This window comes from Dawidia soli (assembly GCF_018598185.1).
Taxonomy (GTDB): Bacteria; Bacteroidota; Bacteroidia; order Cytophagales; family Cyclobacteriaceae; genus Ohtaekwangia; species Ohtaekwangia soli.
In genome coordinates, this window is record NZ_JAHESC010000012.1 from 1 (window position 1) to 115,343 (window position 115,343).

The 115,343-nt window shown below is 53.5% G+C and carries 72 protein-coding genes; 47 read left to right on the forward strand and 25 right to left on the reverse strand.

Annotated features, from left to right (window positions below):
• Positions 1–883 (forward strand): sensor histidine kinase (locus tag KK078_RS10085; protein WP_254090142.1); only part of this gene is annotated, 883 nt, incomplete at its 5' end.
• Positions 884–951: 68 nt separating this feature from the next.
• Here KK078_RS10085 and KK078_RS10090 read toward each other — a convergent pair.
• From KK078_RS10090 to KK078_RS10135, 10 genes are all read right to left on the reverse strand, one after another.
• On the reverse strand, positions 952–1,182 hold the full coding sequence (locus KK078_RS10090) for a hypothetical protein (RefSeq protein WP_254090143.1): 231 nt from the start codon (positions 1,180–1,182) through the stop codon (positions 952–954).
• A gap of 107 nt (positions 1,183–1,289) precedes the next feature.
• Positions 1,290–2,057, reverse strand: coding sequence for a hypothetical protein (locus KK078_RS10095; protein ID WP_254090144.1), 768 nt, complete (start codon positions 2,055–2,057; stop codon positions 1,290–1,292).
• 259 nt (positions 2,058–2,316) lie between these two features.
• Positions 2,317–2,883, reverse strand: a complete 567-nt coding sequence (locus KK078_RS10100) for a hypothetical protein (protein WP_254090145.1) — start codon at positions 2,881–2,883, stop codon at positions 2,317–2,319.
• A complete protein-coding gene (locus tag KK078_RS10105; protein WP_254090146.1) occupies positions 2,883–7,388 on the reverse strand; it encodes a LamG-like jellyroll fold domain-containing protein in 4,506 nt (1,501 codons plus the stop codon). The genes KK078_RS10100 and KK078_RS10105 overlap by 1 nt, the downstream gene beginning before the upstream one ends.
• Positions 7,389–7,391: 3 nt before the next feature.
• Complete coding sequence (locus KK078_RS10110) at positions 7,392–9,659, reverse strand: RHS repeat domain-containing protein (protein ID WP_254090147.1); 2,268 nt, start codon at positions 9,657–9,659, stop codon at positions 7,392–7,394.
• Complete coding sequence (locus tag KK078_RS10115) at positions 9,646–15,171, reverse strand: hypothetical protein (protein ID WP_254090148.1); 5,526 nt, start codon at positions 15,169–15,171, stop codon at positions 9,646–9,648. The genes KK078_RS10110 and KK078_RS10115 overlap by 14 nt, the downstream gene beginning before the upstream one ends.
• Positions 15,172–15,306: 135 nt before the next feature.
• Positions 15,307–15,843: a hypothetical protein gene (locus tag KK078_RS10120; RefSeq protein WP_254090149.1), complete on the reverse strand. Its 537-nt coding sequence runs from the start codon at positions 15,841–15,843 to the stop codon at positions 15,307–15,309.
• Between the two features lie 88 nt (positions 15,844–15,931).
• On the reverse strand, positions 15,932–16,468 hold the full coding sequence (locus tag KK078_RS10125) for an OmpH family outer membrane protein (RefSeq protein WP_254090150.1): 537 nt from the start codon (positions 16,466–16,468) through the stop codon (positions 15,932–15,934).
• Between the two features lie 438 nt (positions 16,469–16,906).
• Complete coding sequence (locus KK078_RS10130) at positions 16,907–18,004, reverse strand: hypothetical protein (protein ID WP_254090151.1); 1,098 nt, start codon at positions 18,002–18,004, stop codon at positions 16,907–16,909.
• Between the two features lie 298 nt (positions 18,005–18,302).
• Positions 18,303–18,923 (reverse strand): hypothetical protein, encoded by a 621-nt coding sequence (locus KK078_RS10135; RefSeq protein ID WP_254090152.1) that lies wholly within the window; start codon positions 18,921–18,923, stop codon positions 18,303–18,305.
• Positions 18,924–19,235: 312 nt separating this feature from the next.
• Here KK078_RS10135 and smc point away from each other — a divergent pair, with 312 nt between their 5' ends.
• On the forward strand, positions 19,236–22,772 hold the full coding sequence (gene smc / locus KK078_RS10140) for a chromosome segregation protein SMC (protein WP_254090153.1): 3,537 nt from the start codon (positions 19,236–19,238) through the stop codon (positions 22,770–22,772).
• 241 nt (positions 22,773–23,013) lie between these two features.
• Here smc and KK078_RS10145 read toward each other — a convergent pair whose 3' ends face one another.
• The gene (locus tag KK078_RS10145) at positions 23,014–23,754 is read right to left on the reverse strand and encodes a TrmH family RNA methyltransferase (RefSeq protein WP_254090154.1); all 741 of its coding nucleotides are present in this window, start codon (positions 23,752–23,754) and stop codon (positions 23,014–23,016) included.
• 9 nt (positions 23,755–23,763) lie between these two features.
• Here KK078_RS10145 and tamL point away from each other — a divergent pair, with 9 nt between their 5' ends.
• A complete protein-coding gene (gene tamL, locus KK078_RS10150) occupies positions 23,764–26,283 on the forward strand; it encodes a translocation and assembly module lipoprotein TamL (RefSeq protein WP_254090155.1) in 2,520 nt (839 codons plus the stop codon).
• A gap of 95 nt (positions 26,284–26,378) precedes the next feature.
• Here tamL and KK078_RS10155 read toward each other — a convergent pair whose 3' ends face one another.
• Positions 26,379–28,493, reverse strand: a complete 2,115-nt coding sequence (locus KK078_RS10155) for an alpha-ketoacid dehydrogenase subunit alpha/beta (protein ID WP_254090156.1) — start codon at positions 28,491–28,493, stop codon at positions 26,379–26,381.
• 150 nt (positions 28,494–28,643) lie between these two features.
• Here KK078_RS10155 and hemF point away from each other — a divergent pair, with 150 nt between their 5' ends.
• The 6 genes from hemF (at position 28,644) to KK078_RS10185 (ending at position 37,167) form a co-directional block, all read left to right on the forward strand.
• A complete protein-coding gene (gene hemF / locus KK078_RS10160) occupies positions 28,644–29,549 on the forward strand; it encodes an oxygen-dependent coproporphyrinogen oxidase (RefSeq protein WP_254090157.1) in 906 nt (301 codons plus the stop codon).
• 20 nt (positions 29,550–29,569) lie between these two features.
• Positions 29,570–31,123: a sensor histidine kinase gene (locus KK078_RS10165; protein ID WP_254090158.1), complete on the forward strand. Its 1,554-nt coding sequence runs from the start codon at positions 29,570–29,572 to the stop codon at positions 31,121–31,123.
• Positions 31,124–31,168: 45 nt separating this feature from the next.
• A complete protein-coding gene (locus KK078_RS10170) occupies positions 31,169–32,191 on the forward strand; it encodes an LLM class flavin-dependent oxidoreductase (protein WP_254090159.1) in 1,023 nt (340 codons plus the stop codon).
• Between the two features lie 560 nt (positions 32,192–32,751).
• Positions 32,752–33,204 (forward strand): IS200/IS605 family transposase, encoded by a 453-nt coding sequence (gene tnpA / locus KK078_RS10175; RefSeq protein WP_254090160.1) that lies wholly within the window; start codon positions 32,752–32,754, stop codon positions 33,202–33,204.
• A 473-nt stretch (positions 33,205–33,677) separates the two neighbouring features.
• Complete coding sequence (locus KK078_RS10180; RefSeq protein ID WP_254090161.1) at positions 33,678–36,122, forward strand: ABC transporter permease; 2,445 nt, start codon at positions 33,678–33,680, stop codon at positions 36,120–36,122.
• A 121-nt stretch (positions 36,123–36,243) separates the two neighbouring features.
• Positions 36,244–37,167, forward strand: coding sequence for a DUF2167 domain-containing protein (locus KK078_RS10185; RefSeq protein ID WP_254090162.1), 924 nt, complete (start codon positions 36,244–36,246; stop codon positions 37,165–37,167).
• 74 nt (positions 37,168–37,241) lie between these two features.
• On the opposite strand, the gene KK078_RS10190 is transcribed toward KK078_RS10185, so the two are convergent.
• Positions 37,242–38,138 (reverse strand): VOC family protein, encoded by an 897-nt coding sequence (locus KK078_RS10190; RefSeq protein ID WP_254090163.1) that lies wholly within the window; start codon positions 38,136–38,138, stop codon positions 37,242–37,244.
• A 110-nt stretch (positions 38,139–38,248) separates the two neighbouring features.
• Positions 38,249–38,479, reverse strand: coding sequence for a hypothetical protein (locus tag KK078_RS10195; protein WP_254090164.1), 231 nt, complete (start codon positions 38,477–38,479; stop codon positions 38,249–38,251).
• A 220-nt stretch (positions 38,480–38,699) separates the two neighbouring features.
• On the opposite strand from KK078_RS10195, the gene KK078_RS10200 reads away from it, so the two are divergent.
• The 25 genes from KK078_RS10200 (at position 38,700) to KK078_RS10320 (ending at position 72,451) form a co-directional block, all read left to right on the forward strand.
• On the forward strand, positions 38,700–39,026 hold the full coding sequence (locus KK078_RS10200; RefSeq protein WP_254090165.1) for a hypothetical protein: 327 nt from the start codon (positions 38,700–38,702) through the stop codon (positions 39,024–39,026).
• A gap of 195 nt (positions 39,027–39,221) precedes the next feature.
• Complete coding sequence (locus KK078_RS10205) at positions 39,222–40,739, forward strand: M81 family metallopeptidase (protein ID WP_254090245.1); 1,518 nt, start codon at positions 39,222–39,224, stop codon at positions 40,737–40,739.
• A 75-nt stretch (positions 40,740–40,814) separates the two neighbouring features.
• Positions 40,815–41,432 (forward strand): eCIS core domain-containing protein, encoded by a 618-nt coding sequence (locus KK078_RS10210; RefSeq protein WP_254090166.1) that lies wholly within the window; start codon positions 40,815–40,817, stop codon positions 41,430–41,432.
• Between the two features lie 27 nt (positions 41,433–41,459).
• Positions 41,460–47,420 (forward strand): contractile injection system tape measure protein, encoded by a 5,961-nt coding sequence (locus KK078_RS10215; RefSeq protein WP_254090167.1) that lies wholly within the window; start codon positions 41,460–41,462, stop codon positions 47,418–47,420.
• Positions 47,421–48,785, forward strand: a complete 1,365-nt coding sequence (locus KK078_RS10220; protein ID WP_254090168.1) for an ATP-binding protein — start codon at positions 47,421–47,423, stop codon at positions 48,783–48,785. It abuts the gene before it with no gap.
• A 112-nt stretch (positions 48,786–48,897) separates the two neighbouring features.
• Positions 48,898–50,115, forward strand: a complete 1,218-nt coding sequence (locus KK078_RS10225; RefSeq protein WP_254090169.1) for a hypothetical protein — start codon at positions 48,898–48,900, stop codon at positions 50,113–50,115.
• Complete coding sequence (locus KK078_RS10230) at positions 50,102–51,280, forward strand: DUF4407 domain-containing protein (RefSeq protein WP_254090170.1); 1,179 nt, start codon at positions 50,102–50,104, stop codon at positions 51,278–51,280. The genes KK078_RS10225 and KK078_RS10230 overlap by 14 nt, the downstream gene beginning before the upstream one ends.
• A gap of 16 nt (positions 51,281–51,296) precedes the next feature.
• A complete protein-coding gene (locus KK078_RS10235; protein ID WP_254090171.1) occupies positions 51,297–52,070 on the forward strand; it encodes a hypothetical protein in 774 nt (257 codons plus the stop codon).
• On the forward strand, positions 52,067–53,713 hold the full coding sequence (locus tag KK078_RS10240) for a glycosyl hydrolase family 18 protein (RefSeq protein ID WP_254090172.1): 1,647 nt from the start codon (positions 52,067–52,069) through the stop codon (positions 53,711–53,713). The genes KK078_RS10235 and KK078_RS10240 overlap by 4 nt, the downstream gene beginning before the upstream one ends.
• Before the next feature lie 3 nt (positions 53,714–53,716).
• A complete protein-coding gene (locus tag KK078_RS10245; protein ID WP_254090173.1) occupies positions 53,717–53,950 on the forward strand; it encodes a hypothetical protein in 234 nt (77 codons plus the stop codon).
• A gap of 19 nt (positions 53,951–53,969) precedes the next feature.
• A complete protein-coding gene (locus tag KK078_RS10250) occupies positions 53,970–54,533 on the forward strand; it encodes a DUF4255 domain-containing protein (protein ID WP_254090174.1) in 564 nt (187 codons plus the stop codon).
• Between the two features lie 90 nt (positions 54,534–54,623).
• Complete coding sequence (locus KK078_RS10255; RefSeq protein ID WP_254090175.1) at positions 54,624–55,658, forward strand: hypothetical protein; 1,035 nt, start codon at positions 54,624–54,626, stop codon at positions 55,656–55,658.
• An 18-nt stretch (positions 55,659–55,676) separates the two neighbouring features.
• Positions 55,677–57,167, forward strand: a complete 1,491-nt coding sequence (locus KK078_RS10260) for a phage tail sheath family protein (RefSeq protein WP_254090176.1) — start codon at positions 55,677–55,679, stop codon at positions 57,165–57,167.
• Positions 57,168–57,199: 32 nt separating this feature from the next.
• Positions 57,200–57,652 (forward strand): phage tail protein, encoded by a 453-nt coding sequence (locus KK078_RS10265; protein ID WP_254090177.1) that lies wholly within the window; start codon positions 57,200–57,202, stop codon positions 57,650–57,652.
• Between the two features lie 9 nt (positions 57,653–57,661).
• On the forward strand, positions 57,662–58,138 hold the full coding sequence (locus tag KK078_RS10270) for a phage tail protein (protein ID WP_254090178.1): 477 nt from the start codon (positions 57,662–57,664) through the stop codon (positions 58,136–58,138).
• A gap of 2 nt (positions 58,139–58,140) precedes the next feature.
• Positions 58,141–58,326 (forward strand): DUF5908 family protein, encoded by a 186-nt coding sequence (locus KK078_RS10275; protein WP_254090179.1) that lies wholly within the window; start codon positions 58,141–58,143, stop codon positions 58,324–58,326.
• A 2-nt stretch (positions 58,327–58,328) separates the two neighbouring features.
• A complete protein-coding gene (locus KK078_RS10280) occupies positions 58,329–59,006 on the forward strand; it encodes a CIS tube protein (protein WP_254090180.1) in 678 nt (225 codons plus the stop codon).
• Positions 58,999–60,792, forward strand: a complete 1,794-nt coding sequence (gene vgrG / locus KK078_RS10285) for a type VI secretion system tip protein VgrG (protein WP_254090181.1) — start codon at positions 58,999–59,001, stop codon at positions 60,790–60,792. The genes KK078_RS10280 and vgrG overlap by 8 nt, the downstream gene beginning before the upstream one ends.
• A 10-nt stretch (positions 60,793–60,802) precedes the next feature.
• A complete protein-coding gene (locus KK078_RS10290) occupies positions 60,803–61,102 on the forward strand; it encodes a PAAR domain-containing protein (RefSeq protein WP_254090182.1) in 300 nt (99 codons plus the stop codon).
• Positions 61,103–61,119: 17 nt separating this feature from the next.
• The gene (locus KK078_RS10295) at positions 61,120–61,536 is read left to right on the forward strand and encodes a GPW/gp25 family protein (protein ID WP_254090183.1); all 417 of its coding nucleotides are present in this window, start codon (positions 61,120–61,122) and stop codon (positions 61,534–61,536) included.
• 12 nt (positions 61,537–61,548) lie between these two features.
• Positions 61,549–65,259, forward strand: a complete 3,711-nt coding sequence (locus KK078_RS10300; protein ID WP_254090184.1) for a baseplate J/gp47 family protein — start codon at positions 61,549–61,551, stop codon at positions 65,257–65,259.
• 61 nt (positions 65,260–65,320) lie between these two features.
• Complete coding sequence (locus KK078_RS10305) at positions 65,321–66,085, forward strand: hypothetical protein (RefSeq protein WP_254090185.1); 765 nt, start codon at positions 65,321–65,323, stop codon at positions 66,083–66,085.
• A gap of 2 nt (positions 66,086–66,087) precedes the next feature.
• Positions 66,088–68,811, forward strand: a complete 2,724-nt coding sequence (locus tag KK078_RS10310) for a hypothetical protein (RefSeq protein ID WP_254090186.1) — start codon at positions 66,088–66,090, stop codon at positions 68,809–68,811.
• Entirely contained in the window at positions 68,808–71,093 is a 2,286-nt protein-coding gene (locus tag KK078_RS10315) for an nSTAND1 domain-containing NTPase (RefSeq protein WP_254090187.1), read from the forward strand. Before KK078_RS10310 ends, KK078_RS10315 begins: the two co-directional genes overlap by 4 nt.
• A gap of 80 nt (positions 71,094–71,173) precedes the next feature.
• The gene (locus tag KK078_RS10320) at positions 71,174–72,451 is read left to right on the forward strand and encodes a glycoside hydrolase family 71/99-like protein (protein ID WP_254090188.1); all 1,278 of its coding nucleotides are present in this window, start codon (positions 71,174–71,176) and stop codon (positions 72,449–72,451) included.
• 61 nt (positions 72,452–72,512) lie between these two features.
• On the opposite strand, the gene KK078_RS10325 is transcribed toward KK078_RS10320, so the two are convergent.
• The 4 genes from KK078_RS10325 to KK078_RS10340 all read right to left on the reverse strand — a co-directional run bounded on the left by KK078_RS10325 (position 72,513) and on the right by KK078_RS10340 (position 80,029).
• On the reverse strand, positions 72,513–73,460 hold the full coding sequence (locus KK078_RS10325; RefSeq protein ID WP_254090189.1) for a family 43 glycosylhydrolase: 948 nt from the start codon (positions 73,458–73,460) through the stop codon (positions 72,513–72,515).
• A gap of 88 nt (positions 73,461–73,548) precedes the next feature.
• Positions 73,549–74,841 (reverse strand): DUF5013 domain-containing protein, encoded by a 1,293-nt coding sequence (locus tag KK078_RS10330; protein WP_254090190.1) that lies wholly within the window; start codon positions 74,839–74,841, stop codon positions 73,549–73,551.
• 24 nt (positions 74,842–74,865) lie between these two features.
• Entirely contained in the window at positions 74,866–76,785 is a 1,920-nt protein-coding gene (locus KK078_RS10335) for a RagB/SusD family nutrient uptake outer membrane protein (protein WP_254090191.1), read from the reverse strand.
• A gap of 31 nt (positions 76,786–76,816) precedes the next feature.
• A complete protein-coding gene (locus KK078_RS10340; RefSeq protein ID WP_254090192.1) occupies positions 76,817–80,029 on the reverse strand; it encodes a SusC/RagA family TonB-linked outer membrane protein in 3,213 nt (1,070 codons plus the stop codon).
• A gap of 644 nt (positions 80,030–80,673) precedes the next feature.
• Between KK078_RS10340 and KK078_RS10345 the strand changes: the two genes are divergently transcribed.
• Entirely contained in the window at positions 80,674–81,852 is a 1,179-nt protein-coding gene (locus tag KK078_RS10345; protein ID WP_254090193.1) for an AraC family transcriptional regulator, read from the forward strand.
• A 35-nt stretch (positions 81,853–81,887) separates the two neighbouring features.
• On the opposite strand, the gene KK078_RS10350 is transcribed toward KK078_RS10345, so the two are convergent.
• The 6 genes from KK078_RS10350 to KK078_RS10375 all read right to left on the reverse strand — a co-directional run bounded on the left by KK078_RS10350 (position 81,888) and on the right by KK078_RS10375 (position 94,268).
• Positions 81,888–83,258 carry a PhoPQ-activated pathogenicity-related family protein gene (locus KK078_RS10350; protein WP_254090194.1) on the reverse strand — a complete coding sequence of 457 codons (1,371 nt, stop codon included), beginning with the start codon at positions 83,256–83,258 and terminating at the stop codon, positions 81,888–81,890.
• 54 nt (positions 83,259–83,312) lie between these two features.
• Positions 83,313–84,692: a purple acid phosphatase family protein gene (locus KK078_RS10355; RefSeq protein WP_254090195.1), complete on the reverse strand. Its 1,380-nt coding sequence runs from the start codon at positions 84,690–84,692 to the stop codon at positions 83,313–83,315.
• A gap of 85 nt (positions 84,693–84,777) precedes the next feature.
• A complete protein-coding gene (locus KK078_RS10360) occupies positions 84,778–86,424 on the reverse strand; it encodes a SusD/RagB family nutrient-binding outer membrane lipoprotein (protein WP_254090196.1) in 1,647 nt (548 codons plus the stop codon).
• An 11-nt stretch (positions 86,425–86,435) separates the two neighbouring features.
• A complete protein-coding gene (locus KK078_RS10365; RefSeq protein ID WP_317195889.1) occupies positions 86,436–89,837 on the reverse strand; it encodes a SusC/RagA family TonB-linked outer membrane protein in 3,402 nt (1,133 codons plus the stop codon).
• Between the two features lie 400 nt (positions 89,838–90,237).
• The gene (locus KK078_RS10370) at positions 90,238–92,469 is read right to left on the reverse strand and encodes a ligand-binding sensor domain-containing protein (RefSeq protein ID WP_254090197.1); all 2,232 of its coding nucleotides are present in this window, start codon (positions 92,467–92,469) and stop codon (positions 90,238–90,240) included.
• 32 nt (positions 92,470–92,501) lie between these two features.
• Positions 92,502–94,268, reverse strand: coding sequence for a purple acid phosphatase family protein (locus tag KK078_RS10375; RefSeq protein ID WP_254090198.1), 1,767 nt, complete (start codon positions 94,266–94,268; stop codon positions 92,502–92,504).
• Between the two features lie 416 nt (positions 94,269–94,684).
• Between KK078_RS10375 and KK078_RS10380 the strand changes: the two genes are divergently transcribed.
• The 3 genes from KK078_RS10380 (at position 94,685) to KK078_RS10390 (ending at position 99,286) form a co-directional block, all read left to right on the forward strand.
• The gene (locus KK078_RS10380) at positions 94,685–95,590 is read left to right on the forward strand and encodes an SDR family oxidoreductase (protein WP_254090199.1); all 906 of its coding nucleotides are present in this window, start codon (positions 94,685–94,687) and stop codon (positions 95,588–95,590) included.
• Positions 95,591–95,775: 185 nt separating this feature from the next.
• Positions 95,776–96,696: a helix-turn-helix domain-containing protein gene (locus KK078_RS10385; protein ID WP_254090247.1), complete on the forward strand. Its 921-nt coding sequence runs from the start codon at positions 95,776–95,778 to the stop codon at positions 96,694–96,696.
• Between the two features lie 262 nt (positions 96,697–96,958).
• Positions 96,959–99,286 carry a TonB-dependent receptor gene (locus KK078_RS10390; RefSeq protein WP_254090200.1) on the forward strand — a complete coding sequence of 776 codons (2,328 nt, stop codon included), beginning with the start codon at positions 96,959–96,961 and terminating at the stop codon, positions 99,284–99,286.
• A 69-nt stretch (positions 99,287–99,355) separates the two neighbouring features.
• Here the strand turns inward: KK078_RS10390 and KK078_RS10395 are convergent, their stop codons facing one another.
• Positions 99,356–100,141 (reverse strand): XRE family transcriptional regulator, encoded by a 786-nt coding sequence (locus KK078_RS10395; protein ID WP_254090201.1) that lies wholly within the window; start codon positions 100,139–100,141, stop codon positions 99,356–99,358.
• A 311-nt stretch (positions 100,142–100,452) separates the two neighbouring features.
• On the opposite strand from KK078_RS10395, the gene dinB reads away from it, so the two are divergent.
• The 9 genes from dinB to msrA all read left to right on the forward strand — a co-directional run bounded on the left by dinB (position 100,453) and on the right by msrA (position 114,988).
• Positions 100,453–101,640 (forward strand): DNA polymerase IV, encoded by a 1,188-nt coding sequence (gene dinB, locus KK078_RS10400; protein ID WP_254090202.1) that lies wholly within the window; start codon positions 100,453–100,455, stop codon positions 101,638–101,640.
• Between the two features lie 17 nt (positions 101,641–101,657).
• Positions 101,658–102,194 carry a 2'-5' RNA ligase family protein gene (locus KK078_RS10405; protein WP_254090203.1) on the forward strand — a complete coding sequence of 179 codons (537 nt, stop codon included), beginning with the start codon at positions 101,658–101,660 and terminating at the stop codon, positions 102,192–102,194.
• 47 nt (positions 102,195–102,241) lie between these two features.
• The gene (gene recQ / locus KK078_RS10410) at positions 102,242–104,380 is read left to right on the forward strand and encodes a DNA helicase RecQ (RefSeq protein ID WP_254090204.1); all 2,139 of its coding nucleotides are present in this window, start codon (positions 102,242–102,244) and stop codon (positions 104,378–104,380) included.
• A gap of 29 nt (positions 104,381–104,409) precedes the next feature.
• Positions 104,410–107,451, forward strand: coding sequence for a DNA polymerase III subunit alpha (locus KK078_RS10415; protein ID WP_254090205.1), 3,042 nt, complete (start codon positions 104,410–104,412; stop codon positions 107,449–107,451).
• Positions 107,452–107,599: 148 nt separating this feature from the next.
• Positions 107,600–108,646, forward strand: a complete 1,047-nt coding sequence (locus KK078_RS10420; RefSeq protein WP_254090206.1) for a LacI family DNA-binding transcriptional regulator — start codon at positions 107,600–107,602, stop codon at positions 108,644–108,646.
• Between the two features lie 450 nt (positions 108,647–109,096).
• A complete protein-coding gene (locus tag KK078_RS10425; RefSeq protein WP_254090207.1) occupies positions 109,097–111,505 on the forward strand; it encodes a glycoside hydrolase family 31 protein in 2,409 nt (802 codons plus the stop codon).
• Between the two features lie 34 nt (positions 111,506–111,539).
• Positions 111,540–112,883 carry an MFS transporter gene (locus KK078_RS10430; RefSeq protein WP_254090208.1) on the forward strand — a complete coding sequence of 448 codons (1,344 nt, stop codon included), beginning with the start codon at positions 111,540–111,542 and terminating at the stop codon, positions 112,881–112,883.
• 196 nt (positions 112,884–113,079) lie between these two features.
• Entirely contained in the window at positions 113,080–114,231 is a 1,152-nt protein-coding gene (locus KK078_RS10435) for a hypothetical protein (protein WP_254090209.1), read from the forward strand.
• A gap of 112 nt (positions 114,232–114,343) precedes the next feature.
• The gene (gene msrA, locus KK078_RS10440) at positions 114,344–114,988 is read left to right on the forward strand and encodes a peptide-methionine (S)-S-oxide reductase MsrA (RefSeq protein WP_394370556.1); all 645 of its coding nucleotides are present in this window, start codon (positions 114,344–114,346) and stop codon (positions 114,986–114,988) included.
• Positions 114,989–115,343 lie beyond the last annotated feature (355 nt).

A 115,343-nucleotide genomic window follows, 5' to 3' on the forward strand; every position in this document is an offset into this window, starting at 1 on the left:
ACTCTTTCTCATTTCGATCGTCGCGCTGGTGTTCGGCGTGCTCATCGTGTTGCTCATTACGTTCAGCAATCGCCTGCGCCGGCAGAAGAAAGACCTGGTGCTGGCGAACGAGGAAGTGAAGCGCGTGAACGAAAACCTGGAAGCGATCGTTGAAGACCGCACGAAACTGCTCGCCGAGGCAAACCGCGAGCTCGATACCTTCCTCTACCGGGCCTCGCACGACCTGCGTACCCCCGTCTGCTCGATCATCGGCCTTTGCAACATCGCCATTCTTCTCTCCGACGGCGAGCCCAGGGAGCTGGTACAACGTGTCGTCAACACTACCGAGGCCATGGACAAGCTTCTGAAAAAACTGGCCATCGTCAGCGAGATCAACCAACCCACAGGCTATTCATCCATTACGCTCCTCGACATCGTCGAGAACGTACAGTACCGGTATCGCAATCTCATGGAAGAAAAACGCGTGACGTTTGTGGTAGACTGCCCGGCCGATCTCACCTTCCACTCCTATCCCAACCTGGTGGAAGTAGTGGTCAACAACCTCGTAGAAAATGCGCTCGTCTATAGCCTCATGCAGCACGGCGAAGGCTCACAAATCACGTTCAGGGCCACCGTAAACGGCCAGGTGCGGTTCAGCGTCCGTGACAACGGCATCGGCGTAGATGCTACCATCCAGCACCGCCTCTTCGACATGTTCTTCAAAGGCCACCCCGACTCGAAAGGCAACGGCCTGGGGCTGTACATCGTGCAGAAATCCATACAAGCACTCGAAGGCAGCATTGCGCTCGAGTCGGTGCCCGGCGAGTATACCGAGTTCACCGTGCAGCTCCCGATGCACGCCGATACGGCAAAGCTGAATGTACCCATTCAACAGCCCTTCTGAGAGAAGACAAAAATCCGCCACGGGCCCGCAAACAGCCCTTCGTGTCAAGTCTGGCTTCTTCGCGAAGCCTAGCTGACACGTATCTCTTTTAGTTGATCAGGTTGCGGGTTTTGTTGCAACGTATGGGATGCTGACTCAGTCTGTTGATCACGTGCTATCCGCACCGCCAGTTCTTTCTCCTGCTCCAACGTCAATCCGCCATGCGCATGCATCACCACTTCATAGATCATATACAGCGTACGCTCATCCATACGGTTAATAGCCTCCGTTAGCTCCGCCCGAATCTGTGCTGCTCCCATAATAAAACTGGTTTCTAACCGAATATAACCATTTCAAATCGATTTATCAACCAAAAAAAAGCCAGGGCTTGTTGCCCTGGCTGCCTGTATTCGTACGTTACCGAAGCTTACACCTCCCAGCTACCGCTTTCGTCTACCTGGCCATCGACGTAGTAAGCCCACTCGCCGTTACCGGCCGCATCCCATTCCATCGTGAACATCAATTCGTCATCCAGGACATACTTCGCTGAACCGGCCTTTGTTTTTGTATTGCCATTGATGGTTATTTCGAACGAAGATTCACCTTCGATACCGGATATGACAAAATCAAAATTGTCACCTGAACGCTTCCAGCTGTAAGTAACGAATACGGCGTCGTCGCCATTCATGGCGACGTAGATGTGCATCAGGCCTTCGCTGCCATCCTTCGTTTCTTCAGCATATATAAACCGCATCCAGTCATCCTCTTGAGAGAACTTCATAAAGATCTCAAATACATATTTGTCTGACTCTTCGCTTACCTGGTATGCCAGGCTCATGCCGCTGCCTTGCGGATCGGTCCAGGTATAGACCAGGTACTCTGTCTGCGCAGCAGCAACGCGCCCGTTGGCAACGGTAATCGGCGTTGTACTTTTCGCAGCGCCTTGCGGCGGCTTGAAATATTGCGAGTAGCCGGTCATCGCATTGGCCATAGCCACATAGGACGAGGCCAGGCCTGCATAGGTGTCGTCCGAGCTGGCCATAGCCGAAGGCGTACTAATGACGCTGCTTGACCCCGACAGGCTCATGCTTACATCTTCCAAGCTCTTTTCTGGTGTGGCATCATCCTCCTTCGAGCACGAAAACGCCGCCGCCGAAAAAGCAACCAGCAACAGGAATTTGTTGATTTTTTTCATAGAAAGGTGATAAAGTTGGTGATGGTGAATTATGCAGGCAATTTTGAACTTTTCCACCAGTTTAAAAAACGCCGGACAGCGGAATAACATGCTTTTGACGTTATAGTATTAGATGTGTAGAATATCCGTTATACACTTATAACATCCGTTTCAGTGACTTTGCTGGTGAATTTAGCCACGTGTCTATGGGGCGCGGCGTACCGAACACAATTTCCCTCCAGCGACAAAGCTAATTCGCAATTCTCTTCATTTACTTTTGCTATCCCCAAACCTGATATATACGATCAACAACCCACTTATTGGATTGCACCTTAATAAAAAAAATCATACCGCGGCTGCAATCATTTCCGCAATTTATAGCCACGTATAGAGCTCCTTTATTTTTAGTATGATCAAACACTACATTCGAAAGTGAAAAAGTGCCATAGTATTTCGGATCATTCAATAGAGAATCATCCATATCAAAATACAAGGTCGTGCTTCCAAAAGTCATCTCATGTTTAGAGAACCTCAACGAATCGTCCGCCGATTTCCTTAAAGAATCAAGCATCACCAAACGTTCCGGACTGCTTTTGTCCGGCTTTTCAGAAAAATATTCCGTTAGATTATCATAACCGAAGTATTCGACCTTGTCAGGAATCAATTCTAAATGAACCAGATAACGATCATTTAAATCATACACTGTCGACAACGAATCTACTATCATTGGGAGGACGTCAACTAGCACTTTCTCTCCAGCCTCTGTGTTTTCGCGTTTATCCGCTACGCAGCTTGCTAAAAAGAAAAGGACATTAACTATTATTGTCGTACCGGTTATTTGAGTCATTATTGCTTGGTTCGTTGTTTAAATGCCTTGATAATAGAATCCTGTTGTTTTAGACCATCAACGACCGTTTTAGAAACCGAATCTTCAAGATTCATCTTCTTAGCACGCTCCATCGTTATCCCCGTCACCTCTTCAGACACCCATTGGCCTTCTTCCACCTCTGTCCAGCGTCTAAACGCTTCTTTTTCAGCAAGTTTGTCAGCATGCTCTTTCAGTGAATTGTACAGTGCTTCCGCCGCACCATCAACTTTAAGAACTGCATTCACAATGTTATCTATTTTAGCCGAGAGATCAAGATTGTTTACTGTGAGCGTTGTGTTGTCTATACTTCCCTTATTCAGCGTGGTGCGCTCAAAGAATGACAACAATTCGCTCACTTCTCCAAGCTTGATATGCTCGACCTTCATGCCGACCTTCCAATCTCTACCCTGCAAAACTTGCCCGCCGCCACCGAAAGTACCGTCTCCCCAAATCACTACACCATAGTTCGGGTTCTCTTCAAAGAACTGGGAAAGAAGCATATTAAGATCACTCCTAAATGACTCGAAACCTTCCGGTGTAAAAAGACTAATATCCTTCGGAAGCGCTTTATCTACAGCCGTAAAATCAATATCAACAAGCGTAACCCACCCGTGGGCAGTCATTATTTGTCCGTCCTGCACCGTGCCTATTTCCGGATCCGGGCAGTTGCCCGTCTCACACCCCCCCGTAGGATCAACCGAATTAACCGGATTGTTGTTCATCGCCAAATACGGAGACCAATGGACATCCTGCGGGTCAGGAACCAGCCACCTCCCAATAATAGGGTCATATTCGCGCATCTCAAAATGATTCCAGCCCGTCTCCTCATCGTGTTCGGCAAACTGCCCCTGGTAGCCATGACGATAACGCTTATTAACGGGTTTCAGCACCTCATCAATATCTTCTGCAGACGCCCCAGCCGCCAATAGGCGAATCTCCGAATCGCTCAATGCCTTATCGAAGACAAAAACTTCGTCCACACTACCGTGCATCGGCAACAAGACACCCGTGCTCGAATTTCGCGTGGCACCAATCACCGCATCATATGATGACGCACCGGTGCTGTAAGCGGTGATCGGCGTACTCTGGCCATCCCGCACACCGTCCAGGTAAAAGTAAAACGACTTACCATCGCCTACTACCGCTACGTGGTGCCAGCTCAGGTCGCTGATGGCAAAGTCATTTCCGGCCCCGAGGTTTAAGCCCCCTGACTCGCCTGTGCTGGAGCTGAACCGTAACGCCCGTTCGCCGTATTCATTACCAAAGGTTTCATAGGCAAAGGTAAATCCCTTCCGGCTGACCGTGTTTGAACTACCGATGATAGCGCTACGCGCGCTCAAATCACTCAATTTAATAAACGCCGTGATCGTGAAAACACCGGTATTCTGAATGAAAGACAAGTCGTTAGCCGAGCCGGCCAACCCAATGTAATCGTCCACACCGTCAAATTTATACGCTTGGTTGGCATTACCATCTCTGTCCGCCGTCTGCGTGGCCCCCATCACCGTACCGTGCATGTTGCCGCTCGCTTGATTTTGAGCGTTGCCTGTAAATGCATATTGTCCCTTCATTCCTTTGGTGATGCTCTCCCGGGGCGTCATGTCTTCGCTCGATGTCGTCCGAAGTACATCACCCCATACGCCGTAGTCGGTAGATTCCGAGACATATGCCGCCGTATGCGTCACGCTGAAGTCGTCAAACCACACCTCTGTTCCCGGGCTTTCGTTAGATACCCACACATAAATGTATTTTCCGCCAGCGGGAACAATCACCGGTTCGTTCATATTTACCCGCGCATGCATATTGGGGATGATTTCCTCTCCTGTAAAAAATCCGGCTTCTTCCGGGATAGGCACCCGATCTGAACCGATGTTATTCATGGAGGCATCAAAAACGATATAATTGAGATACGCCGCAGGCTGATCGGTACCGACCGCCTTGCCGGCCCAATTTCCGGCTATCAGCGCCTGATCAAATAACTGCGTGGTCCGCGTCGTTGTCATACCGTCAAAACCTCCCGTAAAGGAAAAACTTGCCCCCAACAGTGAAGGCAGCAACATAAGCTGAAGGCCGTTGCCGTAGGACTCTTTTATGTGATACCGCACGTAGGCCTCCGCAGTAACAGTGTCTCCCGGTGATACAGCCAGCGCGATAGCGGGGCCCATAGACTGTTCCGTTGCACCGGTCCAATACAAGTAGGCCGACATCTTCGGATCGGCAACAGTGGTCGCTGACGGCGACGTGTGGTTCATAAATCGATCTTCCTTCTGTGTCTCCTGGAGATTGAGAAAATATTGTAACTCCTCCACACGTGGGTTATGAATACTCTCTTCGCCGCTATCCTCCATCGTTGCCGTATATGTGACGACATTCTCCCGCACCAGTGCGCGTACGTTGCCGAGATGGTCAGTCATCTCGTAGCACATGCTACCATCCTGCTTTGGATAGTATGTGCCGAGTTTGCCCGCCCCGTACACGGGGATTTCCGTCTTCACCAACGCACTCATATTACCCGAACCGGGTATTCCCTCCTGTTCATAAGTACTGAGCACGTTGCCCGACGCATCACGAATATACCACGTCGTGCGATTGTCCGGGTAATTGATCTTTGCCAGGCGGAACCCGCGATCGTCGTAACGATACTCAACCTTTTTATCTTCCGGCCTTTTCTGATCGCTTGTATATACCGCCACCACCTTACCGGTAATGTCATAGTCGATATACTGATCTTCACCCGTCTCCTTATCTGCACCGGTCATCCGCCCGACTGCGTCATAGGTAAACGCATTTGTGTAACCACTAACCGACATGAGGCGGTTCTTTTTGTTCGGATCGTATGTATAGGCAAATTTATGCTGTTCCTGTGCCGCTTCATTGTAACGATGCAATGACTGAATATTCCCATTAGCGTCATAGGCCATACCCGATATTCGGTACTTGTTCCCACTCATCGAATACGTATTTAATGTATTGTTCACATCAGCCCAACTCGCATCGAGTACCTGATATTTATCATCGTATTCATAAATATACATTCCCGTCAAGTCTACGCCCTCCGCACCATACGCCTTCGAGGTACGCCAGCGAACAGCGCTAATCAGGCCATTGTACACTGGGATTGCCTGGGTACTGGCTTTGACCGCATCGGTGATACGTACTTCTATCTCACCGCTCTTCAGCGTCAGCGGCAGTGTCGGGTGGGTAATCGTCCACCTGTAAAACCCTGCAACAGGAACGGTAACATTCGGTACACTATAAGTCTGATTAGAATTATCTGTATCTCCAGTAGCCGCGACCCACGTACCCGCCGCACCTTTTTTTTCCCAGGCAACGGTGCCATTGACACCTTTCGGTGATGCCGCAAGCTCCAACGCCCCGTTGGCCGGTACATCTACGCGACTTACCAGGTCATTTACCTTTTGCGGCGAATACAGCAGGCTTTTGAAAATCGATGTCGTGGTCCCGGCAATGAACAACGGTTCCAGCTTGTCAAAGCCCAGGTAATTGTTTGAAATAGATAATGTGAGTTGCGCGGTATTAAAATTAGAGGGGGTGAACACGGGCATGCTCGTCAAAGCATTATCCCGAAAATCCAACGTCGTCAGTTTCGTGCAGCTCAAAATACTGTTGGGTATGGAGGTGAACGCATTATTGCGGGCCTGCAACTTCACCAACTCCGGACACTGATCGACAGTCGATGGAAACGCCCCACTGAAATTATTATCGTATATAAGAAGTTGCGTGAGCTTTGGCCAGTTTTCCAACGAGGGAAACTCGCCAGACAAGTCGTTGTTGTATACCAGGAATTCAATTAATTCGCTAAACTCACTGTATGAGTCCGGAATCCCCTCCTGAAAATAGTTGGAATATGCATGAAAGTACTTCAAATTTCTACATCCCACCAAGGGCGGAAGCTTGCCATAAAATTGATTCTGGTGTATATACAGGATCGTCAATTGCGTTAAGGCGGACAAGGAAGCTGGAATTTCGCCCGACAATCTATTCTTCCATACAGCAAGCTGCGTGAGATTGGTCAGGTTACCGAGTGTAGACGGCAACTCACCGGTCAGCAGGTTGCCGGCCAGGTTCAGTACCGTCAGGGCCGATAAGTCTCCCAGCGACACGGGAATGCTCCCGGACAATTTGTTTGCGTCCAGTCGCAATGTCTTTAATTGCTTGAGGTCTCCCAGCTCCGCCGGCAACTCACCGACCAGGTTCGCTGCATTAAACGATAGGCTTGTGATATCGCCGTTCTGCACGATAACTCCCTGCCAGGTGCCCATCGTCGCAGCTGTCGCTGTCGCGGGCCAGGTAGCTAGTGTTGGCCAGTTGGACCGCTTCGTCCAGCTGTCGCCGCCCAAGCTGGTATAAAACTGCTTCAATGCAGCCAACTCAACGGCATCTGGTACGACGTTCGTTTGCGCCCCCGATGATGTGCTGAAAAACAGGCCTGCCAGAAAAAAGAATCGAAAAATAGTACGCATGGCCTATTTGTTAGAAGGGACTATCAAAGAATGAAGGGTGTCTTTATATCGGTCTCCACCGGTACCGAAGTCCTTCAAAAAAGGACTCGCTGAATTCTCCAATGGTGGCGATTCCGGGATGAACCGGATCAGCGGCGGGTGATTGACCGCAAGCCGATGCTGTTCCGGAACGTTATGTCCCCGATAAGGGTCCGGAACGGCCGCCGTCGGAAACAAGTTGTTCATGTCGCTTTTATAATAATCAAGCACCATACCGAACGCATCGTTCCCGTCATGCCCCGGGTCTTGCAGGGGGTCCGGGTGATTGATCTGAGTCAACCAGCCCTGAATATTGTAAACAAAATCAACCCCTTGTGTTTTACTGCCAAGCTCAATACGTTTTAGAGGGCCGTGGAGATAATATTCGTAGGTTGCTCGCAATTTCCGAGGCCCTGCAACCTGCTCGCTTGTGTATACCTTATCGAGACGTTTATCTGTATCATAGGTGTAGTGATGATAGAACTCTTCCTGTAACTCACCGGCTGCACTATACGTAAGATTCGATACCTGCAAGACGTTGCCTAAAAAATCATAGGAATACTTCACAACGAAAGAAAACGACACATCTTTTGGCTTCTGAATCATCCAGAGAACACGTCCGTACTCATCATAACTATACCACGTTGTGACGTTAACGTTTTCCGTATAAGACACGGCCCCGCGCATATTGGTTTGCGTATAGGCTGCCTTTGGAAGGTGAGTGATGGCATGTAATCCGACCGTGGGACGCAGGTCCGAAAGGTCATATGCCGTTTTTAGCCAATCACGCGTATTGTTCCGCAGAAAATAAACCTGATCGATATATTCCAGTTGAGCATCAAGTGAAGCAAAGGAATATGTTGCGTCGGTACACTCTCCCGATTCTATTGGGCGGCCTAGCCTGTCGTAGTGGGTGTACGCAAAATAGCCAGCGGAAACCTGATCGGCTCGTTGAGAAAAACGCAACCGGCCATCCTTCCGATATTTATACTGTATCTGACCTTTGTCCGGATCCATCATGGACAACAGCCACCCCTTAAAGTTATAATTATAGGTGATCTTGGCCGCCTCCACAATGGATTTATTTTCTTTCAGAATTTGCCGCACACTATTCGGCGGCATTTCCGCCACTATGCGCCCATAAGCGTCATAAAAATAATAGGCAATATCTTTAAGATATAGCGAACTGGTAAATTGCGCATCATACCAATTGAAACCTGGTTGCCAGTTAACTTTAAAAAAACCATCACTAAAATAATTTAGCCCTCCTCTCCTCTCGGGGCCAGAAGAATGATCAATTGACAGCAAATCCCGTAGCGTAAAATACGGAGATGGTATATTTCCACCACCCGAAAGCATGACCTGTACGTCTTGTGGATTAAACAAATAAAAATCGCGTGTGAGCCGTCGGGTTGGACTTGATGTAACACTGTGCGACCTTAACAATTTCAAATCATAGTCATCCGGCGTCCCTGCCAATGCCGTCATCAGTGTGTTACCCCTCGTGTCTACTATAGAAATCGAATATTGGCGATTCTCGTCGCGGGTAACACGAACGATAGCCTTATTTTCGTAGATTGGATAGTCAGGGAAAATTGCAAGTTGAATAGCATAATAGTTTCCCAGCTCCTCCTTAGCGAGGAACGTGCGACTAGCCCTTTCCGTATCACGGCCATTTCCTATACGATGCGATTCACCCGCTTGCGCTTGAAATCGGACTCCCTCCGTTCCGTCATTATAGTAGTCGATCTGCGAATACGGAAAATCGGAAACCGGTACGTTACGCTCCATATTGTTTTCACTTCCATAATACCACCCCAAGGTTCCCCGAACACTGTGGCCAACTTTACCAGGTGCACCGAAGTCGGAGTATCCGAATTTTGCATTTGTCTCGTTTACAAAAAACAAATCCTTATAATGGAATCTCCAATCGCCAATGGGCGCAGGCAACGTGGTCATCACCGGCCTTCCGTTAGCATCTCGAACGATCGTCGTGGCAAGCACCTCGTTGCGGCTAACATTCTTCCGCTGGGTCTGAAGCGGCTCACCGGCCAACCCAAAATATTCTTTCATTTGTGAAACAATTGCTCCGTCGCGATCATAGAAAATGGTCTCAATCCGATTGAGTGGTAAGTCATCTATATGCGTCTGTCCAAAGACGTCCATCACCGGCAAGAAAAAAACCACAAACAAAACGCCCCACACGCGTAACACTATTTGCTGAAACATGGCTTCGTTATTAATTTTCCTCATGGTGATAGCGCGTTTTTATCTCTTTAACTTTTACACGAGTAGTCGTACCAAGAGAGAGTGTCTCCTGCCAGACACTGGTCAATGCTCCTCCTGCATCATACTCATAGTATGTATAAATATTGTTATTATCCAGCACGTGCGACACCAATCCATGGTCATTGTAGAGATAGGAAATCATAGGTGCATCGCTCCTGTGAGCCCGGAAATCATCTATATAAATAGGCATTGATCCGTTATTGGCCAGACGGACCTGGACCGCCTTTCGAAGTTCCGTATGCAAAGCATCGACACCGACGGGAATATCCAGCTCACATAAGTACCAGGGCCCCGAACGTTTCATCGCTGCCCAATCAATAGGATACGGCTTAACAGTCGATCCATTAGGATCATCCACAAACTCGACAGTAACCTGGGGATTGTTCATGCCATATAGCCAGAAGCTAACATGCAATTGGCCGTCCAGGCTTCGGGGATCCAGCGCTACGTTGATGTCCGCCTTGAGTCCTCGCTTACCAGCCGCCAGCGAAAGCGTCGCATTTCCGGTATGCGCTTCGTGTGACCGGTCGATCATACCATCACCCAGCATCAGGATGTCGTCTGCTGTTGCGAATTGCCGGTCTTCTTCAAATCCAGAGTAAGCAAACTCGTCGTACTGCCCATTCGTTACCAGCGCTTCCTGCCGCAGCAGATCTGCAGACATCCGCGTTGAGGTATACAGGCCGTTTTCATCAACGGCCTCCAATACGTGGGAATAGACATCGTATAAAGTAGCCGCCTTATTAAACTTCCATCCGGCTGGTGCTCCCGTCTCCCAATCCGCATACTTTTCCCATGCCGTAAAATTGGTCTGATTCTCAAGCTTATAGAGGCCTCTGGCCGTCAGAGGAAAAGTATCATCTCCGACAAACACATAATTCGCATTCTTGCGCCAAACTTGCTGTTCCTTACTCTGACTGTGATCCGGGTAGACCACGTCTATTTGATTTGACCACGTCTGCACATCAGCGGAAATAAGTCCACTATACGTGCCATCAGTGTTCGCGTCATATACACGCGCCACGGTTTCCTGGGTGAGCATATGCTTGTTGAAGGGATTTTTCAGTTTGAGGCCCATACCCCTAAAACCGCTTGACAACTGTGCCTCCGTCATGCCCGAATACTCGTAGATCCGGTAGGCAGGTGTTACCTCTGTCATCACCCAGTTATTACCGTTCTTCACCAATGTCTTTGTCGGCCGACCTGAATAGGAGTCGAACTCCCAGAATTCGGTTTTGGTCTCTGTATCCAGCTTAACATTTCGCTCCGTTATCGTGGTCATCGGGTTTGGGCGATCGATCCGCTTCAGCTGGATGAATTTCTGGCTGTTGAGAATCTCGTACACCGGCATATTGATCTCAGTAGCCATATACTCCTTGTTCGTGACATGTTTATTAAAGATCTGCTCGATCGTTCCCTGACGCAAGGCTCTCATCGCCGGTTCGAAAGATTCGTCCACGTCGTCCCACAAATACCCATAAATCGTCTCGCTCAGTAGTGCAAAGTCTTTTGCGTACCGGCGCTCCGTCAGTATGCTGCCTACACTCGCTACATCATTTGTCAATACCCGGTCCCATTGCTGCGGCGCAGTTCCGCGCTCACGTGTGAGCATGTCCTCGGTAAAAGTTTTGAAGGTGTATGCCGAATAACTATCGGCTGATTTACCGTCATACGAGTCCTGCACATCTACCCTACCATACATCACCCCTGGCGCGGGCGCCTCTCGTCCAAACACGAGTACCGGCATGTACATCGTATTTAATAAAGCTTGAAAGCTGGCCCGGTCACTGGTAAGCTTTACCTTGTTCGCATCCCAATCTGGTTGACTGGCCAGCGAATTGAAGAATGGAATATCGGTCGGAAAATTGACCGAGACGCTATTAAAGGGAACGTAGCTTGTCACCCCATTTGTATATTTATATTCGGTCGCGCGTTCATGTCCACCGAATTCGGCCATACGGACGGCTTTGACACGAATTCCCCCGATTGGCTTAGTTGAATTGTCACCTAGCGAGACAACCGCTCCGGAAATAAAGTAGCGTTGATATCCAGCAGGCGATCGCCGTGCATTCGACAGATTCGTGGATACTACCGTAATCTGGTCGGGCAGTACATTGGTTACCGTTACATTCTCGTCAAAAAAGACCGACGTATAATTCGTTGTCATAAATAAGGCTGTCACCGGGATGACACTACCAATAGAAAAGAACTGCGTTAGGTCAAGACCTTTTTCCTTGAGACGAATATTAAAATCATCGTCAGCTGTTGTGGGAACAACGTCATTGATCCTCTCAATACTAAACACGGTATTCTTATTGTAGACGGACTTATCATATGTATTAGCCTCGTATTCCAATTTGATTTTCCCACCGGTCGGTGTACCAATCTCTGTCAGAGACCAGGCATCGACGTTTTGCGCTGAGAGACTCGTAATTCGGCGGGTACCTTCGAAGGTTTCACCATTTTCCGTCACCGTCGAGTAGTCACTTTTATAATAGCCCCATAAATCGTATCGGTCCTTATTGTATCCCGGATTCTTGGCGTATGCAAATGTCACGGGTGGCATCGCCCGCTCACTATTGGGACCTAATATTTCAACCTTCTTAAGCGTCAGCTTCCCTGTCCGGTAATATGCCACTGGCCCCCCTTTGATATCAGCCAGGGCGTCTGGACACGGCCCCTCATTCCAAACTTGCGAATAAAGGAAAGAATTCAACGGGTATTTTGCATAAAAGGCATCTTTCCGAGTCTCGTTACAACAGTGCGGTGTAGGCACATAGCAAGATGACGGAACCGAGGGCCATTCAAAATTTAAATCCGGATCGCTGCAAGCCTCGGTACACGGCTTGCCAGAGCTGCTGTAATAGTCATAGCTATTAGGCACTCCCCATGTAGGCTCCGCGGCATCAAACAGTGAATAATCTGTATTGAACACAACAGTCTTTAACGCCTTGCTCTTAAACGCGTGGCCCTGCTTCTCCAGGTTCGCAATATCTTCGTCGTCCAATACCAGGTCGCCATTGTGATATTTCACTGTTATGCCGTCCTCCCCAGGCTTTATGGTCGTCACTTTCCCAGCCTGGTATGGCCACGGATCCTGATGACGATACCCTTCACCGGCGTAAAACGGTGCATACGGATAAAAATACGGTTGAGAGATTGGCGCCTGGTCATACTTATCCCCCCCGGCCTTCGTCACAGGTATAGCGGCCAAATCCTTTTTATTGAACAAATAGATAGCGTCCAGTTTCAGTGTACTGACGGGGCTCACCGAAAACTCGAGTGTTGCACGTTCGCCAAAGCCACTGGGTGTGTTTGGATAACCATCGTCCGTGAGGCTCCCATTAAACATATACCACATTTTGTACTGCCGAGGGTTACTGCCGCCTTCCAGCCGTGACGTTACGCCTTTTCCGTCCTTCCGCTTGGATTTTACAAATAACGCCTTGTGCGACTTCGTCTCGATCGCATCCAGGTAATAAAGTTCTTTGATCCCGTACGCAAAAGATTCATATTCACTCTCAAAATCAGACAAGTAGCCTGAGTGCGGCGTACGCCACTGATAACTATCCGTCCACTTTCCATAGTCGAATTTCACCCAGTAACCAAAATCCTCATCATCCAGAACGCCGTTGGGGGCTCCGTTGGCACCGCCCCGATCGACATAGTCCGGGCCGGTAACGGCAGTCAACAGCCACGTATATGCATACGGCTCTTCATTTTTCACCTCATTGATCGTAGCAACTCCCTTCAACGGTTTTTTCATCTTTGTACGAGTGTATTCATTATAGCTATACACCGGTAAAGCGTAATGATACGTAACGCCGCTTTCATTAGTAACCATAAAGCCACCAATTCGCCTGTTCAGGTCAACAATACGTGGCTTCAACGATGGATAGCGATGAGCTGCATTGTATGTATTCTTTAGATTTGTCGGATAAGTATCTTGCGTAAAAATTCCGCCACCTTTGCCATGCACATCTTCCCATGCTACAGGAAGACAAGACTCAGGTTGCAGATAATCTGTATATATAGGCATGAAACGGGTACGTTGCAACGGATCGGCATATGTATCGATAAATCCTTTTGATTTTGCTCCGCCCGAACGAATTTCCTCAGTTGTAAACCATTGAATATCTTTTGATCCTGCCAGTTTTCGTTGAGTTCCTGTATCGTCGTACCCATCAGCAATCGCGTGAATATTACTATTGCCCTCCAGGTGGATATTGTCATTCGCCGTGGTCCCTGTGAGATTCGCCCACTCCATCCAAAGTGAATTGCTGAAATCATTTTTAAACCGAAACTCGACTTTTTTGTCCGGCAACGCACGAAGGGACTTATACTTAATCGTTGGATAGTACGTCATCGGCACACCGCTGATAGGATTCTTAAAGTAGGAATTCTGACCATGCATCGGAGTGTTCGTAAAATGAACGGGTTCCATCATGCCGCCTATTCCCTGCCCTAATACCACATATTGGTCGTTCGCTGGCAGTGCCCCACCCGCCTCGCGCGAGGGATCTGCTACCGTCGTCGGATTGGTAAGCCCAGGCTGCATACCACTATGAATTTCCGGCAGATCGTATATATCGCCTGAATAAGATCTGAACTCCGCAAAATCAACACTCTGTTCAGCGCGTGTCCCATTGGTGTATACAAAGTGGTCGTCATGATCATCAACACGACCGGGATAGAGCGCACCATAACTATAGATTGCATCGGACTGGTCAGACCAGTATCGGGTGTAGAAGTTTTTGATGGCAAAGCTGCCAAACCAAAAGGCAGCGGAGCCACCGTCGGTCGAGGTCCGACGAATAGAAAGCGAGCCCGTATTGTTCGTAGATCTTTTTCCAAATCTGGGCATAAGGTTTTCACCGGCAACATTGGCATTCACACTCACACCGTCGGTGCCAATAGAAAAGCCAACGTTGACATTGTTATATGAATATCCAACATTAGCCTTTCTGCTTACACTAAATCCCTTATAGGTATCCTGCGTATGAGCAAGGTTGTAGCTAATGCCTAGTCCACGTATCGGCAAATTGACGCCGATCGTCCAGGTTTTGGTCCTCGTTTCTCCTCCGCCCCAATAATCACGCTGCTCGCGACGCGTGTTATAGTTGTCGTCGGCAAAACCGTCTACCGTGCGGTTTATAGCACCGGGGTTTAAGGTGAAGCCTAATCCCACCCACGAAGCCTCCTGGTCAGTCTTGACCCCAGCATGGTAGGACAATGACATGGGATATCCCCCCGATGGGCCAGGCACTTCCAACACTGGCATGTTATACGTCATTTCACCGGTAAGCAAGTTAACCATGTCGGTTGTATCGACGGGCTCAAAACTAGAATACTCTGGTGAGGTTGGGCCAGCGGTCAATGCCCATGATACCGCAGGTACCACCGTGCTGATTAGGATTTCCAACAAAAAAAATACGGCAAATGCCTTCAGCAAGATTCGGTTACGGATCAGCTTCATACTCAGGTGCGCACAGGCGCTTATTTTAAAGGATAGATAAAACTATATACCGACTGCTTTTTCACAGCAGCCTCATAACACAATCAAAGTTAAAAAGCCACAACCTGGCAATACCGTTGTCCAGCGCTGTGCGAATCAGAATGCCAGTGCCGGCACATTCTCCAGATCGCTGCGCTTAAAGCGAAAACGTTGGTTGCCGATCCCCATCCCAAATTCATTCAGGTTGAATTGCACCCATTCCTGGTCCGTCGCTTTTTCACGAGAGAAAACAAACAACACCTCCGTGGCGCTGCTCATGCCATACGTACGATTGAGCATAAAGTCGCCAACAGGTATCGTGTCCTGGGCGCTGGTTGTCAGCGTAACGTACTCGGGCATGTGGAACGAGAGAACTTGCACCAGCTCGCTGTATTGGCCGAAACCCTCCTGAACCTGGTGCAATGCTTCTTTCTTGTCTTGCGAAAAACTTAGAATGAAATAGTAATAGCGATCGTATTTCTTGCGCAGCGAATCGATTTGGGCTTTCCGCGGTGTTTCACCGTCTAACTCCTGGGCTACCCATAGATCTGTCGGACGATATTGAATATTCACCTCCGTTCTGCCAATCGTTACCGATTGCCTTACGCCGTTCTCTTCATCGCCGACAAATGCGATGAGCTCATCTTTCGACAAATGGCCAGGGCTGCAAGCAACCGTCGCACACGCTACACAAATCAGTAACAGTCGGACAAACATCGTGGAAGGCATTGTGTCTGTCTATTTATTTACCGACGTATTCGTTGTTCAAGCCTTCCAGTACCTTTTCGGTAATATCCAAACCTTCGTCAGCATACGCTATATTGCCATATTCCGTCGCTGCCAGAATGATTTTATAGCCGTTCGCTTCACCGTATTTCTTGAGATAGGCATTCACCTGTGTCACCACCTCGCCGGTCATTTTTGAATCTTCCTGCTGGGCCTGCGTGTTCATGGCCTGTTGGTAATCCGTAAATTGCTTTTGCTTCGTACGGATGAGCTCCTGTGAAAGCTGGCGCTCTTTCGCGCTCATGCGCGGGCTTTCCTTTTCATACGTAAAAATCTGCTTTTGCACTTCCGACGCCAATGTGTCGATATTGGCTTTCCATGCGCCGGCTTTTTGTTGATACGCTGCACGAGCATCTTGCATGCCTTTGTAGCCATTCATCAATTTGACAGAATCCACATACACGACATTCTGACCTTGGAAAAACAAAACACCTAAGAAGATGACGAACAACAAATTGAGCACACCAAGGCCCACAAGAATACGCTGCAGCATATTATAATCTGATTTTTAGCTTGTTATCAACTAGAGGGATGCGGTTAATTCGCCGATGCCAGACAACTGATATACGCCGAAATTACCGAATTCAGCTATCAATGTGTTTTATGACCGATGAATTGAAATCGTTTCAAAGTTACCACACTTTTTGTGCAAAACAACAGACAATACCGTAATTAACATACACGCAGCGTGAACATACTGATTCAATCGATACCGCAAATCGCGACGCCCGATTTCTGCATGCTCCTGATTTCCAATAAACACAACGCCCGTACTATTGGGCCTGTTTTTGCAGCGTTACGCAGCGGTAACGTTGTGGCTGTCGGGATCTTCAGTCCGCGGGGACCTGAACAGTTTTGGCTTAGATTACCGATCACGCCAGTATTTCAGTGCCGCGCAGCGGATCTGACTTCGTAGACGCTTTATTTTAGCTCATTGGTAACCGCTAAAGTACACGTCCGTCACTCCTACCTCAAACACACGCTCACTTTTCGTGGCGGCGGGCTCGACCGCCCGATTCCCTGTCGAAATATAAGTATAGGCAACTTTCCGCGGATCGGCTGGCGGTTCACGAAATGCCTTCGGTGCAGCGGGCGGTGCCGGCGCGAGGCCGGATGCCGAGGGGATATCCTCCTGCGGATCGTCTGCCAAAAACGTTTCCGGCAAAAAGGCGTCGGTATCTCCAAAAGATCCTATATTCGGTATAATTTCATCTGTTGGACCGCTCCCGGCGACAGACAGAATTTTTGCGGCGCCTGTACGTTTGATCTGTTTAACCGTACCGTTGTCGTGAAGTACGCCGAACTGCACCCCTACTGTGAGTTGCAGGCTGTAGCCGGCATCGGGCGGAATGGCGTTCTGTAGTGCGATGTCGAGTGTCTGCGCGGGCGAGCCTTTTAGCGAAGAATACCAGGGAGTTTCGGCTATCGCCCAACCCTGCATGCTGTCATACCATTGCGGCGGCGCGTATTTGCCGGTCTGGCTGTTGAACTCAAAGTCGGGCACAACGCCCAGGCACACCACCAGGCTGTACGCCGGGTGCGGACCGTTGGGGAAGAAGTTGATGTCGCGTACCAGCCTGGGGATGTTGATGCGGGCCGACCCGGTGGCGCGGTCGATGGTACAGGTTACCGGCGTGCGGACCATCGAGTCGAACGTGGTATATTTATTCAGTGAAAAGCCCTGGAGTAATTCCGGGTGTTGCGAGAGGCGGATGGCGCGACGACCCAAGACGCTGACGCCGTCCAGTTTTTGGATCTGTTTCAGGGCTTTGTTGACGAAGCCACTAAAGTTGTAGTCGGCCAGGGCCTTCATGGGGTGCATCATGAACCGCACTTCTTTGCCCATGGTGGAACAGCCGCCGAACTCGGTCATCCAGAGCCGCGCCGTGGCAAACCGGCGCGAGGTGCGAATGGTTTCTTTGCTTGCGCCACCCTTGCGGCGGATGACGGTCTTGTCGGTGCCGCGCATTTTATACGCGGTGAAGTCGCCGAGGCTTCCACTAAATTTCAGTTCGGTTAGATAGGCCATACAGGTTTGTTTAAACGGTTATAACGAGGTCACTATACGAACGCCACGAGGGTCCAAACGGTATCCACGAACAATATAGCAACTTCCTATACTACCAAGATATAGATTACACTTAATTTATTTTTTAATAGAAGATAACCTACATCTTATTAGATGTAGGTATAAAGTAGCTAAGCACTAGCTTAGTTCTGGACTAAAACTGGTTTATCCTGGCTCGATATATACTTTTGAGGGAAAACCGGCTCGCCGGTCACAAATGTGAACAAAATGTGAATAACTATGTGGATAATATCGCTCGTTACCGCAGCTGTCCGTCGTCGGCAAGATCCTGATTATACCGTTCCATCGCGGCACCGATCTTTCTTTTGCGTAGCAGCGCCATGGCGGCTTCATTTTCCGACATGATCTTACCCAGCCGTTGTACGTCGGCGGCTTCAATGGGTCCGTCGGGTTCCAGCTGCATGTAGACCACACGGCTCAACGTCTCTTCGGGATAACGCGAATAGCCTCTAACGGCCCCCGTTACGATGCGAAACACCCACCCGCCTTTGTGCGGCACGCCCTCTAACGTGCGGCGGCTGTTCACGATGCGGTTCACACGCAGCGTGCTGTCGGGTTTGACGATGCGGTAGTGGTGTTTCCCGCCCATGACAAAGATATCGCCCCAGCTATACTGCTCGATGCGGCCGGTCTCCTGAAACGTGCTGTCGCATTTGAGCTGAACTTCGTAGCGGTGCCGCCGGTTTCCGCCGGGGACGCTCTTCTTGGTGACCGATCCGTAGGGGCTCATCAAAAACTGTACGGCACGCATGCGGCGGACGTTGGCGAGGGTGTATGTGTCATCCTGCGACACAGTGGGTTGTGCGAACGTGTTAAACGCAAATAATACGGCCAGTGCCGGCAGAAAAGATCGGATCATGGGGGGAGAAGGTTTTGCTGTCATCAAATATCCGAACGATGGCGACCCCGCGCCTTTGGCGGCGATCGAAAAAAGCACATGGGTGATTTCGGGCGTTTTTTAGGCTGCCGGAGGGTAAAAAATCCTCCAAAACGTCGTTTTTAGCGTCCTGGCGGCATCTCAATTTTAATTTTGAATTGCCCGATACGACACGTTATCTTTGCCGACTTCTCCTTTTCCTGACGGGCCGTTACCACAAGGTTACATTACCCTCAAGATCAGGACGGAAGATAGGTACAGCGGTTTTTTACAATCTATAACAATCGATAGAGCATGCAATTAGCGAAACTGGAGATCAAAGGCTTCAAGAGTTTTGCCGACAAGGTCGTGATCAACTTTGACGAGGGGATCACAGGGATCGTCGGGCCGAACGGGTGCGGGAAGTCGAACGTCGTCGACTCTATCCGGTGGGTGCTGGGGGAACAGAAGACCAGTGCGCTGCGCTCAGAGAAGATGGAGAACGTGATCTTCAACGGCACGAGCGGCCGCGGCGCCCAACAGATGGCGGAAGTGGCGCTGACCATCAACAATACCAAGAACATTCTGCCCACGGAATATTCGCAGATCACCATCACCCGGCGCTTGTACCGCACCGGTGAAAGTGAGTACCTGCTGAACGGCGTAACCTGCCGTCTCAAAGACATCACTAACCTGTTCCTCGACACCGGGGTGGCTTCCAACAGCTACGCTATCATCCAGCTGGGCATGGTCGACGACCTGCTCAACGACAAGGACCACTCGCGCCGGATGCTGTTTGAAGAAGCGGCCGGGATCTCGAAGTTCAAGAAACGCAAAAAGGAAACGCTCAAGAAGCTCGAAGACACCGACGCCGACCTGGAGCGTGTAGCCGACCTGCAGTTCGAGATCGAGAAGAACATGAAGAGCCTCGAAAAGCAGGCCAAGCAAACGGAGACCTACTACCGCGTCAAGGAAGAATATAAGGCCAAGAGCATTACCCTGGCCAAGGTGGTGGTGAACAAACAAAAGGACAAGTTCGACGCTATCAGCAAACAAGTGCAGGCCGAGAACGATCGCAAGATCGGCATGGCAGCCGACGTGGCGGAGAAGGAAGCGTCCATCGAGAAGGAGAAGGCCGACCTGGTCATCAAGGAGAAGACCCTGAGCTCGCGCCAGAAGGCCATCAACGAGTTCGTGTCGAAGATCCGCCAGTACGAAAGCGAAAAGCAGATCAAGAACGAACGTCTCAAATACCTCAACGACCGGGCTAACGGCCTGCGCGACCAGATCGAGCAGGATAAGAAAAGCAACGAGCGCGCGCGCTTCAGCGTGCAGAGCCTCGAGGGCGAGCGTGGTACGGCAGAGGGCATTCTGGAGGAGATCACCCAGAAGCTGGAGCGCCAGAAGGCCGAATACGAAGACCAGAAACGCATCACCAACGAGCTGCAGACGCAAGCCGATTCGCTGCGTCGCGTACAACGCGAGAAGCAGGAAGAAAGCTTCCAGATCAACAAGGCGGTAGAGATCCGCGAGATCCAGGCGTCGTCGCTCAAGCAGGAGCTGGAAAAGACGGCCTCCGATACGTCGCTGCAAAACGCCAGCCTCGTGGAGTTCGAAAGCAAACTGAAAGTATTGCAAGAGGAGCTCGACAAGGGCAACGCCCAGCAGGACCGCCTGAAGAAAGAAGAGGAAGAAGTGCAGGGCCGCATCACGGCGATGGAAAAGACCATCGAGATGATCCGTGAGGAGATGAACGTGACCGGCCGTAAGCTCGACGCCCGTCAGAACGAGTATAACCTCACCAAGTCGCTGGTGGAGAACCTGGAGGGCTTTCCCGAAGCCATCAAGTTCCTCAAGAAGAAGGTGGGCAAGAATGCTCCCCTCCTGTCGGACATCCTGACGACGTCGGAAGAGTATCGCGTAGCGATCGAAAACTACCTGGAGCAATACCTCAATTACTATATCGTCGACCACGAGTCGGAGGCATACGATGCCATCAACATCCTGAGCGACGCGGCCAAGGGCAAGGCGCACTTCTTTATCCTCGACTCGTTCGATAAGTTCGAGTCCACGCCGGGCCGGATCTACGACAACGCTTTCCCGGCAACGGAGATCATCGAGTACGATCAGAAGTATCGCAAGCTGATGGCCTACATCCTCGACAAGGTATATATCTACGAGGGTGACATGAAACACCTGCCGGCCAGCGACGACAACACGTTCATTACCAAGAACGGTAAGCTCACGCGCCGCAAATTCAGCATCTCGGGCGGTTCGGTGGGCCTCTTCGAAGGGAAGAAGATCGGCCGCGCCAAGAACATGGAGAAGCTGGAGAAGGAGATCAAGGAGCTGACTTCCAAGCTGGACGGCATTCGCAACAGCCTGCTGGAAAAGCAAGCCGACCTGGAAAAGCTGCGCAACAACAAGATCCGCCAGCAGATCGACGAGGTGCAGAACACCATCCGCCAGGTGAACGAAGAGTATGTTTCCTTCCGCACCAAGCGCGAGCAGTTCGCCGAAATGCTGAGCAGCGCCGACCTGCGCCGCGAGGACATTCTCGAAAAGATCGATACCCTGCGCCAGGAACTGGAGGAGCTTCGTCCCAAAGCCAAGGAAGTACAACGCGACTACGAAGCGCAGGAAGAACGCCTGGCCGACATTGCGCAGGACCTGGCCAGCAACAACGAGCTGCTGACGCAGAAGTCCGCCGCCTACAACGAGCAGAACATTTTCTTCCACCAGCAGGACAACCGCGTGAAGAGCATCGACCAGGAGATCCGCTTTAAGCAGGAGTCGATGGAGCAGAGCGCGCAGCGCATCGACGTCAACGTCGAGGAGCTGAAAAAGAACGAAGAAGAAGTAAAACGCATCATCGAAAATACCCAGAGCAACGACGACGAGCTGCTGGGCATGTACGAAGAGAAAGAGGCGATGGAAAAAGGACTCGCCGAAGCGGAGAAAGATTACTACGAAGCCCGCGGCCAGATCGACAAAGTGGAGAAGTCACTGCGCGAGATCCAGCACCAGCGCCAGGCGATCGACAATACGCTGATCGAGCTGCAAGGCCAGCTGAACGAAAGCAAAATGCACCTCAACTCAGTGAAGGAGCGTCTGTCCGTCGAGTTCAACGTAGACCTGGATACGGTCGTGGGAGAAGCGACACCGGAAGAGGCAGAGCAACTGAGCGCCCTGGACGAAGTGAAGGTACGCGAGGAAGTGCAGAAGATCCGCAACCGCCTGGACAACATGGGCCCCATCAACCCGATGGCGATGGAAGCTTATACGGAGATCAAACAACGCAACGACTTTATCATGGCACAGAAGGACGACCTTCTCAAGGCCAAAGAGTCGTTGATGAGCACGATCGGCGAGATCGAGGGCGTGGCGAGCACGACCTTTATGGATTCGTTCAACAAGATCAAGGAGCACTTCATACGTGTATTCCGGTCGTTGTTTACGGAAGACGACCACTGCGACCTGCGCCTGGTCGATCCGAACAACCCGCTGGAGTCGGATATCGATATCATTGCCAAGCCGAAAGGCAAGCGCCCGCTGACGATCAACCAGCTGTCGGGTGGTGAGAAGACGCTGACGGCCACGGCCCTGCTGTTCTCGATGTATCTGTTAAAGCCGGCACCGTTCTGTATCTTCGACGAAGTGGACGCGCCGCTGGACGACGCCAACATCGATAAGTTCAACAACATCATCCGGACCTTTAGCAAGGACTCTCAGTTTGTGATCGTAACGCACAACAAACGTACGATGACTTCCACGGACGTGATCTATGGTATCACGATGGTGGAGAAAGGGGTTTCGCGTGTGGTGCCGGTGGATTTGAGGGAAATGGCGTAAGGCCTTCCAGCGAATAATTTAAAAGCCCGTTACGCTCGTGACGGGCTTTTTTTATTGGGCTCGGAGGCGTGGCCGGGCGAGTGTATAGTTACGCAGGTTACGACGGTACCGTTGGGCGGTCGGGAGACCGCCCCCATGCTAGGTCCGAGTCTCCGCCCCGGGGCGGGGCTAAGACACGAACCAGATGCCATTCATTCAGCGCTGCGCGCTGAACCTGCCCTCTTCGCTCTCACGCTCACACTCACTCTGATTTTTGTCGGGCGAGGTTGTCGCAGATGATGGCGGTGGCGATGGCGGCGTTGAGGGACTCGGCCTGGCCGTAGCGGGGGATGGTGACTTTGTGGGTGACCTGGGGGGCGAGGGTGGCGCTGATGCCGCGGGACTCGTTGCCGATCAGGACGATGCCGCGGGCGCCGAAAGCGGTGGTGTGTACGTTGGCGCCGTTGAGGAAGGCGCCGAAGACGGGGCAGCCGGCCGTGGGCAAGTAGGTTTCGAGGTCGGTGTAGTAGACTTGTACGCGGGTGAAGGAGCCCATGGTGGCGCTGATCACTTTGGCGTTGTAGACGTCGGCGGTCTCGGATGAGGCGATCACTTTGCGGATGCCGTACCAGTCGGCGGTCCGTAAGATGGTGCCCAGGTTGCCGGGGTCGCGGATGTCGTCGAGGGCGAGGGCAAACTCGGTGGCACCGACGGTCAGCGGCTGGTTGGGTTTGAGGCGGGCTACCGCCAGGGCGGCGTCGTTGGTCTGGAACTCGCCAAGCTCTTCCAGGGCCCTGGCCGTTACTTCCAGTACTTCGGCTTTGCCGGCCGGCGGGCACGTGGCCAGGAATTCGGCGGTGCCCAGCACGGTGAGCGTCTCGAAGTCGGAACGAAGTAATTCCTGCACACTCTTGGCTCCCTGGACCACAAAACATTGCTCCTGTTTGCGGTATTTCTTTAATTGCAAAGATTTAATGAACTTGATTCTGGCTTTTGACAGCATGGTTGACGCGTGAGAACTTCGAAAGGTAAATATTTTCTTTTTATCACTCTCATACCGCTGCTGTCAGGCTGCCTGGGCATCAAACACCTCAAGGACAACGAAAAGCTGCTCTACCAGCAGCGCATCGACGCACCGCGCGAGATCGACAGGGACGAGCTGAGCAACTTCTACGCCCAGGAGTCCAACCGCAAGATGCTCGGCCTGCCCATCGCCCCCCTGGTGGGCATTTATTACCTGGGCTACCGCTCGTACGACCAGGAGAAGATGATCAAACGCAAGGAGAAGGCCGAAAAGAAGTTCGACGCCAAGATCGCCGCCGCCACCAAGCCCCGCAAGATCAACAACCTGCAGTTCCGCAAGCAGCAGAAGCTGGAGAAGTTCGACAAAAAGATCGACGAAGGTAACACCGTCATGCAATGGGGTGAGCCGGTGGCGGTGTTCGACAGCTCGCTGGTGAGCATTACCGAAGGGCGCTTTCGCGGATACCTGTTCTCGAAAGGCTACTTCCTCAACCAGGTGCATGCCCGCATCGACACTTCCCGCATTTTGCGCAAGCGTGTAAAAGTGTTGTATACGGTGGAGCCCGGTCCGGCATATCACATCGACTCGATCTTTTACCAGATCGCCGACACGGCCATTCTCCGCACCGTTCTCTCAAACGAGCGGGCCAGCTTCTTAAAGAAGGGCGAACGCTACGACGAAGACAACCTGACGCTGGAGCGCGAGCGCCTGGACTTCCTCCTGAAAGACAACGGCTACTACGACTTCAGCCGCCAGTACATCGAGTTCAAGATGGACACGGCCTATGAAAGCCCCAACCGCCGCATTGCCGTGATGGTCCAGATACATGAGCCGGCCAAGCGGGGCTATCACAAGCGCTTCACCGTAGACGAAGTGAACTTCACCACCGACGCCAGCACGAACCGCTTCCGTCGCGAGCGCCGGGAGCGCTCCTACCGCGACATTCACTTCCGGTACTATGAAGACAACTATAACCTCAAGATCCTGTCGCAACGCGTCTTCCTGAAACCGGGAGACCAATACAGCCGCGCGCTGACCCTCAACACGCAACGGCAGCTGGCCAACGTAGATGCCTTCAAGTTCGTCAACATCAACTACGACACGACGGGCGGCCGGTTCATCGCCAACATCTTTACCAGTCCGCTGTCGCGGTACGAGTGGAGCAACGAGGCCGGCGTAAACGTGACGCAGGGGTACCCCGGCCCGTTCTATAATATCTCTTTCAAAAAGCGCAATGTCTTTAAAGGCATGGAGACGTTCGACCTGAGCGGCCGGTTCGGTTTTGAGGGGGTGGCGTCGGCAACGCGGGACCAGAACTTCTACAAGAGCACCGAAGCGGGGGTGAATGCGTCGTTCACATTCCCCCAGTTTATCTGGCCTTTCCGCGATCGTACACGTTTCCGGCATGCGGCGTATAACCCGAAGACGAAGTTTACGGCGGGGTATGCGTATACGGATCGTCCCGAGTACCGGCGTACGGCGGTGTCGATCGTGGGCAGCTATACCTGGCAAAACAACAAGGGCCGCTCCTATCAGCTGACGCCCGTCAACCTGAGCGTGATCGATACGGCCAACCTGTCGACGGGCTTCAAGACGCTGCTCACGGAACAGGCCGAGCAGGGTAACTACAGTCTGATCAACTCTTTCCGGCCGTCGTTTGTGAACAGCATCATTTTCGGGGTGACGTGGAACTACAAAAACTACGGTAACGCTGAGCGCAGCTCCGGCTTTATCCGCGCGCAAGTGGAAAGCGGCGGTACGATCTGGAACTTCCTCGATCCGCAGATCGTGACGCAATACGACCTGAACTATTTCAAGTACCTGCGCTTCAGCCTCGACCTGCGGCGCATCAACGTGTTGCACAAAAATACCACCGCGGCCTACCGCTTCAACTCGGGGTTTGCGTACTCGTATTCCGACGGCCGGAGCCTTCCGTACGAAAAGTTCTTCTTTGCCGGCGGCAGCAACAGTATCCGTGCCTGGCGTCCGCGCCGCCTGGGACCAGGCTCTTTCAAACCGCGCATGAATGGAGAGGACCCGCTCGCACGGGGCAATCCGCGCGAAGACGGTTTGTTTGACTACAGCATCGAGCAACCTGCCGAGGTGCTGCTCGAAGCGAGCGTTGAAATCCGCCAAAAGCTCTTTGGCTTTGTGAGTGGCGCGATCTTCGTCGACGCCGGTAATACGTGGACATTCCAGCGGCGTGTCAAAGTAGATCCAGCGACCGAGGTAGAAGTGGAAAATGGTAACTCCCAGTTCAAGTTTGATCAGTTCTATAAAGAGATTGCCGTGGGAACGGGCTTTGGCTTACGCTTTGACTTTACGTTCCTCATTCTGCGACTCGATGTGGGGATGAAGGTGTGGGATCCCGCGCGCGATGAAGGCGATAAGTTTGTGCTGGATAAGGTGCGGTTCTTCAGGCCGTATGCCACGCAGACTGCTGACGGTGGTTGGACGAATTATCGGGAGCCGGTTATTTATAACGTGGGGATCGGATACCCATTTTAAATCAGTGTGAGTGTGAGAGCGAGAGCGAGCACGCCGATGGCGATCGGGTCACACTGATTTTTCTTCGCTCTCACACTCACGCTCACACTATCTTTCTAGTACCCCAGCAATTCCCCCAACGCCCTCTCCACCTTCGCTGCACTGGGCAGCATCATCTTTTCCAGGTCGACATTTAACGCTACCGCGGGCAGGTTGGCGGCGCCGACGGTCCATACGGGGGCGTCCAGATGCTGAAAGCATTCTTTGCTGATGCGACCGGCGAGAGATTCGGCGAAGGAGTTCAATAGCGGTTCTTCGGTGACGATGCACGCGCGGCCGTGGCGTTGTACGGCGGTGGTGACGGTTTGCCAGTCGAGGGGGTTGAGGGTGCGCAGGTCAATGATCTCGACGCGGCCCTCGTAGGCCCGGGCGGCTTCTTTGGTCCAATACACGCCCATGCCGTAGGTGATCACGACGCAGGAGGCGCCGGTCCCGATCTTGTCGGCGGCGGCGTGTTGTACGGTGGCGGCTTTGCCGAGGGGAATGATATAGTCGCGGTCGGGCTCGGGGGTTTTCGCGTCGGCGGTGCCGGGCACTTTGGACCAGTACAGGCCTTTGTGCTCTAACAATACCACCGGGTTGGGATCGTAGAAGGCGGCTTTGAGCAGGCCCTTCATGTCCGCCGCGTTGCTGGGGTATACGACCTTGATGCCGCGGATGGTCAGCAGCGTCGACTCGATACTGCCCGAGTGATACGGACCACCCCCGCCATAGGCGCCGATAGGCACGCGGATCAGCGCCTGGATCGGAAACTTGCCGTGGGAGAGGTAACAGCTTTTGGAAAGCTCTTCTACCAGCTGGTTCATGCCCGGCCAGATATAGTCGGCGAACTGGATCTCGACGATGGGCTTCGCTCCTACCGCCGACATGCCGGCCGTCGAACCTACAATATAGGCTTCCTGGATCGGCGTATTAAAAACGCGGGCATCGCCGTACTTGCCGGCCAGCGTGGCGGCTTCGCGGAACACTCCGCCGAGGCGTCCGCCAACGTCCTGGCCATAGAACAGGGCTTCGGGATGATCCTGGAGGATCTCTTCCACGGCGTGCAGGGCGGCATCGACCATCACCACTTTGGTGGCGTCGGCGGATATCCGCCGGCCGCGCTCTTCGGTGATGGGTGTCGGCGCGAACTCGTGGGTGTCGAATGTTGCAGGATCGGGGTCGGCGGCGGCCAGGGCTTTTTCAAAATCGGCGACTACACGGACCGTTGCGCGCGTGCGCAGGGCATCGAGGGTCGCTTCGGTTTCGCCGTGGGCCAACAGGTATGCTTCGAGGGGCGCAAGCGGGGCGCGTGGCGGGTGCTGGGTCAGGGCGGCGCCACGGTACCATTCGCGGCGTACGCCGGAGGTATGGTGGCCCAGCAGCGGGCAACGGGCGTGCACCAGTATGGGGCCTTTGCGGCTGCGTACGTGCGCGATCGCTTTTTCTAAACCTGTATAGGATCCGATAAAATCAGCCCCGTCGAGGGTCATGCGCTCCAGGCCTTTAAACCCGGCGGCGTACTCATACGCATCCATGGCGCGCATCTCGGCGCCGGTGGCGGAGATCCCCCAATCGTTGTCCTGTACCAGATAGAGTATGGGTAACTTCTTGAGCACGGCCATCTGGAAGGCTTCGGCTACTTCGCCTTCGGTCACGGAGCCGTCGCCGAGCGAGCAAAGCACGATCGGTAGTCCTTCCGTGGCGGGCAACCCCGCGTGGATGGACAGTCCTTGCGACTCGAGGTAGGCGATGCCGTGTGCCATGCCCGTGGCGGGGATGGCTTGCATGCCGGTGGCGGAGCTTTGGTGTGGTATCGTGGGGAAGCCAGTACGCCGCAGCGAGGGGTGGCCGTAGTATGTGCGACCGCCGGAGAAGGGGTCGTCGCGTTTGGCCATGAGCTGCAACATCAGCTCGTACGGCTCCAGCCCCATGCCCAGCAGCATGGACTCGTCGCGGTAATACAGGGATGCATAATCGTGGGGCGCCAGCTGCATGCCGGCGGCCAGCTGAATGGCCTCGTGGCCCCGGGATGTACTGTGCACATACTTGCTGCACACCTCGCGGTGTTCATCGTACAGATCGGCCATCCGCCGGGCCGTGCACAGGTAGGTATAAGCGTCGAGAAGAATGGTACGGTCAACGTCCGACCGGATCATCTTTCTGGCTCTTGCGGTCTCTTCAACAGCCATGATGGTAACATTTGGTCTCGGGTTAAAGATACGCCATTTCACCTGATTCAAACGTTTTCGATGGCAATTCATCTAATAATGCCGCCCCGTTCATCTAATAATATCCCCCAAGAACGATTTAGGATTAACTTTACTGCGATTTTGAACTCCATGCCCACAAAAGACTCGATCCGCGACTGGTTCTCTACGCTTCAGCAGGATATTTGTTCACAGTTGGAAGTCGCCGATGGCACCGGCAAATTCATCTCCGACGCCTGGGAACGTCCTGGTGGCGGCGGTGGCGTGAGCCGGGTCATTACCGACGGCAAGATCCTTGAAAAGGGCGGTGTCAACTTCTCGGCCGTGTGGGGCCCTGCGCCGGAGCATGTGCTGCGCTCCCTAAAGGTACCGGCCGATGCGTCGCTGGAGTTCTTTGCTACTGGTGTATCGATTGTGTTGCATCCGCACAGTCCGATGGTGCCGATCATTCACATGAATACCCGTTACTTTGAAATGAGCAATGGTACCTGGTGGTTCGGCGGCGGTATCGACCTGACGCCGCACTATGCAGACGAAGCCGATGCGCGTTACTTCCACCAGCAATTGAAGGGCGTTTGCGACCAGCATCATCCCTCCTATTACCCGGCGTTCAAGAAGTGGGCCGACGACTACTTCTACCTCAAACACCGGCAGGAGACCCGCGGTATCGGCGGCATTTTCTTCGACTATCTCAAAGACAACGAAGGGTTTACAAAAGCGTCTCGTTTTGAGTTCATCCGCGCGGTGGGTTCGGCGTTTGCGCCGTTGTATATTTATTATATGCAGAAGAATCACAGCCTGCCGTATACAGAACGGCAAAAGGAATGGCAATGCCTGCGCCGGGGCCGTTACGTAGAGTTTAACCTGGTATGGGACCGCGGCACCAAGTTCGGGCTCGACACCGACGGGCGCACCGAGTCCATCCTGATGAGCCTGCCCCCCCAGGCACGATGGGAATATAACCACCGTCCCACGCCCGGCTCGCCCGAACAGCATACGCTGGACCTGTTGAAAAAAGATATTGACTGGATCGCCTAAGCGCAGGCTGTCATACCTATATGAGATCATCGGTTCGGAATAATTTTATCCAAACAGGCGTCACCGCGGACATGCCCACCCTGCATGCCCGGGCGATCATCCTGACCAACATCATCGCCCTGATCTCGGCAATCCTGGCGACGGTCTATCTGGTGTATATTTTGCCGAGCGGGTGGACCTTTTCGTCAAAAGTGCTTTCCATCACGATCGTCGTGCTTTGCAGCGTTCCCATCCTGAACCGCGCGCGGCAGGTACACGTTGCGCGCGTGCTGCTCGCGATCGCCATTCCGCTGGCGTCGCTCGTCATCCTCTTCCTGCACCGCGTGCAACATCCCGACCTGTATGATTATTACCGGTCGCCGGGCATCTACGCTGTGCTGATGGCTACCTCGATCATACCGGCGCTGATCTTTCTCCGCTCGGAGAAGCTGGTCATGTTTGCCTGCATGATGGTGCATGCGTTGATCTTTGCCACGGTGGATATCTTTTTGCGTTACTTCAGCAACCTGCACGCGCTGCCCACCGCGAAGCAATACATTGCCGACAATCTTTCCTTGCTTGTTTCCTATATCTTATTGACCAGTTGTGTGCTGTCGCTCAAGAGCGTACTCGATCGTTTCGAAGCCCGCAACGAGCTGCTGATCGCACGTCTCAACCTGAAGAACCTCGAGCTGGAGGCCAGCAACCGCGAGCTGCACGAGCTCAACAAAAACATCGAGACGCAGAACGAAGAGATCCAGGCGCAAAGCGAAGAGCTGATCCAAAGCCAGGAGAGTCTCATCCTGGCCAGCAACGAGATCGAACGTCAGAAGACGGCCTTGCAAGAGCAGAACCGTTTTCTTGAAAAGTCGCTGGATGAAAAGAGCCTCGACCTGCTGCACACCAACCAACAGCTGGTGCAGCAGAACAACGAGCTGCAGCAGTTCTCGTACACGGTGTCTCACAACCTGCGCGGGCCGGTTGCCAGCATGATGGGCCTGATGAACATCCACCGCCTGGCCCATACGTATGAGGAGAAGAAGAATATCATGCAGCTGATCGAGCAGTCGGCGTTGTCGCTGGAAACGATCATCCGCGATCTGAATAAGATCATCGACATCCGGCATGATAAGTTCTCGGCGTTGGAGGATGTACGCTTCCAGGATGAGCTGGACCTGATCCAGCAGTCGCTGAAGTCGTTCCTGCGCGAGAACGATGTGCAGGTGGACGCGCGGTTTATGTGCGAGCGGATCGTGTCGATCAAGGCGTACGTCAATAGTATATTGTATAACCTGGTGAGCAATGCCATTCAATACCGGTCGCCGGACCGGAAGCCGTTTGTGCGGATCTCGTCGCGCGAGACGGCGGAGTACACGGTGCTGGAGGTGGCGGATAACGGGTTGGGTATTGATCTGACCCGGTTTGGTGGCGATCTGTTTAAGCTCTATAAGCGGTTCCATACGCATACAGAGGGAAAAGGGCTTGGGCTGTATTTGGTCCGGCAACAGGTGGAAAAGCTCAATGGCAGGATCGAAGTGGAGAGTGTGCCGGACGAGGGCGCGACGTTCAGAGTTTTCTTCCCGGTAAGGAAGTGATCAGGAACCTCGGGCGGGTGAGGGCTGTTATACGTAAAAAATAGTATGAAGAAGATAGGGTTCTTATCGTTCGGGCATTGGTCCGATCATCCGTCTTATAAAACCCGTACGGCAAGCGATACATTGCTCCAATCGATTGACCTGGCCGTTGCGGCGGAAGAGATCGGCTTAGACGGCGCGTATTTCCGGGTACATCATTTTGCCGCTCAGCTAGGCTCTCCGTTCCCGTTGCTGGCTGCTATCGGCGCTAAAACCAGCCGCATCGAGATTGGAACAGGTGTTATCGACATGCGTTATGAAAATCCGCTCTATATGGTGGAAGACGCCGGCGCGGCGGATCTGATCTCGGGCGGGCGACTGCAACTGGGGATCAGCCGAGGTTCACCGGAGCAGGTGATCGACGGATGGCGGTATTTTGGATACGAACCGGCCAAAGGCGAAACGGATGCAGACATGGGGCGCAACAAAGCGCTGCAATTTTTAGATAAGCTGAGCGGTGTAGGATTCGCCAAGCCCAATCCGTACCCGATGTTTCCCAATCCACCGGGCTTGTTGCGACTGGAACCCCACTCCGAAGGATTGCGGGAGCGGATCTGGTGGGGTGCCGCCTCCAACGCTACCGCTATTTGGGCAGCGGAGAATGGCATGCACCTGCAAAGCTCTACTTTGAAATTCGACGAAAGCGGCAAGCCCTTCCACGTACAACAAGCAGAACAGATCAGGCTGTACAAAGAAGCCTGGAAAAAAGCGGGGCATCCGCGCGAGCCGAGGGTTTCGGTGAGCCGTTCTGTTTTTGCTTTAGTGACGGATGAGGACCGATATCTCTTCGGGCAGGGAACCAACAGGGTCGACAAGATCGGATATATAGAAAGTGACAAACGCGCCATTTTCGGAAGGACCTATGCTGCGGAGCCGGACCAGCTGATCCGGGAGCTGGCGGAGGATGAAGCTATTCAGGAAGCGGATACGCTGCTGTTGACGATACCCAATACGTTGGGGGTCGACTATAATGTACACATGCTGTCTTCTATTTTGACACATGTTGCACCAGGGTTGGGCTGGCGTTAACGCGCACCCTGGCGCCGGTCTCTTACTGGCGCCAGGGCAGAACGTTAATCCCGACCGAACACTTCACTGGCTATATCCATTACAATAATCTGGCTCATCGGTATAAAACTCTCCTCTCCATCACCATCAGTAAGATTTATAAACTGACGAAGCGACTCCTCCTTCCAGTTCGGCGTCCAATGAGATAGGTCTCCGACCGTCTTCGCCGTCAGGTATAGTATTGTTACGCCCCTTTCACGGCCGATACATTATCTATGCGCTCGTTGCACCCGGTCTTCAGTCTCGTTACTGGTTATGCCCTTTCAGCGCTGGCAAGAGTTAAGAAGAAGAGAGGCTCTCCATCAACAGTAGCCCTGTAAGGGCGTAACAGATCAGCCCAGGCTGTAGGCCTGGGTTAATGAGGTAAAACGAAGGCCTAGCCCTGTAAGGGCGGAACAAACCGAGCATTCTTTTAGCCTCCCCTTGATTTTTTATTCAGAATCTCGTTAATTAGTGTGAAGCCGTTATTCATGTTATGCAAATGATTGACACGCGGCCGTTGATAGTTAATCCATACTCCGATGTCACAATCACTCGTTAAGATTTATACTCATATTGTTTTTAGCACCAAAAACAGAGAGCACCTCATTCAACCTGGTATAGAAGAAAACCTTCATCGATACCTGGCTGGTATTTGTCAGAAACTGGACTGTCACGCTGTTCAAATTGGAGGATATACAGATCACGTTCATATTTTGTGCACGCTTTCCAGAAAAATCACCTTGATAAAACTTGTAGAGGAATTAAAATCACATTCTTCGAAATGGATAAAAGCGAAGGATGCGGCATTCGCTAACTTTTACTGGCAAAATGGTTACGGCGCATTTTCTGTTAATCCGTCAGAAATAGACCGAGCCCAACAATACATCGGAAACCAACATGAGCATCATAAAACAACATCGTTTAAGGATGAATACCGGGCATTCTTGAATAAATATAAGATAGCGTTTGAAGAGCGGCATGTATGGGATTAGCAATTAGAGTCACGTGCCTACCTTGAATTGTTTCGCCCTTACAGGGCTAGGTCTTCGGGGTGCATTATAGACCCAGGCCTGCAGCCTGGGCTGATCTGTTACGCCCTTACAGGGCTAAATGCCTGTATCCATACTATACCCCAGGCCTTTTGCCTGGGCTGATTTGTTACGCCCCTTCAGGGCTAAATGCCTGTACCCACTTATTGCGCCCTTTCATGGCTGCTGTAGCGTCTGTGTTGTTTCCCGGTCTTCCGCTAGAGCTCTGGACCAGGCTATTGCGTTACACCTTTCAGGGTTGGGTAGAGTTAAGAGGCTGGGGCTAACGCATACCTGCGACCGGTACCAGAGATTGACCGGCGACGAGCGCCGGAAGCTTGGTTGTACGAAACGGAACACATGCGATAAAGAACAACTCTCATTCATTTGCCTTATCCCAATAATAATCATACTTTAAGTATTCTAAATATACCCGTATGCTGCGCAACTATTTAACCATCGCTCTTCGCAATGTGCTCAAGAACAAGGTATTCTCGGGCATCAACATTTTGGGACTTGGTATTGGGCTGGCGGCTTGTCTGCTCATTTTTCAATTTGTTCGTTATGAGCTGAGCTATGATACATTTCATGCGAAGATCGATCGTACGTACCGCGTGACAAACGACCGGTTTCAGCAGGGTAAGCTAATCCAGCATGGCACGATCACGTATCCGACGATCGGGCCCGCGATGGCGCGCGACTTTCCGGAGATCGAAGAGTATACGCGGCTGATGCCCGGCTTCGGCCTGAATATCCGGATCGATGATCAGCATTTTCGCGGCGGGGATTCTCATTTCGCCGATGAGCACTTCTTCTCGGTATTTTCCTTTTCGATGCTGGCGGGCGATCGGGTTTCGGCGTTGAAAGAACCGTTCTCGGCTGTGCTGACGGAGCACGCCGCCAGGCGCTATTTTCCGGCACTGCGTACCGATTATACGGCGATGATCGGGAAGACATTTTACTGGGGGTTGGACAAGGTGCCCTATACTGTAACCGGCGTCTGCCAGGATGTTCCCGCCAACTCGCACATCCAATTTGATGTGCTGATGTCGTACGCGACGCTGATCCAGGTGACCAAGTCCGATGCGGACAACAGCTGGACGTGGTCGGACATGCGGCACTACCTGGTGCTGAAACCCGGCGTGGACTACAAGCAGCTGGAAGCCAAGTTTGACGCCTTCAGCGATCGTTATTTCCAGGGGGATAAAGTGTCGGGCAGCGTCGAGAAGTTTTATCTGCAGCCGTTGCGCGATGCCCATCTGTACTCCCACTACGAGTATGATATTGCCAAGGTAGCCAGTGGCAAAGCGGTATGGGCGATGCTGATCGTGGCCTTGTTCATCCTGCTGATCGCGTGGATCAACTATATCAACCTCACTACTTCACGCGCGCTCGACCGCGCCAAGGAAGTTGGGCTCCGCAAGGTGATGGGCGCGCTCAAATCACAACTCATTAAACAGTTTATCCTGGAGTCTCTTATTATCACAAGCCTCTCCTTTGGGGCAGCGTTAGTACTGGTACAACTGTTACAGGCATCGTTTAACACGATCACCGGCAACGATCTTTCGTTGTGGCAGGTGATCCAGACCACCGACGCGCAAACCCTGATCGGTGTTGCCGCCTTCCTGTTGGTGGGCGCGCTGGTGTCGGGGTTCTATCCGGCATTGGTCCTCTCCTCTTATCAGCCTGTCACGGTGCTGAAGGGAAAGTTCCAGCGGTCCGGGCGCGGTAACTTTCTGCGCAAGGCATTGGTCATTGTCCAGTTCACTTCTTCGGCGGCGTTGATCACGGGCACGATCATCGTGTCCAAGCAATTGAACTATATCAACGACATGGACCTCGGCATGGTCATCGATAATACGGTGGTGGTGAGCGCACCCGAGCTGGCGACATGGGACTCCAGCTTTGTGCAACGTGTAGAGGATTATAAGCATGCGCTGCTCCAGGTCGACGGTGTGGAAAGCGCCGCTACCTCCGGCAACCTGCCGGGCGACAGGCTGGCGCGGGGCTTTGACCTGCACCTGAAAGAGCAGACGTCGGCTAAATATACGATGAGCTACCTCGGGGCCGATCATCACTTTGTAACGACCTACCATGTTTCGCTGGCGGCGGGCCGTGGATTCCTGCCGACCGACCACCAGGTCAACTATGACGCCATCCGTTCGGTCATGCTCAATGTAAAAGCAGTCCGGCTGCTGGGAATTGATAACCCCGAGGACGCTGTCGGGAAAGAGCTCACGGACGATGAGCACACGTGGACGATCGTCGGCGTATTCAACGACTTTCACCAGGAATCGCTGAAGAACCCGATCGAGGCTATGATCCTGATGCCCGTCTATAGCACCTTTGCAGACACTTCCATCAAAATAAAAACAGAGGACACCAAGCATGTTCTCGCTTCGATCGAGGGGATCTATAAGAAGTATTTTCCCGGCAACTCGTTCGAATACTTCTTTCTGAAAGACCGCTACAACCGCCAATATACGGACGACATGCGTTTCGGACAGATCATCGGCATCTTTACCGGGCTTGCCATCATCGTGGCTTGTTTAGGGCTTATCGGTCTGTCTTCCTATACGGCTATGCAGCGCACAAAGGAGATCGGCATCCGCAAGGTGCTCGGTGCGTCCGTGGTCCATATCGTTTCGCTACTGTCTGCCGACTTTGTCAGATTGGTGCTGGTCGCTGCGGTCCTGTCGATACCGATCGCGTATTTCGGCATGCAGAACTGGCTGCAGGGATATGCGTACCGCGTTACGCCGGGATGGGTTCAATTTGTTGTTCCGTTGCTGCTGGTACTGCTCATTGCCGCGGTGACCATCAGTTTCCAGGTGCTGAAAGCAGCCATGAAGAATCCGGTCGATACCCTGAAGCACGAGTGAGCCGGTAACGTTATTGCTACAAGAGGACGGGGTTTCCGTAATATGGCTTTTGGTTGAAAAACTTACTTTGGTTTCCGTTTCTGCGCGGGAATATCTTCCTTCGACAGGCAATACCTACCACATGAGAAAACCTCTTCTAACCTTGCTGGCAGCCATTTTCATGATGCCGGCATTCGCCGCGTATAGCGGCGGATCTGACAGCACCAATACGTTTCTGGATAGCCTGGAAGCATCCTTTCAGTATCAGACCGGCGAAATTAAACTGGGTGACATCGGCACGCTGCAAGTTCCCAAAGGATTTCGTTATCTCGATTCCGCGCAAGCCCGGTTTGTGATCCATGATCTGTGGGGCAACCCCGGTGGCAGCGGTACGCTGGGCATGATCGTGCCTGAAAACATGGCCATTACCAACGACGCCTGGGCATTCATCATTACCTACGATGGAATGGGGTATGTAAAGGACGACGATGCCGACGAAATCGATTATGACGAGATGCTGCAAGAGATCCACAAGGAAGAACCGGAGATCAACCAATCCCGCCGGGAAGCGGGCTATGACCCGATGTACATGATCGGGTGGGCGGCGAAACCTTACTATGATGCCGACAAGAAAGTACTGCACTGGGCGAAGGAGATCCAGTTTGGCGATAGCGTTGACGTTGAGCATACGCTGAACTACAATGTACGGATCCTGGGTCGTAAAGGCGTAGTTGTCCTGAACGCCGTCGCGCTGATGCACGAGCTGCCGGATGTGCAGGCCAATATCGACCCGGTACTATCATCATTCACCTATGCGGATGGCCAAAAATATTCGGACTTCGATCCGGACATCGACGAGGTGGCTGCCTGGACGATCGGCGGCCTCGTGGCCGGCAAGGTGTTGGCCAAGGCCGGCTTCTTTGCACTCCTGTTGAAAAACGCCAAGCTGATCGGCCTTGCCGTCATGGGCTTGTTCACCGCTGCCTGGAAATGGTTTAAACGCAAAACCGAACCGCCTACCGTGCGCACCATCGGTGACGACACCAACGACGCACCGCAGGCTTAAAAGAGTATACTGCCATCATGAAAAAGCCCTCTACGACAGAGGGCTTTTTTTTGTCATACGGGTTGACGTTGTTCTTATGACGGCACGCCGACCTCTCCCCTATACGCCCGTTCCAGTTCTGCCAGGTCGAACTTCTTCATTTTCAAAAACGCCTGGGTTACGCGGGCCGCGCGCGCGGGATCCTTGTCGGTCATCATCTGCTCCATGGAGGCGGGCGTGATCTGCCACGAGACGCCGAACCTGTCTTTCAGCCATCCGCATTGTTCTGCTTCGGGCACGGCGGACATCTTTTCCCAATAGTGGTCGATCTCCTGCTGGTCTTTGCAATGTACCATCAGGGAGACGGCTTCGTTGAAGTTAAAGTGATGCTCGTGGGCGCTGTCCATGGCGCCGAATTCTTGTCCGGCCAGGTTGAACGAAGCATACGCCACGGTGCCTTCCGGGTCCGGCGCCTTGTCGTTGCCATACCGCATGATATCGCCGATGCTGCTGTCTTTAAAAAGCGAGGTATAAAACCGCATGGCTTCTTCAGCCTTGCCGGCCACCTCGCCTACGAACATGAGCACCGGGGTGATCTTTTGTTTGATCTCGCCCGGGTAATGCATGATCTGCCACGAGAGGCCGTACTTGTCTTGTGTCCAGCCGTACCGTTCGCTGAAAGGATATTGATCCAGTGGCATCAATGCCTGGCCGCCTTCGTTCAGCTTCTTCCAGAACGAATCGACTTCGTCTTTTGTCTTGCACGCTACCATAAACGATATGGCGGGTGTAAACTTAAAGTACGGTCCGGCGCTGATGGACATGAAGGACTGTCCGGCGAGCTCGAACGAAACGACGTCGCAGTCACCGGACGGTGTATCGCGCAGGGTCGTTACGCTGTTGATCTTCGACGAAGGGAAAACCGATGTATAGAACTGGGCTGCTTCCTTCGCCTCTTTGTCAAACCATAAATGTGGGGTGATCTTTTGCATACGGTGTTGATTTTTGTGTTAAACAAATTTACTTCAAACCGATGCCGGACAGGGGGTGTGAAAAGGACAACCGCGAGGGTGGTTTGGGACGTGCCTGCGGCGTACGCGCGTTATTCTTCGATCTCGGCAAAATATCTTTCCGAGAGCTCGTTCCGCGTCAATACCAATGGTGAACGGTCTGCGCTTGCGGCATTTGCAGGTATTATTCTCCAGGTGTCCTCCCCTGCCACGTCCGTCCCGAATTTCAAGCGCTCACCTACTACGAAGAGTTTTCCAGTAGCGATTTCTTTCAATACCAGTCCGGTTTCGATGTTGATTTCTGATGTGATGGGTGCGTCCATGATTGATAAGGCTTTAAAGTGTCGGTTTTATTTCCTAAAAAAGAATGCCTGCCCGTGATCATAAGCACCTCCGGGCATTCTGTCAGTACTAAAAACACTCCCGAAAACGTAAACTTTTGTCAACATCTGGGAAATCCTGGAAGCTACCTTCACGTCGCCGTACGGAGCACCCCAAAATTCTACAGAACGGGGGAAAACACTTATCTAACCCACCCAGACCATGAAACGTAAAATCTTCTTTATTGTGATCGCTGTCTGTGGCATCAGCCTGGCCGGCATCGAAAGCACACTTGCATCTTTGTCTTCTCCTACTGAAAAGGTTGAGTTTACAACGGTTTGGATCCGCAAGGACCCCACCTCCAGCGCGATCCTCATCAACGCCGGCGACTTTGCTATTACGCCCGGTTTTGAGAACGTGACCATAGACATTACGGACAACCGCCCGGGGCAATCGCAAACCCGGATCGGGTACGCGGCGGACGGTATCACGCGGCTGAGACATATTACGATAGCGCACTTTCAATCTACGGTTACGATCTTCCAATAACGGATCGCCCCATGATCGCTACCTTCGATGATTAAAAACACATAAAGGCAAACGGCGAGTAACATCGCTGTTTTGCATTCCGTTGTGGCGTGATATATTTTCTGTTGCAGCAGCGTCAAAGTTATACTATATTTTGACTGTAAAGCCTGTAAAATGAGATCACTCCCCGTTTTTTGCATCCTGCTGGCGGTCACGATGCTTGCCCGCTGCACCCCATCGAAGAACAACGAAGCAACACCACAAGAACTTCCCCGCATTGCGATTGCAGGGCTCGGTATTGAGTCGAGCACCTTCTCTCCGGCGCAAACGCACGAAGATGCCTTTCATGCCAAGGTGGGCAAGGCGGTCTTATCATCGTATGAATTCCTGTCTCCCGACTCGGCGGACTTCAAACGGGCACGCTGGTTTCCTGCGTTGATCGGCAAGGCCATACCCGGCGGGATCGTGACGCGCGAAGCCTATGAATCCCTCATGACCAAAATGCTGGACAGCCTTCGCAAGAATCTTCCCTATGACGGTCTTTTCTTCGACATTCACGGCGCGATGAGCGTCGTGGGCCTCGATGACCCGGAAGGTGATATGATAATCCGCGTACGCGAAGTTGTCGGCCCCCAAACCCTTATTTCCACATCGATGGACTTGCACGGCAACGTGTCCTGGCGCCTGGCGCAAAACAGCGATCTGATCACCTGCTATCGCATGGCGCCCCACGAAGATGCCGTGCAATCAGACAAACGCGCTGTTGACAACCTGCTGTCGCGGCTGGAAAGTGGCAAGGGTAAGCCGCCGTTCAAGGCGTATGTCTCCGTTCCTATATTGTTGCCCGGTGAAAAGACCAGCACGCGTGTAGAGCCGGGTAAAAGTCTGTACGCGCAGGTTGCTCCCGCAGCGGCCCAACCGGGTGTCGTCGATGCCGCTATCTGGATCGGCTATGCCTGGGCCGACGAGCCGCGTAATCATGCCGTGGTCATGGTTGTCGGCGACGACCAGGCCGTTGTTACCGCGACGGCGGAACGCCTGGCCAAAAACTTTTGGGACGTCCGAGACCAGTTCGATTTTATTGCGCCGGTGGGCACCCTGCAAGAGAGTCTTGATAAAGCCGTGAAGAGTGATAAACATCCTTTCATGATCAGTGACATGGGCGACAATCCCACCGCGGGCGGTGCCGGTGATGTTACCTGGACGTTAACGGAGATCCTGAAGCGTCCGGAGTTCAAATCGGAAAAGGGCCCGTCGCTGATCTATGCGGCCCTGCCGGGACCGGAGTTTGTAGAGAAGGCGGTGAAGGCCGGTATTGGCGGGAAGGTCGAAGGCGTGGCCGGTGCTGCCGTCGACAACCGGTATGCACCGCCGGTATTCCTGCGCGGCACGGTGAAAGCAATTGTACAGGGTGATGAGCATGCCGAGACGGAAGTGGTCGTTCAGATCGGAAGTGCCCGGGTGATCGTCACCAAAAAGCGGAAGCCGTATCATCATGAGGCTGACTTCACCCGCCTGGGGCTGAATCCGCGCACGACGGATATCGTGGTGGTCAAACTCGGATACCTCGTGCCCGAATTATATGATATGCGCGCCGATTGGATTATGGCATTAACACCCGGGGGCGTGGATCAGGACCTGGAGCGCCTCCCCTTTAAACGTATTCAGCGACCTATGTTCCCGTTCGATAAGAATATGCCCATGCCGGATCTGAAAGCCAGGCTCGTGGATTGAGTCTTGGTATATTCATTTATTCTCAGTAGTTTATATGCGTTATTCATTAGTTGCCTAACATTAAGCCTGACCAGTATGTCAACCTTCCTTCACGAAAAGACCGGATCGGAAAAAACCACCCCGCGCCGAAGTGTGGCGCAGCAGATCAGCTTGCCGGGAAAAACAAATCATGCCCTGCAGAAGATGCAACGGCTGGTGAACGAGAGCCCGGCGATGGTCGCGCAGCGACAACTGTTGGGCAAGGTATTGCAACGGGACGAAATCGCCGCCCCCCTGGAAGAGGAAGAACTCTCTGCAGCAGCCGGAACCAGCCAGACAAAACAGAAGGATGGCACGTCCACGACGAGCCATGCGTTGGTAGCGCAGAAAAAAGGTAATGATACCGGGCTGCCCGATACCTTAAAAGCGGGCACGGAGGCCTTGTCAGGTATAGCGCTGGACGACGTTCGCGTTCATTATGGCTCGTCCAGGCCGGCACAGCTCAATGCGCACGCCTATGCGCAGGGAACCGATATTCACGTTGCCCCGGGTCAGGAACAGCACCTCCCACACGAGGCATGGCACGTGGTGCAGCAAAAACAAGGACGTGTGGCGCCTACGATCACCGTAGACGATGTGGCTGTCAACGACGATCCGGCACTGGAACGCGAGGCGGACGTTATGGGTGCTAAAGCTCAACATGCGCCGGTATAGTCATCATCTTTATCGGCTTGACTTGAAATGTTATCCCGGCACCGCATTGAAAAATGCACGTTACAAATTACACTTCCTCGGGAAAATAACCTGGAAGTCGTAAGACTCCTCGCACAGGAAAAGCCGCGCATCCTGGATGCGATCCTCGCGGTATTCGATCAGCAGATCCCCGGCCAGCAGGATATACACCTTTCTAAAATTCACCTGGACCTGGGCACGGTCCCGCGCCGCGATTTTATCCGCAAACTGACCGAGCGGCTTGTCGCTCTATTATCCGCCGAGCTCAAGCACCTGGCCAGCGATCCGGCGGTTATCCCATCGCCGCCAGCACGAAGCCTGGTTGAATCAAGTACACTTGAAAAACAGGTATATCATCGTGTCGACGAAAGTAATTTACGGTCCCTCACAGGCTCCTACAATGAATTGTGGCAGGACTTGCCGGACGGTTCACGCTGGTATATGGATGCTCCCCTGCGTTGGCCTGCCGTTACCCCTCAGAAAGTACTTTTCATCCTCGCCCATTACTTCAGGTACCGGCGCTATCCGCGTGCATTTGAAGCTTTGCAGGCGACCGACATCGACATGCTGGTAAACCATCTCGCCGACACCGATGCACCGCTGTTAACCCGTTACTTATCGCGGCGGATCGGATCGCGCGACTTTCAGGTCAACCTCACGGAGAGCCTGCAGTATAACACGCTCCTCAAAGTAGCGTACCTCTTACCGGTCGTCAATATTTCGGTGAGACCGTGGTTGGATTGGATTGCGGGATTGGACGTAGACGGGATTTCCACCTGGAAACATACCCCTCCTGGCAAGTTGCTTCTTTTACAATACCTCACCGAACCTTCCGCCGCGGGCAAGACAAAGCTCCAGGAGGTATACCTTCGGGCTGCCACAACGTCTTCCCATGATCATGCTGCTGTGTTATTATTCACCGGGCCGCACTTCGATCGTTCCGTCGATACAACAACCGCTACCCCGCTCCGGGCGTCTGGCATCGTCCACACGACAGCATCTTCTCCTGACCTCCGGGATGTGTTGCAGGCTTTGAGAAACACTCCCGTCCTTCGTCATGGCATCGTCGGGCGATTGGACCTGCCGGCATTGCGTGCCATCGCAAGATCCATGGGCCTGGCGCACGGCAGCTACGCGCAGTGGCAGGCCGTTGTAGGGACAATAGAGAAATCCTATCTGGCGCGCGGTGTCATTCTACCGGACAGTGTACTGCATACCCTGCATGGTCGGTATCTTGATCTGATCAGTACTCACGACAAAAGCAGTCTGACATTTGAGCGACTCAAGCAGCTCCTATTCCCGGCACTACAGCGCCATCCGGATCTGCAGCACGCATTACCTCGCGATCGGGAAATAAGACGCGATGCCTCCGTACGGCCGATTGACGCCATCGCATCCAACCTCCGACACACTGCGGATATTGCGGCAAAACAGCCGGATGTCCATGCGTTTGTTATTGTTCGGTTCTATTACCAATACGGATACTTTCCCCGGGAAGCACACTACCTCCAGGCGGCAGACCTGGAAGCACTGATGTTGTATCTCTTTGCCTGGAACAGCGAGAAGGTGACGCAGTATATGGCAACGCTGCTGCGCAGCCCTACCTTCCGTCTACGCCTGGCTGAAACGCTTTCCGCAGAGACCTTGAAAACTATTTTGTCCGCGTCCGGCAGCGTCGCCGACGCGTTGGCAGAATGGGCGCTGTGGGAGCAGGTCCTCGAATTTTCCCTCGGAAAAACCTCTCTCCCTACGCTTGCCGACAAGATCGCTTTGTTGCAGTATCTCCATGCGTCCACGCTTTTGGTACGCGAGGGAATTATATACGAGTACCTGATGTCCCGCTATGCGCTGCAGGGAGTGCGCTTTGTGCCGGATGTGATCGTGGACGCGTTCGGCAAGCTCGATACCCCGAATGATACCGCTACTGCGGCCCGAACCAGGATAGTCGGTTTCCTGGAGGGATTCTCCGCGCGTGAGGACAACAGCCACCCGGAGGCCCCGCACGAGGGGCTGAGGACGTTCCGTCAATACGTTGCGGTATCATCCGACGCGCCTGTTGAGCCCCTGGTTTCCAAACACCCGGCGTACGCCGACTGGATCGCTTTTCAAACCCGCGTGCGCGGGGCGGTGGCGGATATTCCGGCGCGGGAAGATCTATTGAACCAGCTTCCGTTTTTGTACTTCGAATTTTTGCGCCGGCACGGCCATGAACCCTGGAGCCCGGAAAGGTTTCAGCGGTATATGATGCAGGAGGTTGACCGGCTGCTGGCCGCACTTGTTCCTGCCGGCGATATCATTCCCCTGCGGTTACGGATCGACGCCGCGGCGGTGTCTGCAACGTTACATTGGAAGTCGATTCTAGCAGAGATGATCCGCCATGGCATCGCTCCTGTAGTAACAAAAATACCAGCGCTCCAGCATCCGAGCGTGATCGACGCGTTCTGGGATACCGCGCTGGACGACGAGACGGCGGTCTTTGCCTTATTCTATGAAGCTGACGTAAACGCCTCGTTTTGGCCGGTGCTCGCCGAGACCCTTTCGTTCGCGCAGCTCCATCGGCTTTTGAGCATTCTCGCGCCGTTTCAATACCAGAGCCTTTTGGAAACGGGAGTACTATCTGAAAACGTTGGACCTGCGCGGAGTATATTTTCCCTTGCGTTTAAGACACTACATCCTGCGCGCTATGCGATTGGAACGCAGAAGCTCATCCTGCAGATCCTCCGTGGAGCCACTCCCCTTCTACGCAGTGATGACGTAGTGGCGCAGGTATCCGATGTTCCGATCATACCGGGATCTTCCCCGCCCGCAGGGGAAGACAGTCTTCCCCTGACGATGCTTGTACGGGCGATCACTACCCGGGATACAGCCGGGGCACGGGAGCACTGGGGACTACTCTATCGCCAGCACCGGAATGTTCTATTACAATACGTGCGAACGCAATGGCCGTGGATTGCGCTGCGCACCAGTCTGGCGCGGGATGCCGACCTTGATGTATTGACCGGTCTCGCGTCATCGCTGGGACACGACAAGGCCACCTATGACACCTGGCAAAACTTTATAGCACCCTACCGGCATCAGGAACACGTACTGAGACAAGTCCATCGGCATTATTTTGAGTTCCTGTCACATACATCCTTCGATCACTCCGCAGTTGTCTTGGCCCAATGGCTGGAAGATCACGGCGCTGAGGGACAGATCACCCAACGAACCGACGCCGATCATGACGTGCCCCATGATGTATTCCCTGGCAGCACCGATGGACGAACGATAGCGCCACCGGCTGCCGGACATAGCCAGAATCGTAACATTAAGCCTGAACGGGAACTTCCCCCTGCTGACGAAAGCGATGTCGGTGCACGGGACGAACCGGTTGACGACACTCCTGCGCTACTGGCAGCGCTCCATGCGGCCGCGGTCGAGGCGCCGGCCTCGGCAGCCGTCCTTTGGCAATCGCTCTATCGCCGGCATCCATCCACACTGGTACGTTATATCCGATCGCATGGAGATCCGGAGCCTCTCCACGATAGCCTGGCGTTCGACGCCAACATTGAGATAGTACTTCATCTTTCTGCGTTGCTGTACCAGGACGATGACACATACCCCGCGTGGCTGGCGTTTACCGACCGTTATCGCGACAATGCCCTGTTGCTCCGAAAAAGTTACCGGTACTATTTTGGTTTCCTGCGAAGCGTACGGCAAGGTTCGCCGCCTGCACAGTCGTTTACAAAATGGTTAGAAGCTTTGGTCAACACCGTTGAATCCAGGCGAAATGATTTAGCGGAACATTCTGTACCGCTACGCTCCACGGGACCAGCCAGACTGCCGCATGCCGTGCCTTCGCCGGTAGCGCATATTACTCCCACATCGGCATACGACACGGCGGACGTGATCGTGTATTATCTCAAGACAGGAAAGTTTATACCTGGCGGCGGCGCGACCGATGCGGCGACCTTGACAACACTCACGGCACAATACTTTTCGGAAACACGGCCTGCTGATAACCTGGCAATCGCCGCGGCACTCGATAGCCCGGAGGCTTACCGCCGTTTAACACCGCTGCTCTCCCCGATCGGACTATCGTTGTTGCACGAACACGGATCGGCTGCCCATGCGCCGCTGCCTCACTATACAACCAGCCGGATAAAGACGTTGCAGCAAATCGAGGCAACGCTCCATTATTGGCTATACGGCCAATGGCCCTGGTGGTATACGCCTGCACAGCCGCCGGCAGAAACGCTTGCTGTTGTTCTTGAGAACCACCTGGAATTGCTTGTTCAACGACTGGAGATGTCCGGGCACGAGGTGGTGATCGTGCAAAAGATCTTATCCTCCCTTTCGCCAGCGGTTTTCAGGGCGATGATCGTTCTTCGGTTTCCGTCCGTAGCCGGCTTTGTAAAGCGCGTCCTGTTGCTGCTGGAAAAAATGCTGGTACCCTTGCATGAGACCGGTACACTTCATTTGCAGGCGATGTTCTCCGTTGTGTATGAATACCTGGCTCATCATGCCGATCCTTTTTCAGCGCTCCATTTTCTTGCTCATTTGGCCAGGCATGGCGCAGCGATGATCAACGTTACCGCATTGGCGTGGATCGACAGTATGCTTTCCACGGCGGCGACGATGTTGCAGGAGGATCGTTCGTTTTGGTCGTTGCAGGAGCTTCTCATTTCTTTGCGCACGGCGGCCTCACAACCAGGGGAGACAACGGATGGTATACAACCGGTCACACCGGCTATACCCGCTGCGGGTTCTTCGGCCTTGCCGGTCGGCGCTGGCGCGGATGGCAGCTCCCGCGTGTCTCTGACATTTAAAGAGGCGTTTGTGGCCTATCTTCGCATGGGTATTATACCCGTCCATACGCAGGAAAGCCAGGGTGGTAAAACGGCGCTTATGCGGCAGCTGCAAACCCTCGCCGTGCACGAATCCGCCTGGTTGAGCACGACGCTGAAAAGTCTTTTTATGAATACCGCCGCGTTGGACGAATACATCTTGCGCGCGGACCCGTCGATCACCATCCGTCTGATCCGGGCGTTGGCCGGCACACGCCGGCACGAGTTTACCCGATGGCGACGGGGTATGGAAAGGTTCCTGGCTGCCTTGTATGAGAAGCCCACGCCGCTGGAGACCGCTTCACAGTCGAGCCGGGCGCTCCTGCAACTACTCTTGCAACGGCCGGGGTATAAGATCACGGCCATTCAATATGCGCAAACGGTATTTGACCACGGCCTGCGCCACAAGACTATAAAAGGCCCCGACATACTGCTGGAAAAAATCCGTCAGTACAAAGCAGCAAACGGTACGGTCGGGGACTTTGCGATCTCCCTGGAGGTGGCCCATGCGCACCTGACAGCCCGTGCGCGGACGTCGCTGCTGCAGTCGCTGACGAACCCCCACGCGGAAACCGAGCGGACTGTCGCTGTGCCCGAAAAAGGCGCCCGCATCGCGGTAGCGGGCGCGGGCGTTGTGCTGATGGCGCCCTTCTTTTATATGTATTTCAACCGGCTGGACATGACCGAGGACAATCGTTTCAAATCGGACGCTTTCGCCCTGCGCGCGGTTCATTTGCTGCATTACCTGGTCAGCGGCGGCACGGACGCTCCGCTGCCCTCCCACGCCCTGCTGTATAAGCTGTTGTGCGGCGTCGACTTTCACGTCCCGCTGGACGAGGGGATTGTGATGACCGACCACGAGAAACAAGTATCCGAAAGCCTGTTGCAGGGCGTATTACAGAACTGGACGTCGCTCAAATCCAAATCGGTTGATTCGTTGCGGGAGACATTCCTGCAGCGGGCGGGTCATCTCGAAGAAAACGATATCGGCTGGAGTCTGACGGTTGAACGCCGGTCGGCGGACATTCTGGTGGACTGGATCCCCTGGTCGTTCAGCCTGATCAAACTCTCGTGGATGGAAAAAAGCCTGACCGTCAACTGGCAGTCCGACCAATACCGTGATCTCATGCTAACCCAAACCTAAATGAATACTTTTCAATTCGATACCGATGGCAACATTGCCGGCCATAGCCTGGGCACCATCCGGGAGGATCTTTCGTGGCTTACCAGGATCATCGAGTTCCGTTTGCAGCAGCACTTCAGCGGCGTGGACGACGACGATTTCATGGCGAGCCTGCCCCCACCGGATTTATCCGGTGACGAATCGTTCTATGCCTATGTGATCAAAAAATACAACTTTGGTACCCCGGAGCGGGTCATCCTGCTGATGGCGCTGGCGGTGCATGTGGCGCCGGTGTGCTTTGATATCTTCTTTCTGAAGAACGAGAACCTCAACCGGGGGTATACCGAGTTCGGGGGCATTATCGGCACGGCGCATAGTGGGTTTATCCCGACGGGTGAAACGCTTTCCTTTTTGCTGTGCGGGCGGAATCTCGAAAAGCGGTTCCAGCTGATCGAATATTTTTCCGACTATCACCCGTTCTACACTCAGAATATACTGCATCTTTCCGACGTAAAGGATGGCGACCCGATCTTTAGCGGCGCGGTCACCATCAGCAAAGAATACCTGACCTTGCTTACGCAGGGCCGGCCCTATTATCCACATTATACTTCATCGTTTCCGGCCAAGCGCCTTTCGACTTCCCTGACATTTGCGGACGCCGTCTATGACGAGCACACATCACAGGCGCTGGAGGACGTGCGCGGTTGGATCCGGCATGGCAGGTCGATCATGGCCGATTCGCGGCTGCGCACCTTTTTAAAACAAGGTTATCGGGTATTGTTCTACGGTCCACCGGGCACGGGAAAAACGATGACAGCCGCCATGCTGGGCCAGGAAGCCGGCCTGGATGTATACCAGGTCGACCTTTCGGCAGTAGTATCGAAGTACATTGGCGAAACCGAGAAGAATCTCGCCAACGTCTTCAATATGGCCGAAAACAAGCAGTGGATACTATTTTTTGATGAGGCCGACGCGCTTTTTGGCAAGCGTACACAGACGCAAAGCAGCAACGATCAGTATGCCAACCAGCAGGTGAGCTATTTATTGCAACGTATTGAAGACTTCAACGGCACGGTGGTGCTGGCCACCAATTTCAAGGATAACATCGATACGGCGTTTCTGCGACGGTTTCAATCCATCGTCTTCTTTCCGAAGCCGCGAATGGAACATCGGCTGGCCTTGTGGCGAAAATATTTTTCACCGTTTGAGATCGAGGCCGACCTGGAGGCCATTGCCCATGAATTTGAATTGACGGGCGGCAGTATCATCAACGTATTGCGGTATTGCTCCATTGCGGCACAACGGCGCGGTGCGGCTGTCGTGACGACGGAAGACCTTTATAAGGGAATTACCAAGGAATACCAGAAGGAAGGGGTCACGATATAGGTCATCGCGACACCCATACCGGATATATACCCGATACAATTAACACTGTCAACTTCTTGGCGGTATAGCATTTCTTGCTATATTGTGATCCTCTAACCTAACGATGTTTGCTATGTACAACACGGATGTGCTTTTGCGCCATATCATGACGTGTCAGCACGCGATCCATATTCATCTCAATACAACAGTCGACACCAGTTTATTAGATGCCTGCATCCGGCAACTGGAAAAGGGCCTGGCAGTCGTATTGGTGATCAGCGACCTGAACCGGCCGGTCCTCGACAACAATCCTTTCCTGTTAAACCGTTGCCTGCAACTGTGCCAGAAGGGCGCTACCCTATACACTGCGGATGCTCTCCCGGACACTCTATTATATACGTGCATCTCCGATTTCAGAACCGTATGTCATGTTCATTCCTCCGACACCGTTATTCATACGGAGGCGGCGTACGAGGCCGTCCGAAAGGCTGTGCATCATTTTAACACACTTGTTCGCAGCAGTACACCCTTTCACGCATCTTCCGAAGGCATCCGGATAACGCTGGACGTGTCGGAAGACCTTGTACCGAGAGACTCCGCTGTCAGCCTGACGTGGCACGTACAGGGAGCGGACAAGGTCTTTATTGAAGGGCTTGGTGCGGTGGAACACGCGGGGCGGCGCCAGGTATTGCTGACCGAGACGACGCTTTTTAAAGTTGGCGCCTATAACGACCGGAGCGCGTGTATGGCGGCTACCCAGGTGTGGGTGACGCAGAAAACGATCATCGACTATGACATTGGCTTTATCAGCGCACAAACCAACGCTTTTTACAGTCTCGTAAAAGCCGGCAATGACAGTGACACCTACGGCACCATGGCGGGCAACCGCCTCTGCCTGCGCTGGCGTGTGCTGCATGCCGCCCGTGTGCACATCCTTCCTTTTGACCTTACCGCACACGAGGGAGAGTATACTTTCTCCACCACCGCATCGATGGACATTTGTATTACGGCGCAAGTAGATCAACAAACGCTCACCCGAAAAATAACCCTGCTGGCGTTTCCCGTCCCGGTATTTCGCGACAGGCTTTTTTCATCGGCGTTTCCCACACATGTACCCACGCCGGAAGCCGATGCCACGCCACGGCTGATGCTCACGCTACGTGATTCCGAAAAACGCTACCAGCAGCTGCTTAAAAAGATACATGCCTACACGTCTGACAGAACCGGCCCCAAACCAACGCTATCAACATTGAACGCCTTCGTTTTTCAATACCTGAAACGGATGAACGCAGGGAAGAATGGTGTACGCCATGCGATCGAATCTATCGAGCACTATTATGAACAACGCTAAACCTGCAGATGCCGCCCCGCCCCCACGCCGGATCAGCCGCGTGATGCGCTTTTTTATCTTCTGTTCGGCCGCGAATAAAGAGATCTTACAGCGTTGCCCGTTGTCCGAGTATCACAAATATGCCAGCATCGGCGCTACGATATTCTTTACCGGTGTCCTGGCCGGATTATCGGGGGGCTATGCGCTCTATACGGTATTCGATAGCGTGGTTGTGGCCATCGTGCTGGGTGTGTTCTGGGGCACGTTGATCTTCAACCTCGACCGGTTTATTGTGAGCACGATCAAAAAGGGATCCACGCGGTATAGCCAGGTGCTGCAGATCATTCCGCGTGCGCTGCTGGCCATATTCCTGGCGATCGTTATTTCCAAACCGCTGGAGCTTCGCATCTTCAAACAGGAAATTGACGAGGCGCTGCACCTTGCCTGCCTGGCCCGGCTGGAGGCCGTTAACAACGATTACACCAAAAAGATCGACCGCTGGCACCTGCTGCTGCAACAAATGAAAGAGAAGGTGGAGCAGCGTTACGTCCTCCGCGAGAAGTATTACGAAGAATATCGCTGCGAGTGTGACGGATCTTGTGGCACCGGAGCGCGCGGTATCGGGTCGGAATGTTTGCGAAAGGAGAAGAAATATAATAAGGCCGACCAGGAGTATAAAGACGTTATCACCGAGCAGCAAGCCTTGACCGCACAAGCGGGGCTGGCCATCCGTGCCCTGGAGCAGGAACGCGACGGGTATCAGGCTTCGCTCAGGAACACGTTCGCCACGGGGTTGCTGGCGCAGCTCGAAGCACTGCACCAATTGCCGCAAGGGCCTTCCCTGGCCATTATATTCCTGCTCATCTTTATAGAAGTGTCGCCGATCCTGGCCAAGCTGCTTTCGCCGGCGGGGCCCTATGACCATGTGCTCAAAACCCTGGAGTATGATTATGAGATCGAAGAGCTTTCCTCCATCAACATCCGTAACCAGAAGCTCAACAATCAGCTGACGTTGCTGGCCAGTGTCGAGCAGCAGCAGGTGGAGCAGCAGCTTAAACACAACCGCGAAACGATCAACCTGATCGAAAAGGCGCACCAGGAGCTTGTCCGTGAGCAGTTATCGCTGTGGGTAGAGCAGGAAAAGATCAAGCTGCGGGAGAACGCATGGAGTCAACAAGAGGCATAACCCGGTGGCAGCACGCATGAAAGCGATATTCCTTCTTCTGACGGTTATGGCGATGGCCCGCCCGGGCCGGTCGCTGCAGGCGGACTCGGTGGTATGCTCTCCGGAATTCAGCAACGTGCTGACGGCGAACTTTACCACGTTCCTCAAACGCGACGTTACGGGTACGTTTGCCGTAAAGGACGGTGACAGCATTCACTATGTCTTGTTCCAGGAGAACCTGTACGGCGCTACGTTTTCGCTATACGACCCCGCGGGACAGGAGATCATAAAGACACGTACACGGGCAAAAGTGCTTTCGGACAAGTTAAAGGGCCGTGAGCCGGGTAATTATTACTTCAAGATCCGGTCGGGGCGTCCGTTGCCAAATTCGTTTATCCTGATGCTGAACGTACGCAACTGTCTTCCGTACACGCCCGAGGCGACGCACGACAGTACCCCTACCGTCATCGCGATGGACACGGTCACCTCCGTCAAACTCGATTCGACCGTGTACCTCGCCAGCAAGCTCAATTTAAAGAGCAAACAAAGCATACGCATCGAGGTCGATTCTTTGCAGGGTTTATTGCAGTACGAAATCCGGTCTGCCAGCGGGCCGATCCATTACAGTTTCGCTGACGCGGCGGCAAGAACCGTAAAAAACGGCGTGGGTATATATCAGACGGGCACACTTCCCTTCCGGCATTCCTTCTACAGCTTGTGGCTGGAGAACGACGACCCGGTGGCGGGTAAACATGTGCGGGTGACCATTGTGCAACAGGTACGGAAACGTAAAACCCCTCTCGTAAAATGAAAGCAACGCTACACGATATCGTCCGGCGCGGTCTGCTGGCACTGCTTTGCAGTTGTCTGTCTGGTATGGCGATCGCGCAGACCTCTTATACCGTTGACCCCGCCAACCCCTCTGACACCGTTGCCTGGAAAAGAGAACGGCAATTTGCCACGGGCAGCGCATTGAACCAGTACAGTAAGCTTTTTAAAACACTTCACGGTAAGAGCCGCAGCGTCTATTTCCGTAAAACGGAAGGTTTGCAAGAAATTGTGTACAACGACGAAAGCCAATCGTATTACGGCAAGCGGAACACTCCTTCGCAGCTGGCTGAGCACACGGAGGTGATGGGCTGGCACCTGCACTGGATGGAAGCGGAATGTCCCTATTACCCCTACCGGCTTTTCTCCACGCTGAGCTTCTTTTCATACGACATCGACTCTCACAGCGGCGCGTGTACCGATGCCGATGCCATACGGCATTGGCTGACATCACCGGTGCATGACTCCGCACGCGTACACCATACCCGGATGCTGCTGACGCTGACCAGCTACGGCACGGCACGCAATAAAACGTTTTTGAATAACCGGCAGGCGTGGATGCTCCTGGCCGACAGCGTCCGGTCGCTGATCCGGTTGAAAAAAGCGCACGGCATCGACCTCGACTTCAATGGCTTGTCGCCGGAAATGAAAAAACCTTTTACGGACTTTACCCGATTCATCCGCAACAAGCTGGGCGACAGCACCATCATTACCTTGCAGATACCCTATAACGCCGCCCTGAATGCCTACGATCTGAACAGTTTGAAACCGCTGATCAATACCTTTATCGTACAGGGCTATGATTATGAAAACCCTACTTGCGATAATGCCCCGCTGCCCATGGCGCCCCTGCAATCTCCGGGTGAATGCCCCAGCCTTGGGAAAACGACCGATGTACTTTTACAAACCTTGCCGCCAGGCGACATCGTGATCGGATTCCCCCTGTATGGCACCCGTTGGCGTCGCACGGCGGCCGGGTGGACGTCGCTGGATTACCTGCCGTACGAAAACATACGGGCGCAGTACAATGTGAATCACGAAGAGTATATCGAAAGTTCCAGCGGCAGCAGCATGGTGCGCGTCGGAAACGCCATACCGTACGAAGTGGTGTGGTATGAAGGGCATGAAAGCTTACGTCGCAAATTCACGTGGATCAAAGAAAAAGGACTTCACGGTGCAGGGCTTTGGGGTCTCGGTTACGATGGCAACCATCCGGAGATCTGGCAGGCCGTCGAGGCACACTTTACCGTATCGTCGTGGCAAAAAGTAGAACCCATCGGGTATGCGAACGGCCGAACGTATTCGCTGGTGACCACCCTGCATCGATACCGCAAGATCATCGGCGTGTCGCTCTTTATCATGATCGGATTCTTTCTGCTGGGGCTTCTTCTTTCGCTGCTGGACTGGCGTGTACGCGGCGTATTTTTCCAGAGCGGCGCATACCGTGGCCTGTGGGCATGCGGCTTGATCCTGGCGGCGTTACTGGCCGTTTACCTGTTTTTCGACGAGGGCGGTCCCGCCGGACATGCCGGTTTCAGCATGTTTGTGTACGGCATACTTTGCGGGGCGGTCGTTGTCTATATCACCAGCACGGCGTACCTGCGTTACAAAAACAAACTACCGTAAGGCATGAGAGAGATTATCGCCAAAGAGCTTCTGTATTTCTTTTTCGCCGTCATCACCGCTATACCGGTGGCCTTTCTCTTTTTGCACCTGCTGCAGCTGGACCCGGAGCACACCCGCATGGGCGACGATGAACACGTATTGGAAGTCGACCTGATGCTGATCGGCGGCGCCCTGGGATTTCTGGGGGTGTATGTGATGCGGCTGACGGTTTGGGCCGTAAAACAAATTGTTCACTAATACCCTGGAATAGATCACGATGATCCAACACGTGTTACCGGTCGTTGTCGACGAGCTCAATGAATACCTGAAGTCGCAATTCAATGCCGTCGAGGACAAGGCTATACTTTCAGCCATCGTAGAGCAAGACGGCAGCCTGGCCCTGGAGAGCGGCAACAAGATCGTGGCAACATTGATCTTTGTCGACAAGGACGTTACCTATAAAAGCGGCCCGGGCACGACATCGTCAGGATTGGAGATCCTTCAATACTCGCCACCCCTGAATATAAACCTGACGGTCATGTTTTCCGCCCTTTTTAGCCGGAATCACTACATTGAATCCCTGCGCTACTTATCGGGTGTCATCTACTTTTTTCAATATAAACCGCTTTTCACACGACAAAACACACCGAAGCTGTCCAGGGGCGCCGACAAGATCTATTTCGACCTGCTTTCGGTATCGCCCAGCGACATGATGAATTATTATTCTATGCTCGGCATAAAATACGTCCCATCGGTCGTATATAAAGTGCGGATGCTGACATTCTCGCAAGACAACGTGGTGGCCGATCTGCCGGCGATCCGCGGCCTGGAGACAAAATAAAAATGTATATATAATACAAAATTTTCGTTTGAGTTTATCCTTATTCCTCTTACATTAGACCAAGTTTCGTTACCATCTATATCTAACCCTATGTTGCGCTTCAAGCAGTTGTGGCAAGTCGATTTTACGCATCAATATTATACCGTTCGTCCTTACCAGCCGTTCCGGGTTTTTCCTACACATACTACTGCACAGCAAATGCAAGCCTATGGCCTGTTGCAAAAAGCATCCGCCCGTGGCTTTTTTATCGCTTCGAAGGCGCGGGACGCCGCTACGGACCTGGAATATCTGCTGGATAAGCCTGTTACGCTGGTATTTACCATTACATGTGACGACCCGCTGCTACTCAATTACTCCGATCTCGCCGTCGAAAATACCGAGCAGAGCTTTTTACTCGGTAATCAGCACGCGGCAAAAGACGGGACGCTGCACCTTCACACGGGTGTACGGCTATCCGCGGCGGATCTCGTCATACCGGTTACGGGCTACAACGACCTGGACATACACTTCAAACCCGACGACAGTATAGCATGTTACCGGAGAAATCAGGTATCATCGGAGCCCCCTTTTTATACAGGAACCTACGAAGCTTTCAGGACATCGCAGGCGTTTGATACGCTGCTGGACCTGCCGGCATTTTCCATCCGCCGGACGGACTTGTCTGCTCTGCTGCATTTTTATGCCTGGACGAGTCCCACGCGGAACATTTTTGCGATCCTGGAAATGACGCTTACACCGTCCATGGCAGCCGCGGCCACTCCTACCCACTATGCGGTGAACATCGGCGCGCGGGCTATCTCCTGGCGGTATAACATTATAGAGAAGCCCCAACGGTCGTTCAGTGATTTTATAGTATATGCCGGCAAGCGGGTGCTGTCGCTAAAACCGATCACGACACGTACACTGGCGGACGGCACGACGGCAGTGATCCTGGAACCGGTTGACCCGATCCTGCTGGCGGAGACCTATGAAACGCCGTTTGAAGTAGAATTCAACCAAACCGACAGTAAAGCGGGAAAATTGAGCGCACGCCGGCGGCTGGGACTGCCCATTCCCGATATCGAACGAATCAAGATAAGCGCACAGTATGCCAGCGCCTATTCTGACATGTATATACACATCTAATAACCTAATCTCACGATCATGCCACAAGTTTATGCCACCCCAGGGGTGTACATTGAAGAAAAGAGCGCATTTGCCAGCTCTGCGGTACCCGTTGCGACAGCGGTGCCGGCGTTTATCGGGTACACGGAAAAAGCGATCCGGAACAACAAGTCGATCATCAACCTTCCGACCCGGATCACCTCGTTGAACGAGTATCATGAGATCTTTGGCGGCGCGCCAAAAATTCAATTCGATCTGCTGGACGGCGAGCATGGTGAACCCTTTAAGGTCGAGGTAAAACGTGAAACCAATTTTTACCTGTATAACACGCTGCGCCTGTTCTTTTCCAATGGTGGGTCTACCTGCTACATCATTTCCGTCGGAACGTACGACTACACGAAAGGTGTAGAGACGGCCACGCTGAATCCGGCAGAAAACGATAAGGGTCTGAAAACGCTGTTGAAAGAAGTGGAACCCACCATGGTGGTGATCCCCGACGCGGTACTGCTCGAAGAGGCAGACTGTTTCAGCCTGCAGCAGGCCATGGTCATGCATTGCGGCTTTGACATGCGCAACCGCGTGGCATTGCTGGATGTATACAACGGCTACCGGCCCCGGACCATGGCGGACGACGATGTCGTGACGCGGTTTCGCGAGGGCATCGGCATCAATCACCTGCAATGGGCGGCGGCGTATTATCCCTGGGTGGAGAGCACCGTGGTGCCCGTCAGCGAAATAGACATGGCCAACATTGCCAACCCGGATGTATTAAAGAAAAAGCTGACCGAATCGCTGAGCCAGGACAAGGCTGATGAAAAAAAGAACGCCGCTATTACACAGGAGATCGAAAAGATCGGCTCCGCCGATACCGATGCCGTGGCCGTTCACCAAACCCTGCTGACGGCGGTGCCATTGTACAAAGCCATTCTACTCGAGATCCGGCAAAAATTAAATATACTTCCCCCCAGCGGCGCCATGGCCGGTGTGCTGACGATGGTCGACAACGCTGTGGGCGTGGCCAAATCGCCTGCCAACGTATCGATGGGTTCGGTAGTAAAACCCACGGTGAACATCACGAACGGCATCCAGGAAGATCTGAACCTGCCGCTCAACGGCAAAGCCGTGAACGCCATTCGCAGTTTTCCGGGGAAAGGAGTCGTGGTCTGGGGTGCACGCACGCTGGACGGCAACAGCCAGGACTGGCGATACCTCAGTGTACGCCGTACGGTCATCATGATCGAACAGTCGCTGAAGATCGCGGCGGAAATGTATGTATTCGAGCCCAACGTATCGGGTACCTGGGTGACGGTACGCGGCATGATGAGCAATTTCCTGACCGACCAATGGAAGCGTGGCTCCCTGGCCGGCGCCGTGCCCGAAGACGCGTTCAGTGTCGACATCGGTCTGGGCGTAACCATGACCCCTACCGATATCCTGGACGGTATCATGCGGATCACGGTGAAGCTGGCCGTTGTGCGGCCCGCGGAATTTATCGTAATCACCTTCCAGCAACAAATGCAGAAATCATAACCTAACATCTTCCCCTTAAACTCTATACTATTATGGCAGGCGAAAAACAGGACAATGTATGGCCCTTACCCAAGTTCTATTTCAAAGTGGAAGTAGAGGGTGGCATGACGGCTTCCTTTCAAGAAGTATCGGGCCTCGATGCAGAAGTCGACGTATATGAATACCGGCACGGCGACAGTAAGGATTTTACCAAGATCAAAATGCCGGGGCTGAAAAAATACAGCGACGTGACGTTGAAGAAGGGCCATTTTACGGGCGACATCCAGTTCTTTGAATGGTTCAGTAAAAACCAATTGAACACGATCGAGCGCAAGGGCGTAACGATCAAGTTACTCAACGAAGGCGGGAATCCGGAGATCGTGTGGACGTTGACCAACGCGTTCCCGAAATCCGTAAAGTCGACCGACCTCAACTCGGGCAGCAGCGACGCCGCGATCGAGCAATTGGTACTGGCGCACGAAGGCCTGGTCATCGCGAAAGGCTGATCGTAATCTATGGCGGCCAATCAAACAACCGGAGAACCCTACCCGCTGGTAGGGTTCTACTTCAGCATTTCGTTCAGCGGCATCGCCGACACGAACGATCTGAAGTTCAAAGCCGTGTCGGGCATCAGCATGTCGCTGGAAGTCGAGAATGTAGCGCAAGGCGGCGACAGCGGCACCTTTGTGACGTTGCCAAAGAAAACGACCTTCAGCGACCTGGAATTAAAACGCGGCGTGCTGTCGGCATCGTCGGCCGTTACGGCGTGGTGCTACAGCTGGCTTTTGAACGACTATTCACAACCGATCGAAAAGAAAACAGTGACGTTAAAGCTGCTCAGCAAAGACAGCACACCCGTTATGACCTGGCAGTTTAACGAAGCCTACCCGGTGCAGCTGGATATCAGCAGCTTCAGCTCGACGGCCGAGGGTGAAGCGGCCCTGGTAGTGGAAAGCATCAAGTTGAAGTACAGTACTATTCAAATTATCTAACCATGCCGCTGGACGTCAAAGAATTTATCATCCAGGCCAAGTTTGCGGACGACGACGAGGGCTCTTCGGAGACGGCGAAGGCGGCTGCGCAAAAGCAGGCTACCGACTACAAACTACTGAAAGAAGAGCTCATCAGCGAATGCATGGACAGGATCGAAGAGCTTTTGCGTAAACGAGACCGGCGATAACAATGGCGAACGGCGGGAAACGTGAAAAGATGATCATCGAGGCCTACGAGGCGCCCGACTTTACGGCCAAGCTGGCCGACGAGTATACCTTTCAGATCAATCCTGAAAAATATGATCGCACACGGGAGCCGTCCGTCCGGGAAGACCACATGCGCCTGGCCAACGGCGACAGTGTTCCCACCAATAAATCGATCGACCGGGAATACCTGACGCTGACCTTCTATGTAGACGCAACGGGCGCTGTAGGCGGCTGCGACGACGTGGAAGCCAATATCCAGGCACTCAAGAAACTGTGTGTGGACGTGAACGGGAACATTCACCGGGCCAATTATCTTAAAGTACGGTGGGGCGCGGACTTTACGTTTTCCTGCGAGACTGCGGAGCTGAAAACGGATTTTGTATTGTTCAAGCCCGACGGAACGCCGGTCCGGGCCAAGGTGATGGCGAAGTTCCGGCAATTCACCGACGCGGACGCCCGGGCCAAACAAAACAACCTCAGCTCGCCGGACCTATCGCATATCAAAACCATTGTGGATGGCGACACCCTGCCGGTGCTGTGCCATCGCGTGTACGGCGATTCGAAATACTATATACAGGTTGCCGCCTACAACAAGCTGATCAACTTCAACATTCTTACTCCCGGACAAAGGATTATTTTTCCCCGTTTAACCAATGATTAAGTCTCCCCTGAATGCCAAGAGCGACCTGCCGAGCTATACCATCCTGATCGACGGTACGGCGATCAAGGATACATACCTCGTGCTGAGTATTTCGGTAACGAAAGCCATTAACAGCATTAACGAGGCAAAGGTCGTACTGCTGGATGGCAACACGGCCACGGGAAAATTTGACGCCAGCGAATCCGAAGACTTTGTGCCGGGCAAAAAGATCGAGATCAGCCTTGGCTATCACGGCACCAACGAAACGGTGTTTAAAGGCGTTATCACGGCGCAAAGCATCAAGGTACGAAGCCGTATCAACCGGCTCGTGTCGCAGCTGACCCTCCAATGCATGGACGAGGCTGTAAAACTTACGGTGGGAAGAAAGAGCAAATATTTTAAAGACAAGAAAGACAGCGAGATCATCAGCACCCTGCTGACCGAAGCGGGCGTGTCCAAAAAGATAGATGATACTCCGTATGCCTACAAGAAGATGGTGCAATACGACTGTACGGACTGGGACTTCATCCTTTCACGCGCGGATGTCAACGGTTTCCTGGTGATCTGCAACGACGGCACCCTGGAAATAACGACCCCGGTGCTGACGGGAACGGCCGACCTGGCGGTGACGTACGATACAGACATCATTGATTTTGTAGCCAATCTCGATTCTCAATTCCAGGTTGACAGCGTATCGTCCACGGGATGGGACGGCACCACCCTGCAGGTAACAACCGGCGCTTCGGCCGAGCCGAGTGTGAATGCGCATGGAAACATCACGGGCAAAACGCTTTCGGCGGTGCTCGGTTCCAAAGTATATACGTTACAATCTGCCGTGCCGGAAGACGCCTCTGTGCTGAAGGGATGGGCCAATGCCAAACTGCAGCAGCTGCGGCTGGCCAGGATACAGGGATATGTAACGTTTCCGGGCAATGCCGCGCCCAGGCTGGGCAAGCTTCTTCAACTCAATAATTTCGGGGCCCGCTTTAGCGGTGATGCGTTCATCTCCGGGGTGCACCATACTTTGGAAGAGGGTAACTGGGTCACGCGTGTAACTTTTGGCCTGGCACCGGAGTTCTTTACCGACGCGAAAAAGATCCTGGCGCCGGCAGCAGCCGGTGCGTTGCCCGCGGCACAGGGATTGCAGATCGGCACGGTCAAGCAGATCGACCAGGACGCCGACGGTGAATACAGGATCCTGGTAAATCTGCCGATGATCGAAGCGACCGGCATCGGCGTGTGGGCGCGGCTGGCACAGCATTATGCCACCGACGGCGCGGGCTTCTATTTTCTGCCGGAGGTGGGCGATGAAGTGGTGCTGGGTTTTCTCAATGAAGACCCGCGGTTCGCCGTCATCATGGGATCGCTGTATGGCAAAAAGAAAAAACCTCCGTATACCCCCGAGAGTAAAAACAACACCAAGGGTTTTGTCAGCAAGAGCAAGCTGAAGCTGACCTTCGACGAAGAAAAGAAAAGCATTACCCTGGAAACGCCCGGCGGGAACAAGGTTGTCCTGGACGACGACGGTAAATCGCTCACCCTCCAGGATCAAAACAGTAATAAGATCACGCTCTCAGCCGACGGCATTGTCTTCGACAGCGCCAAGGATATCAAGTTCACCGGTAAGGGTAATTTTTCCATCGATGCGATCGACGTCGCCATGAATGCCAAAGGCGATGTGACCCTGGCCGGGAACAACGTCAACGCCAAGGCCAAGCTGGCCCTGCTGGCCCAAGGAACGGCGCAGGCTACGCTGAAGGCCTCCGGACAGGTGGAAGTAAAGGGCGGCATGGTCATGATCAACTAACTTTTCCGCTATGCCTTTTGCTGCACGAATAACCGACCTGCATGTATGCCCGATGGTAACGCCCGGCCTGCCACCGATACCCCACGTAGGCGGCCCGGTGATCGGCCCCGGCGCACCGACAGTACTTATCGGAAACCTTCCCGCGGCCGTGCTGGGTGACTCCTGTGTGTGCACGGGGCCACCGGACGCTATCATGAAGGGCTCGGCCACGGTCATGATCGGTGGAAAGCCCGCTGCACGAATGGGCGACACTACTGCGCACGGGGGGCAGATCGCGCTGGGGTGCCCCACGGTGATGATCGGCGGATAATACAAACGAAACGGGTTATGCAAGACAATACATTTTTAGGCAGAGGCTGGTCTTTCCCCCCGCGGTTTGACCTGGTGCGCCGCACGGTGGTGATGGTCGAGGAAGACGAAGACATCGCCGAGAGCCTGCGGCTGATCCTTTCCACCACGCAAGGCGAACGGATCATGGACCCGAAATTCGGAAGCACACTCTCTGCGTTCGTCTTCGACAGCATCGACAGCCTGTTCATCAACCGCATCAAGGACAGCATCCGCACGGCGGTGCTCCACCACGAGCCCCGCATCACCCTGGACAACATCGCGGTCAATACCACGCAAGCCGCCGAAGGTGTGGTCTATATAACGTTGTTCTATACCATCCGGAAAATAAACGTACGGAGCAATATGGTATACCCGTTTTATTTTAAAGAAGGCACTAACCTACAGCATACCTAATTCTAACCTGTTATGCGCGCGCCGGATGAGAATATCGAAATGCCCTGGGAAAATGTGCACAATCCGTATGGATCGTCGCGCAACCGGCGTTTTGCGGCTGCGTTGCATCCGGAATATTTTCAAATAGACGAACGAACGCTGGCAGACTTTCTGGTATTTGCCGAGCGTTATGCCGCCTATGTATCTACCGATGTGCCGGAGATCCCGGGCGATACCGCCACCTGGCAAAACTTCTTTGGCGGCAGCATTGCTGTGTTTCTAGCCCGGCTGTGCAGCGGCACCCCCGTGCGTACCGTCACGTACGACATCCTGCCGGGTGCGGCTACGCCGCCGCATCATATTCAGCACAAGCTTCGCGACTTTTTACAGTATGCCGGCAGTCTACCGCTGGCGCTGCCCCCTGCCCTGGAAAAGCAAACACAGCACAACAAGATCGGTCACTTGTTGTTTCAGTTGGCCGAGCTGCAGGCGGCGATGGACCGGGTGATCCAATCATGTCTGCAGGCCGGCATCGCGATCGACTACGCAGCGCTCAACCGACCTGCTCCCGCGGCCGAAAACGACGATACGCCACAACATTCCACCGCGGCCGACGCTTCGCTGGATCTGTTCCTGTCGATCGCCCACAAAGTGACCGACAGCGCACGGCACCTGCTGCATGCGTTCCTCTATGATTACCAGGAGCATGACCCTGCCCTGGCGCTCTATATTGCCTTTCTGAAGCTTTACGGCTATGCCCAGGAGGATCTCAACAAGATCACGGGCAAGCACCTGGACTATTTCTTTTACGAGCTGCTGCAACAGAAGCCGAAGCCGTCTGCGCCGGACGAGGTATATGTATGCGTGCGTTTGTCGGATCACGTCGAAACCGCGGCGATTGAAAAAGGGACGTTGTTCAAGGCCAACGTGGACGAGGAAGGCCTGGACTGTCTTTATGCGGCAAAAGACTACACGTCGCTGAACCACGCCCAGGTCGTTGCGCTGGGCTCGTTTTACCCTGCGCGGAAAGGCGAGATCGGTATCGAACCGTACTATGAATTCATATCGGCCATCTATGAAACCGAGCTGCTTACTTCTGCCGGGGGTTTTGACTTCAGCACGGCGGCCCGCGCCTTTCCCGCGTTTGGGGAAGCGATGTACAATGCCGCTAAAAAAACCATGCAGCCCAGCGAGATCGGTTTCGCGGTCGCCTCGCCTACTCTGCTGCTGCGCGAGGGGTGCCGGCAAGTAACGGTAGCGTTGCAGTTCGAGCTGAACTCGATGTCGCCGCTGGTTTCTTTTTTTGAGCGATACGCCAACGCCGAAAACCTCAGTGCAAACCATGTATTCTACCGCATCTTTTCGGAAGCTTTCTGCATTTCGCTCACGACACCCGGCGGGTGGCACGAGGTACCGGATTATACCATCCTGCCGCCGGCATGGGGCAGCGGAAAGGTAGAATTCTATTTTGAGCTCCCGCTGGGCGCGCCTCCGATAACGCCTTTCGGCGAAAACTGGCCGACGGCGGAAACAACGAACTATAACACCCCGTGGCCGGTGATGAAGATCAGCCTGGCCGACCGCAAGACGATGTATACCTATTCGTATCTGCAGCATTTGGTGATCCAGACATGTTCTATTTCGGTGGCGGTAAGCCAGATCAAAAACCTGGAGGTATATAACGACCTGGGCAAAGTAGAGACCAGCGTGCCCTTCTATCCTTTCGGTGCGTTGCCGGTGGTGGGCAGTGCGTTCCTGGTGGGGTACGACGAGCTGACCAAAAAGCAGATCAGCGATATCGCGTTGGAGATCACCTGGCACAACCTGCCCCGGGTGCCGGGCGGCTTTCGCGAGCACTACGAAACATACGGCGAGCCGATCGACAACGACTCTTTCCGGGTAGGCATAACCGGGTTGTCGGATTATGCATTTCACCCCGCGGCGCCGGACAAAATACAGACCTTTCCGCTTTTCGTCACCCAGCAAAACGACGGCCAGACGATCCAATACAAACCGGCCGCTCAAACGACGTTCGAACACTTCGGTGTGAAGGCGCTGAAGCTTCATGACAATTTCACAACGGAACCTCTGGGGCCTTACGACAACACCACCAAAACGGGATACATCAAGGTCGAGCTGATCACGCCCGAAATGGGCTTCGGTCACCAGCAATATCCGTTGCTGCTGTCGGAAGCTGTTTTGCGAAAGGCCCGCCGCGAAGACACCAAACTGCCGGAGGCTCCCTATACGCCCCAGGTAAAATCGCTCGCCTTGCGGTATCAGGCCTCGACACAGATAAGCTTTCAAAAAACATCGTCGCTCAAGGCTCATCCCAAAGCCGATGAAAAAACCTATCAGCTCCAGCCTTTCGGTATTCGTACGACCTTTGCCGGGTGCACGCCGCTGGTGGACGCGTGGCTGCCGCAATATGAGCACGACGGCTACCTGTTGCTGGGGCTCGACACGGTTATACCCGGCGAAGCCGTAACGTTTTGCTTCGTGCTGGAGCGCAACACGCTTTCAGACCCCACCGACGAGATGCCGACGATCGAGTGGTTTTACGTATCGGACGACACGTGGCACACGTTCAACAAAAAGGATATCATTTTCGATACCACGCGCAACTTTACCACTACCGGCATAGTGAAGCTGGTCATGCCGGCAGACCTCGGCAATCAAAACACGGTGTTACCCGCCGGCGCTTACTGGATCATTGCTGCCTTACAGGGCGACCCCACGGCGACGGGAAAAATACGGGCGATCCATACGCAGGCGATCACGCTTACCTGGACAAGCCACAAGCCGGGGGCACAATGGAAAGGCAACCTGCCTTCCAACACCATTGACAGCCTGGCCCTGGCTACTTCCGACATAGCAGGCGTCTTTCAACCTGCCCCATCCTTCGGCGGGCGAGCCCAGGAAGCTCCCCAGGATTTCTACGTGCGTGTGAGTGAATTTTTAGCGCATAAGAACCGGGGCGTCACGGCCTGGGATATTGAACGACTGGTGCTCGAGAACTTCCCCGAGGTAAACCAGGTAAAGTGTATCTCGGCCATCGAATATCCTTTCTTTACCGAGGCGGGCAAGATCATGGTGGTCGTGACGCCGAACGTAGTGACGGGCGACCGATTCGTGCTGCCGCGGTTCAGCCCGGCTGCTCTTGAAGACATCCGAACGTACCTGGAGCGACGCATTTCTGCATTTGCTTCGATCACGGTGGTTAATCCGACCTACGAGGAGGTCAAGATCACGGCGGATATTGTGCTGACCGACGAGGCCACGACGGGAGAATACGAGGACGCGCTGTACCGCGATATCCGGAATTACATTTGTCCCTGGTATAGTCGTCCGCAGGAGGACATGGCCTTTGGCGGCTCCCTGGACCTGGATGAGATCACGGAATTTATGGCTACGCGGCCGTACGTAAAGTCGGTCTCGAAGGTTTCGGTATTGATCCTGCAACACAACAACAAACGCTATACGATCACGGATTCTGCACAGGATACCGAACACAAAAAGCTCTACAGCAGCAAACCCTGGTGTGTGCTGATCCCGATGAAAAAACATCAGATCAAGATGAACCAGGAAGAGCAGAATCTAACCCCCGAAAAGGCAGCGATCATGAATATGCGCCTGGGGCGAGAATTTGTCATTGCCGGTAAAACCGAAAGCCCGCCGCCGGATGATGCCTCGGACGATACCACCGGCGCCAGAGGCTATGTGGAGTTTGATATACCCCTATAATTTGTATGGCTGTAATGTGTATACCCGAATTTTTATTGTAAATTAATTATACCGGTTCGTTATGTCAGTCAGAAACAGAAATACACTCAAGAATTTCTTCCGCAACGGGAAGTCGCCTTCCGAAACAGAATTCTCGGACCTGATAGACTCGACCTGGAACAAGGTTGACGACGGATTAAACAAAACGGAAAACGATGGTCTCAAGCTGGCACCCGTTGGAAACTCCCCGGTGCTGATAAGCTTTTATGAAAGCATTGCGAGCACGACGTCTGCCTGGAGGCTTACGATAAACCACGAGAACAACAAGGGGATCGCCTTTGTTCAACCCGGCCATGAGTCGTCGCCCGCCCTTACCTTTAGCGGGGCGGGCAATGTGGGAATAAAAACCTTTACGCCGCAGGCTGAGCTTGACGTGCTGGGTACGATCAGCGCCTCCGGACGCATGGGCGGGTATAAAACGGGACGTGTTCCGGCCGATGCCACCTGGCATACGATCGTGCCGGGTCTTCAGGGTTTTAATGCCTTTGAAATTGTAGCGGTAGCCGAAGGGAATCCCGGCGAGGGGAACTATAGCATGGCGCACGCCATCGCGCTCAACGCCCACCAGGGCAGCAAGGGTACGATCAAGGTCATCGGCACGTCGTATGACTGGTTCGACTTTCGCGACAAGCTTCGTTTTCGCTGGCGGGGGACGTCCACAAACTATGCGTTGCAGATCCGCACCGGCAAACACTATGCGCTGCGCAAGGACAAAAAATTCAATACCATCAGCTTTCACGTCTGCAAGTTGTGGGACAATACCATCATGAAAAACATAAACGACTGAACATGGTAGCGTTACCCGGCATACACGCCCACTATATACCTCCCAAAAGCATGGATTATGCCTTGCTGCGCAGCGAGGGCCTGGCGCATGTGCAGGCCCTGGCGGGAAAGATCTGGACGGATTACAATAGCCATGACCCGGGTGTGACAATCCTTGAACAGTTGTGCTATGCGCTGACGGTGGTGGGGTACAAAACCAACCTAGACCTGCACCCCCTTGTGTTCGGCGGCGGTGAGGCCGAACTCGAAAGAAGTAATGCGCTCTATGGCCCGCAGGAGATCTTTGCCAGCGGCACGGTAACGTTCAACGACCTGCGGATATTATTATGTGACCTGCTAAAAAACGAGGGGGTGCACAACGTCTGGTTTAAAAAGGCGGGCGGCAGCACGGCCGGGCTCTATGACGTATACGTTCGCACATCGGCGTCTCCGGACACCCATGCATCGCTCGAAACCAGGATACGCGAGACCTATGCCGCGCACCGCAGCCTGGGGGAAGACATTCGTCGGGTCATCATGCTCAAACCGCTGTATATCGACATTGCTGCATCGATCGAGATCAGCGAAGAAGTTTCGCCCGAGAAAGCGTTGGGCGATATGTTCTATGCGCTGCACGAATATTTTAATCCGTCGGCCACGCGCCTGCCACTGCAGGAGCTGATCCACCAGGGGCTGGGATACGAGAACATTTTCAATACACCCGCGTTCGAGCACGGCTTTATCCGCAAGCTGCCGCCTCTAAACGACACCACGGTATTTCCGATCTCAGCCCTGGACGACATCATCAGCAACGTACCGGGCATACGAAGCCTGCGCAACCTGGTCGTCAGCAAGGACGGCATCCGGATCACGGGAAAATATATCACGGTAGAAGAAGGTCATTTGCCGGAAGTGTCGCTGGAGTCGCACAAGATGTCCATCGCCGTATACCGCAATCATACAAAAATAGGCTTCGACGCGTACCGGGTAAAGCACTATTACCTGGAGAAGATCGAAATTCAAAACAAGTCGTACCCGTTCACGCCGTTGCCGGCGGGTAAAAAAGATGCGGACGTGAAACGGCACATCGGCACGTACGTGAGCGTTCAGAACACGTTCCCGATCGTGTACGGCATTGGTCGGTACGGCCTCCCGGGTCATGTGCCCCGTGCGCGTGTCAGCCAGGCACGGCAGCTGCAGCGCTACTTGTTGTTTTTCGACCAGCTCATGATCAACCACCTGGCACAGCTCGAGAACCTGGCGCAACTGTTCAGCTATAACCTCGACAGCGCGCAGGCTACGTACTTTACCAAATTGCCCGGCGCCGGCCCCCTGCACGACATACCTGACGTCGAAAAGCTGACAGACAGGTCGCTGGACGAAGGCCGGTTGCGAGCGCTGGTGCACGACAATTACTTCGAGCGAAAAAACCGGGTGCTGGATCACCTGCTTGCGCGGTTTTCAGAGACGTGCCCCGAGCTACAACACCCTAACCTGTCGGCGTTGCTGGGTGTAACCGAACCGGAGCTGAGCGCCACCCTGGCGACGATCAAGTCGACCTTATTACAGCAACTACCCGAGCTTAGCAAACACCGGAACCGCGGGCTGAACTACTTCGCGGCCTATCAACCCGATGCCTACCCGTTCAAGGCACGCCTGAGCCTGCTTTTAAACCTTCGCCACAGTGCGGCCCAGGACAAAGCCATGCCGTCGCTGACGGCACCCTATCATTTTCTGACGCCGGCGGACCCGCGGCAGAAGGGCGGCGGCTCGGTGCGGTTTAAATTGCCCCACCACCCGGAGTGCCGTGATCAGCTGGTCTTTTACGGAGCCCTTGCCGACAGCTACAGCATCGTTCCTGTCGATGCCACGGTCAAGCCGTATATTGTATTGTTCCATACCCGCCAGGTGCCTCAGGGAACGTTGCTGGCGGACTGTGCTTCGTTCGACGAAGCGGAAGAATTGATTGCTCAGCTGGTGGCCCGGTTTAAAAAGCTGAACGATCAGGCCAGTGATTTTCACGTTCTCGAGCACGTACTGTTGCGGCCGACGCTCGACAAACAATACGAGGTCGAGCTGAAGATCCGCCAAACGCCTTACAGCCTTCACGCTACCGAGCGCGATCACCTGGAGGAGCAGCGAAACCTGGTGGTCGATGTGGTGGTCTACGGTACGGATATAGCGAACTATACGATCCACCAGGAGGGCTCTTCGTATCGGGTTTACCTGACGGACCGTCATGGCAACGAACTGGTGAAGCTCAACACGTCGTTCGACGAATATGCGCTCGCCGAAACGTGTATCGAGCAAACCCTTGTCCCGTATTTTCTGGAGCTCGACCGGAAGGGGCTTACGGGTGTGGCCGATGCAAACTTTGTCCTGACGCAGGAAACGACAGCACACGAGGCATTGCTGACGCCGGAGATCACGTTGGTGTTTCCCAAGTGGATACCCCGGTTCAACGACCCGGAGTTCCGCATCTTGCTGCAGCAAAGCCTCTGCCGGTGCCTGCCGGCACACCTCCGGGTAAACATCCGGTGGCTGAACCTGAAAGACATGGCCGCGTTCGAACAAAAATTCAGTGCCTGGCTGAAACTGAAGCGCCTCGTTACGGCAGCAGGAAATCCCATCGCCACGGCACGCAACCGACACGACCTGCGCGAGCTTCGCGGCAGCATGGCGGACCTTGACAAGCTTTCGGCGGAACTGATCTCTGAATTTGTTGTTAGCAAGCCCCCCGAAACATGAAACCCGCGTCTAAAAAACATACGCTTGCCGGCCTGAAGCCTTTTGACGAAGCGGACGCCGAGTACTACTATATCGAAGAAACGCTTACGGAAAAATTCTTCCGGTACCTGAAGAAGAACCGTTTTGTATTGCTGACCGGCGAGCCCGGCTGTGGCAAAACTTCTTTTATTAACTGTGCCGTGCTGACGGGCAGCCATCTGAATCACACCGAGCGCTGGATTGGTGCCAAGTTCCGGCCGGGACGAAGCCCCATCAAGAACCTGGCGCGTGCACTGGACGTAGCCCAAGCCACCAATGCCAAACAAAACGCCGCGCTGGCGATCGAAGCACTCCTGCACGCGAGCAGCAGCGCGCTGACGGAAGTATTTGAAGAATATCCGTTGCCGCAGAACACGAACTTCCTATTGATCGTCGATCATTTCGAAGACATCTTTTTGTCAGACCGCTCACAAACTGCGACGAGCAAGGCCGCGGCCGCCGCGGAGGCACAGAAGCTCATCAATCTGCTGTGGGCATTCGAGCACCACAACACGCGGGCAGTCTATGTCGTTGTTTCTTTCTCGGATCACTACCGCGACCGTGCCGCAGAACATCCTAAACTACTGGACCTGTTGCAAAAGCGAAGTTTTCCTTTCGAAGGTATATCCGTACAGGAAACCGATGCCGTGATAGACCGTGCCATTCCGGGCATCTGGAAAGGCCACCGGGACATCTCCCTGATCAAAAAAGCGACCCGACAGCGGCTGGATGAAGACCAGGAGCGTCATACCCTCACCCCTGCCTGGCGTTACCTGCTGAACCATTCCCTGCAGTATACCTTTGCGTTGTGGCTGCGCGCGTACCAATCCATCCATAAGAAAATAGCAGGCGACCCCTCGTTGAAAGAGGTCGCAGATCACAAATACCTGCCCTTGCTGGTCAATGATCTGCTGCGCGATGAACTTTCGGTCGTCAATGCTACCGCCAGCAAAAGAGGTAACACCCTTTGGCTTACGTTGTCCATGCAACAACAGCAAGCCCTTACCCGCGTGGTGAAGACCGCCCGGGAAACCGACAAAAAGCTAACGCTGCAAGGATACCACCAGGTGGCCGGTAAGCTCATGCGGTCGTTAGCGCTGGAGGTCGAAGAGATCTTCCACGCAAACGCCAACATGGAAACGGTATGTGAGCTGTTTGTCAAAACCCTCACCTCGCGTGATGGCACCCTGGAGCCGCTTCGCTATAAAACGATGATCACGTGCCTGGTCGGCAAAAAAGGGATCACCCGCCAGGACGTGAACCGCTTCATCACTTGCTTTGGCGACGACGGGCTGGGGCTGGTGCAGGTCATACCCTCTTCGCGTATCGAGGAGAGCCTGAACATGATCCACAACGGGGCGCATATCGATGACGACGCCGTGGTATCGATCCGAAACATGAGCCTCGCGGGGGCGTTTCCCAAGGTGGTACTCTGGATCAAGCAGGAAAGTGATTGCATCCAGGAATACCTCCTTTACGCGCAGGCGGCCGCCGGCAAAACAGCGTCCCATCCGTTGACGCTGGAGCGGTATGCCAATACGATCCTGAGCGGCGAACCCGTCGACAGCTGCGAATACTCGAAGGTCATTGACAGCTTTCTGCAAAAAGACAGCACGTGGGCAGCGCTCCATACGCCCCCCGGCAGCGGCTTTGCCAGCTTTGACCGAACACGGAAGTTTGTTGAGCAGGGCGTAAACCACTGGCGGGATATCAACAAAGCCGAGAAGACGCGTCAGCAGGAAGAAAAGAAGATCAAACGCATCAAGCGCAATCTGTTTGTCTCGGCGTTCGTGGGCGTTGCTTTGGTGGCGCTTTACACCTCATTTTCGATCGCCCAGCATAGAATGCTCAAACAATTCGACTGCCTGTACGACGACTGCCTGCGTGTAAGCAAAGAGATCAATCTTCAATACATTGATAAGGGCGAGGACTATAAAGTACTGGTGGACGGGTGGACGACCGCTTTGGTCGAGAAAAGCAACCTGGTGGACAACTGCATCGATTCAATGTATTCGTCCAACGTCGTAAACTTTATCTGGCGCTACCGGCACTGGCAACGGAGACGGGACGCATTGTTCGTTGATTCCACACGGATGAATGTATTAAATGACGTGATCGACAAGAATTTTTTATATAAAGCCGGAAGCACCATAGAGATCGTAGAAGGTTATAAGATCTTTAATGAAAAGCTTTTGCCTCAAAACGTACCGTATCTCGTGGATTGCAGGAAGTGCGATGAGCCAGGATGGTTTGGTTTTAAATAAACAACGAAAAGAAAATGTTTGAACCGGCGGGTTAATCGATTATTAATTCCTTTTTAAGGCTGCCTTCCTAGTTTGGTGGCATGAAAAAGAAATATACTTTACCCTTACTCCTTGTCCTTTTTTCGACGGCGCTCTTTGCGCAATCGCGTCACAGTGCCGCAACGCTCTACCCCTCGTACAAGGGGCTGGTGATGGCGGGCTACCAAGGTTGGTTCCGGGCGGCCGGCGATGGCAGCACGGCCAAACGGTACGCCTATGGTGACGACAGCCGTTCCGGTGTGGACATGTGGCCTGACGTGAGCGAATATGAAAAAACGTACGAGACGCCGTTCAAGCTGGCCGACGGAACAACGGCCCGTTTCTTCAGCTCGCTGGACAAGAGCACGGTCGACCTGCATTTCAAGTGGATGCAGCAGTATGGCGTGGACGGTGTTTTTATGCAACGCTTCTTCGACGACGCCCAGCACGAAAACCGCAGAAAAGAATCGTCGCTCATTCTCCAAAACGCGCTCGAAGCTGCCTCGAAGTACAAACGCGCTGTTGCCGTGATGTACGATCTCTCCGGCCTCAAGGGCTCTGGCCAGGATTGCTCGGCGCTGATCGAAGACTGGAAATACCTGATAGACCAACTGAAGGTGACGCAGCAAAAGGGTGAAAAAACGTACTTGCACCATCGCGGTAAGCCCCTGGTCGTGATCTGGGGTCTCGGCTTCCCCGACCGCCCGTACAACATCCGCAACATCGGCATGGACCGGTTCCTGGATTTTCTAAAGAACGACCCCGTGTACGGCAACTGCTCGGTGATGTTGGGCGTGCCCACGGGCTGGCGTTCGCTCGACGCCGACTGCGCGCCCGACCCCTACCTGCACGAGCTGATCCGCCGCGCCGACCTGGTGATGCCCTGGGCCGTGCAACGCTTCTCCCCTTTGCTCCACAACGACATGGACCGCTATCGCGACATTCTTTTACAAGACATGAAGTGGTGCCGCGAAAACAACGTCGACTATGTACCGTGTGTTTATCCAGGCTTCAGCTGGCACAACCTGAGCGTGCATGCCTTTCCTGACGACATTAAGCCGGTAGGCTCTATTCCCCGCCAGGGCGGCCGGTTCTACTGGCAGATGATCTCGACAGCACTGAATGCCGGCGCGGAAATGTTGTATGTTGCCATGTTCGATGAAGTGAACGAAGGCACGGCGATCTTTAAGGGTTCGGATAACCCGCCCGTTGGCAAGAACACCCAGTTTATCGATATGGATCACAAACCGTCCGACCACTACCTGTGGCTGACAGGCGAAGCCGCAAAAATACTGCGGCGTGAGAAACCGCTGGTGTTTACGTTGCCCGAACGAAAATAGAGTTGACCCAAAAAACAGGAACGGCCGATGGCTCGTTCCTGTTTCTTTTCTTATCGGCAGGTTATCTTACCATCTTAATCGTCCCATCTTTGTTGTAAAAGAGCTGGTCGACACAGATCGATCTCAACCAATCGTGGTTGGAAAGCGAACTGTTGTGGTAAAAGGCATACCATTTACCTTTGTATTCCACTATGGAACCGTGATTGGTATAGCTGTCGGTGGGCTGCATGTAGATGCCCTGGTATTTCCAGGGACCCAGGGGGCTTTTGCTGGTGGCATAGCGCATCCTGTTATCGCCTTTAACGCCTTCCTTGTCGTTATTCTCATCGTGATTGTCGGAATACGACAAGTAATATACGCCCTTATATTTGTGCACCCAGGTCGCTTCGTGAAAATCTTCGAGGCCTTCCATGGTCTTCAGCTCGCCGTCGATCTCCATCATGTTGTCTTTTAATTTTCCTGCGGCACATGTGCCGCCTCCGCCATAGTAGAAGTAGGCCTGTCCGTCGTCATCGACGAACACGCATGGATCGATCATAGACTCCAACCCCTCGATATACCCTTGTACCTCAAAATCTTTCGCCGGATATTTACTGGTGGCCACTCCTATTTTCCAGGTTTTGTTCCACTCTGTACCGCTGGGGTGCGGAAAATAGAAATAATAGGTACCATTCTTATAGGCACAGTCGGGAGCCCACATAAAGCCGCCTTCCGGGCGCCCCCACTTCACCTGGCTGGCGCGCAAGATCTCACCGTGATCGGTCCAGTGTACCATGTCGTCTGTAGAAAACACGTGGTATTGATCCATCAGATCACACCCTTTCGGGGGTGCGATATCGTGCGATGCATAAACATACAAGCGGCCATCCTGCCACACGTGGGCCGAAGGATCGGCGGTATACAGGTCGGTGACAAACGGTTTTTTCTGATCCTGAGCACTGGCATTGACCGAAACTAACATCCATGAAATCCCAACCGCAACCAGGGAAGCTCTCACAATTTTCATCATTGATCTTAAAATATACATATTAACTCTAACAAATTTAAACACGGTTGTCCGACGCTTTCGCGCCGGACAACCTTCATAACGACTTACCTTAATTTATTTTTTCCAGTTTTAACCACGATGGTCTCACATTTTGTTCGTTGCTGGTAAAGCTCACAACAAAACCCGCCGATACCTTCCCGGGAGCATCCAACGTGAATTCTATCGTCTTCACTCCGTCGTCTGGCGCCAGGCCGGCGAAGTTTGCCGAGGCGAGCGCAGAAGCCAGGTTTTCAATATCCGGCAGTGTCTCGCCAACGGCGGCAGCGATATACCGGGGATCGGCGCCGTTGTTACTTTTGATGGGGTTATCACCGGCAAGGCTCATGGTAAACCGATATGTACCGGCGGGAAGGTCGAATGTCTGAAAGAGCTTACCGTTTACGATCGGGGTTTCAGCATCGCTCCACTTTTCGAACCCCAGGCTTTGTTTATCGTTGGCGGCGCCTTCCCAGCCACCATCATAACCGCCTCTGCCATCGCGGGTGCGCATCGCCGGATTCGTGGTCCAGTCGGCCAGGTTGCCCCAACGGTTGCCATCCCAGTCCGCCTTGGCAAAAGGATATGTTGCGTTCTTGAAGAAGTTGTCGGGCACCTCGTTCGGATCGTCCTGTGCATCTGCCGGCACAACAATTTTAACGATCTCCGTGTAGTTGTATTTCCGGTTTGCATCATTCACATTGGCGCCCAAACGCACATAGTAGGTATAGCCTGGTTTTACCTTCAGCGGACCGATGGTGATTACACTACTGGTTTCGACATCTCCGAATGCTTCCAACCATGACTGGTTATACTGCTTCCGCTGGTTGTTGTAATCGGGCAGATCGATAAAATTTGTCGCTCCGCAAAACTGGCTGAGACTTAAGAATGGTTTTACCTCTACAAGATTAGGGAGTCCCTGACGAATCGGGGCTCTCAATACGCAGGTTAGGGTTAACTTGAGTCCGTTCAGCGAGGTCTCGAAGCCTTGCAGCTGTAAGTACGGTGTAACGGTAATATCCTGCTCGGTATTCCCGCCGAACACTACATCCTGCAGCGTATCGACCGGCCAGAAAGGACCACCATAGGCCAGCATATCATACGTACCGCCAAAAAGTTTACTGTTGTTGTAGGTACCATCCTGCTTTACGGGTAATGACTGCGCGGTCGGTGCGGACTCCGTCCAGGTCCTCTCCCAAATGCGGATACCCCAGTCTCCTTGTGAAGTAAGCAGATTCTCTCCCGTGTAGGAGTCGATTATCCGACCCTGAACCCTTGCCTCGGGTTCGTCCCAGTTGTCGACCTCCATACAGGCGGTAATCGACATCACCAGCAATCCCAGCACTATGCGAATTATATTTTTCATAGTAATAATCTCAGTAGTTAACAATTAATAAAGTGGATTTTGAGGCAGCAGGTTTCTGTTCTTACCAATCTCTCCCCAGGGAATCGGCTCGTAGTAACACTGCTTGGACGCGGTCCAGCTTCTGTTTATCCGGTTGATCTCATCCAGGTAGATGTACTTCCCTTCGTCGGCGACGTAGTAGCTGCTCAGCACTCTGTGGCGGAACTGGTTCAACACCTGGTCGGCGGTCCGCCAGCGGCGGAGATCCCACCACCAGTGGTTTTCTCCATAGAGCTCGCGTGCGCGCTCATCGCGAATGAACTGCAGTGACTTTTCGATGGAATACGGATAGTTCGCTTTGTTGATGGTGCCGATGTTGGATGTCGACTGGTCGAGCGCCGGGCGTGTAATGGTTGCGCCGGCGCGTTCGCGGATCTTTTCGATATAATTGAACGCTTCATCGCGGCTACCGAGCTCATAAAGCGCCTCGGCGGTGTTCAGGTATATTTCACCCAGGCGGAATACCACCCAATGCTGATCGCTGCGATATTCACGGACATCACTCGTTGCCCTGTCCGGATCGACATACTTCCGTATGAAGGCGGATCCCCAGCCGTTGTTTTCTCCACCCTGGTCTTCGAAATTGCCGTGCGCGCCGGTGATATTCAGCGTAGTGCCGTTGATCTCTGTCGTCCAGCCTCTGCCGCCTAAGATCCGGTTGTTGGGATTGTTGATCGGGGCATTGGGGCTGCCCTGATCTGCGTCGGATGCCAACACGTCGAAATTTTTGTAGATGCCCCGTTGTATATCGAAGGCCTTCCCGCGCAGGACATCACCATCAAAATACATGGTACCCCGTGCGCGTGGCTCCATGCCATTGCGGATATCGCCGCGGTGGTCGAAGCGGACCGGCGTTCCGTCGGGATTAACAATGGCGGGCATATCGTAGAGCTCCATAAAATCCAGCGGAGGATAACTTTCTGCGCCCACGAACGACGACATGTCGGGCTGGGGACACATCAGTGCATCGTAGCTATGACGCAGACGGTTGTTGCCGGGTGCGGTGATATCGTAGCTTTTGATGAAAATGCTTTCGGAAGATTCCGCATCCAAAAACAGATCGGCAAAGTTCTTGGCCTTATCCGGATACCCCCTGGTGTAGAGGGCATAGGGACCCGTCTCGACGACTTTGCCGGCATCCACGCAATATTGAAAGAACTCGTCTGCTTTCGAAGCGTCGATGCCCGCCATACCGGCGCTTGTTGCTGCTTCCCCTTGAAAGCCGAGGTACTGGCTGTACTTCGCGATAGAGCCTGCATAGAGCATGGTGCGCGACAACAACGCTGCCGCCACATATTTGTTTGCGCGACCGGTTTCGTCTATGTCGGTTGACATATTCTCCATGGCGAACGTCAGGTCCTCATAGATAAATTTCCAGGTATCATATTCTGAATTGCGGGGCACTTCCAGTGTTTCAACAGGCGCCAGCGGATCCTGTGCCTCTTTGATGATCGGAACACCGCCGTACCGTTTCGCCAGGCCGAAGTAAAAGAACGCGCGTAGAAAATGTGCCTCTCCCAGCAGGTTGTTATATACCTCTGCCGTGTAGTTCACCTGATATTCCGGGAAACTCTGAATAAAGACGTTGATGTCGCGGATCCGGTCGTACGGCCAATAGGCAAACCCATCGTTGTCGACCTGCACCCAGGTATTAAAAAATTCACCGCTCATATTTCCCAGGCTGTTCTTACCGGCCTCCCAATAGTTATCCGGGCGATAGGCATTGTTGGAGTTGGTTCCGTAATACAGGAAATCTTCTATCGGCAGCGCGTTATAAATGGCAGCAAAGTATTTCTTCACACCATACTCATTGCCAAAAAGCTCGGGCCCACCCAACATGCCTTTGGGCTCCAGGTTCAAATCCTGGCATGAGAAGATCCCAAAGCACAGAATTGATATATACATTAAAAATTGTTTTTTCATAGCGAAGTTCTTTTCAGAATTTGACAGTTGCACCGATTGTATAGGTCTTGTTCACCGGATAATTGTAAAACTCGACGTATGCAGGATCTGAAGAGTCTGACGGTGCCGACGGACGTTCGGGGTCGGTATTTTTAAGCCCTGTAAATGTCAGCAGGTTGTAGCCACTCACATAGAATCTTACATTCTGCATGCCTGCTTTGGATACCCACGCATTCGGAAGCGTATAGCCGAGCTGGAGTGTCTTCAGGCGCATATACGATGCGTTCTGCACGCCGTTGGTGCCGGTACGGCGGCCGTCATGACCGGTAACGGGATAGTAGCCACCAATCCATTGTGTACTGGGATTATAAAGATCCGCATTGGGATCTACCGGACGCCACCGGTCCATAAAGTAGTCCAGGGTATTTTGCCCGCCGAATGGCAGTGCTTCTGTGAGCACTTCCGCATATTGTACGTAAACGCCCCACGCACCTTGAAAATCCATGGCGAGGTCAAGCCCCTTCCAGTTTGCTCCCAGGGAAATACCATAGTTGAATACGGGGCGGCCGAGGGAGGCTATCGGGTGCTGATCGTTTTCATTTATTACGCCGTCACCGTTCCAGTCGTTCAGCGCCCAGTCGCCGGGCAATGTATTTTGCCCCACCGGAAGCCCGTAGTTCTGAATTTGTTCGTAGCTGGTGAATTGCGTTTGCGACTCGTTGCCCCACCAGATATCGTTGTAACGTCCGCTGGTGCGGTTCCTCCACCGGTCGTACGAATTGCCCGCCGGTGTTTCAAGCCATTTGGTCCGCATACTTTTGGTAGCCGAAAGTTGGCCTCCCACATAGTATTTGATGTCCTGGAATGTATCGTCGTAGCGCAACGATATTTCATATCCGAAATTACGGTCGCTGTTATAATTTATTTGCGGCAACGCTGCGCCTACTGTACCCGGAATTACGACATCGCTGACGGCCCTCAACCCCGTGCGGTCACGTCGGAAAATGTCTACACTACCGGTTAGTTTTTGGTGAAGGAATCCGAAATCAAGGCCGGCGTTATAGGTCTTTGCCGCATACCAGGTCAAGTCCGGATTGGGAATGGGGGAAGCTGTTACACCGCCGGTCAATACGCCATCGTAGATCCAGCCCCAGTCGTTACCGGAAAGGTTAAAACCTATTGCGGGCGGATAATTCCAGAAATCACTGTCATCGGCCATTTCGCCGTAAGAACCTCTCAATTTCAGGTTGCTGAGAAATGCGAAGTTGTCGCTAATGAAGCTTTCTTCGCTCAGACGCCAGCCGAGGGAGACGGCGGGAAAGAATCCATACCGGTGGCCGGCCGGAAAACGCGAAGACCCGTCGCGGCGGAATTTGAAATCGAGCAAGTATTTACCTCTGAAATCATAATTCACGGAACCGATGAGCGACTTCGTGGCGCGGTCGTACAACGCTCCTGCGTTCGCCCGCTGCTCGTCTGCTTCACCGGCCGACAGCTCTTCTGAATCTATCAGCAACTTGCGATAGGCGCCGAAACCATCCCAGCTATTATATCGCTCTTCGTAAATAAGAAAGCTGCTGACGTTATGGTCACCAAAAAAGGTATGATTATAATGCAGGCCCAGCTGCATGTTGGTGCTATACAGCACATCGACCGACCGGGTAATCTCCGAAGGGGTGTTCCGGATGATCGGGGAATATGTATCGACATCCGGATTATAGCGATACAATTCATATGCACGTTTATAGGTGGTGTAATCCGGTAAGCTCGGAGAATAATCATAGATGCCCTTTGCCGACAGTCCTTCAATGCCCGGAATGTCATACTCGAGGGTCAGCGTTCCATTGAGTTTGCGATCCTTGGTGATGTTATAGCCTACATAATCGGCATCGGTTTGTACGATCATGTTGGCTCCTTCATTCAGGAACTGAGCATCGCCGTTGGGATATTCCGGATTGTCATTGGCGTAAAAAGCTGCATCCGGGCGGGTCAGCCAGGTCAGTTTGTATGTGGACCAGCCTGTTCCGTTGGGTTGGTGTGTATCGACCATGATAGCGCCCAATGACACACGGGCGCTGAGTCTTTTGGTGATCTGAGCGTCGATGTTGGTACGCATGTTCCAGCGTGAGGAATAATAATCGCCGCTTTTATACGACCCGTCCTGCCGGGAATATCCGAGGTTGAAAAAATACCGTACTTTTTCATTTCCGCCGTTTACCGTCAGATCGGTCTGATATTGTGGGGTGGTCTTGTTGAACACCTCGTCAAACCAATTGTATGACTTCCTGGTGCCATTACGGTATTCGTTGATCTGGTCTTCGGTGAAGATCGGAGACTGGCGCTGGAAGTAGTTTTTGCCAAAGTCCTGCCAGTTTTGCTCATTTCTCAGCGTCATGTAATCCACGGCACCAACGCTTTTGGGCACATACAAAAATTGCTGCCAGGACATGCTGCTGTTTAAGGTAATGTCCACTTTCCCGTCGGGGTTTACAGTACCTTTTTTGGTGGCCACGACCACCACACCGTTGGCTGAACGCAGGCCGTATACGGCGGCGCTGCCGTCTTTTAATATCGTTACGCTTTCGATCTCTTCCGAACTCATGCGGGCAAAGAAGTCTTTATCACGAACAATACCGTCGATGACAAACAACGGATCGCCCATACCACGAATGTCGATCTGCGTATCGTAGGCACCGGGTGCGGCACTTTTCTGCACGATGCGGACGCCCGGCAATTTGCCGGTCATCGCGTTCAGCACGTTTTCGTTTTTGGTGCGGACGATATCCTTGTTGTCGATCACCGATACGGCGCCGGTCAGGGTTGCTCTTTTCTGCGTATTGTAGCCCATCACCACCACTTCGCCGAGGCTCATGACGTCAGCCACCATGGAAACGTCGACCGTGGAGAGGGCTCCTACCGTGACCCGTTGCGTTTGGTAGCCGATGAAGCTGAAGATCAATACGGATTCATCCGAAGGGGCAACGATGGTGTATTTGCCGTCGGCGTCTGTCATGCCACCGACGGTAGTTCCTTCGACGACAACACTCACACCGGGAAGCCCTGCACCTTCTTCGTCGAGCACTCTACCGGTAATTTGTCTGCCTTGCGGTGCCACATCGACAGCGCCTTCATTTCCGGCAGTCACTGTATTTCCGTTCGTCGCTCCGCGGGAGACCGACGCCACCTCCGCCGACGCCACCGTGCACCAGGCTAGAGAAAAAAGCAAAAACAGGTAGATTTTACCCATAGATTTGAACATTTAGGTTTTGGTTATTTGAAACTATGATACCGTTTGCGATCAGGATTCAATCGTTAGCGGTTCGTCAAACCTAGGCTGGCGCAATTAATTTTCACTTAAATCCCTATTAATTCGGCTTTTAACCCATTAATGCGGTAGCTTTTTCAAAAATTTTCAAAATCGGAGGTGTTGGGTGGGTCGAATCGACCCGATTACGCGAGCAAAAAAACGGGGAGTGATGAGGAAATCTTTCAAAGCCCCCTGCAAACCCGATACCCCATCGGAAAGTCGCGCCGGAGAACGCATTAATATCTTATTAATTAAGAGTGTCCGGGGATTATGGGCTGTTGTGAAGCTTACGGTGCCGTCTGGGTAGGAGTTAATACAATGTTCACACAGCGATTACGCCCATGACACAGAAAAAATCTTCCTTTATGCCGCGGGCCTTTCAAACGCTCTTACCGCTGCTGCAGCGCCGCTGATCTTTCCTTTGCCACTATGCCCACTACCACAAAGCCCACCGCTGTTGCGGCGAACACTACCGGAACTCCGTTTAAACCAGTATATTTTATAAACCAACCGTTTTGAGCGAAGACACACGTTGAATACCATGACATCAGTATTAGATTTTCACCAAACCTTCAATAATACTCATGATCAAGATCATTCTGCTATGCGATTTCGGCGAGGAGTATGGCAAGAGCCTGCTTCGCGGCGTCACCCGGTACTCGAAAGATCACGGTCCCTGGGCCTTTTGCCGGATGCCTGCATACTTTCGTGAGCACCTGGGCATCGACGGTATATTGCAATGGGCGCGGGAATGGGGAGCGCACGGCATCATCGGCCAGTTCTATCACACCGAAGAGATCCTGAAATTCACCCGGGCAGGAATCCCTGTGCTGGCCCAGGACTTCAAAGAGCGTTTTACGGACATTCCCAACATCACCGGCGACTATCACGCGGCGGGGAGAATGGGGGCTGAATATTTTCTAAAAAAAGGATTCAGCCATTTCGCCTTTTACGGTTTTCAGCACATCGTTTGGTCGCGAGAACGCGCGGAAGGTTTTGAAGAACGTCTGCAGCAAGCGGGGCATACGGTGCATTATTACGAGCATAACGAAGGCGCCCCGGCAGATATCTGGTATTATAAGCCCTCCGTGCTGATCCAGTGGCTGCGATCACTGCCCACACCGATAGCGCTGATGGCCTGTGATGACAACCAGGGGCATCATATCACCGAGGCCGCGCGCCACGCGGGCATCCGTATTCCCGAAGACATGGCGGTGCTGGGGGTGGACAACGACGAGATGGTTTGCAACCTTTCCGACCCTCCCCTTTCCAGTATCGGCCTTGACACGGAAAAAAGCGGTTACGACGCTGCCCGCGTTATGGAACAAATGATCCATGCAGGCACCTTCTCCGGCCCCGACATCGTCGTACGGCCGACGCAGGTCATTTCCCGGCAATCGACCGACATCTTTGCCAGCCAGGACAAATACATTGTCAGCGCGCTGAAATATATACACGACAATCTGGACAAAAACCTCAACGTGGAGCAGGTACTAAAAGAAGTGCCCTTATCCCGCCGGTCGCTTGAAAAACGCTTTATCCAGATTACGGGGTATCCTGTATACGAATACATCTATAATCAACGCATCGAACGGTTTACGCAAAAGCTACTGGAAACAGACATGACCATTTTTGAAATTGCGATCGATCTGGGACTAAGCGACAGCAAGAACATTGCACGCCAGTTCAAACAAATCAAAGGCGTTACTCCCATGGAGTATCGCAAAAAATATATGCTGGCGAAACAAAGGGCCACGGCGTAGTGTGCCGGCCCGTTCTTTCCTGGCCGGCGGCTTTGTTATTTTAAGAATACTTCGTCGTTATCCATCACAAACATGCGGGTGCTTTCGGTGTATTCACCACCTTTGGGGTCTTTGTATTTCAGGTCCAGGTAAAATGCCCGGTACCCCTTCTGCGGGTATGGCGTCGTTGTGGTGATCACCGCCGTCCTCTTTTTAAGTCCCAACGATTGTCCCTTCCAGGGATCGTTTCTGAAATCCGTGTCCTCAGACGCTGCCGACCAAAGTATCACATCCACTAATACATCCGGTGTTACGGTTACGTTAAGGATCACACCTTTTTTCGCGGGGGTTGCGCTCCATTGGCAGGCCGGATAGGGCTGATGCGCCAATGTCATCCCCAGGAATGCGCTGAGGGCCTGGAAGGCTTGTTTCTTGTCGCCCAGGTCATGCCCTACGTTCGGCACATAGTGTATGAAGTTGAGGCCTGGTATGCTGTCGATGTAATGCTTTACCGCGTCGACCGTCCAGTATTCATCGTTCGTGCCCATGAAGATCATTTTCGGCATCGTCAATTTTTTACGGTACGCATAGGGGTCGACCATGGCCGTAATGGCATCTCCTTTTTCAGAATGAACCGTTTGCGGAATACCCAGCCTGACGTAGTCCTGGATCTGCTCGCTATATCCCTTCAGCATCTTGACCTGGTAGTCGAGGTTTACGGGCATATTGAGCACGTCGATCACCATCGGGGCAATGGCCGCCACCCGTTTGTCGCTGGCGCCGGTCAGCCACGTGGTCCACCCACGTTTGGAGAATCCTGTCACCACAAAACGGTTTATATCGCGCTGCAACGTTTTCTTCGAAAACTCCTGAACCGCGTCCATGGCGCGCACCACACCTTTGACCATCGGGAACAAAAGCGGCCAGGAGTAGTCGCCATCTTCCTTGAACTGATGCAGCGTATAGGAGATCAGGGCGTCTTCGGTCAGATCGCCCACCAACGGCTGGTTGGGTGTCTGGCGCAGAATAGCAACCACCGCGTGGTTCGCGGTCGCCATATCGGCGAGGCTCAGCGCCAGCTTATCGTCAGGCCCCCGCCACTCGGGCTCGCCTTTTTTATTAGATCCCCCGGTAATAAAAAGCAGCGCCCCGTCGTGGCGGCAATCTGCCGGCACCAGCACGGAGAGCTGGTGGGTCCACTGATATTCATGCCACTGTTGCGACACCAGCCGAATGTTATATACCTGGACTGTTCCCCGGGCATACGTATCTTTCACTTCCCACCGGTACGATTTATCGCCGTTGCCAAGATATGCCTCCAGCGCCGTGGCGGCGCTCAGGGTGGATTGTGCCGGCAGGGTTTGCGCGAAGAGTAAGATGGTCAGCAACGTCAGGGCCACGGCGGCCCATACTTTATTTTTGATCATAGCAGTGACATTCGTCTATGTAATGTGGTAAAAGTACGATTATACAAGTATCCGTCACAATCGTTCGGGGGTATCGGGGATACGGTTCACCAATTTATTGATCCCCTGTTTCGATTTTACCAGGTCGAATGCGTCGTACAGCTCGCCGCGGGCCGTATACGATCCGAACGACAACGTATTGCCCTCGATCGAAATGATCTGAAAAAGTTGAGTGTTCCGGGCTTTGCGTTGCATCCATGGATCGTTCGACAATTCATACATCTTGGGGCCGCTCACCGAGACCACGTATACCGTACCAGACGTTTTGTCTTTGACCGTATAGCCCGTCGGCACGTTTTTCACCATGCCTCGTCCATAGGCATGGTCATGTCCCTGCAGTACGATATCGACATGGTGTTTATCGAAGACCGGCTTAAAATGCCGGCGCAGGTTTTCGTTGTCACGGTTGGGCGAAGTAGAGAATACGGGGTAATGAAATGTAATCGCCGTCCAGGGCCGCGGGTCATGTGTCAGCACCGAGTCCAGCCACGCCACCTGCTGCTCGCGGTATACGGGCGACTCGTCAATTTGCTCTGCATCGAGCGAGATCACCTTCAGGTTTTTATAGTTCACCGCATAGCACGTTTCCTCCAGGCCCTTGGGTCCATTGCGCGGCAAATTGAACTGCGGGCGCCACTGCGGTGACAGTTTGACGCCCTTTCCATACTCGTGGTTTCCGGGGGTCATCATGCTGGGCACGGTGGCGTGAATATAACTGCCTGCATAGAACCACTCACCCCACTCGATGTCGCGGTCGAAGCGGTTGATCAGGTCCCCCGCGTGCAGCATGAAGTCGACCTGCGGCACCGTTTTGTAGGCCTCGCGGATAATACGCGACCACATCGACTTCAGGTCGTTCTGCGCGTCGCCAAAATAGAGAAAGGAGATCTTGTTGTGCGCGGCGTCGGGCATGCGCACCTGGAACCACTCACTCCAGGCGGCTTCGCTCCCCACCCGGTATACATATTGCTCACCGGGCGTAAGTTTTTCCAGGCGCCCGGAGAAGTAATGTGCCGTAACCACCGGTTCTTCTTCGCGCCGCACCTGGAGATACTCACGTTGCGCCGGCTGTCGTGTGACCTTGTCGCGGAATTCCGGTCCTGCGGTCGCTACCGCATACTCTATAAAGCCGGCCGCGACGGTGGTATCGGTCCGCCAGTTTACGGCCAGGCACGTTTCGGGTGTTTCCGAAAGGTTCAGGATTATCCGACCGGGTTCCGGCGTGGGAAACAGCAGCGTCGGAGGCAGCACAACAGCATGGTTGTGCGTGTGACCGTGATGCGCGCCGGTGTAGTCGTGATACTCGGCATCCGCTCCGCGTACGTAAATATACCGGACAAAGCCGGCAGACAGGATAAAAACCGCTGCCAGCACTACAAACCACTTCTTATACATGAAAAGCAGAATTTTGAATCATGAATTTATATAAAAAATAGCGGGGCCATAGCCCCCGCTACACCTGTATACTACCAGACAAATGTTACCAGGGCTTTGATGTTCCTTGTAATAACCACTGCTTGGACCAGGCGCTGTTGGCGCCGTCGGCCTGGGTGTACTGTGTGGTCTCCAGCCTTTCCAGGGCCTTTGCCGTATTGGCGGCATTCATTTCGATCTCGTCCTGCATATAATAAAACCGCACGGGGAGTGCATCCCTGGCGGCAGCTGGCCCGGCATGCAGAACCGGTAAGCCGGTACGGCGGTAGTCAAACCAGGACTCTGTCGTGGCCGACCAGCTGGCGATCCATTTTTGTGTCATTACTTTTTCCAGTTGCTCGTCGGTATCGCCCGACAGGATCACAGACGGCTGCATTACATAATCATCGTATGTATTGTCTACGCCCCACGTTTCAAAGGACGCGCGGATACCCGCCAAATAGTGCTCACTTGCATTCCCCGTGGCCCAACCTTTCAGCGTCGCTTCGGCCAGGAGAAAGCGTACTTCGGCGGCAGAGATCAGCCTGGCTTTCAACAGCGGGCCGGCAGCTTCCGCGTAAATGGGGCTGAGGTAAGAAACGTGGGGGTTGTTCGACGTTTGGCCGGGTGTAGGGTTGAGGTTGTAGCCCGAGGGCTGGTTCGAAACGCTCGGCGGTATACCGACATACTCCGGGTCGGTATCAATCGACTTTGTTCCCACGACGTCGGGCGACAGGTAGCGCACACCGTCCTCGATCTGATCCGTGCCTGCGGGAAGACCCGGGTCGACCACCAGGGGAATCTCCACCTTGCTTGCCCATACACCGAGTCGTGCGTCGTCCAGTGCTTGTAAGGCGTCGACCAGTGTAGCACACATCCTGTTGCGGCGGTAGTTGCTGCCGCTGGCATCGAAGACCGCGTTCGACGGCCAGGAGTCGCCCTCACTATTGCCGGCATAGGACAGGGTGGCGTCTTCCCCGGCAGAGGTTATCAGCGGGTAATCATCGGGATGCGCAAAGATCTTCTCGACCCCCTGACGGGAAACGTCCGGAAGCTTGGACGAGAGGCGCATATAATAACGCAATAACAAAGAGTTGGCCATTTTTCGCCATAGGGCGGGATCCATATGCATCGACGCGTACGGCACGTCGTCGTCTTCGTACAGGCCGATATATTCTTGCCTGTCTTTTGACAGCAGCGTGTTGGCTGTTTCGAGGTCGGCAATAATGCCGCGATAGATCGTCTCCTGATCATCGAATGCGGGCAGCTTGTTCTCTACTCCCGGGAGGTCGCCATTCAGGGCGTGCGTATAGGGTGCGTCGCCCCAAAGATCGGTGATGAGCCCGAACATCATCGATTTCATGATCAGCGAAACACCCTGGTGAAATTCCATTCCCAACTCGGTCGAGCGCTCGTACAGAACTTTGTTGTCGCGCAAGACGCCGTAATAGGGCGTCCAGCTCTGGTTCGTCCAGGCGTAATCGTTATGTTCGTCGAACCATGCGTCGAGCTGCGTATGCTGCATCACTCCGGCAATGTTTCCGAAACCGAGATTGAGGTATAGCTTCGACGCTTCGGTCACAACGGTTGGTAATACCAGGTTCGGATTGATCACGCCGGGCTCTACGCCGTTCGGGTTTTCGTTGAGCTCGGTCAGGTCATCACACGAGAGACAGACCATCAGTATACTTATTGCAAAATATTTTAGTTTCATACGGTCGCGTTTTAGAAAGTGAGACTTACTTTAAAACCAGTGGAAATTGTCCAGGGGTTGACGTTGTACCGTTCAATTCCCTGCTTGAACTGGATCCCATTTCCCTGCGCACCCGACTCGGGTTGGAACGCCAGCTCAGGATCCACTCCTACCGCGGCGGCCGTCCAGAGCATGATGTTCCGGGCGTAGACCGACAGCGAGGCGTTGCGGATGCCGATGGATTGTACCAGGGGCGCCGGCAGCTGGTAGGCGAGGGAGATCTCGCGGAGCTTGATGAAGGATGCATCGAACATGGCAGCGCCCATAAAATCCCAGGGATAGTTATCGGCATAGGGAATATACTTCGTCCCATCGCCTCCCAGGTTTTCGGTATAGCCGATGATATTTCCGTCACCGTCATACTGCGCGATCACTCCGGGATTGAAGACACCGTCGTTAAGCGTCACTCCGTCTTCAAGCTCCAGTGAATGCCCGCCATACGCCGCCGTAGGACCGCCGACGATGTTGATACCGTCGGTGATCAATGTTCCCTGGTTTGCCACCAGCCAATCGCGTAGCGCCTGCCCTGTGCGATTACCCGGATTGATCAGCAGATCGAGAAATCGCTGGGTCTTCAAATCGGACTCTGCATATCGATATGTTTGCGAGATAAAATCTCCGCCCTTGCGCCAGTCGAAAGACATATTCAACGTGAAGGCCTTGTACGCCACGGTGGTTTGCAGGCCCATGGTGAAGTCGGGATTAAAATTGCCGATCTTGTTCTTGACATTGCTGCTTCTGATCACCTGCCAGGTACCTTCGTCGCTCAGGAGCGGGTAGCCATAGTACGGAGAGGTCTTATCTTCAACCGTCACCATTTTGCTGTCGTAGATGTCGCCGATCGTTTCGCCGACATAGGTCCTCACCTCGGCCCGGCCGTCGCTCCAGAAAGAATAGAACGGAAGCTCCTCCGGCAGCTCAACGATCTTGGTGCGGTTGCGACTGTAGTTCACGGAAACGTCCCAGCGCAAGTCACCTTTTTGAACAGGCGTGCCGCCCAAAGCAAACTCCCAGCCGCGGCTCTGCAAAAGGCCGGCGTTTATCTTTTGCTTTTCGAATCCCGACGACGGCACCATGTCTGTGAGAATGATCTGGTTCTTGTTGTCCGTCGTATAGTATGTCCCTTCGAACCGTATGCGGTTGTCCAGCAGGCCAAACTCCGCTCCCACTTCCGTGGACGTAGAAATCTCAGGTTTTAACGCGGGTGTGAGCAGGTCCGCAGGTCTCGTTACCCGTGGTGTGCCGTCCCATGCGCTGGCGGTATTCATGATATTGATCAGCTGGTAAGGGCCGGCGTCATTGCCCACCTGCGCCACTGCGCCCCGTAACTTGAGCATGCTCACTTGCTCCGGCATGGGCAGCATCTCGTTCACCAGCACACTGAGGGAGGCGGATGGATAGAAGTAAGAATTTTCCCCTTTCGGCAATGTGCTCGACCAATCGTTACGCGCGGTAAGATCCAGGTAGACCATGTCTTTATACCCCAGGTTCACCAGGCCATACGCGCTGTAAATACCTTTCTCGCCGAAATAGTTGCTGTAATCGAGGTTGTCGACGGCAATATTCTGAATGGTAAATATTCCGGGCGTGATCAGACCGGCACCGGGTTTGCTCGACGTGGATACATTGCCCGACTTTTGATACATCGTGTTCCCTCCTACGGATGCCGTGACATGCCACGGTGCAAAATCTTTTTTATAGGTGACCAGAAAGTCGGCATTCCGTTCGAACCGGTCCATATTCATCACGCCATAGGCTCCGCCGGGCTCGCCGGTGTAGCTGTTGGCTATTTTGGACTCCCGCTGTTCGCGATACGTATCCATCGAATAACGTCCCATCAGGCTGAAAGCGTCCGTGATCTGCCATTCGGCTTTGACGTTGCCATATACCCGATCGCGCACAAAGCTGTTGTTCACTTCATACGCCAGGAAATAGGGATTGTTATATTCGCCCGCGCCATTATCCTGTGTAAGCTGTTGTAACCCTTCCTGGCCCTTTACCCAATAGTTCCGCAGGTCGTGGATGTCGATGTGCGGCGATACGTAGTACGCCCACTGAATGGGGTTTGCACCGCGGTTGTTTGCGGGGCGATTGTTCGAATTACTCCGGGTGAAGCTCAGGTTGGTGCTCACCTTCACTTTCGGATGCAGCTGCACGCCGGTACTCAGGTCCAGGGAATTCCGGAACAGATCGGAATTGGGGATGATCCCCCGGTTGGACATGTTTGTGTAGGCAATGCTATAATTCAGTTGCTCGGTGCTGTTCGCGATAGCAATTGAGTTTGTCGACGTGATACCGGTCTGTACAAAGTCCTTCACATTGTCGGGGTGCGACACCAGCTCCGTGGGAATGGGGTTGCCGTTCGCGTCGAGCGGGCTGTTCCACTGAATGGCTTTGTAGCCTTTATCAAGCTCCGGACCATTGCCGGCCACCGACTCCTCGTCGATCGTCAATACGCCCGAGGGATTGTTGTCGGGCGTATACGGACGGACACCGATGGCAAATTTGCTGTGAAACGGAAGGAACTTGTACGGTATGTCAAAGGCGTTGTTGGAGGATACGTTTATGGTCATACGCTTAGCCTTCGATCCGGATTTGGTGGTGATCAATACCACGCCGTTTCCGGCTCTCGAGCCGTACAATGCGGCCGCGCTGGCGCCTTTCAGCACCGATACCGATTCGATATTATCGGGATTAATGTCCGAGATAGCATTGCCATAGTCCACGCGATTGTCGCTTCCAAAGCCCCCGATGTTATTAAGACCGCTCGCCACGGGCACACCGTCTACGACAAACAGTGGTTGGTTATCATTGCTCAGGGACTTGGCACCCCGTATGATCATGCTCACAGACGAGCCCGGACCGCCCGTAGATGATATTGCGACACCCGGCACCCGCCCGGCAAGGCCGTTGAGCACGTTCTCCTGTGGTATCCGGCTCAGGTCTCCGCCGCTCACTTTTCCCACGGAATAGCCCAGGGAGCGCTCTTCGCGTTTAATGCCCAGGGCCGTTACAACAACTTCGTCCAACGCTTCGGAATTCGGTAGCAACGTCACGTCCAATGTCGTCCGGTCGCCGACCACAACTTCCTGCGTGGTGAACCCGATATAGGAAAAAATAACAACGGCGTCACTATTAGCCACGGACAATGTATACCGGCCGTCGGCATCCGTCATGGTACCCAACTGGGTGCCCTTGACATACACATTTACGCCGGGCAGCGCGGTGCCGTCTTCCGCAGACGTTACCCTTCCCGACACCGTAACATCGTTTGCGGCCAACACCATCCCGGCATTCACCATCAGCATCATGACCAGGACCAGCAACCGTGCACGTCGCCGCCCTTGGCTTTGTTTGTAAAAGTGTAATTCCATATATAATCAGGTTTGGTTTACGTGTATTAAGTTTGAGTTACGGCAATTATGAAACGATGATCATTTCTTAAAGCGGAAGTAACGATACGATCGCGTCATCTATACTTCTCCGGCAGCCGCTATATATTCTTCTTCCAACGGCCAAATATAGCGACGGATGATGCGCACTGTGCGCGCATTTTGCGTTAACCAGTTCGGTCTTTGCGCAAGAAATTGGAATTGACCTCAGCTCACTACGGCGCGGGGTTGCGCAGCACGAATGGCAGTGCGCAGACAAATTAACAGTTTACATGACACCTGTCGGTCATCGCAGACCGATCGCGGTCGGCTCGCGACGATTGATGAGCGCCGCCGCGCCAGCAAGGCGATGTTCTCATTCCTATGATCATACGTTGTTCCGTTATGGTTTAACGACGTCGGGTGTGCCAATAACACCCAGGTAGCGGCCCAGCCAGTACGGCAGCAGCCAGATGTCACCGGCGCTATACTCTGTTGCACCGCCATTGCCGCCGTCGAGCCCGAAGCGATTGGCATTGTGCCGGCATATCTCCAGCTCATCGGGCGGTAATACCTCGGCTGTATGTTGGTTTCGGAAGTTGGTGTCTATCTTCATAATGTCGCCGCGGTCGCTGTTCTTCACCTTCCAGCTGACCAGGTCGAGCGGATATTCCTGCAAGTACCAAACTGCCTCGTCGAGGTCGAATTGTTGTGCCCCCGTAACGGCCGTCATAATATTCCAGAGGGCATCTTTCTCGGGACGCTCAGCCTGCCAATGGTCGATGATCGCCTCCCGGAAATTTGCTTGCAAGGTATCGTTGAAGGCATACCGGTAGAGTCCCCAATAGCCCAAAAAGTACATCTCGTCATCGGAGTGGTTCCAGGCCTCCGACAACATTTTACTCCAATCGTCTGCTGAAGCGGGTGCCGTGGTGATCTCGCGCATCGGTCGCATGAGGTTTTCATAGTACCCCTGGCGGGTCATCAGCTCAAAGGCCTTTTCTTTATACACTTCCCTGTGGGTGAAATAATACGCTGTTTGCAACATGGAGATGATGTTCGAGGAGTTGATCTTCCGATCGCCCACCATTGCCGGACGGGCATTGACGTACTCGGGGTTCCACTTGCCCCACGTCGTAGGTTTGCCATCCCAGTCCACCAGGTACATATTGTTATCGAGTACGTGCTGCATCAATGAGTCCATGAGCACAACGGCGCGTTTCTTCAAGTCCTCGTCGCGCATCAGCTCGGCCATCACCCCGTATACAAACATGTGGCCGATGGCCTCGTCGCTGCTGGTGGTGGACTTCCAGTCCCATTCCGGGTCTTCCGCTCGGCGCCAGGGCTCGCTGTCGTATTTATACCCCCGTCGCTCGAAGGAACGGGAAGGAAAGCCGTGCATCGGGTTGATGGTATACAGGCGTTCCAGGGCGTCCATCGATTCGCGGCAATTCTCCAGGGCATCGTCAGCACCGGTCACGGTGTGTCTGAACACCTCTGCCGCCAGGTACATACACGTCCACAGCCCATCGTTGTCCGAGTCGTCCAGGGTACCGGTGCCCAGATTGCCGGCTTCTAAATTTTCCAGCGTGGCGTTAAATCCATGACGGATGTGCCGCCTGCGTACCTGCTGCCCGAAGTACGCGGCTTTGTCGGCGAGCGTCATTGATTTGAAGCAGATCTCCCCCAGCCCGCGGTCGGTCAGTACCAGAACGGAGCTGTCGGCTCCCGGGGCGAGGTCGATCACGGTATCGGAAGGCAGCCAACGTTTGCAGGCATAGTAGTTACATTTTCCATCCGGGCGGATCATAAAGGCTCCGCGTACCGAGCCGAACCAAAGCTTACCGTTTATTTCTTCCACTGCAGTCAAATCCGCACACGGAAGTTTACGCTGCAATGTCCCACGCTGCCGGCCGCTCGCAGCGTCCAGCGTGAAGTACCCGGCATGGGTACCCACCACCCATTCACGTGCGTTGTTTGTCAGCGCCAGACACGTCAGGCCCTTACCGGTATAAAATGTCGTCACCGTGTGTTCGGTAGCCGAAAAAACGGAGATCTCCGAAGGACTTAATAACATAAACGCATTCCTGCGCGCATCATATACGATGTCGATCAAGCCCGCGGGCGCACTTCCTTCCCATGCTATTCCGTCGTTCAGGTACTGCAGCTTCTTTCCGTCCGACACCAGGAAAGAAAAATCCTTGCCGCCTGCAAAATGTTTCGCATTCGGCAGCGTATGCTTTTTATAAAGCGTACCGGCCCAGGCATTGCTGAACACGGCTTTGTCGTCCAGGTATACCCGTTGTTGTCGGTATGTACTGATGGCACGGATCTTTTTATCGCGTAAAGGACGGAAAGACTTATCAGCCACCAATGTGCCGGGGTACAGAAATTCTCCCGCGTACGGTTGCAGCAGGCCCCGCGAGGACAAGATCTGGACCGCGCCGTTGCGATCGGTCGCCACGTGACTCAACGCTAGTGTTGTGTCGGTCGCAGAATACTTCTTACTGTAGTCTTGCCGGAAGGATACATCTTCAAAGACGGGCTGGCGGGCGGCCGCGGGTTGATCGGGCGTACAGGCCACGATCGACAGCCCACCGGCCAGTATCAGAGAACACGATGCGAAGCGCCTCATTTGTTGAATTTTAGCGGTGGATCGGAATGCTATCATTTTTGCTTTTTACGAATGGTGAACGAATCTTTCAATATACCCTTGTCGTCAAAGGTGCGATAGTTCAAGACATTGCCCACGATATCTACCCGCTGGTAAAAATATCCGTCTTTGTATCGCATGGCGGCGTAAGGTTCGGTACCGATATCGTCGTGCTCGCTGGGAATGCTGATCGAAATGGTGTAGACGGTGCCCTGATCAAAATTATCGACCACCTTTCCTCCTGCCATCGGGTGAGACCGCATATAATAATGAATATGGCCGCCCATCACCAGGTCCACATGGTACTTGTCAAACAGCGGTACCCAGGCCTGCTGAATATCCTGGTAGGGTTCTTCGAAGTTGTACGGCGGAAAATGAAACATGGCAAACTTCCAGGAGGCCTTCGAGCGCTGAAGTTTCTCTTCGATCCAGGCGGTATGGTCGGTCACGTCGGAGGTAGCGTCGATCATAAGAAAGAGCGCGTCACCATACTCGAACGCATACGATGCCTCCGGCTCGACCCGTGGCGGGCCGTTGCGGGGCAGGCTAAAAAGATCATAGTACAACTGGGCGCCCAGGCCATCCTGACGGTCGTGGTTACCGGGTACGGGCATCAGAGGTTTCCGGGAAAATGCATCGCCCGCGTACTGAAACAACCGGTCCCATTCGTCGCGATACAGGCCGGTGCTGACGATGTCGCCTGCAATGGAGTAAAAAGTAATGTCTTTATGCTGCTGATCCGCCCGTGTTATCATTCGCCCGGAATCGGGAAAGCAATGGGTGTCACCGAACCAAATAAAAGAAAATCCCTTGGCGTAGGCCCCGGCCGTTTCGAAGGTCGCAACAGGTGACCGATCCTTTCCCTCCGTGCCAACCGTGTAGCCATAGGTTGTGCCCGGTGTCAGCGCCTGCAGCTGTGCGGTGTGCCGTTGGACGTACCGATCATTGTACAGCATCCGGTCTTGCAGCGTACTCGAAGCCGCTTTTGCTACCAATGTGTCCGTTGTACCGGTGATCCAATATTTTACGGTGCTCCCGGTCACCGCCGGGCGCGTACGCCATTGGATGTCCACGGTTGTCTGAGGGTCGCCACTCCAGGTCAGCATGACCTGATCCGGCCTGACGGATGAAGGGAAGAGTGTCTCGCGAAACGCGCCGACGACGTGCGCCTCGCGCGCCCGTCCTCTTACCGTAGTAAAAAGGGGTTGCCCTGCGAGCTCCGGCGGTACGACCGTCAACACCAGGCCGGGCCAGTCGTGGTATGTAAACGCTCCCACCTTCATGGGCACGGTGGGGAACTGCTCCGGAAACGCGTCCGTGATCTTCAGCTCATCCCCGGCATTCACCGGCCCTACGGAAACAAAATATACCGGCCGATGTTTATCGAATCCATTGATGCCAAGCTGCACCCACCCGGGCTCGAATCGTTTTTGCCATACCTCGTACTCATATTCTTCGTTTTTGACGATCTTTCCCGACCGGGAAAAACCGGCTTCCTCCAGCCAGAAGGGTATCGTCTGTTGCTCCTTATGCCGCATGAGCGACACGACCACGGGTACATTTACCCGAAAGTATTGATACCGTGTCGACAAGACCTTCTTCTCTTCGGATGTAAGGAACCCCAGCATAAAAGCGTCATCGATGCTATCGTATTGTATGGCCGGTATCTGTGCATACAATCTCGTGATGACGCTGTCCATTACTTCGCGCACCGACAACGCCGGTATTGTGTCGGATTTTCCGCCACAAGCATACAACAGGGGCCCCCATAGTAAACACATACATACCCTACGTAAAGACCCGTTTATCGTCATACCAATCATACTATTTTTTACTAATGTATACCGCTGCTGCCGGTGGGATTCCGTGCAATGCGTAAACGCCGGGCATATTCTTGCGAACATGTCCCGATCTACACGCCCATTCGATGGCCGCGCGTATCAAAGATAGCGGGGAGGGACCGGGCACATGTTTAACTTTGCGCAAGGGAAGGTTCAAAAAACGTCAATTTTCACTAGCACCGAGGATAACTTTATTTCCAACGGGCGACACACAATGATTGAATAATCACCTTCGCGGGGCGACACCCCGGTAATGGTCCCTTCTATTCCCTTTAGACTACAACAATCTGACTTTCGGCTACGTGCGCGTGCGCGTTGCCGGCGACTTTTGTATCAACAAAAGACAAAAACAAAATATGAACATCGTACTAACAGGATCAATAAGCAATGTGGGCAAACCGCTCGCTCAGGAATTGGTCAAAAAAGGTCATTCTGTTACTGTCATTACCAGTAAAGCGGAAAGAATAGAAGCTATCGAGTCTCTTGGTGCAACCGCTGCTGTAGGCAGTATGTTTGACGCCGACTTCCTTGCCGCAACGTTTACGGGCGCCGACATCGTGTACCTGATGGAGACACTCGATGCTGCCGGAGATTTCTTTGACAAAGACGTAGATTTCATAGGTGCCATCAGCCAGATCGGCGAGAACTACAAGCAGGCTGTTCTGCGCGCCGGTGTATATCAAATCGTCCATTTGAGCAGCATCGGTGCGCATAAGAAGCATGGATATGGCATTCTGGAATTTCATTACAACGTAGAGACCATCCTGGGACAGCTTCCCCGGGATGTCAGCATCAAGTTCATTCGTCCGGTGGGGTTCTTCACCAATTTGTTCGGGTTAATCCGAACCATCAAAACAAAGGGTGCGATCATTTCCAACTATGGAGGCTATAAGAAAGAACCTTGGGTAGCCCCTGCAGACATCGCCGCCGTCATCGCAGAGGAAATGGAGAACCCGTTTGCCGGCCGAACGATCCGCTACGTTGCAAGCGATGAAGTTTCGCCCAATGAAATAACCCATGCTTTAGGCAAGGCCATCGGCAAGCCTGACTTACAGTGGCAAGTCGTTCCTGATGAGCAGCTGCTGAACAACTGGCTGAGTATCGGATTCAATTCCCAAATCGCGCATGGCTTTGTGGAATTGCAGGCAAGCCAGGGAAGCGGCGTGTTATACGAAGACTACTATCGCCACGAGCCCACGTTGGGCAAGGTGAAACTGGACGCGTTTGCCAAACAGTTTGCTGCAGCGTACAACGCGGAATAAGCATAAACAACCGTCACTGACGCACGGGGATTCAACTACCCGTGCGTTATTTAATTATCGATTCAATGGAATTAAGGCTGAAATGAACCAGCCAATCTTCGTAAATTTAAAAATGAATCGTGACACCGAACAAACGAATCACGTCCGCACCGTTGCAGGATAATTATCAGGCAATCGAACTCATTATGACAAAAGCTAAAACCCAGAGGGTAAAAACGCTAACCGAATTTCACCGGCTCAGAGGCTTGCCTAAACCAGAGCACCCCTTGATCAGTGTTATTGATTATTCAAAAATCGTACGCCCGCCGGAGATCAGTCAAGTCAATTGGGTACTTGATTTCTATAACATTTCACTCAAGCGAGGCATAAATGCCAAGATGAAATATGGACAGCAGGAGTATGATTTCGACGAAGGTGTGATGTTCTTCATCGCGCCTAACCAGGTTTTCAGAATTGAAGCTGAACCCGGCGCAACGACAGATCAGTCGGGCTGGATGCTCCTGATCCATCCTGATTTCTTTTGGAATACGGGCCTGGCAAAGTCAGTCAGGCAATATGAGTTCTTCGACTATTCGGTGAACGAGGCATTGTTCGTGTCGGAAAAAGAAGAAACAATGATCCATCAGATCATTCAAAATATCCGGCTGGAATATCATTCCAATATCGACAAGTTTAGCAAACAGATCATCGTCTCACATATTGAAACCCTCCTGAGCTATGCCGAACGTTTCTATAACCGACAGTTCATCACCCGGGAGAAATCGAATCATCAGATATTAAATCGCCTGGAGAAACTACTTTCGGATTATTTCGACCATGAGAAAGTAAGCGCGAAAGGATTGCCTGTTGTCCAGGACATCGCTTTCGCGTTAAATGTTTCGCCCAAGTACCTCAGCACCTTACTCAAGGTGCTGACCGGAAAAAACACGCAGCAGCATATCCATGAAAAATTAATCGAGAAGGCCAAAGAGAAATTATCGACAACCCATTTGTCGGTCAGCGAAATTGCCTATGACCTCGGATTCGAGCATCCGCAGTCTTTCAGTAAGTTGTTCAAAACGAAGACCCGCCAATCTCCTTTGGAGTTCAGAGCTTCTTTTAACTAAAAGTTCATGGGAGAACACTGACAGTTCCGTCGTCGTTAATAGAGATCCGGATCTGTCAACATCCCTCTACCTCGCAGGTCACTTCCGTGGGGTGCTAATTACCTTATGAAGGGTAGTGATTTTTTATCGGTAAGGGTATTTTTTATAGAAACAGGAACCAAGTGTTTATAGACTCGCATTCTCATAACATCTTTGTGCGACAGGCAAGTCGATAAGCCAAATGATCTAATCTTATTTCTTTCATCCCCTCCTACCTATAACAATGAAAAGTATATTTTCAGCAGTCTTTGTACTGCTTTCATCTTTCCTTTTTGCGCAGAACAAGTCAGACGTCAAGGGGACTGTCCGGACTTCCGACGGACAACCCGCCTATAATGTCCATGTACGATTGAAGAACACCAATAAAGTGACAATCGCGGATGCCACCGGAACATACATGTTCAAAAATATAGACGCAGGGTTCTATACTATTGTTACGTCTTATGTCGGACTGGAGCCCAGGGAAACTCCTATAGAAGTAAAATCAAACGAAACCACGGTAGTCCCGGAAATTATCCTGAACGAGAATTCGACTTCCCTGCAGGAGATTATCGTCACCGGCGAGCGAAATAAGCTAAGCGAAAAGGAGTCCAACTATGTCTCCCGCATGCCTCTCAAAAACCTGGAAAATCCACAAGCATATTCTATCGTCAATGCCCGGATTATTGAACAACAGGTACTGACGAATTTCGACGACGCGCTAAAGAGTGCTGCCGGGGTGGTCTCCGGCGGATCACAGCCGGGCGTACGATCCTACTCCTATCTGCGTGGGTTCGATGAGCAAGCATTTTTTCGAAACGGAAAAATGCTTGGCAACTGGACTGAAAACGACATGGCGAACATCGACTACATCGAAGTCATCAAAGGCCCGTCGGGCACACTCTTTGGTGGTCATGGCCGGGCCAATTATGGCGGCGTAGTAAACCGTATTACTAAAAAGCCCTTCGACACCTGGGGTGGAAACGTGAGCCTCACCTCCGGCAACTACGCGTTCAATCGCCTCACCGCGGATATCAACACCCCGTTGGCGAAGGATGGTTCACTCCTGGGAAGAGTGAATACGGCTTACCGAAAAGAAAAGAGCTTTCAGGATTATGGATGGGCTGAGAGCTTCTTTATTGCGCCGGCATTTTCCTATAAGGCCAGCAATAAACTCACCCTTACCCTGGAAGCCGACCTCTTCAAGATCAAGGGCACCGAACGGCCCTTCGTCTCGGCCACCGGTATAACGAGCACAGATCAATTGAACGAAATCTCCAACGTATCCTTTACCACCAACGAAATCATTTACAACAAACAATCCTCCATACTGGCTGTCGATGCCGTGTATACGATAAGCGACAATTGGTCATCCACGACCTCGTACGCGTATTCCTATAGCCTGTATGCTCCCGACTATACAAGTGTTTTTATCAACGGAAACATGGCTGAGCGATCTGTCGGGTATGCACGCTACGATTATGATTACACCAGCGTACAGCAGTATTTCAATGGCGATTTTAAGGTTGGCGGCCTGCGAAATCGTCTGTTGGTTGGGCTGGATTACCTGGGCGAACGCGGTATCTATGCCGGCGGTTCTGCCCTTTACGATACCTTCGATTATCACAACGTGGCGCCTTACCTGACTGAACAGGATTTTGATACAACGATCGTATCGGCCACACCCTGGAAAGGAGTTGAAGAATCGGACCGGTACAGTATCTATGCGTCCAATGTCCTGGATATCACCTCTCAGTTACACGTCATGGCCAGCGTACGATACGAGTATTTTAAGACAAAAACTCCCAGCACTACGAAGATTAACGCGAACGACTCCGCCTATACGTTCAATCAGGGTGCCTGGACGCCTAAGCTGGGTATAGTCTATGAAGTATTGCCCAGCCGGCTGTCGGTGTTTGGCAACTATATGGGCGGGACAAAGAACATCAACAACTTCATGCGAAACGACGGGGCCGGCAACGGCGTGTTTCAGAAAGCTGTGGCGGAACGAGCCACGCAATGGGAAATTGGGATCAAATCTGTTTTGGTTGACGACCGGTTTTCTTTCATGGCAAGTTATTTCGATATAACGGTCGACAACAGGTTACGGTCTGACCCCACCAATCCGCTATTCAACCTGCAGGACGGCACCCAGGAAAACAAAGGCTTTGAAGTAGAATTCTTTGGCAATCCCGTGGCCGGCCTCAACATCATGGCCGGTTATGCCAATCTGGACGCAAAATATACAAATGGAACCAACGAGGGAAAACATGTGGCCTTTACGCCGAAAAATACTGTAAACTACTGGTTGAGCTATACCTTTCAACAGGGAGAAATAAAAGGTCTTGGTTTTGGATTTGGCGGAAACTACCGCAGTGACAGCTATCTGACGACGGAGAACCTGGTGGAGATTCCAGCGGTTCACACCCTGCATGCGACGGTATTTTATGAACAGGAGAAATACCGGATTGCCGTAAAAGCGGACAACCTGACAAATGAAACCTACTGGAGCAACTTTCTGAGCCCGCAGGCACCGCGGATCATCCGGGGGTCGTTGACGGTGAAGTTTTGAGGATCTTTACGCGGCTCTAAATAACAGAGGCCAGAAGCAGTGCTTCTGGCCTTCTCTATCGCGCTAACGCTATACTTTCTTTTTCTTCCCGCCTTCGCTTTGGAGGCGAACGAGCTGCAACGCCAACTGATCCGAAAGCGCCACGTTGTCGCTCGGTCCCTCGGGAAACTGGCTGGAGTAAAATCCTTTTGCTGCCCACAGTTCGAGCACGTCCGTGGACGCGACGGCGTATGGGGCGTATTGGCGGTTGTCGGACACCAGCAGGATCTTGCCTTCTTCGTCGTTGAAATTGAAGACGCGTTTAAAGACGATGCCTTCCTGGTTGGTGACCAATATATAGAGCTTGCCGTTCTTGATGGTGGCGACGTCTTCGACGTGCTCGCCGAAAATGATGCTGCCGGGCTGGATGGGAAGCATGGAGTCACCCTGGATCTCGAAGGCACGGTAGGTGCGGTTACGATTCAGCACGGGCAGGTTGATCTTGGGCAGGTCGCGGACGAATTCGGGGTCCTGGTAGCCGTTGAGGTAGCCGGCGGAGGCCTTTTGCATGACCAGCTCGACATTTTCCTTGCCGCTGGCGTCCATGGTAATGGCTAACACTTCTTTGCCGCGGCCGGGGCGCAGGTTCTTACGATCCTTTTCGGAGATCTTGCTAAGGTCCTGGCTGACGAGCGCGTCGAGGCTTACCTGGAAAATGCGCGTAAAGTCGAGCAGGGCGGGCAGCGGTGGGGTTGCGCGTTCCTCTTCATAAGCACCGATGGTGGCTTGTTTGAGGCCGAGCTTTTCTGCGAGTTGCTTTTGTGTCAACCCTTTCTCAGCGCGTAAGAACTTCAGATTCTGATTTACAGTGGCCATAGTTATCTACGGTAAGTGTATCGATGGGGTAAGGAAATGTATAGGACGTTCAGCACGTTCATTTATAGATCGATTTACACGATATCATTGACATTCACAATGCGTTAACAAAAACCACCTCCACCAGCGTCGCTGGCGGAGGCAGGTTTCCTAATGTTTCACGTCACCACAACGTGTCACTGTTCCACAAAAGAATATCTACAAGATGGCAAAATCAGCGTATTCTGTTTGTTTCCTACAATGATGGAACAAAGCTAAAAAAATTAGTTCAAAAACAAAAATCGAACTAATATTTTTAGTTATTTCGAGTCATGGATCGCAACATCATCCACTTTGACCTCGACGCTTTCTTTGTGGCGGTAGAATGTAAAAAGAACCCGTCGCTGAAAGGCCTTCCCCTGATCGTCGGGGGCAGCAGCCGTCGCGGGGTTGTCGCCGCCTGCAGCTATGAGGCGCGGCGCTTTGGTGTGCATTCCGCCATGCCCATGTACCTGGCGATGCAGCTCTGCCCCGATGCCCGCGTCATCTCCGGGGATATGGAGGCCTACAGCCAGAATTCACACCTTATTACAGAGATCATCGCCGACAAGGCCCCGCTTTTTGAAAAGGCTTCCATCGACGAGTTCTATATAGACGCCAGCGGCATGGACCGGTATTTCGGCGCCTTCAAGTGGGCGGTGGAGCTGCGCCGGCATATCATAAAAGAGAGCGGCCTTCCCATCTCCCTGGGCCTGTCGGTCAACAAGCTGGTTTCCAAAATCGCCACGGCCGAGTTCAAGCCCAACGCACAAAAGCAGATCCCGGCGGGCACGGAAAAGGACTTCCTGGCGCCCCTGGGCGTGGAGAAGATCCCGATGATCGGCAAACAGACGGCGACCTTCCTCTATGATATGGGAGTACGCACTGTAGCGACCCTGCGCGAGATGCCGATGAACTTCCTGATCAGCGCGTTTGGCAAGAATGGTGTTTCGCTTTTGAATAAGGCCAACGGCATTGACGACTCCCCCATCGTGCCGTATAGCGAGGCCAAGTCTATTTCCACCGAATCGACGTTCGATGCCGATACCATGGATACGGCCAGGCTCAAGTCCATCCTGATCGCCATGGTGGAAAAGGTAGCCTTCCAGCTGCGCGACCAGGGCAAGCTGACGTCGTGTGTCACCGTCAAGGTGCGCTATACCAATTTCGATACCGAAACCAAGCAAGTAAAGATACCCTATACCGCGTCGGACCACGTGCTGTTACAAACCGTCACGGCGCTGTTCGACAAACTTTATAACCGACGCATGCTGATCCGCCTGGTGGGCGTACGGTTGAGTGGGCTGGTGCACGGCAGCCACCAGATCGACCTGTTCAGCGACACGGCGGCCTCGGTCAACCTCTACGAGGCGATCGACTTCATCAAACACAAGCACGGCGCGGAGAAGCTGATCCGGGCGACGACCCTCGATGTCAGTCGCCGCGTGCGCATGGAGATGAACATGTTCAAAGGAAAATAATTAAACGACGAAGCGATATGAAACTCACGACAAAAACCGGCACCTCCGTAAAAGAATTATCGTTCATTATCTCTCCCCCGCCGCACATCCGCAGCGACGCGTTTGTGTTAAAAGACGACGTCCACTACCTCATCGGTCATCCGTTTACCGACCGGTACTCACGAGCACACATTTCATTGTTTAAATATAACGACGAGCACATGGACGACATGATCCGTTATGTCGCGGCCAAGGCCACCTATATGCGTCCGTTCAATGTCTTTGTAAAAGACCTGGCCGCGTTCCACCATGGCCGTTACCGCACCCTTTACCTGGACATTGTCAACAAATACCCCATACGCGACATGTTTGAAAAACTTGTGCGCGAAGATGCACACTTCACGCCCCACATCACCATCGCGCGGATGCTGTCACAGGAGGATTTTGAAAAATGCTGGCCGCACCTGGAAAACCTGCGCTACAGCCAGCATTTCCTGTGCGACCGCATCACGGTACTGGCGCGTGGCGACGGGCATTGGACACACTATCACGACATTATGCTCGGCGCCGAATAGCCCGGGTCACTCCTCTACATCATTTCCCAATTCGTTACCTTTATGCTATGAACCCGTTAGAGATCTTACAGAAACATTTCGGCTACTCCTCCTTCCGATTGGAGCAGGAGGCCATCGTCCGGGCCGTGCTGGCACAGCGCGACACACTTGTGCTGATGCCCACGGGCGGCGGTAAATCGTTGTGTTACCAGGTGCCCGCGTTGTGTTTTCCGGGCCTGACCGTTGTCATTTCCCCGCTCATCGCGTTAATGAAAAACCAGGTGGATGCGCTGCGTCTGAATGGCGTTCACGCGGCTTTCCTCAATTCCACGCAAACGCCGTCCGAGCAAAGCGCCGTTGTAGACGCGGCGCGTGCCGGCACGCTGAAGTTATTATACCTGGCGCCGGAGAGTACGTTCCTGAAAGAGCTGCCGCGCTACGCGGTCAGTTTGCTGGCCATCGACGAGGCGCACTGTATTTCCCACTGGGGGCATGACTTCCGGCCGGAGTACCTCAACCTGGCGCAGCTGCGCACCCTGTTGCCGAAGGTGCCGGTCATTGCGCTGACGGCTACCGCGGACCGGCAAACACGCAAGGATATTGTCGACAAGCTGTCCTTACAAAACCCCGCGATGTTCGTATCGAGCTTCAACCGCGCCAACATCCGGTACACCGTTGAATCAAAACAGCAGAGCGGCGAAAAGCTGCTGCAATTCCTCCGGTCGCGAGGTGACGACTCGGGCGTGATCTATTGTATGTCGCGCAACAGCACCGAAGAGATCGCGGCCTTCCTGACACGCGCAGGCTTTGAAGCGCTGCCCTACCACGCCGGGCTGGACCGCACAGTGCGAAGCCGTCACCAGGATCAGTTCCTGCGGGACGAGGTGAAGATCATTGTCGCGACGATCGCCTTCGGCATGGGCATCGATAAATCCAACGTGCGCTATGTGGTACACATGGACCTGCCCAAAAGCATTGAAGGATATTACCAGGAAACGGGCCGGGCCGGTCGCGATGGCCTGGACAGCGAAGCGCTGCTGTTCTACTCCTATGGCGATGTGACCAAGCTCAAACGGTTGGCCCACGTGCCCGACAACGAGGCGCAGACGGAGATCGCCTACAACAAGCTCGATCAGATGGCGGCCTATGGCGACCTGCGCAGTTGCCGGCGCCGCTACCTGCTGCAATACTTCGACGAGCCCGCGCCGGCGCACTGCGGCAACTGCGATGTCTGCCTGGCGGAACACGAGCAGATCGATGCCACGATCCTGTCGCAAAAGGTACTCTCGGCGGTCAGCCGGTTGCAGGGACGCTTTGGCGCAGGCTACGTGATCGATTTTTTGCGCGGCTCGCAGGCGACCCGGATCCAGGAGTTTCACAAGAAGCTGCCCACGTACGGCATCGGCGCGGACGTGAGCAAGAATGACTGGCACGATGTGATCCGCGAGCTGATCGCACAAGGCTACCTGGCCAAGGCCGATGGGCAATATCCACTGCTCCAGCTCACCGACCGCAGCGACGACGTATTGCGTCGTGCCACTACGGTATTGTGGCGCCGGCCGCTGGCACGTGCCGTCGAGCACGAGCCTGCCACCGTAGAAGAAGCCGCGCCGGCGTATGATACTTCGTTGTTCCAGCAGCTAAAAGACCTGCGGCGCCGGCTGGCGGCAGCCGACAATGTACCGGCCTATATTGTCTTATCGGATGCCACCTTACAGGAGCTCGCCTCCTATTTGCCGCACGGCCGGGAGGAGTTCAGCCGCATCTCCGGCTTTGGCCAGCAAAAGCTGGAGCGCTATGCGGATGCGTTCGGTGAGATCATTACGAACTACTGCGCCCGGCAGGGACTTACCTCCCGCATACACCTCAAGACCCGCAAGCGTTCCCAAAAGACTTCGAACGAGCGCGACAACGACACCAAGCAGCAGACGCTCGATCTGTTCAATAAGGGCTACGCCATCGAGGCCATTGCCGCGGCGCGTGAGCTGAGCCCGGTCACGATCGAAAATCACCTGGCGTTTTATGTGCAGCAAGGACGTGTCCCCCTCGAGTCCCTGGTCGAGAAGGCGAAACTTCCGGCCATTCGCGCCGCCATCAAGCAGAGCGGAGGGCTGATGTTAACACCGATCAAAGACATTCTCGGTGACGCTTATAGCTATCGCGAAATACGCATGACGGTTGCCGCGCTGAATGCGCGTGGTCAGTAATCTTATTTTCACCACCACCCCCGTTGAGCATGTACCTGAACTGTCACACCGCGTTTAGTTTTCGATACGGCACATTGACGGTCCAGAAGCTGTTTGAAGAAGCCCAGCGGTGCGGCGTCCATAAACTGGTACTGACCGAGATCAACAATACCGCGTCTTACCTGGAGATGCTGCGGTTGTGTCACGCGTACAAGCCCGGCGCCGGTGGACTGACACACTATGGAAAAGAGCCATACGTACTCGACATCGCCGTGGGCGTGGAATGCCGCGGCGACGAGAATACGCTGCTATACATTGCCATTGCCCGCAACAACGCCGGCTTTGAAGAGCTCAACCGATTCCTGTCCCGCTACCATCGCGAAGGCAGGACACTGCCGCCACGGGCGCCAGTGTTTGACAACGTTGTGATCATATATCCCTTCGGGCGGTACGCGCCGGAGCTGCTACGGCCGCAGGAGTACGTCGGTGTGCGACCGCAGGATCTCGGGCCGCTGACATTGTATGCCCCCTACCACGAGTATAAACACCGGTTTGTTGCGCTGTGCCCGGTGACGTTTTCCGGCAAGACCGATTTTAACATGCACCGCCTGCTGCGGGCGATGGCCAACAATACCCTGTTGAGCAAGCTCCCGAAAGCGCAGGAAGCGCAACCCGATGAGATCATGTTGCCGCCGGCGGAACTGCGGGCACGGTATACGCGCTTTCCCGACCTGGTCGCGAACGCGGAAGCGCTGCTGGCACAATGCTCGCTGGACCTGCGCCCCGGCGGCGATAAGAATAAAAAGCACCTGCGCGGCAGCCGGGCAGCAGACCTGGCCTACCTTACCGCAGAGGCCTGGAAGGGATTTGCGCGCCGGTATCACCACGCCGACGAGGCCATCGTGCGGGCACGGATCGAAAAGGAGCTCGACATCATCGACAAAAAGGCTTTTGCTTCCTATTACCTGATCGCCTACGAGCTGACTCAATACGCCACGCAGCGCGGATACGACTATGTGGGCCGCGGCAGTGGTGCCAACAGCGTGGTGGCGTATTGTCTGGGGATCACCAACGTTGATCCGATCAAGCTGGACCTCTACTTCGAGCGGTTCCTGAACGAAGAACGCGCGTCACCTCCCGACTTCGACCTGGATTTTTCGTGGGACAACCGCGATGAGATCTATCAGCACCTCTTTGACCTTTATGGCGAGGAGCACGTCTGTTTACTCGGCACGCACGTGACCTACCAGCGACGCTCGCTGTTGCGGGAGCTGGGCAAAGTGTTTGGTTTGCCGAAGGACGAGCTCGAAGCGCTGGCCGACCGCAACGAATATACACCTGATCGTGAAGACATCGCGCCGCTGATCCTGCGCTATGCAGAGCGCATGAAAGACCTGCCGTCAAACATGTCGATCCACGCGGGTGGCGTGCTGATCACGGAAGAACCGATCTACCGGTATACTACGCTGGAGTTTCCTCCCAAAGGTCTGCCGGTGTCACATTTTGAAATGCACAACGCCGAAGACTTCGGCATCTTTAAATTCGACATTCTCAGCCAGCGAGGCCTGGGCCACCTCAAAGAAACCGTGCGGCATGTGAAACGCAACCAGGGCCGGGACGTGGACATCTACCAGTTCGAGGCCTTTACACAGGACGAAGGCATCAAGGACCTGATGCGTACCGGTCGGACCATGGGTTGTTTTTATGTGGAGTCGCCGGCCATGCGGATGCTGCTCGGCAAGTTGCGCTGTGACGATTACCTCACCCTGGTGGCCGCCAGCTCGATCATACGGCCGGGCGTTGCCAGCTCGGGCATGATGCGCACCTACCTGGAGCGCTTTCACGCCGTGCGCCGCGGCCAGGCGTATGCGTCCATTCACCCCATGATGGACGAGCTCATGCGCGATACGTTCGGTGTGATGATCTACCAGGAAGACGTGATCAAAGTGGCGCACCACTTTGCCAAGCTTACGCTGACGGAGGCTGATGTCCTGCGCCGCGGCATGTCGGGAAAGTATCGCTCACGCGAAGAATTCCAGCGGGTAGCCGACCGGTTTTACGCATCGTGCCGTGCGCAAGGCTATGACGAAGCGGTGATCAAACGGGTCTGGTATGAAATTGAGAGCTTTTCCGGATATTCCTTTGCGAAAGGGCACTCGGCGAGCTATGCGGTCGAGAGCTATCAAAGCCTTTTCCTCAAGGCGCATTACCCACTGGAGTTCATGGTGGGCGTCATCAACAACTTCGGTGGCTTTTATAAGACAGAGTTTTACTTTCATGAGGCCCGGATGCTCGGTGGACAGATCGCGCCGCCGTGCGTGAATCACAGTGGCTACCTGACGACCATCGAAGGGCAACAGCTCTACATCGGGTTTGTGCACGTGAAGAGCCTGGAGGAAAGGATTGCGCGGGAGATTCAAGTGGAGCGGGCGCGTCACGGGGTGTATACCAGCCTCGATAATTTTCTACAGCGTCTGCCGCTGGGGTTGGAACAGGTGCGGGTGCTGATCCGGATGGGGTCGTTCCGGTTTACGGGCAAAAGCAAACAGCAGCTGCTCTGGGAGGCGATGTTGTTCTTCGGGCAATCGCGCACGAAGCAGCCGGCGGGCATGCAGACGTTGTTTGACACGGCGCCGAAAGAATATCCGTTACCGACGCTGCAGCGCAATGCGCAGGAAGATGCCTTTGATGAGATCGAGCTGTTGGGATTTCCGTTGTGTGATCCGTTTCAGCTGGTGTCGGGCGGACATACGGGCGATACGACCGCCGGGGAGCTGGCGAACCGCGTGGGGAAGCGCGTGTCGATCCTGGGATATGTGGTCACGACAAAGAACGCCTGGACGCAAAAGCACGAGATGATGTACTTCGGGACATTTTATGACCTGCAGGGTGAAGTGTTTGATACCGTACATTTTCCAATCGTGGCCCGGCAGTTTCCGTTCCGCGGGCGGGGGTTTTACTTTATCGAGGGGAAAGTCGTGGAAGATTTTGGGGTGCCTATGATCGAGGTGATGGGATTCGAGAAGGTGCCGATGATCGATAAACGGGCCGAGCTCCCGGAGCTGCCAGGCGCAGTTGCGGGAAGGGAATAGTCTCGGAAAATGGGGGTCTTGGACGGAAAAAGCAGTGTAAAAACACACCAAACCGCAACCGGAATCGGAGTCGCATTCGTTTGCGATTTTTTAAAAAAAGTTGCACAAACGTTGCGGAGAATCCCGGAAGAGTTCCTAAACTTGTGCTATGAAGTACAATCAGGTTACCATTAAGGACATTGCCCGCGAGCTGGGCATATCTCCTTCGACCGTTTCCCGAGCGTTGAAAGACCATCCGGACATTAGTCCGGAAACGAAGAAAGCTGTCAACGAGCTGGCCGAGAAACTGAATTATCAACCCAACATAGTCGCGCTAAGCCTGCGTCAAAGCAAGACCAATACGATCGGGGTGATCATCCCGGAAATTGTTCACTTTTTCTTCTCGACCGTGATCAGCGGTATAGAAGATGTGGCCTACAGCGCCGGGTACAACGTCATTATCACACAGTCGAACGAATCCCTGCAACGCGAGAAGACCGACATCAAGGCGTTGTTCAACAGCCGTGTGGACGGCATGCTGATCTCCCTGTCGCGCGAAACAAACAGCTTTGAACACATCGACGCCACGATGGCGAAAGGTGTTCCGATGGTGTTCTTTGACCGCGTATATGACTCGGCAAACTCCAGCAAAGTGATCGTAGACGACCTGAGCGGCGCGAAAGATGCTACCCAGCACCTGATCGACCAGGGTTGTAAGCGCATTGCCCACCTGGAAGGCCCGCCGAACCTCGATATCACCAAACAGCGTTTGGAAGGTTTCCGCGAGGCGTTAAAAGAAAACAACCTGCCGGTGTACGACGACTTGATCGTCAGCTGCCCGCAAGGCACGATCGAAGAAGGCAAGGCTGCGGCAGAAAAACTGCTGAAGATGGCCAATCCGCCGGATGCGATCTTCTCAACAAACGACCCCGCCGCGATGGGTGCCATGCAGGCTATCAAAGAGGCCGGTCTGAAAATACCACAAGATATTGCCGTGGTAGGTTTCAGCAACTGGTTCTTCAGCTCGCTGATGGATCCGCCGCTGACGTCGGTTGATCAGCCCGGTTTTGAAATGGGTCAGGAAGCAGCCAAGCTGCTGATCCGTCAGATCGAGGTGAAGTCGAAGGAACATATCGATCCGACGCCCGAGACGAAGCTGCTCAAGACCCGCCTGGTCGTGCGCGACTCTTCGTTGAAGTCAGGGAAGAAAAAATAAGTCTTTTGAGTTTTTGAAGTTTAGGAAAGGCCGCCTGAAAGGGCGGCTTTTTTTATTATCTTCCGTGTGTCTGCCTGGGATCAGGCATAGTAGTCGCAGTCTTCGACCACACTTAAAGCATAGTTAAAGCATACTTAAAGCAGCCGCCTCTATCGTGCCTTAACTGTGCTTTAAGTATGCTTTAACTATGCTTTATCCATGCCGTATACGTGGCTTTGACTGGGCTTTAGCCCGCTGTCCCGGACGGTTGCTGTCGACGTGAATCGGTGATCCCGGCGCGGTGTTACGCGAAACGCCGGCGTGCCACCGTGCCAGCTTCTGAGGGTTTCAGCCGGTTGCGAGGTGATCGCTCACTAGTTACCGCAATCGATTTCTGTTTTTTAGTCTGGTTGTGCCGTAGGTTTGTTGGTGTGAATTAATTTTACTTGACACGGTAAACGCCACGATCACATGACCCTTAAGATGAAACGTACGCTCAATCAGAGCCTGGGAGATATTACTTCCTGGCAGCGTGAAGCTGCCGGTGTGCAGGGAGAAACCAGCTATGGTAAGTTCCGTGTACAATGCTACAACGACCACATCGCACGTATCAGCGTGACACGCGACGAAGCCTTTGAAGATTTTTCGTATGCCGTCGTCGCTTCGCCGCTGGGTGCTCCTACCCTGACGGAACTATCGGGATTTCTGGAATTGCGCACAAACGCCTTCGTGCTCAAGATCAGTACCGCGCCGGTGCGTTTTAGCTTTTACACCCTGCAAGGCCAGCCCATCAATGAAGACGATGCTGCGTTTGGCACGAGCTGGAACGGCGAGCAGGTGACGACGTACAAGAAGATGCAAGCGGGGGAACGCTTCATCGGCCTGGGCGAAAAGACAGGGCCGCTCGATCGTAAAGGACAAGGGTATCAAAACTGGGCGACGGATAGTTTTGCCTATTCTCCCGGCCAGGACCCGCTGTATTGCTCCATTCCCTTCTACATCGGCGTACACAACGGGGTGGCCTATGGGATCTTCTTCGATAACAGCTTCAAATCGTTCTTCAACTTCGGGGCGTCGAACAATCGCTTTGCCAGCTTTTATGCCGACGCGGGCGAGATGAATTATTACTTCATCCACGGCAGCTCGGTTGCGGAGATCATTCGGCACTATACACACCTGACGGGCCGCATGGAGCTGCCGCCGCTGTGGAGCATCGGCTATCAGCAATGCCGTTACAGTTATTACCCGGACAAGGAAGTGTTGAACCTGGCACGCACGTTTCGCGAGAAGGACATTCCGGCCGATACGATCGTGTTCGACATTCACTACATGGACCAGTATAAGATCTTTACCTGGAACAACCGCGACTTTGCCGACCCTGAGATCCTGCTGACGCAACTGCGCGACATGGGCTTCCACGTGGTCGTGATGTGCGACCCGGGCATCAAGGTCGAAGAAGGGTACGCTACGTATGACGCGGGCATGCGTGAGAACATCTTTATTCAGTATCCCGATGGCACGCCCTACACGGGGCAGGTATGGCCGGGGTGGTGCCACTTTCCCGACTTTTCCAACCCGCGGGCGCGCGCCTGGTGGCAGGAGCAATTCAAGGAATATGTGGCCCTCGGCGTCGACGGCTTCTGGAACGACATGAACGAGATCGCCACGTGGGGCCAGATGCTGCCCGAGCTCATGACGATGGACTTTGAGGGCCAGCAGGCCACCATGCGCCGCGGCCGGAACCTCTACGGGCTGCTCATGGCCCGCAGTACGTACGAAGGGACCAGGGCGCTGCTGGGCGGGCGGCGACCGTTCAACCTGACACGCTCGGGCTATGCGGGTGTGCAGCGCTATGCCGCGGTATGGACGGGCGACAACGTGGCCTACGACGAGCACATGCTGCTGGGCGTGCGCCTGGTGAACAGCATGGGCCTGTCGGGCATTGCCTTTGCGGGATACGATGTGGGCGGCTTTGTGGGCGATGCCAACTCCAAGCTGTTTGCCCGCTGGGTGTCGATCGGTACGTTCTCGCCGTTCTTCCGCGGGCACTCGATGATCAACAGTCGCGACTCCGAGCCGTGGGCGTATGGCGAAGAGGTGGAGCAGATCTCGCGCAACTACATCAAGCTGCGGTACCAGCTCCTGCCCTATCTCTACTCGCTCTTCCACGAAGCCAGCGAAACGGGCATGCCCGTGCAGCGGTCGCTGGCGATCGACTATACACACGACTGGAAAGTATACGACGGCCAGTATCACAATCAATACCTGCTCGGCCCGTCGTTGCTGGTGGCTCCGGCCGAAAGCACGAAAGAGTTCATCAAGGTATATTTGCCGGAGGGCGACTGGTACACGCTGTATACCGGTCACAAACACGCCGGCCACGCCGAGGTCATTACCGAATGCCCCGTGCATCGCCTGCCGGTATTCGTCAAGGCGGGAGCGCTGATTCCCCTAAAGCCGGCGGCGCCCAATACACAGACCGTCAGCGAGCTGCTGACGCTGCATGTGTATACGGGCAAACATGATTCGACGTTTGTCTATTATGAGGACGACGGGGCGACGTTCGATTATCAAGCGGGGATTTATGCCAAGCGTCAACTGGCCTACTACGCGGCGGAGCGCAAGCTGGTGCTGGGCACCACGGAGGGCACATACGTTTCGCCGGTGAAGAAGCTCAAGATCGTGTGGCACGGGCTGGACGAGCATCCCACCGAGGCCCTGGTACAAGGCGAGCCCATCGTGATCCATCCGGATGTGAGCCAGTTCCTGGGCGCGCTGGAGAAGTTCGATCCGTTCTTTGATCCCGAGCCGGCACCCCAGGAGGCCGTCTATAGCGCGGAGATGGCGTATCCCGCCGGGGAGATCGTGATCCGGTGGTAAAAATCCGTATATTCAATCGTTTGAACCTGACCTGATGCAACCTACCGCCGTCCTTTCCAAGCCCCGTTTGTCGTTCTGGCAAATCTGGAACATGAGCTTTGGCTTTTTTGGTATCCAGTTCGGCTTTGCCTTGCAGAACGGCAATGCCTCGCGCATACTCGGCATCTTCGGGGCCGACGTGGAGCATCTGTCGTGGTTCTGGCTGGCGGCGCCGCTGACGGGCATGATCGTGCAGCCCATCATCGGCTATTACTCCGACCGTACCTGGACACGGCTCGGGCGGCGGCGCCCGTACTTCCTGGGTGGCGCACTGGCCGCCTCCCTGGCCATGTTGTTCATGCCGAACGCCAACGTGCTGGTACATGCGTTGCCCACGTTATATGCCGCAGCCGGCATTCTGATGATCATGGACGCTTCCTTCAACGTTGCCATGGAGCCGTTCCGCGCGCTGGTGGCCGACCTGCTGCCTTCCGACCAACGTACGCTGGGCTTTTCTATTCAGACATTTCTGATCGGCCTGGGCGCTGTACTAGGCTCGTTCCTCCCTTCTATCCTTGCTTCCTTCTTTGGGCTCGACGAAGCGTTGCCGAAAGGCGAAGTGCCCTTTTATCTTTCTCTCTCTTTCTATATCGGTGGCGCGGTGTTTCTGCTCGCCATTTTATGGACGGTGCTCACGACGCAGGAGTCACCCTACCAGCATCAGGAAGCAACGGAGGGGCAAGGGCACGGGCTGCGCCAGATTGCGGCTGACTTTGCCGCCATGCCCCGCACGATGCGGCAACTGGGCCTGGTACAGTTCTTCTCCTGGTTCGCGCTGTTCTCGATGTGGGTGTTCAGTACGCCCGCCATTGCGACACACGTGTATGGGTTGGCTGCCAGCGACACATCATCGGTGGAGTACCAGCGTGCCGGCAACTGGGTCAGCTCGTTGTTTGGTGTTTACAATGCTGTGTCGGCGGTGTATGCGTTGCTCCTGCCCTACCTGGCGTTGAAGCTGGGCCGCCGGGCCACGCATTCGTTCTCGCTGACGGCCGGCGGCCTGGGGCTTATTTCCATCTATTTCATTCACGATCCTGCATGGCTGGTATTATCGATGGTGGGCGTCGGCATGGCGTGGGCCAGCATCCTGGCGATGCCCTATGCCATCCTGGGTGGCGCGCTACCGGCCCATAAGATGGGGCTTTACATGGGGATCTTCAATTTCTTCATTACCCTGCCGCAAATCGTAAACGGCATTATCGGCGGCCCCGTAGTGAAATACCTGTACGGTTCGCAGGCCATCTATGCGCTGGTCACTGCGGGTGTCTGTCTGCTGCTGGGGGCCGTCAGCGCGCGGTTTATTGATGACTCCGACGACCATACGCAGCGGGCTGTATAAAAGGCGGGCCGATACGTTCGGCATGCAGCCTGTCTTGGGCAGCCACCCCGCCAAAGCGATCTAAAAGGTGTTTTTCCGGGTCAAAAATTACATCGCCGTACCGGACAGGTGTCACATTGCTGTTTACTTTTTCGTGCCCGGCTGATTAACTTTGGTCTATTATTTGACTGACCTCTCTTATACACCTACCATATCTATGCAAACCGGACGTTTACGTTTCACACCTCTTTTTCTCCTTATCGCCCTTGTTTATTTTTCCTGCGGCTCGGCCAAGAAGGCGTACGAGCGCGGTGATTATTACGGCGCCGTCATGAAGGCCGTGAACAAGCTGCGCAGCAATCCTGATCACTCCAAATCGCTGGACGCGCTCAAGAACGCGTATCCGCTGGCGGTCGAGTATTTCCAGACCCAGGCCCAGAACGAGATCGCCTCGAACGCTGCCTTTAAGTGGAAGAACTCCATTCAGTATTACAACTCCATCAACCAGATGTACGACGCCATCCGTGCGTGCCCGGGTTGTATGAAGGCTGTCAAGAACCCGATAAACGTTTATGCCGAGATCGGTCCGCTGAAAGAGAAGGCGGCCGAAGAAAGTTACAACGCGGGCATAGACGCCCTGATGAAAGGCAACCGGAACGAGGCCAAGAAAGCCTACTACAGCTTTGCCGACGCCCAGAGCTTTGTGCCGGGCTATAAGGACGTGATCGAATACCTGGACAAAGCGAAGGAGGAAGCTACGCTGATCGTGGTGCTGGAGCAGATCCCCGTGCCGGCGCGTTACAACCTGAGCGGTGGTTTCTTCCAGGATAAGATCGAAGAATTTGTCCGCACCAACTATACGGAACAGACCTTTATCCGTTTCTATACACCCGAGGAGATGAAGACGATCCGCCTGAAGCGCATCGACCAGATCATGCGTGTGCAGTTCGATGATTTTTCGGTGGGCAATTCAAACATGAAAGAGAAGGAAGAGACCTTCACAAAAGACAGCGTGAAGGTGGGCGAAGCCAAGGTCGCCGGCAAGACCGTGCCGGTATACAACACGGTTAAAGCCAAATACACCACCTACCGCAAGGAGATCGTTTCCTCGGGGCTGCTCAGCATGGTGGTGATGGACGGTAAGACCAACGGCGTACTGGCGCACCAGAAGTTCAACGGTCAGTATGTGTGGGTAAGCCAGTGGGCCCGCTTTAACGGCGATGACCGCGCGCTGACCAGCCAGCAGATCGCCCTAACCAAACAACGTGAGCAACAGCCGCCGGTGGCCCAGGACCTGTTCCTGGAGTTCACCAAGCCGATCTATAACCAGCTGATCCCGGCCATCAAGGGATTCTATCAGAACTACTAACGCCGTTCCTGGCGTATACGGTCTTTGCCCGGGTTCCCTTTTTCTGAAAACGGGGATCCGGGCAAACCATTTTTACCGTATTTAGGTTTTTATGACTAAACACGGACTCCTTATGAAATTCGGATTATGGGCAACGATCCTGGCACTGCTGGTCGCCGGGAGCTCGTGCGGACAAAAGCAAAAACAAGCGACAACGATGACAAACAAACCTGTAAAAGAGGGCCTGGCGGTAGCAACCTTCGGGTCCGGTTGTTTCTGGTGTACAGAAGCTGTCTTTCAAAACCTGGAAGGTGTCGAACGGGTAGAGTCGGGCTACTCCGGCGGTAAGGTAAAGAACCCTACTTACAAAGAAGTGTGCAGCGGACTCACCGGCCATGCCGAAGTGATCCAAGTGTACTACGACCCGGCAAAGGTCGGCTATGACGAGCTGCTGGAAGTGTTCTGGAAGACGCATGACCCCACGACGCTGAACCGTCAGGGTGCCGACGTGGGCACACAGTACCGTTCGGCGATCTTTTATCACAACGATGAGCAGAAGCAGCTGGCGGAGAAGTATAAACAAGAGCTGGATAAATCCGGTGCGTTCGATGCGCCGATCGTCACCGAGATTGCACCGTTCGAAGTATTCTATAAAGCGGAAGACTACCATCAGAACTATTACAACCTGAACGGCAGCGCACCCTACTGCTCGTTCGTTATCCAGCCCAAGGTGGAGAAGTTCAAGAAGGTGTTTAAAGACAAGCTGAAAAAATCTTAACTTTTTTTAAACCTGATGAAACCTCGCACTACGGTCTCCGTTAGTATACAGTGAGTAGAGTAATTCTTCTCATAGGTTTAGGTTTAGGTAAACAAAAGAGCCCAGAGACGCTGGGCTCTTTTGCATTTATATAGTTTCCCATTCTTCGGTTATATATCATCTCTATATTCCATCTATTGGGCCTTTCGAACACTTTACCGAAGAATGTACTGAATCGTCTACATTCCACAATACGTGTATGCACACCTCCGGCGGCATGCCTGGGCATGATTTTCGGTACCCTATAATTTACACGGGTGCGTGCATCGTGTGTTCATGTGTATACCGGACTTCACCGGCATCGTTGCCGCTGCGT

Bases quoted from the DNA above. Each gene is read 5' to 3' on its own strand.
- KK078_RS10090 (WP_254090143.1), bottom strand. From the start codon at position 1,182: ATGGGAGCAGCACAGATTCGGGCGGAGCTAACGGAGGCTATTAACCGT.
- KK078_RS10095 (WP_254090144.1), bottom strand. From the start codon at position 2,057: ATGAAAAAAATCAACAAATTCCTGTTGCTGGTTGCTTTTTCGGCGGCG.
- KK078_RS10100 (WP_254090145.1), bottom strand. From the start codon at position 2,883: ATGACTCAAATAACCGGTACGACAATAATAGTTAATGTCCTTTTCTTT.
- KK078_RS10105 (WP_254090146.1), bottom strand. From the start codon at position 7,388: ATGCGTACTATTTTTCGATTCTTTTTTCTGGCAGGCCTGTTTTTCAGC.
- KK078_RS10110 (WP_254090147.1), bottom strand. From the start codon at position 9,659: ATGAGGAAAATTAATAACGAAGCCATGTTTCAGCAAATAGTGTTACGC.
- KK078_RS10115 (WP_254090148.1), bottom strand. From the start codon at position 15,171: ATGAAGCTGATCCGTAACCGAATCTTGCTGAAGGCATTTGCCGTATTT.
- KK078_RS10125 (WP_254090150.1), bottom strand. From the start codon at position 16,468: ATGCTGCAGCGTATTCTTGTGGGCCTTGGTGTGCTCAATTTGTTGTTC.
- KK078_RS10130 (WP_254090151.1), bottom strand. From the start codon at position 18,004: ATGGCCTATCTAACCGAACTGAAATTTAGTGGAAGCCTCGGCGACTTC.
- KK078_RS10135 (WP_254090152.1), bottom strand. From the start codon at position 18,923: ATGATCCGATCTTTTCTGCCGGCACTGGCCGTATTATTTGCGTTTAAC.
- smc (WP_254090153.1), top strand. From the start codon at position 19,236: ATGCAATTAGCGAAACTGGAGATCAAAGGCTTCAAGAGTTTTGCCGAC.
- KK078_RS10145 (WP_254090154.1), bottom strand. From the start codon at position 23,754: ATGCTGTCAAAAGCCAGAATCAAGTTCATTAAATCTTTGCAATTAAAG.
- KK078_RS10155 (WP_254090156.1), bottom strand. From the start codon at position 28,493: ATGGCTGTTGAAGAGACCGCAAGAGCCAGAAAGATGATCCGGTCGGAC.
- hemF (WP_254090157.1), top strand. From the start codon at position 28,644: ATGCCCACAAAAGACTCGATCCGCGACTGGTTCTCTACGCTTCAGCAG.
- KK078_RS10165 (WP_254090158.1), top strand. From the start codon at position 29,570: ATGAGATCATCGGTTCGGAATAATTTTATCCAAACAGGCGTCACCGCG.
- KK078_RS10170 (WP_254090159.1), top strand. From the start codon at position 31,169: ATGAAGAAGATAGGGTTCTTATCGTTCGGGCATTGGTCCGATCATCCG.
- tnpA (WP_254090160.1), top strand. From the start codon at position 32,752: ATGTCACAATCACTCGTTAAGATTTATACTCATATTGTTTTTAGCACC.
- KK078_RS10180 (WP_254090161.1), top strand. From the start codon at position 33,678: ATGCTGCGCAACTATTTAACCATCGCTCTTCGCAATGTGCTCAAGAAC.
- KK078_RS10185 (WP_254090162.1), top strand. From the start codon at position 36,244: ATGAGAAAACCTCTTCTAACCTTGCTGGCAGCCATTTTCATGATGCCG.
- KK078_RS10190 (WP_254090163.1), bottom strand. From the start codon at position 38,138: ATGCAAAAGATCACCCCACATTTATGGTTTGACAAAGAGGCGAAGGAA.
- KK078_RS10195 (WP_254090164.1), bottom strand. From the start codon at position 38,479: ATGGACGCACCCATCACATCAGAAATCAACATCGAAACCGGACTGGTA.
- KK078_RS10200 (WP_254090165.1), top strand. From the start codon at position 38,700: ATGAAACGTAAAATCTTCTTTATTGTGATCGCTGTCTGTGGCATCAGC.
- KK078_RS10205 (WP_254090245.1), top strand. From the start codon at position 39,222: ATGCTTGCCCGCTGCACCCCATCGAAGAACAACGAAGCAACACCACAA.
- KK078_RS10210 (WP_254090166.1), top strand. From the start codon at position 40,815: ATGTCAACCTTCCTTCACGAAAAGACCGGATCGGAAAAAACCACCCCG.
- KK078_RS10215 (WP_254090167.1), top strand. From the start codon at position 41,460: ATGTTATCCCGGCACCGCATTGAAAAATGCACGTTACAAATTACACTT.
- KK078_RS10220 (WP_254090168.1), top strand. From the start codon at position 47,421: ATGAATACTTTTCAATTCGATACCGATGGCAACATTGCCGGCCATAGC.
- KK078_RS10225 (WP_254090169.1), top strand. From the start codon at position 48,898: ATGTACAACACGGATGTGCTTTTGCGCCATATCATGACGTGTCAGCAC.
- KK078_RS10230 (WP_254090170.1), top strand. From the start codon at position 50,102: ATGAACAACGCTAAACCTGCAGATGCCGCCCCGCCCCCACGCCGGATC.
- KK078_RS10235 (WP_254090171.1), top strand. From the start codon at position 51,297: ATGAAAGCGATATTCCTTCTTCTGACGGTTATGGCGATGGCCCGCCCG.
- KK078_RS10240 (WP_254090172.1), top strand. From the start codon at position 52,067: ATGAAAGCAACGCTACACGATATCGTCCGGCGCGGTCTGCTGGCACTG.
- KK078_RS10245 (WP_254090173.1), top strand. From the start codon at position 53,717: ATGAGAGAGATTATCGCCAAAGAGCTTCTGTATTTCTTTTTCGCCGTC.
- KK078_RS10250 (WP_254090174.1), top strand. From the start codon at position 53,970: ATGATCCAACACGTGTTACCGGTCGTTGTCGACGAGCTCAATGAATAC.
- KK078_RS10255 (WP_254090175.1), top strand. From the start codon at position 54,624: ATGTTGCGCTTCAAGCAGTTGTGGCAAGTCGATTTTACGCATCAATAT.
- KK078_RS10260 (WP_254090176.1), top strand. From the start codon at position 55,677: ATGCCACAAGTTTATGCCACCCCAGGGGTGTACATTGAAGAAAAGAGC.
- KK078_RS10265 (WP_254090177.1), top strand. From the start codon at position 57,200: ATGGCAGGCGAAAAACAGGACAATGTATGGCCCTTACCCAAGTTCTAT.
- KK078_RS10270 (WP_254090178.1), top strand. From the start codon at position 57,662: ATGGCGGCCAATCAAACAACCGGAGAACCCTACCCGCTGGTAGGGTTC.
- KK078_RS10275 (WP_254090179.1), top strand. From the start codon at position 58,141: ATGCCGCTGGACGTCAAAGAATTTATCATCCAGGCCAAGTTTGCGGAC.
- KK078_RS10280 (WP_254090180.1), top strand. From the start codon at position 58,329: ATGGCGAACGGCGGGAAACGTGAAAAGATGATCATCGAGGCCTACGAG.
- vgrG (WP_254090181.1), top strand. From the start codon at position 58,999: ATGATTAAGTCTCCCCTGAATGCCAAGAGCGACCTGCCGAGCTATACC.
- KK078_RS10290 (WP_254090182.1), top strand. From the start codon at position 60,803: ATGCCTTTTGCTGCACGAATAACCGACCTGCATGTATGCCCGATGGTA.
- KK078_RS10295 (WP_254090183.1), top strand. From the start codon at position 61,120: ATGCAAGACAATACATTTTTAGGCAGAGGCTGGTCTTTCCCCCCGCGG.
- KK078_RS10300 (WP_254090184.1), top strand. From the start codon at position 61,549: ATGCGCGCGCCGGATGAGAATATCGAAATGCCCTGGGAAAATGTGCAC.
- KK078_RS10305 (WP_254090185.1), top strand. From the start codon at position 65,321: ATGTCAGTCAGAAACAGAAATACACTCAAGAATTTCTTCCGCAACGGG.
- KK078_RS10310 (WP_254090186.1), top strand. From the start codon at position 66,088: ATGGTAGCGTTACCCGGCATACACGCCCACTATATACCTCCCAAAAGC.
- KK078_RS10315 (WP_254090187.1), top strand. From the start codon at position 68,808: ATGAAACCCGCGTCTAAAAAACATACGCTTGCCGGCCTGAAGCCTTTT.
- KK078_RS10320 (WP_254090188.1), top strand. From the start codon at position 71,174: ATGAAAAAGAAATATACTTTACCCTTACTCCTTGTCCTTTTTTCGACG.
- KK078_RS10325 (WP_254090189.1), bottom strand. From the start codon at position 73,460: ATGATGAAAATTGTGAGAGCTTCCCTGGTTGCGGTTGGGATTTCATGG.
- KK078_RS10330 (WP_254090190.1), bottom strand. From the start codon at position 74,841: ATGAAAAATATAATTCGCATAGTGCTGGGATTGCTGGTGATGTCGATT.
- KK078_RS10335 (WP_254090191.1), bottom strand. From the start codon at position 76,785: ATGTATATATCAATTCTGTGCTTTGGGATCTTCTCATGCCAGGATTTG.
- KK078_RS10340 (WP_254090192.1), bottom strand. From the start codon at position 80,029: ATGGGTAAAATCTACCTGTTTTTGCTTTTTTCTCTAGCCTGGTGCACG.
- KK078_RS10345 (WP_254090193.1), top strand. From the start codon at position 80,674: ATGATCAAGATCATTCTGCTATGCGATTTCGGCGAGGAGTATGGCAAG.
- KK078_RS10350 (WP_254090194.1), bottom strand. From the start codon at position 83,258: ATGATCAAAAATAAAGTATGGGCCGCCGTGGCCCTGACGTTGCTGACC.
- KK078_RS10355 (WP_254090195.1), bottom strand. From the start codon at position 84,692: ATGTATAAGAAGTGGTTTGTAGTGCTGGCAGCGGTTTTTATCCTGTCT.
- KK078_RS10360 (WP_254090196.1), bottom strand. From the start codon at position 86,424: ATGAAACTAAAATATTTTGCAATAAGTATACTGATGGTCTGTCTCTCG.
- KK078_RS10365 (WP_317195889.1), bottom strand. From the start codon at position 89,837: ATGGAATTACACTTTTACAAACAAAGCCAAGGGCGGCGACGTGCACGG.
- KK078_RS10370 (WP_254090197.1), bottom strand. From the start codon at position 92,469: ATGAGGCGCTTCGCATCGTGTTCTCTGATACTGGCCGGTGGGCTGTCG.
- KK078_RS10375 (WP_254090198.1), bottom strand. From the start codon at position 94,268: ATGTGTTTACTATGGGGGCCCCTGTTGTATGCTTGTGGCGGAAAATCC.
- KK078_RS10380 (WP_254090199.1), top strand. From the start codon at position 94,685: ATGAACATCGTACTAACAGGATCAATAAGCAATGTGGGCAAACCGCTC.
- KK078_RS10385 (WP_254090247.1), top strand. From the start codon at position 95,776: ATGACAAAAGCTAAAACCCAGAGGGTAAAAACGCTAACCGAATTTCAC.
- KK078_RS10390 (WP_254090200.1), top strand. From the start codon at position 96,959: ATGAAAAGTATATTTTCAGCAGTCTTTGTACTGCTTTCATCTTTCCTT.
- KK078_RS10395 (WP_254090201.1), bottom strand. From the start codon at position 100,141: ATGGCCACTGTAAATCAGAATCTGAAGTTCTTACGCGCTGAGAAAGGG.
- dinB (WP_254090202.1), top strand. From the start codon at position 100,453: ATGGATCGCAACATCATCCACTTTGACCTCGACGCTTTCTTTGTGGCG.
- KK078_RS10405 (WP_254090203.1), top strand. From the start codon at position 101,658: ATGAAACTCACGACAAAAACCGGCACCTCCGTAAAAGAATTATCGTTC.
- recQ (WP_254090204.1), top strand. From the start codon at position 102,242: ATGAACCCGTTAGAGATCTTACAGAAACATTTCGGCTACTCCTCCTTC.
- KK078_RS10415 (WP_254090205.1), top strand. From the start codon at position 104,410: ATGTACCTGAACTGTCACACCGCGTTTAGTTTTCGATACGGCACATTG.
- KK078_RS10420 (WP_254090206.1), top strand. From the start codon at position 107,600: ATGAAGTACAATCAGGTTACCATTAAGGACATTGCCCGCGAGCTGGGC.
- KK078_RS10425 (WP_254090207.1), top strand. From the start codon at position 109,097: ATGACCCTTAAGATGAAACGTACGCTCAATCAGAGCCTGGGAGATATT.
- KK078_RS10430 (WP_254090208.1), top strand. From the start codon at position 111,540: ATGCAACCTACCGCCGTCCTTTCCAAGCCCCGTTTGTCGTTCTGGCAA.
- KK078_RS10435 (WP_254090209.1), top strand. From the start codon at position 113,080: ATGCAAACCGGACGTTTACGTTTCACACCTCTTTTTCTCCTTATCGCC.
- msrA (WP_394370556.1), top strand. From the start codon at position 114,344: ATGAAATTCGGATTATGGGCAACGATCCTGGCACTGCTGGTCGCCGGG.